The following is a 110256-nucleotide window of genomic DNA, read 5'->3' on the forward strand; positions in this document are numbered from 1 at the left end:
GCGCATTCAAAATCCGATGTTAGGAGAGCTCTGCGCATGCAGGATGCATCACGCGAGAGGATAAATTGAACGGGCCGTATGATCTGCTCGGGTCAGGCGAGGCCCGACCCGCAACATGTCACTACGGAACCCGTGTCAGCTAGCGACAGCGCCAGCGGGCAGCCACATCTTCTCGATCTGGTAGAAGTCGCGCACTTCGGGACGGAAGATATGCACGATCACATCACCGGTGTCGATCAGAACCCAGTCACCTGCATCCTTGCCTTCGACCTTACAAGCGACGCCGAATTCATGCTTCAGCTTCTCAGTCAGTTTTTCGGACATTGCCGCAACCTGACGGGTCGAGCGGCCAGAGGCCACGACCATATAGTCACCGATGGAGGTCTTGCCGCGCAGGTCGATCTGCGTGACGTCCTCGGCCTTGTCTTCATCGAGAGAGGAAAGGATGCGCTCCAGCAGATCCTCGCTGGAGAATTGGGTTGCGGACGCTGCCATCACGGCTGCTCCGGACGGGGCGGCGACGGCCGCCTGAGGTTGGGGTGCCAGGACATTGTCCTCCTTGCTGCGCGCCGTCAGACCCCCGGCGCTGGGGTCCTCTCAAATGTAGCAACTGCGCCGCGCCTTTTCAATCAAGCTTCCGGGCTGTACCGCGCGACTGTGTCGCGCGCTCCGCATTGCCCCGCTCCTCGCCCTCGACGTCACCCCCAGGCGCCATACGGCCTTCGGCCATCTCGACAGCCAGACTATTGTTTAACAGGCGCAATTCCCGCTGCGGGAAGGGGATCGAAACCCCCTCGGCCTTGAAGGCGTCCCAAAGCGCGAGGAACACATTGCCGCGAATATTCGTAAGTCCGCCCGTTGGATCCGCGATCCAGAAGCGCAGGATGTAATCGACGCTGCTGTCCCCGAATCCAACGATATGACAGACCGGCCGCATACCATCGCGATCCAGCACGCGATCCACGGTCATCGTCGCAGCAATAGCCACTTTGCGCACCAAATGGGGATCGTCATCATAGCTTGTGCCAAAGTGAATATCGAGCCGCACATAGCGGTTGGAATGCGACCAGTTCACCACTTGCGAGGTAATCAGATCCTCGTTCGGGATCAGGTACTCCTTGCCATCCCGCGTCACCACAGAGACGTAGCGCGCGCCCAGGGCATTGATCCAACCAAAGGTCTCTCCAAGGGAAATCACATCTCCCGGCTTAATCGAGCGATCCATCAAGATGATGATGCCCGAGACCAGGTTGGAGACGACTTTTTGCAAGCCAAAACCAATCCCGACGCCCACCGCCCCCGACAGGACGGCCAGCCCCGTGAGATCAAATCCGATGGAGCGGATCACAATCACAAATGCGATCCCGTACAAAAGCACCTGCACCGCCTTGCCGGCGAGCACCTTCATGGAGGGCGACAGATCCTCGTTGCCGCTGAGGCCACGCTCGGCCAGAGCAGAGCCCATGCGCGCAAATGTAAGCAACGCAGTCGCCAACACCAGAGCCTTGAGCACAACCAGCAGCGAAAGATGGAAGGACCCAATATCAAAGGCGATGGAATCGAGAACCCGTGCGGTATCATCCACCAGGTTGAAGACTGCAAGCGTTGCGTAGATCCACAAGAGCCAAGAGGCGAGTTTGCGCAGGGTTGGGTTGGCAATAAAGCGTGCCATCAGCGCAATCACCAGCCACGCGGTCGCCAGTTTTGCAACCGCCCCGATAAGATAGCTTCGCGAGGGCCATGTCACCTCTTGCATGACCGCGAAGACCACCCAAGAAAAAACAGTGAAATAGATCAGCGACAGCCGCCTGAGCACTTGCACGGCCAGGCGAAGGCGCCACTTTGGCCAGCCCTCACGCGACCGCGCCCAAGCTTCCCAGCGCCCTTGGGTCAGCTTTCGCATCAGGATCGACGCCAAAACCAGAGCGATCACGATCAACACCTGGTACTGCCGCCACCCCGGGGTGAGCGCGATTTCCCAATAGTCTTGCGCCAGTTCCAAAAGGTAATCCAACGTGCCCTGTACCTCTTCGGGTAGAATGTCTTGCTCCATTCCTGTCCTCCTTCGCACCAGCATGTGCTGCAGTTGGGGCACTCTGCAAGGGGAACTGCCTGTCTTGTGATCGGACTGCACGGAGAACGAATCTTGATTGTCGCGAGGTGTGGATATATGCCACTGAGCATGACTCACGTATTGGCTCAGACGATTGCCCTTCAGGACCGCGCGCGACTGCGTGAACGGTTCTTTGGTGCCGCCCGCACGGTTCTTGCGCGCCTATAAGCTGCGCAGCCAGACCAGTTTCGCCAGCACATTTACCCACATACGGGAGAGGACCGATGTCCCCCAAAACACTCTATGACAAGATCTGGGATGCGCATGTCGCGCAAGAAGCCGAAGACGGCACCTGTCTGCTTTATATCGACCGTCACCTCGTTCACGAGGTGACAAGCCCGCAAGCCTTTGAAGGGCTGCGCATGGCAGGTCGCAAGGTGCACGCGCCAGAGAAAACCATCGCGGTGCCAGATCACAACGTCCCCACCACTGCAGGACGCGAAAACCCCGACCAGATGCCGGAGGACAGCCGCATCCAGGTAGCCGCCCTTGACACCAACGCGCGTGAATTCGGCGTGCATTACTATCCGGTGACCGACATCCGCCAGGGTATTGTGCACATCGTCGGCCCCGAGCAAGGCTGGACCCTGCCCGGCATGACCGTGGTCTGTGGCGACAGCCACACCGCGACCCACGGTGCCTTTGGCGCGCTGGCGCATGGCATTGGCACCTCGGAGGTGGAGCATGTGCTTGCCACCCAGACGCTGATCCAGAAGAAGTCCAAGAACATGAAGGTCGAGATCACCGGCAAGCTGTCGCCGGGCGTGACCGCCAAGGACATCGTTCTGACCATCATTGGCGAAACCGGCACCGGTGGCGGCACTGGCTATGTCATCGAGTATTGCGGTGAAGCGATCCGCGATCTGTCGATGGAAGGCCGCATGACAATCTGCAACATGGCCATTGAGGGCGGCGCACGCGCCGGCCTGATCGCGCCCGACGAGACCACCTTTGAATACGTCAAAGGCCGCCCGCATGCCCCCAAAGGCGCGCAGTGGGAAGCCGCCGTGAACTGGTGGAAAACGCTCTACTCTGACGACGATGCCCATTGGGACAAGATTGTGACCATCCGCGGCGAAGACATCGCGCCGACCGTCACATGGGGCACCAGCCCCGAAGACGCGCTGCCGATCACCGCAACCGTCCCCGCCCCCGAGGATTTCACCGGTGGCAAAGTCGAGGCCGCGCGCCGCGCGCTTGACTACATGGGCCTCACCCCCGGGATGAAGCTGTCGGACATCGAGATCGACACCGTGTTCATCGGCTCCTGCACCAACGGCCGCATCGAAGATCTGCGCGCCGCTGCGGATATAGTCAAAGGCAAGAAGATCAAGGACGGCATGCGCGCCATGGTGGTTCCGGGTTCCGGCCTCGTGCGCGCCCAGGCAGAAGAAGAGGGCCTTGCTGAGATCTTCAAGGACGCCGGTTTCGAATGGCGTCTGGCGGGCTGCTCCATGTGTCTGGCAATGAACCCCGACCAGCTGAGCGAGGGCGAGCGCTGCGCCTCCACCTCCAACCGGAACTTTGAAGGCCGTCAGGGCTTTAAGGGACGCACGCACCTGGTGTCGCCAGCCATGGCCGCCGCTGCTGCCGTTACCGGCAAACTCACCGACGTTCGCGAGCTCTGAAGGACAACACCCATGGAAAAGTTCGAAACCTTCACCGGGATTGCGGCGCCAATGCCGCTGGTCAACATCGACACCGATATGATCATCCCCAAGCAGTTCCTGAAAACCATCAAACGCTCCGGCCTTGGTGTGCATGCCTTTGACGAGATGCGGTATGATCGGCAGGGCAACGAAGTTCCCGACTTCGTGCTGAACAAACCGGCCTATCGCGAGAGCTCAATCCTGGTGGCAGGCGACAACTTCGGTTGTGGTTCCTCGCGCGAGCACGCGCCTTGGGCACTGGCAGATTTCGGTATCAAAGTGGTGATCTCCACCTCTTTTGCCGACATCTTCTTCAACAACTGTTTCAAGAACGGCATGCTGCCAATCGTATTGCCGCAGGAACAGGTCGAACTGCTGATGAAGGACGCGGAGAAGGGCGAAAACGCCCGCATGACCGTGGATCTTGAGGCTCAGGAGATCACCACCTCCGAAGGCGATGTGATCAAGTTTGACGTTGATCCTTTCCGCAAGCACTGCCTGATCAATGGCCTCGATGACATTGGTCTGACGCTTGAGAAAGCGGATGCGATCAAGGCGTATGAAGAGCGCGCAGCGCAAGAGCGCCCCTGGGTCTGAGCCCCGTGACATCTGAAAGATAGAAAAGGCCGCCCTGGATGGGGCGGCCTTTTGTTTGGATAATGTGTTGAACGCACTCTTGATCGCGGCGAAACCGCCTAACGGTTCCTAGACCTCTCAAGCAGCTTTCGGGTCTTTCGATTTTGCACCTGAAGCGCAGAAACGTCATCGGCGCGCTGGCGTCTGTCCCGAAATGCCGCGAAGGCAAAAATACCGACCGGAATTGTGATCACAATTAGGTACCCTGCCGCAACCCAGACAGGCATGAGTTCGACACAGAGCACGAACCCGATGAATGAGGCCATCTCAATCACAAGGATCTGCCAATGCCTCATTCTACGCGAAAGCGCGGCACACCAGTCGATGTACCGCGCCAGATACAAGCCGATTAGAAACACTTAGCGGCTCAGGCCGCCATGCAGTGTCGGCACGTCCAGACAGCTGAAGCCATAGTGACGCAACCAGCGCAGGTCGCTCTCAAAGAAGGCGCGTAGATCTGGGATGCCGTATTTCAGCATCGCCAGTCGGTCGATACCGATGCCAAAGGCAAAGCCCTGATACTTTTCGGGGTCGATCCCGCCAGCGGCGATCACCTTCGGATGCACCATGCCGGAGCCGAGAATTTCAAGCCAGTCGTCGCCTTCACCGATCTTCAGCTGACCATTATCCCAGCTGCAGCGGATGTCGACCTCTGCGGAGGGCTCCGTGAAGGGGAAGTGTGACGCGCGGAAACGCAGCTCAACCTCGTCCACTTCGAAGAAGCTCTTCACGAACTCCTCCAGAACCCATTTGAGGTTCGCCATGGAGATGTTTTCGTCCAGCGCCAGCCCTTCGACCTGATGGAACATCGGGGTGTGGGTCTGATCATAGTCGGCGCGGTAGACGCCACCGGGACAGATGATGCGCAAGGGCGCGCCCAGTTTCTCCATCGAGCGGATCTGAACGGGGCTTGTGTGCGTGCGCAGTACATGCGGCGGGCGATCATCGCCCTCGGCGCGGTGCATGTAGAACGTGTCCATCTCGGCACGGGCCGGGTGATGGCCGGGGATATTCAGCGCATCAAAGTTGTACCAGTCGGTATCAACCCGCGGGCCTTCCTGAACGGAGAATCCCATTTCCGCAAAGATCGCGGTCAGCTCCTCGGACGCCTGAGAAATCGGGTGGATCGACCCTTGGCGGCGCGGACGCGTTGGCAGCGTCACATCGAGCCACTCCGAGCGCAGACGCTCATCGAGGGCTGCATCGCCAAGCGCTGCCTTCTTGGCCGCCAGCGCCGCGTTGATCTCATCCTTGAGCGCATTCAGCGCCGGGCCGGCCACCTGGCGCTCTTCGGGTGTCATCTTGCCCAGTTCACGCATTTTGAGGGCGACTTCGCCCTTTTTTCCCACAGCCGCGAGGCGCACGGCCTCCAGCGCGTTTTCATCCGTGGCTTCGGCGATCTGGCCGAGGTATTTTGCTTTAAGATCGTCCATGACGGCCCCTCAAGTCTCGCTTTGATGTCCTGCTACCACACGAGGCGTCGAAAGCAAGCACCCGAGGCGCCGGAGCGACGACATAGCCCATTCCTGTCGCCCTGCGTCTACGATTGCCCCCTCATTGTCGCCAAAGCTGTGCTGTCATTGGAAACCGCAAACCCCTTGCATGCGGCGGCGCGAAAGCCCACTTTGGGCCTGTATTCATTTGGGCCCTTGCTATGCATGATCGCATCACCCGCAAATTGACAACGATCCTGGCCGCGGATGCGGAGCAATTCAGCGCGGCGATGACAACCGATGAGGTAGGCACCTACACGGAGCTGCAGTCGGCGCGCGATGTGTTTTTCAAGCTGATCGAACGCCACGGCGGGCGGGTCGCCAATACCGCAGGCGACGGGCTGATTGCCGACTTCCCATCGGTTGTCGAGGCGGTGCAATGTGCGATCGAGGTTCAGCAGGAGCTTGCCGCCAAGGACAGCGCCCTCTCCTTTCGGATCGGCGTAAATCTGGGCGATGTGATCTGTGATGGCGAGGATCTGATTGGCGAGGGCGTGAACCTCGCAGCCCGCTTGCAAACGATGGCAGAACCGGGTGGCGTCCTGATCTCGCAACAGGTCTATGACCACGTCAAGAACAAGCTCTCCATCGGGTTTGAGTATCTGGGGGATCGCAGACCACGCAACCTTCCCGAAGATGTCGCGGTCTATCGTATCTCTTTGGGCGCACCACGCCCAAGCCGCGCCAGCCATCCACGCAGCAGCGCGCAGGTATGGTCGGACCCCGATCCGTTTGCCGATGCGCCGCAGCGCGACTACGGGCTGACGGATGAAGCGGAAGACCCAGAAGAGGCACCCCTGCGCGGGCTGGACCGGCTCGTTGGCCGCCGCCTGCCGCTAAGCGAGCGCAGCAAGACACTGGTGCTTGTCGCAGCCGGGCTTTTTGTGATCGACCTTGCCTCAGGACGGGGAATCTGGGCGCACTGGCCGCTGCTGGTGATCGCAATGGTGATCGGGTTGCGAGACGGGCCGCGCCTGCTTGGACGCACGGAGTTTCGTGGCATCCCGGTCAAACTATGTGTGATCGCAGCCTTTCTGCTACTGGTGAACCTTTTCAGCTGGCAGGGCGTCATGTGGTCCCTCTGGCCAATTGGAGGGATGGCTGCCTATTCTCTCCTGAAGCGACGCTGGTCAGAAGCCGAGTGAGGCCACTGCCCCGTGCGGACCTAGCACCGCTCTTGAAGAATTATCAGGATATAAAAACAAGAAACCCGCCGAATTGCTTCGGCGGGTTCAATCCGTTTGGCTTCACCTGAAAATCAGGCAGCCAGCGCGTCCTGTGCCTGACGCACGATCGCACCGAAAGCTTCGGGCTCGTGTACGGCGAGGTCGGCCAGAACCTTACGGTCCACTTCGATACCGGCCAGGTTCAGGCCGTTGATGAAGCGGGAGTAGGTCAGAGCCTCGTCGTGGCTGCGGACGGCAGCGTTGATACGCTGAATCCACAGGGCGCGGAAATTACGCTTGCGGTTCTTCCGGTCACGGGTTGCATACTGGTTGGCCTTATCGACGGCCTGACGGGCAACCTTGAAGGTGTTCTTGCGACGGCCGTAGTAACCTTTGGCTGCCTTGATGACCTTCTTATGACGGGCGTGAGTGACGGTACCACCTTTAACGCGGGACATATCTCAGATCTCCTCTTAGCGGTCGTAGGGCATGAAGCCCTTGACGATCTTTGCGTCCGGTGCGGACAGGGTGGTGGTTCCGCGTGCATCACGGATAAATTTCTTGTGACGTTTGATCATGCCGTGGCGCTTGCCGGCCTGACCAGCCATGACCTTGCCGGTCGCGGTCACTTTAAAGCGCTTTTTGGCGCTCGATTTTGTCTTCATCTTGGGCATTTCCGTCTCCTTATTCGTAGGTTCGCTACACACGCGACTCGGCATGCCACACTGGCCGGTCGCGCGAACAGGGCTGCCCTTTACGTCAGCCACTCACAAAGGGCAAGCGGTTTTGATCACAGAAAGCGCCCGATCACCCGAAAAAAGACATCCGGAACATCAGCGAGGCTATAACCACCCGGGTGGTTCAGCACGGCCCAAGCGATGCAGCCCCCCCCTAGAATCAGCATCGCCGCAGCCGTTATCGGGCTGCGGCGATGGGCATAGGCTGCAAAGAAGGCAGGCACACCAAGCCAGGCGAGTATCAGCCCAGTCACCAATAACAGGTCCGTGTCCATACGCCTCACCCCCTAATACATACGGGGGAAAGGGTATTATTCCGGGTCGGTATTGTAAATCAGGCGTTCATCACAAGGCGCAATGCGCAAGATATTGGTGGTGCCCGGTACGTTGAACGGCACACCGGCGGTGACGACAACCTGATCTGTCTCAGAGGCAAAGCCACCCGAACGCGCGGCACGCGCAGCAGATACCACAGCCCCCTTAAAGCGATCCACCTTGGGCGTCACCACACAGTTGCAACCCCAAGTCAGGCAAAGGCGGCGGGCGGTTTTTGCCAGCGGTGTCAGCGCGAGGATCGGCACATAGGGCCGCTCGCGCGCGGTCAGAAGCGCGGTGGTTCCGGACTGTGTAAAACAGCAGATCGCCTTGATCTCGGTCTTCTCCGCAATCTCGCGCGCAGCTGCCACGATGCCATCCGCGATGGTGTCACCCTTGGAAGAGCGGGAGGCGGCGATAATGTCGCGATATGTCGGGTCTTGCTCCACTTCGGTTGCGACCTTGTCCATCGTCTGAACCGCTTCGATAGGGTACTGACCCGCTGCAGACTCCGCGCTGAGCATGATAGCGTCGGTGCCCTCGTAGATCGCGGTTGCCACGTCAGAGACCTCTGCACGGGTGGGCATCGGGCTCTCGATCATGCTCTCGAGCATCTGTGTCGCCACAATCACGGGCTTTGCGGCCGCGCGGCTCTTGCGGACCAGGCGTTTCTGGATCGGCGGCACATGCGAAACCGGCAGCTCAACGCCAAGATCTCCGCGCGCTACCATGATGCCATCGGAGGCATCCAGAATTTCTGCAAAGTTGTCTACGGCGGCGGGCTTTTCGATCTTGGAGAGGATCGCGGCGCGCCCATCAGCCAGAGCGCGGGCCTCAAAGACGTCTTTTGCGCGTTGTACGAAGGACAGCGCCAGCCAGTCGACACCGAGCTCGCAGACAAACTCCAGATCCGCACGGTCTTTTTCCGAAAGTGCCGCCAACGGCAGGATCACATCGGGAACATTCACACCCTTGCGGTTCGAGATGGTGCCACCGGTGGTCACGACGCAATTGGCATAATCCTCGCCGCAATCCTCCACCTTGAGACGGATCTTGCCATCGTTGACCAGAAGCGAAGCACCGGGCTCCAGCGCCTGAAAAATCTCGGGGTGCGGCAGGCAAACGCGCGACAGATCGCCCTCGGCCGGATCGAGATCAAGGCGGAACTTTGCCCCTTCTTCGAGTTCCTCGGCACCATTCGCAAACACGCCGACGCGGAGTTTAGGTCCCTGCAGGTCGGCCAGAATGGCGATGGTGGAGTCCAGGTCTTCTTCGACTTGGCGGATGATCTTGTGCTTCACCGCGATTTCATCGTGGCTGCCGTGGGACATATTCAGGCGGAACACATCCGCACCTGCCTCATGCAGAGCGCGAATGGTCTCGTAGGTCTCGGAGGCAGGACCGAGCGTGGCCACGATTTTGACATTGCGCGTGCGTTTCATGGGATCTCCATCCTTCGGCAGCCGCATTTTTGAACGGCAAATCTTGATAACGAATTTACGTGGTAGGGCGCTATGCAACCAAAAGCTTCACACAGACCGTTAACGCAAACATTTCTGCGGGCCTTATGGCCCAATTCACGCTGTGCCGCAACTATTCTCGACTTTGATCACCAATTGATGTCGCTCTGGTGACCCCAGCATGACACCTTGATCCTATGTGATCGCCCTGCGCGCGGGCAACTGCGTTTGCAGCAATAAGAGCGCGCCTGGCTAGGGACTTGCCCCCACTCGCCGATAAAAATTCGACAAATGATCGGATAAACGCCAGCAGCTGTATCTCCAGCGCGTCAGTCGGCGCCTGCGACCTCCAGCACGATTTTTCCGATATGGGTCGATCCCTCCATGCGCGCATGTGCAATGGCGGCCTCCGCCAATGCGAAGGTCGAGTCCATCACGGGGCGCAGTTTTCCAGCCTCGATCAGCGGCCAAACGGCCTCCAGCAGATCCCGGGCGATGCGCGCCTTGGCAAGGTCGCTTTGGGGACGAAGAGTCGATCCCGTGACCGTGAGGCGGCGCGCCATGATCTGCGCAAAATTCAGCTCCGCCTTTGGGCCTTGCAGAAAGGCAATATGGACCAGCCGCCCATCATCCGCGAGCGCCTTGATGTTGCGGGGAATGTAGTCCCCACCCACCATATCCAGAATAAGATGTGCGCCCCCGTCTGCCTTGAGGATCTCCACAAAATCTTCATCGCGATAATTGATCGCGACATCTGCCCCGAGTCCGACGCAGGCAGCGCATTTGTCGTCCGACCCCGCGGTGGCATAGACCCGCGCCCCCAGCGCAGACGCCAACTGAATGGCCGTGGTGCCAATTCCCGAGGACCCGCCATGCACAAGGAAACGCTCTCCGGCGCGAAGGCCGCCGCGCGTGACGACATTCGACCAAACCGTGAAACAGGTCTCGGGCAGGCAGGCGGCCTCCTTGAGGCTCAGCCCTTTAGGAACCGGCAGGCAATGGGCTGCTGGCGTAGCGACATAGTCCGCGTAACCGCCGCCGGGCAGCAAGGCGCAGACGCGATCACCAAGATTCCAGCCGGTTACACCTTCGCCCAGCGCGACAATCTCGCCCGAGGCCTCCAGCCCAGGTAGGTCGCTCGCGCCTTTGGGCGGTGCATAGGCTCCGGCACGCTGCAAGGCATCCGGCCGGTTCACTCCGGCATATGCAACGCGGATCACCACCTGACCATAGCCAGCGGACGGCACCGGGCGCTCCACAAGCTTGAGCACATTCGGCGCGCCAAATTCCGAGATTTCAATCGCGCGCATTGTCTGCGGGAGTTCTAACGTCATCGGAACGGTCCTCTGCTATCTGTTGCCCAGAGACCTAGCATCCCCGCTTCAATCGGCCAAGCCATGCAAACTCTCGCCGCGCCCCGCGCGCGGGCCACCCGCCTCCGAGACCGCGCTCAGACGCGGGGCTGCCAGCGGCCCGGCAGGTCCTCGCGGCGTTCTGGCGCGCGAATATGGCTCATCACCCAGTTGGGCCCGGCCAGCAATGGTTTCAGGAGCGGGTTCTTGTTGACCTGCGCCTTCAAACTTTCAAACTGCATAACATTGTCGATGCGCCGATCCAGAAAGGCCCAACTTGCCTGGTGTTCCGGACTGTCATCGCCCAGCCAGAACAGCACCGTCGACGAATAAACTCCCGAAAGCGTGGCACGTTTGGTGTACCAATTGGCATCCTCTGAGGTGTCCCCGAGCGCCGTCCATATCGCATCAGCTGTGCCCCAGATCAGCTTTGCGCCTTCGGCGGCGTGCTGTGGCAGCGCAAATAGCGTTGCTCCGCGACGCACGGCCTCTTTGTCTTCGACGGCTTCCAGGCGGTACCGGACGGCCGCGGCAACACGGTCCCGGAACCGCAGGCTGCCAAGGTCGGCCTCTTTGAGGCGCGCCAGCATCATTGCATCACCGCGCTTGTGGTAGGCCACCGCCAAATCCACGGCACGACGCGGGAACAGGGCCTCTGCAAGAGTGGAATCTACGCCCGAATCAGCGACCGACGCATCCCAGGTTGCCGGGGTCCAGCCATCAAAAGCCACATGCATCAACGCAGCATCCAACAGTTTTTCCTGTATTTCCGTGCTGGGATCGGTGAAATTTCCTTGATTTTCAGCCATAGCAGCGATGCTCCTTTGTCCTGGCGGTTCCAGTACTAGACAATTTAGGACCATCTTGCTATACGGCCACCTCCTGCAAATCCTTGCAACTCAACTTAGAAAGGTGGTGAAAACCACATGCAGGTTAGTGTTCGCGACAACAACGTCGATCAGGCGCTCCGCGCCCTGAAGAAGAAGCTGCAGCGCGAAGGCGTCTTCCGCGAAATGAAGCTGAAGCAACATTTCGAGAAGCCCTCCGAGAAAAAAGCGCGCGAGAAAGCTGAAGCTATCCGCCGTGCCCGCAAGCTGGCACGCAAAAAAGCACAGCGCGAAGGTCTCCTCTGAGGTCACTCGCACGTCTCCAGTCGCTTCTGGATACTGTTTAAGAATAAAACCCCCGCAGACCTCGGTCGCGGGGGTTTCATTTTGTCGGCACCACAGGTTCGAGATCCAGTCGCGATCCGGCGAGGCCCGAACCCACGAATGGCAATCAGCGCACCTGGAAATAGTTGTAAATCGTTTCCGCCAGCGCGTCTGAGACGCCGTCCACCGCCTTGAGATCCGACAGGTTCGCGCGGCTCACCGCCTTGGCGCTGCCAAAATGCGTCAGAAGTGCCTTCTTGCGACGCGCGCCGACGCCGGGAATGTCATCCAATGGATTGGCCACAAGAGATTTTGCCCGCTTGGCCCGGTGGGTGCCGATGGCAAACCGGTGCGCCTCGTCGCGCATGCGTTGAATGAAGTAAAGCACAGGATCATTGCGTTGCAGCGCAAAGGCGTTTTCGCCGGGGCGGTAGAACTCCTCCTTGCCATGGTCGCGATCGACACCCTTGGCCACCCCGACCATGGGAATGTCCTGCACGCCATGCTCCTCCATGATCTCGGCCACGGCCGATACCTGCCCCGCACCGCCGTCAATGAGCAGAAGATCCGGCCACATGCCCTTTTGGCGGTCGGGGTCTTCTTTCAACAGGCGGGAGAAGCGGCGGTTCAGCACCGCCTTCATCATGCCAAAGTCATCGCCTGCAATGACCTCACCATCCTTGATGTTGAACTTACGATAGGCGTTTTTCATAAAGCCCTCAGGCCCCATGACGATCATGCCACCGACGGCGTTGGTGCCCTGAATGTGAGAGTTGTCGTAAACCTCGATGCGGTTTGGCGGAGCTTCCAGCCCAAAAGCATCAGCAATGCCGCGCAAAAGTTTGGCCTGTGTGGCGCTCTCGGACATCCGGCGAGCGAGACTTTCACGGGCATTGCGCACAGCCGAGGCCACAAGCTCGGTCTTCTCGCCCCGCTGGGGCACCACGATTTCCACCTTGCGCCGGGCTTTCTCACTGAGTGCCACAGCCATCAGATCTGCGTTTTCGATGTCATCCGACAAGATGAGCTGACGTGGAACATCCTTGTTGTCATAGAACTGACCGATGAAAGCCTCCATGACTTCGGCGGCTGACATATCCTCGGCCACGCGCGGGTAGAAGTCCTGATTGCCCCAGTTCTGATTGGCGCGAATAAAAAACACCTGCACGCAGGCCAGCCCGTTTTCCAAATGCAGGCCAATGATGTCAGCCTCGGACACGCCACGCGGGTTGATGCCCTGCGCCGATTGCACCTGCGTCAGCGCCTTGATCCGGTCCCGCAAGGCTGCCGCGCGCTCATATTCCATCGCTTCCGAGGCGGCTTGCATCTCAGCGCCAAGCTCTTCCTGGATCTTTGTGGAGCGCCCCGCCAGAAACCGCTCTGCATCCCGGACACTGTCGGCGTAATCCGCCTGCGAGATCTTTCCCACACATGGCCCAGAGCAGCGTTTGATCTGATACTGCAGGCAGGGCCGGGTGCGGTTTTCAAACATGGTGTCTGTGCAGTTGCGCAGCAAGAACGCTTTTTGCAACTGATTCAACGTCCGGTTCACCGCCCCGGCACTGGCAAAGGGCCCAAAGAAGCTCGCCTTCCCCTTGCGTGCGCCGCGGTGCTTTTTCAGCTGCGGAAAAGCATGGTTCTTGCTCACCATGATGTAGGGAAAACTTTTATCGTCGCGCAGCAGCACATTGTATTTGGGCTTCAGCTGCTTGATGAGGTTTTGTTCCAACAAGAGCGCCTCGGTTTCGGTGCGCGTTGTCAGGAACATCATGCGGCTGGTTTGTGAGATCATCGTCTCGATGCGCTGCGTATGTCCCGGGCGGGTGTAATTGGACACCCGCGCCCGCAGATTGCGCGCCTTGCCGACATAGAGCACCCTGCTTTCGTGATCGAGCATGCGGTACACACCCGGCGATGAATCAAGCGTCTTCAGGTATGCCTGAATGACACCGTATCCGGTGCGGGGGGGCTCGGGTTGGTCGGGCGATTCTGCGCTGATGTCGTTCATAGTCTCTGACATATGATTCTGAGCCATGTGCTGCAATCTTCAGGCGTGAAGTTCAAGCTGTGATGAATCCACCATTCCTGTGGATAACAATGCGGGTAACTTTGGGCTTGTTTGAATTTTCCCTTTATGTTGGGCGACTTCGCTGATTTGCTTAAAATTTAGTCAATCCGGTAGCGCGCTGATTTTTTTGACATTTTCCCACCCATCGCTCCAAATCATTGAAAACACTTGGGTTTTTGTAACGGCTCTGTGACGGTGCTGTGATGGGTGCATAAGTCGCGCCGGAAACCCTTCTTTTGCACCCCAAAGATGAAGCTCACGCCCTTCTCTGACGGGTTATTCTGGTAGCAACGCATCTGGCGTCTGCCAGGCCAAATGCTGCCCGCCATCGACGCAAATGAGCTGTCCGGTAATGGCCGGCGCGCCGACCAGATAGCGCAGCGCCGAGGTGATGTCCTGCTCTCCCGCGCCGCGCTGCAGCGGGGTGGCGCGACGTTGCGCAGCAAAGTCGGCAACACTCTGGCGCGGCCCCTGAAGCGTCGGTCCCGGTCCAATTGCATTCACCCTGATCCGTGGTGCCAAGGCCTGCGCTGCCGTCTGCGTTAGGGTCCAAAGCGCGGATTTCGCCAGTGTGTAGCTCAGGAAGTCCGGGGTGAGCTTGTTGACCCGCTGGTCAACCATGTTGATCGCCACAGCCGCAGCGCGGGGCTCGCCGGCCTCATCCGAGAGATCCGGCAGAGACTGCGCGGCCAACGCCTGAAGCAACAGCACAGGCGCTCGCAAATTGCTCTGCATATGACGATCCCAACTGTCGCGGGTCACGGAGGCGAGATCATCAGGTTCAAAAATTGACGCGTTGTTGATGAGACAAGTGATGTCCCCACCGAGCGCTTCAGCTGCCTGCGGGAGCAACGCCTCGGTTTCCGCATCTCGCAACAGGTCCGCTCGCAACGCGACGGCCCGCTGGCCTCGTGCCTCGATTTGCGCCACGACATCGTTGGCGTCTTGCTCCGATGAGGCATAGTGGACGGCAACGTCATGGCCGTCCTCTGCAAGCGCCAAGGCCATTGCCCGCCCCAAACGCTTACCCGCTCCGGTTACCAATGCCCGCATGTTTGATCCCTTTGACTTTGTGGCTTTCACAAAGACCTAGAGCAGAGACCATACATAGACCACATAAAGCCCCGTCAATATGATCCCCCAGATGCGCGTAATGTCCTGTCGGAAGAACACAAACGGGATGATCAGCAAGGACGACGCCAGCATCACCCAGAGATCAAAGCGCAGGAAGGCCGGGTCGACGGTGATCGGCCCCACAAAAGTGGTCAGACCGATGATTGCCAGAAGGTTGAACATGTTTGAGCCGATCACATTGCCCAAGGCAACGTCCGCCTGTCGGCGCAGGGCCGCAACTAACGTTGTGGCCAGCTCAGGCAGCGAGGTGCCCAGCGCCACCAACGTCAGGCCGATCACGGTTTCAGAGAGCCCATACATGCGCGCGATGATGGTCGCGTTCTCGACCAAAAGCTCTGCACCAAGAGGCAAACCGATCAAACCGAGCACCAGATATATGCCGATGCGCCAATACGGCATGTCCGGGTCGGCTTCGTCAATCTCTTCGAGTTCGTCGTCTTCCCCGGCAGCACGATGCGCCTGAGCCTCGCGAAAAGCCGTAAACAGTACGCCAAAGAGCGCCAGCAGAAGGACAACGCCCGAGACCCAAGTGAAGGTCCCAACAAAGGCCAGCGCGATAAACAGCACCGAGGCCGCAATCATGAAGATGTAGTTCTTGCGCGTGTTGCACTCGCTTGTGTGCAGTGCACGCATCAAGGCGGGCAGCCCGAGCACCAAAAGTATGTTGGCCGTATTGGACCCCACCACGTTACCCAGTGCGATACCGTCGGCATTTTCATGCACCGCCTGGATCGCGATCAGCAGCTCTGGCGCAGAGGTGCCAAATGCCACGATGGTCAGGCTGACGATCAACGCAGGAATACCAACCCGCAGACTGAGGTTCACCGCGCCGCGCACCAGCGCATCACCTGCCAGCAACAGAATTACCAAGCCTAGGACAGAAAGCAGCCAGGGCATCATGGTTTTGGACCTCCTCGTCCACAGTCACAGGCGCCCCTGCCGATTTTGAAACGTCCACAGGACGGGCAGCGGGCCGAATTGAGTTTCTTTTGTCCCGGAAAACGCAAACGTCCGAACATGGCGAGGACAGCCATGACAACCAGAAACAGAGAGACGATCTTGAGGATCACGTCAAAGGCCAAAACGCGCAAACTGGGCGCGCTCCTCAACCGCTGCCAACGCATCTTCGGCCATGGACAGGCCAAATCGGCTCAGGAAGGGCTTTTTGATACCGTAGCGGCGCAGGCGCACCTTGTCCCCAAACCGCTCTTGCAGAACTGGCCTCAGGTGGCCGATGCCGTCGATCAAACCGAGCTCCTTGGCGCGCCGCGCCAGCCAGATCTCTCCGGTAAAGAGCTTTTCCTCGGTGGAGAGCTTCTCTCCCCGACGGTCGGTCACATGATCGATGAAATTGGCGTGGATATCGTTCAACAGCCCCTTCAGGCGCGCCACATCCTCTTGGTTTTCCGGGCGGAAAGGATCGAGCATGCTTTTGCTCTCGCCAGCAGTGTGCACGCGGCGTTCCAGCCCCTGTCGCGCCAAGAACACATGCGCGCCAAAGCCCGCGGAAATCACGCCGATCGACCCAACAACCGAGCTCGCATCCGCATAGATCTCGTCCGCAGCCGCAGCGAGCCAATAGCCGCCAGAGGCCGCCACGTCCTCGACGAAAGCGATCACAGGGACGTCGCGTTCCTCAGCCAAGCGGCGAATACGCGCCCCGATCAGCGCGCTCTGCACCGGGCTGCCGCCGGGGGAATTGATCTCAAGGGCGACGGCCTTCGGCTTGCCCTTCGTAAAGGCGCGTTCCAAGACCGGAGCGAGCGTGGAGTCGTTCAGGCTTCCGCGCCCAGCCATGCCAATGGCTCCGGACAGGCGCACCACCGCCACCTGGGGCGGGCGTTTTGTGAAGGGCAATCGAAAACTCATGGCGCCGATGTAGAATGCCCACCCCTTGGAAACAAGGTATCGGGAGGGAGGAATTATTTGGTTGTTACGTTTGCGGCCCTGCAAAGGGTAAAAATGCAACGTATTCAAACCGGCGCTGTTTCGCGCCTCCGGGGCAACCAGACGCAACCGCGCCGCCCTCTCCTCAGGGGGGGGCGGCGCTCGGCCCAACGGGCGGGACTGCATTCCAATGCAGGCGTGACTGGCGGGAGAGCCCGGAAGTCAGGAGCGCAAGCGCCAACCCGAGCGGAAAATCCAGCCAATCACCAGCAAGCACAAGCCGGTGAACAGCGCGATGGCCAGAAGGCTCAACCCAATCGGAACATCCGCCACCCCAAAGAACGACCAGCGAAAACCCGAGATCAGATAGACAACCGGGTTGAACAGGGTGATTGTCTGCCAAACAGGCGGCAGCATCGAAATCGAGTAGAACGAGCCCCCGAGAAAGATCAGCGGCGTGATGATCAGCAGCGGCACCAGTTGGAGTTGCTCAAAATTCTTGGCCCAAATCCCGATGATGAACCCCAAGAGCGCAAAACTGATGCACGTCAGAACCAGGAACAGGATCATCGCAAATGGATGCGCGATGGTAATATCCACAAAGAGATAGGCCGTGCCGAGGATCACAACCCCGATAAACAACGCCTTGGTCGCGGCGGCACCGACGTAGCCCAGAACAATTTCGAGGAAATTGACCGGTGCCGACAACAGCTCATAGATCGTCCCAATGAACTTGGGGAAATAGATCCCGAAGGATGCGTTTGAGATCCCTTGTGTAATTACGCTGAGCATGATGAGCCCCGGCACAATAAACGCCCCGTAAGAGACGCCTTCGACCTCATCAATGCGACTGCCGATGGCCGCGCCAAACACCACGAAGTAAAGAGAGGTCGACATAACCGGAGAGATGAAACTCTGCGCAAGTGTGCGAAAAAATCTCGCCATTTCAAAACGGTAAATGGCGGCAATAGCGGTCCAGTTCATGCGTCTTCTCCAGATACAAGCCCGACAAAGATGTCTTCGAGGCTGGATTGGCGGGTCGATACATCCGCCAGCACTAGCCCTGCGGCGGCCACATCATTCAACAGCGATGTGATGCCGGTGCGTTCGGCTTTGACATCATAGGTGTAGATCAAGGACCGCCCATCCTCGCCCAGCCGCAATTCATGCTGCGCAAGCGCCTGCGGCACCGTTGAAAGAGGCTCGGTCAGGATAACCTGCAGTTCCTTTTTGCCCATCCGGGCCATCAGATCGGATTTTTCCTCGACCAAGAGAATTTCGCCTGCGGCAATCACTGCCACACGGTCGGCCATGGCCTCTGCTTCTTCGATGTAATGCGTGGTGAGAATGATGGTGACACCGCTTTCGCGCAGTTCTCGCACCACGTCCCACATGTCCTTGCGCAACTCGACATCCACGCCGGCGGTGGGCTCATCCAGGAACAGCACCCGCGGTTCGTGGCTGAGCGCCTTGGCGATCAGAACCCGGCGCTTCATCCCGCCCGAAAGTTCCTTGATCTGGCTCTTCCGTTTGTCCCACAACGACAGCTTCTTCAGGATCTCTTCGATCAGCGCATCATTTTTGGGTTTACCAAAAAGCCCCCGTGAGAACCGCACGGAGTTCATCACGGTCTCAAAGGGCTCAAGGTTGATCTCCTGCGGAACCAGACCGATCATCTCCCGCGCCGCACGATAGGCACGCTCAATGCAGTGCCCGCCAACCGTCACGGATCCCGAGCTCGCGGTCGAGATACCGCAGATCGTTGAAATCAGGGTTGTTTTCCCAGCACCATTGGGGCCGAGCAAGGCAAGGATTTCGCCTTCTTCGATGTCAAGGTTCACCCCCTTCAGCGCCTCGAACCCTCCCGCATAGGATTTTCGCAGGTCAGTAATGGACAAGATTGTGCTCATGCGGCCTCCAGTTCGGATCATGCTCGGACAATAGCAATCAGAGGGTAAACCGCTCTGTTCACCTTTTGTGTTAGGGGTAACGCCTGAGCCCTGTTACCGCCACCCCCAATCACCGCGCATCTGCATGTGCATGGATGCAGTCTCGTCCTGACCGATACGGCCCCCGCATCGACCAGCACCAAAAGGCTGATCTACCTTTACGTATTCTCCTCTGACGCGCCCCCCAAGAGTTTGCGGAACCACCCTTTTGGCTTTGCACCACCCGCTTCCGCATCCTCCTCTGCATCTGCTGCATCAAGAGGGGCCGGGGCCAGCGCATCCTGCAGGTTGGTAAAGAACTGATCCGCCATCTTCTTGGCGAAACCGTCGATGATGCGACTGCCCAATTGTGCGAGCTTGCCCCCCACCTTCGCCTCAACCTCGTATGACAGCAAGGTCCCGGTTTCACTCGGCGTCAAAGTGACAACCGCGCCACCTTTGGCAAAACCTGCGGCACCACCCTTCCCCTCGCCAGAGATCGTCAGTTTTTCGCCCGGGACCATATCGGACAGCGTCACATGCCCTGTAAACGTCGCTTTGACGGGCCCCACCTTCTGCGTCACCTTGGCTTCAAACCCCTCCTCGGGGGATCCGCTGACGTCTTGCGCGCCCGGTACACAGGCCTTCAGTACCTCCGGGCTTAGCAAAGCCGCGTAAACGCTCGCTGGATCGGCTGCAATTTCCTTCTGATCACTCATTTGCATGGCGCATCTCCCCTCCGTTTCGGTCCGTTTTGGCTCCGCCCCTCACCTAGACGTAATTTCGCCTCTCTGCCAAGAACCATCCTCGGGCCAGTATCGACGCCAAGGCTACGTTGCGTCGCCTCAAAGCCAATAGATTGACAGCAAAGCCCACCGCCTGCGCAAGCTGAGCCACCATATCGGCCAGTTGCAGGAGGACAGAAATTGCTCGAAGGCATACGCATCATTGAAATCGAAGCGCTCGGTCCCGCCCCATTTGCGGCCATGATGCTTTCGGATCTCGGCGCCGAGGTCATCTGCATTCACCGCAAAGGCGCTGCGGCCACATCCATTATGCCAGAGCGCTCCATCCTGGATCGGGGCAAGAAATCCATTGCTCTGGACCTCAAGGACCCGAGCGATCTGAAGATCGCACAGGATCTCATTGCAACCGCGGACGGCTTAATTGAGGGGTTCAGACCGGGCGTGATGGAACGTCTCGGGCTCGGCCCCCAAGCCATGCAGAGTAATAATCCACGCCTTGTTTACGGCCGGCTAACGGGGTGGGGGCAAGACAGCCCTAGAGCCAACGAGGCTGGACACGACCTGAATTACATCGCGCTCTCCGGCGCGCTTTGGCCCGCGTCGAATGCCGGTAACGCCCCTATGCCGCCGGCCACCCTTGTGGGTGATATCGGGGGCGGCGCGCTCTACCTCGTCGCAGGGCTTCTGGCCGGCCTCTTGCGCGCCGCACAAACCGGCATGGGCACCGTTGTCGACGCGGCGATCTACGATGGCTCCGCACATATGATGACTCTTTTGATGGCCCTGCGCCAAGCTGGCAGTTTTGGCGAAACACGCGGCGAGAACCTGCTCGACGGCCCCCATTGGAGCAGAACCTATCGCTGCAGATGCGGAGGCTATATCGCCGTCCAGTGTCTTGAGCCGAAATTCTACGAAATTTTTCTGGAGAGACTAAACCTCGCGCAGGATACCGATTTTCAGCAGCAGTTCGACAAGGCTTCGTGGCCAGCTCTTACCTCGCGGCTCGCTCGCCTTTTTGCCACGCAAGACCGCGAGCACTGGTCAGCCCTGTTTGCCACCAGTGATGCCTGCGTCAGCAAGGTTCTATCCCCGTCCGAGGCTGCCAAGGACCCTATGAATGACAGACAAACCTGGCACACCACAGGGGGCATACTGCAAGCGGCCCCCGCACCTCGCTTTGACGGGCAGACACAAGCGCCCAAAAAGCCGCCAAATCGTGACGAGCACCGAGCGGAGATACTTGCGATGCTGCGCGCAGGCGATGCCCCCTCTTCCAACGAGAAATACCCCGGGGGTGTTTGAGGGGGCAGCGCCCCCTCATCGGAATGACCAGATCTTTGTAGCGTGCAATCCTGCGCGCCTAAGCGCCTACGCGTACGGTATCGATCATTCGTTGCACGTTGTCGGGATCCGCATCCGGCGTGATACCATGTCCGAGGTTGAAAATATGCGGCCCCTTCGAGAACGCCTTGACGATCCGGCGGGTGTCCTGAACGAGCGCCTCTCCACCGCTGACCATGTGCCGCGATGCAAGGTTGCCTTGCACGCAGCCTGCGACCTGCACATGCTCCGCCGCCCATTCCGGGTCGACGGAGTTGTCGAGCGCAACACAATCCACACCTGTCGCTGCGTGAAAACCGATGTACTTCTCGCCGGCCTCGCGCGGAAAGCCGATTACGGGGACATGCGGGTGGCGCGCCTTCAGGGCCGCGGTGATCTGACGTGCGGGCTCGAGCGCGTATTTGTCAAATGCCTCTCCCTTGAGCGATCCCGCCCAGCTGTCAAAGATCTTCACAACCTCTGCGCCAGCTTCGATCTGGGCTGAGAGATAGCTGATGGTCGCCTCGGTAATCCGTGCCAAAAGCGCCTCGAACAGGGGAGTGTTTTCCTGCATCAAGGCATGCGCCGGTCCCTGATCCGGCGTTCCACGTCCTGCAATCATATAGGTCGCAACCGTCCATGGCGCGCCAGCAAACCCGATCAAGGTGGTCTCCGACGGCAGCTCTTTCGACAGAATTCGCACCGTCTCGTAAATCGGGTTCAGGGTTTCGTGCACATCACTGGCTGGCCCCAGCTTGGCAAAATCCGCATCTGTCGTGATCGTGGAGAGGCGCGGCCCCTCGCCGGTGACAAACCAAAGGTCTGCCCCCAGCGCCTGTGGCACCAGTAGAATATCGGCAAAAAGGATAGCCGCATCAAAGCCATAGCGACGAATGGGCTGCAGTGTCACCTCTGCCGCCAGTTCGGGATTATAGCATAGACTCAGAAAATCCCCGGCCTGTGCCCGGGTCGCGCGGTATTCGGGCAGGTAACGCCCGGCCTGACGCATCATCCAAATCGGCGGCACGGCCTGCGTTTCGCCTGCCAATGCGCGTAGGATCGTCTTCTGTTGGCCCATGCTCTGCCCCTCTCATTGCGGTCCCCCTGAGGTCTAGCCTCAGCGGCAAATTGTCAAGGCTTGCCAACCTGCGCATCCAAGCGCTTGCCACGGCATAATGTCGCGACTAATCCTGTCGGCATGACTTTGACCCTGCCCTCTCCCGCTTCGCCCCTCAAGATCGGCACCCGTGGCTCGCCGCTCGCGCTTGCACAGGCTTATGAGACCCGCGACCGGCTGGCGCGCGCCTTTGAGCTGGAGCCCACAGCCTTTGACATCGTGGTGATCAAGACCACGGGCGACAATCGCGCCATGATCGACGCCGACCGGCCTCTCAAAGAGATCGGCAACAAGGGTCTCTTCACGAAGGAGATCGAGGACGCCTTGCTTTCTGGCGGGATAGACATTGCGGTTCACTCCATGAAGGATATGCCGACGCTGCAGCCCGAGGGCTTGACGCTTGACTGCTATCTGCCTCGGGAAGATGTGCGCGATGCGTTTGTGTCACCCGGGATTCACAGCATTGCAGATTTGCCCGAAGGCGCAGTTGTGGGCACCTCATCGCTGCGCAGACGCGCGCAGCTGTTGCATCGCCGTCCCGACCTGCAAGTGGTAGAGTTCCGCGGCAACGTACAAACCCGGCTGCAGAAACTCGAAAACGGCGTCGCCAGCGCAACCTTTCTCGCCATGGCGGGACTGAGGCGCCTTGATATGGCAGAAGCCGTGCCTGCGACGCCCATTTCGGTCGACGACATGCTGCCCGCAGTGGCTCAGGGTGCAATCGGCATCGAGCGCCGCAGCAGCGATATCACCACTGCCGCGATGCTTGAGGCGATCCACCACGCCGAGACAAGTTTGCGCCTTGCCGCCGAACGCGCCTTCCTCGCCGCCTTGGATGGGTCCTGCGAAACACCGATTGCCGCACTTGCCGATCTCTCTGGCGGCACCATTCAGTTGCGCGGTCAGATCCTGCGCCCCGACGGTTCAGAGGCCCTCAGTGACGAACAGGACGGCGCAATCGAAGACGGCGCAGAACTCGGTCGCCAAATGGGTGAGACGCTCAGAGCCCGCGCAGGCGCAGGGTTCTTCGCGCACTAGTGCCTATGGCGCCTGAACTCAGGGCGGCTGTCCTCAGAGCGGCTCTTACATACGGACCAACCCGCTGTCCTTCAAACGGCGGGCCTATACCTAGGCTGCAGTGGAAACGCTGTCTCTCTCAAAGGGCTTGAACCCAGCAGGCGCAGCGCCAAAGGCGATGCGCCCGCCCTCGGCAATCCGCTCAAACGGAGCGCAGAGCCACCCAGAGAGGGAATGGCTTACTCCTCGGGCCGAGAGGGTACTTGTTCTGACTCCACATACTTCTGGTAGCCTAGCCACTTCAGCCAGCCTTCGGCACTCCCGGCAAAGACGTTGAGATCCACATCCCCCGTAATGCCCGGCACCGACCCGGTACCTGTGTACTGCCAAAACGCCCAAGATGCGCCCGGATAGACCTGTTCCGGGTGGCCAGCCACCGAACGGAGCCAAAAATCGACACCGCGCAGTCGACCGATGTTGGTGTCGCGGTAGAAGTCGACAGTTGTATAAACCACGGGCCTGCGCCCGTAATGCTGCGTGATCTTCTTGATAAAGCGCTCCGCCTCATGGCGCGCTTCCGCGCCAGACGGGCGGCGCTTGCAACTCGGCGACGTGTGGTTCCACTCAATATCCAGAACCGGGGGCAAACTGCCCGCTTCTTTTGGGACATTGCGAATAAACCAGCGTGCCTGATCTTCGGGACTACGGCAGAAATAGTAGAAATGATAGGCGCCCCGCCGCACCCCGGCCCGCCGTGCGCCGCGCCAGTTGGACTTGAACTCGGAATCAAGGAGATCGCCACCTTCAGTTGCCTTGATCCACGCAAAGGACACGCCTGCCGCGCCCACCTGCCGCCAATCTATCGCTCCTTGGTATCGCGCCACATCAATACCGTGAATAGGGTAAGCCCAGGGCGTTCCCCCCTCCCAGTCATGCGGATCGCTGTCGCCGTATTTTGGATAGGTCGACAGAGCGGCATAGGCACGGGCGAAGGCAGGGTTCAGGACCTGTTCGGCCGCTGCCTCCAGAGGCGGGGGAGGCACTGCATCCCGTGTAGTGCTGCCACAGGCTGCGAGAGCCGCGAGTAGTCCCATGCTCAACAAACGATGAAAAATCATGATACCTGCCTCAAAGAATTGCCTGTCTCCATAGAGCCGGAGACAGAGCAGTGCTTCAACGCAGAATACGAGATTTACGCAGGGCTCACGCCAATTGGGCGAATTTATACCTATGCCGCGATCAAATCCATTTCGCCAGCGGAGGCAGGCTCATCAGGACTGCATTGGCATCGTGCCCGGTCTCGAGACCAAATTTTGTGCCGCGGTCGTAGACGAGGTTATATTCGGCATAGAGACCGCGATGAATGAGCTGAGCCTCTTTGTCATCCGCAGAGCACGCATGCCCCCGTCGCCGCTCCACCAAAGGCAAAAAGGCGGGCAAAAAGGCGCGGCCAATGTCTTGGATCAATGCAAAATCCTGCGCCCAGTCACCCGTGTTGTGGTCATCCAGAAAGATCCCGCCAACACCCCGCGCCCGACCACGATGGGGAATAAAGAAATACTCATCCGCCCAAGCCTTGAGGCGGGGATAAAGATCCGCTCCATGGGGGTCGAGATGCGTCTGCTGCACCTCATGGAAATGCGCCGTATCCTCGTCGTACTCGATGCAGGGATTGAGGTCTGAGCCACCCCCGAACCACCAGCCATGAGGGGTCCAGAACATGCGGGTGTTCATGTGAACCGCAGGCACATGCGGATTGCGCATATGCGCCACGAGGGAAATGCCAGAGGCCCAGAAGCGCGGATCTTCCTTCATGCCAGGCAGCCCCTTGCGCGCCGCCATCGCCTGTTGCGCGCGTGCTCCCAGCGTGCCGTAGACCTCGGAGATATTGACACCGACCTTTTCAAAAACGCGCCCGCCACGCATCACGCTCATAAGGCCACCACCCGCGTCGGAACCATCCTCGGCGGTGCGTTTGGTGTCGCTCACATCAAACCGCCCGGCGCCCATCTCGGTAAAGGGACCTTCGTGGTGGCTGTCCTCAAGCCCTTCGAATGCAGCAACGATCTGATCTCGCAGCTCTCGAAACCACGCCGCCGCGCGCGCCTTCTCGTCACGCATTTCTGCCGTGTTCTGTGCCATGACGGCCTCCCTCATCAGATCGAGTTTTAGACTGCCGCCTCAATGCACCGGCGCTGTGACAGGATCAAGCAGGGTACGCCCGCCGTCGAGCGTCAGTACCTGCCCGGTCATGAAGCCCGAGGCTTCCGAAGCGAGAAACTGCGCGGTCTCGGTCAGCTCGGTCGGCGGCGCAATCCGATTGAGCGGGGTGTGCTCTTCAATGTCCTGGCGCAAGGAACGGTTGTCCTTCAACGTCGCCTGCATGGATGCGCTCATCACGGAACCGAACGCGATGGAATTCACCCGTATCCGGTGCGGCGCAAGCGAAACCGCCAAAGAGCGCGTCATCTGATCGAGCGCCGCCGAGGCCACCGAATAGCCCATAAGGTCGGGGTGGGTGCGCCGTGCGGCGATGGACGACAGGTTGATGATGGCGCCATTGGGGCCCTCATCGTCACGCTCCTCAGCCTGACGGATCATCCGTTTGGCCACATGCTGCGACAGACGCAGCGTGGACATGAGGTTTTGCTTTAACAGGAACTCAACGCTTTCGTCGTCGGGGTTCAGTGGCTCGCTGGGCACGACCTTTCGGGCGCCATTGACCAGAATGTCGACCTGATCAAACGCGTCGATGGTCGCTGACAACAGGTTGGCAATGGTCAGGCGTTCGCGCAAATCACCCGCGAAATGGCGGATATTGCTGTCCTCCACGTCACCGCCCAGCTCTTGCAGGAGCGTTGGCTCATCGTGGTCCACAAACATTACATTTGCACCTTCACGGGCGAACTGCCGACCAATCGCCAGGCCGATACCATTGGCCGCGCCAGTCACAATGGCTGTCTTGCCAGAGATGGAAAAACTCATGGGGGTTGGATCCTTGCTTGCATCAGGCCTTGGGCCTGTGTCTTGGGCCAGGGGTCAGAAGAAACGCGCGTCTGTGGCGCACTCTGGCGAAACGATAGCCCGAAGATTTTCAGATTTGAACAGGTTTTGAACCCTGCCCGTCGTCTTGACCTTGGGTTACGCACTAACCTTTGCGGCGCGGGCGAACACCATGCAGGATCTTGAAGCGATTGTCGCCTGCCACCTCCTCAAAGGACACGAAACACTCGCCAAGAAGGGCCTCATAAGGCAGATGCCGATTGGCCACCATCCAGAGCTGGCCTGCCGGTTTCAGCAGACGGGCCGCATTTGCAATGAAGGCTTGGCCCAACGAGGGTTCAGCCGCGCGGCCGCTATGAAACGGAGGGTTCATGACAACCGCATCCAGACTGCCCTTTTGGCCCCAGCTGCGCGCATCGGCCCAGTGAAACTCAGCATGCGCATCGGTGACATTGGTTTGCGCACAGGTCAGCGCGACATGGTCGGCCTCAACCAGATGCAAGGTCTCCAAGTTGCTGCGCCGCAGGATTTCAGCCGAGAGATAGCCCCAGCCCGCACCAAGATCGGCCACCTCTTTGCCGAGCTTTTTGGGCAGTGCCCGCGCCAACAAAGCAGAGGCTGGGTCGATGGCATCCGCAGAGAACACGCCCGGCGCGGTTACAAATCCGCCGTCTACTTCACTCGGTCCTAGCACCCAATCAGAGAGGTCGATCCCGCCCTCAATGCAAAACGCCTTGCCATGCGCCTTGGAAATCGCAGGACTGGGACGGGTGCGCTTCTTCAGCTCTTTCAGCAGCGAGTCGATGCCGTCAGTCTTGGCACCATCTACCAAAACCGGCCCCTGCGTGGCCGCGACAGCCTGCGCCACGAGTTGGCGAGCCAAGGGCTTTGCGCGCGGAATGAACACCACTGCGGCATCATAGGTCGCATCTTCCGCAACCTCCGCCACAGAGGTCAGACCACGCCCCGCCCAATAGTCATATTCGGGCTTCAGCGGTTGGATGATCTCCAGCCGCGCATCTGGCAAATCAGAGAGATCATGCCCCTCGCGCGGATGAAAAACAGCGATTCGCCCCTCATCGGGAACGCGAAAATCGCCTGATTGAACCACGAGGCTCAGGCGTTGAGACATGTGAAGAGACCTTTCCCAGACCAGACGCGCAGACGCGGGTCAGTCGTCTTTTTCCATGGTGCACTGCAAAGGATGCTGATGGCGACGGGCATAATCCATCACCTGCGCAACCTTGGTTTCGGCAACCTCATGGCTGAAGACACCCACTACCGCGAGACCTTTCTTGTGAACAGTCAGCATGATTTCAAAGGCTTGCGCGTGATTGAGACCAAAGAACCGCTCCAGAACGATGACCACGAACTCCATCGGTGTGTAGTCGTCGTTCAACAGCAGCACCTTGTAGCGCGGCGGCCGCTGCGTACGCGGGCGCGTCTTGGTCAACAGACCAAGATCGCTCTCGTCATCCGGATTGTCCGACATCATTAAGGGCTGCATTAGCATAGGATCAACAGTTTCCAGTGGTGCATCTGATTTCGTCACCGGCTTATATAGCGGAAGACCCCACAAGGAAAAGAGATTGAGGCCGGGATAATGTCTAGAACGCTCACGACCATCGGTTTTGACGCAGATGATACGCTTTGGCACAACGAACGCTTCTTTCGTGTCACTCAGGATCGCTTTGCCGAACTCCTTATGGATCACACACCCGAAGACATGGGGCCGGAAGCGCTGGATCGCAAGCTGCTGGACGCAGAGAAACGCAATCTTGGCGCCTATGGCTACGGAGTCAAAGGCTTCACGCTCTCGATGATTGAAACCGCGATAGAGGTGACTGAGGGGCGCGTTCCGGCGGCGGTCATCAAAGAACTGCTGGAGGCTGGCCAGATGATGCTCTCCTTTCCGATCGAATTGCTACCCCACGCGCAGACCGCAGTTGAAACCCTCGCCAAAGACCACCGAGTCATCCTGATTACCAAGGGCGATCTGCTCGATCAGGAGCGCAAGCTCGCCCAATCTGGGCTGGGCGAGTTGTTCGACGCGGTCGAGGTGGTCTCAGAGAAGACGCCGCAGGTCTATATCGATATTTTTGAGCGTCACGGTGACGGCGCCGCGCGAGCCTTGATGGCCGGAAACTCCATGCGTTCCGATGTGGTTCCGGTTGTGCGGGCTGGCGGCCACGGGGTCTATGTCCCACATGGCGCAATTTGGGAAGTCGAGGCCGCAGAGCCCCCCACAGAAAGCCCGCGCTATCACGAAATCCCCGACCTCGGCGCGCTCCCTGAGTTGGTTGAACGACTCGCCTAAAGGGGGGATTCCGAGGGTTATGTTAACCCTTCATTCATAACTGTGACTTTAGCGCTTCATTTGATCGCTAAATATCGGCGTGATCCCGCTTTTTGCACCACAAGACGAAGAGAATTTTCCGCAGAGTTTCCACAAAAGGATCGCCTTATTTAGCGAGGGCACGCGCAGCAACCACTACATATCGATTCTCAAGATATTCCAACGCTTTTCGTCCACGTCATGTTCCGTAACGACCGGTTTATTCGAATGATCAGCTGTGGTAGCTTTTGCTGACAAGACAAAACGCCAGTTGGAAAACCAGCGGCACGAGGCAGACATGGCAGTATTTTCAGAGGTCGACGACGGTCGCCCCTCCTCCTTGTGGGTGAGGTTTGGCCGTGGACAACGTCGCGGCACAGTACAAACATTTCGCAACAAGTTCAGGGCGTTGTGCAGGCGCAGTGCGCAGGCGCTGACCCTCGCACTTGGCGTGGCGTCCATTGCGCCGGAGCGCGCAACCGCTGCCCCCTACGCGGCGATGGTCATGGATGCGCGTACCGGCGAAGTGCTGCATTCGCGCAATGCGGATACTCGGCTGCACCCCGCCTCGCTGACCAAGATGATGACCCTATACATCGCCTTTGAGGCGGTGCGGAACGGGGAAATCACCCTCGACACCCAGATCACGGTTTCGCGCAATGCCGAGGCAGAACCTCCTTCTGAGTTGGGCCTGCGCCGCGGGCAAAAAATCGCACTACGGTATCTGATCCGGGCCGCAGCGGTAAAATCCGCCAATGATGCGGCCACGGCCATTGGTGAGGCGATCTCCGGGTCTGAGGCGGCCTTTGCGCGGCGAATGAATCGCACCGCCAAGGCACTGGGAATGACCCGCACGACCTTCAAGAACGCGCATGGGCTGACTGCCAATGGTCACATGTCGACGGCACGCGACATGACAATCCTCGGACGTCATATGCTTTATGACTACCCTGAGTATTATAATCTCTTTTCGCGCACCTCGACCAACGCGGGCACCAAGGTTGTCTACAACACCAACCGCCGCTTTCTCGCGGCCTACCGCGGTGCGGATGGCATCAAGACCGGCTATACGCGCGCAGCCGGGTTCAACCTCGTCTCCTCTGCAAAACGGGGCGATGAGCGCATCATTGCAACCGTATTTGGCGGGAAATCCACCGCGGCACGCAACGCCAAGATCGCAGAACTCCTGGACCTCGGCTTCCGGCGCGCTCCGGCCTATGCCAAACTGCAAAAGCCCCCTATGCCGCCCTACCTCGGCAACAGCGGTGTGCGCCTGGCAGAGGATGACACGCATGGCATGGCCGGAAAGACGATCCGCGTCAGCGGGGTGATTTCAGAGACCCTGCGCCCACGGCCCCGTCCGCTGCCAGAGCCTGCCCCGGAAACGCTACTTGCAGAGGCTGAAACAGAGGTCGAGACCGGTACTGTTGCCGCACCTGAAGAGGTGCAGCTCGCCGCGCTGGATAGCGATGCCCTGAAATCCGGCATCAACGACGCTCTTTTGGAAGTCACCGAAGTCTCCGATGTCTCGGCAATCCAACCTCAGGCGCGGCCCGAGGCTCTTCAGGCAGAGGTGGAAGGTGAGCAAGCCCTGCAGGCGGAAATTCGAACAGCGGTCGCGCGCGCCGTTGAGGCCCCGACGCAACCGCGCTACACCGGGCCACGTCCACAGGCGCGCCCAGCAAAATTCAACACCGAAGTTGCTTCGCTCGAGGAACCAGTCGTGGTGACACGCCTGTCGACCTCTGGCGGCCGCTACTGGGGGATCAATGTCGGACGCTACACCAACCGTTTTCAGGCCGAAAAAGTCTTGTTGCGCACGGCTTTGGCCGAAATGGAGACGCTCGAAGGCTCTCTGCGCAAGGTGGTGCAGAGTCCGCGCGGATTTGACGCCAATTTCCTTGGGATGACCAAGGAAAGCGCCGAGCTCGCATGCAAGCGCCTCAACTCTCGCAATGTCACCTGCGAGACACTTGGCCCCTCCTCCTAAGCCCTGACGTGCAAGTCAAAAGCCCCGTACCAAAGCCATTGGTGCGGGGCTTTTTCCATTCTTCTAACCAGAAATATCCCGGGGGTGAATTGCCCGGGACGGGCAAGAGGGGGCAGCGCCCCCTGCCAGTGGGCCTTGTAAAACCTGACGACCAATCTGGTATCTGACCGGTTTGAGCCCCCTCAATGAGGTCGCGCCATCAAGGTTTGGGGTGATCATCCCACTCGTCACTCAGGATACGGCGCGCATCCCCTTCCGGGTCGTCATATTGCTCCGAGCGCACCGTATAGATGAACCCAATCAACCCTGCCCCGCCGAGGATAAGGGAAATTGGGATCAGATAAGACAAAACAGTCATGACGGCACTCCCGGCTTTCTAACGCAGACGCAAGGCGTTGAGTGAAACAGTTATGGATGACGTGGACATCGCCAGCGCCGCGATCAAGGGGGTGGCCAGGCCCGCGATCGCAAGGGGCACCGCAATCACATTATAGAGTGTTGCGATCTGGAAGTTTTCCCGGATGCGTCTGGTCGCACGCTCTGCCACGCCGCAGGCTTCAGCGATGGGCGCTAGATCTTTGCCGAGCAAAACAATGTCTGAGGCAACCCGTGCTGCATCAAGTGCCGAAGCCGGAGAGATCGACACATGCGCACCTGCTAATGCAGCGGTATCATTGAGCCCATCACCCACCATCAGCACCTTGCGCCCTGTCTGGGTCAGCTCCGCAATGCGAGCGGCCTTGTCCTCAGGCAGGGCCTCAGCCACCCAGCTTTGAATGCCCAGGCGCTTCGCCAGATCCTCCACTGCGGCTGTGGTGTCACCAGATATCAGCAGAACATCCTTGCCCGCCCCCTGTAGCGCGCGCACGACCTCTTCGGCACCGGCGCGAAGGGCATCTTTGAAACAAATTGCGACAGGCGCCCCCTCTCCGAGATCCAGCCAGGTCGCAGTTTGCTCTTGCGTCCCTCGAGCACCGACCCATGCTGCACGCCCAAGCCGAACCGGCTGGCCGTTCAGACGCGCCTCGGTGCCATAGCCGGGCACTTCGCGCAGATCTTCAAGCACAGCTGGCTCCGCCCCTGCATCTCTCGCTGCCCGCGACAGCGCAATGGCCAGCGGGTGACTTGAGCCAGACGCCAAGGCAAGCGCAACAGAGCGTTCTTTGGGGCTGAGTGTATCGAGGTTGACAACTTCCGGCGCGCCCTCCGTCAAGGTTCCGGTCTTATCAAAAACTACCGTATCAACCTCGGCCAGCCGTTCAAGCGCGGTGGCGTGTTTGACAAGAAGCCCGGCCCGGAACAGCCGCCCCGATGCCGCAGTGGTCACTGCAGGAACCGCAAGACCAAGCGCACATGGGCAGGTGATAATCAGAACAGCTGCGGCGATATTGAGGGCCGTGCGCAGATCGTAGGTATAAAGATACCACCCAACAAACGCAAGAGCCGAGAGGATATGTACCCCCGGCGCATAGAGCTTTGCAGCGCTATCTGCCAGAGAGGTGTAGCGCGACCGGCCCGACTCGGCGATCGCAACCAGATCCGCCATGCGGTGCAGCGACGCCTCTGCGCCAACAGCTGTGGCGCGGATCGTCAGCGGCCCCGTGAGGTTCACTTCCCCTGCAGACACAAGGCCCCCGGGCTCTGCCAGCACCGGAAGGGTTTCCCCGGTGAGCAAAGAACGATCAAGTTCCGAGCGCCCCTCGGTGATCTCTCCGTCTACGGGCATGCGCCCCCCAGGTCGGACGCGGATCAAATCCCCGATGGTCAGATCGGCGACCGAGACCTCGACCTCTTGTCCCTGTTCGTCCAGTCGCCAGGCACGCGGCACCTCAAGCGCTGCAAGCTCTTCGGCGGCAGAGCGGGCCGCCGCGCGTGTCCGATGATCGAGATAGCGCCCCGCCAGCAAGAAGAACGTGAGCGTCAGGGCGGCATCAAAATAGGCATGCTCCCCGGACAGTGTCGTCTCCCAAAGGGAGGTCAGCAGCGCCAACAGCAGCGCAAGAACAATCGGCACATCCATATTGAGCCGCCGCGCCCGCAACGCCTGCCATGCGTTCTTGAAGAAGGGCTGCCCAGAATAGACGATGGCCGGGAATGTGATCGCCGCCGAAATCCAGTGAAACATGTCACGGGTGGCATCGGAAGCCCCGGACCAGACCGAGATCGACAGCAGCATCACGTTCATGGACGCAAACCCCGCCACTGCCAGACGCAACAACAGTTCACGCCCCGCCCGATCCGTCTCCGTAGCGGCCAGGGCTGCCAGATCCAACTCATGCGCCTCGTAACCAAGCGACTCGCAGATCGGGACCAAGTCGGCGGCGCGCATTTCTGGTTCGGCCTCCACCAAGGCGCGCTTCAACGTGAGGTTTACCCGCGCAGACCGTACACCCGGCACTTGCGACAGACCGCGCTCAACGGCGGAAATACAGGCCTGACAATGGATTGTTGGCAACGAGATCGCGAGACGCGCCTCGGTCGGGGCCTGCGCAATAGCTTCTGTCGGAGCGGCGGCGCAGCCCGGACAAACCGCCGTTTGGTGGTGCATCTGGGCAGTCATCGTCTAGCCTCAGGCCTCTGCACAAAACGGGCAGTCGCCCCCCCGCAGGCGCCGAAAAAGAAGACATCTCGCATGATCTCAGTCCTTTACGTGCAGGATCACCCGCTGCGTGAACTCGGTGCCATCCTCGGCGCGCGCGATCATCCGGATGTTCCAGTTCCCCGGGGCCAGCTCTGCGGGGGCCACATAGGCCGACCCGTCAAAGCGGAACTGCGGCTTTTGATCGTCCCTGACATGCGTGGCGCGTCCCAGCGTCGCAGTGAGCGAGGCGACCTCAACCGGCTGGCCGTCACGATCGCTGATCTCGAGCTTCACCTCGTTCCCTATCGCCGAGGCGTAGACCGACCAGCCCAGCGCTTCTTGCGCGGCGCGGCGCGTATCAAATTGCTGGCTCGCAACATAGGAGTTCTTGACCTCGACACCCGGAAACGTGCTCACCGCGCTGTAGGCCATGTAGAGGTTCACCGAAATGATGATCCCAAAGGCCCCCACACAGACTGCAAGCATATGTTTGCCGGTGAACTGGCGGGGTGCTTTTGTGGTTTCGCTATGCATGGATCAGTTCCCCCGTCCGTTGAATGTCGTGTCACGATAGGCGCGCTCGCCTGAGGTCAAATCTTCGACCCAGAGTCTCAGGCCAGTGTTTTCCGCCTCTGCCGGCGCGCTGTCCCGTGGTGCAGAGACATAGACCCGCTGCAATTCGGCGCTGTCTGCGGGCACCTCGACCTTGGTTCCTTTTTCGCCCTCAAGCGTGACAGAGAGCGTAGGATCACCAACAATCGACATCTCGAAGATCCGAGCCTCCCCGTTCTTGTTCGAGAGGCGCACGTCGTAGGTGTTGCGGATAGTGCCATCCGAGAGCGTCACATAAGTCGGGTTGCGCACGGGTGCGACGGTCATGTTGATGTCTGCTCGAATGAAGAGCGCAAAGACAAGCGCCAGACCAACACCTCCCCAGAGGGTTGTGTACATGATCGTACGTGGGCGCAAAATGTGCTTCCAGACCGGGCGCGGCGGCTTGCCTGCACGTTCCTGTGTCTCGTCAGAGAGCGCCATGTAGTCGATCAGCCCGCGTGGTTTGCCCACTTTGGCCATGATGTCGTCGCAAGCGTCGATACAAAGCGCGCAGGTGATGCACTCCATCTGCTGCCCGTCCCGAATGTCGATTCCCATCGGGCAGACGTTCACACAGGCCATGCAGTCGATACAGTCGCCCAACTGCTCCGCCTCAACGGATTTGCGGTGTTTGCCGCGCGGCTCACCACGCCAATCGCGATAACCCACCGTCAGCGTATCCTCGTCCATCATAGCCGCCTGAATACGGGGCCATGGGCAGGCATAGATGCAGATCTGTTCGCGCGCAAAACCGCCAAAAAAGAAGGTCGTAAAAGTCAGGATCGCCATCGTCGTGTAGGCCACCGGATGCGCTTGCCCCGTCACCAGATCCTGAAGCAGTGTCGGCGCATCTGCAAAATAGAAGACCCACGCCCCACCAGTCGCAAGACCGATCAACAGCCAGGCGACCCATTTGGTGACCCGCAGGCGAACCTTTTTGAAGTCCCATTTTTTCTGACGGTGCAGGCGCAAGCGCGCATTTCGATCCCCTTCGATCCAGCGCTCCACCAGAATGAAGAGATCGGTCCAGACAGTTTGCGGACAGGCATAACCGCACCAGACCCTCCCCAAGGCCGAGGTAAAGAGAAACAGCCCTAAGCCGGCCATGATCAAAAGGCCCGCCACAAAATAGAACTCATGTGGCCAGATCTCGATCCAGAAGAAGTAAAACCGCCGCCCGGCCAGATCGAGGAGGACCGCCTGATCCGGCAACTCAGGCCCACGATCCCAGCGGATCCATGGCAGCAGGTAGTAGATCCCCAGTGTGACGGCCATGATCACCCATTTGAGGGTGCGAAACTTTCCCGATACGCGACGGGGAAAGATTGGCTCTCGCGCGGCGTAAAGGCTGGGGGTTTGGCTCGAATCGCTCAACTTCTGGCTCCGATCCTGTGACAGGTCTGATTGTGTTCTCTCAGAGGCCAGCGGTCGAGACTTTGACGTGGATCAAAAATCACATCTCGCATGTGCATTTTGCCCATCTGTCGCTGGCGCTGCGAGCGCCGCACAAGAACTGTACGGTCAGATCAAGGGCGTAGAGTCGCGCTCTCGCCGCAGCCAGTTGACGAAATGCCGCGCACCCGGACGCAGCAAGCCCGGGCGGTGCACGATGTGATAGCCACGGCCCTTTTCTTCGCAGAAAAGCTCGATCAGGCGGCCCGCCGCCACATCGAGCGCGACGAATTCACGCACCGACACCGCAACCCCCTGCCCCGCGCGCAGCGCTTCCATCAGCAAGTTGCCCGGCAAAACGACTCGCCCCGCCTTAACGCCATCTTGAACGCCTCGGGAGCGCAGCCAGACCGACGCCTCATTGGTGCCGATTTCCTCAAGCCAGGGCAGGTCCAGCAGGTCCTCCGGCGTTGTGACGGTGCGTTTATCCAAGAGACCCGGCGCAGCCACCACGACCATCGGCGAAGCGAGCAGCATCTCTGCCTCGAGCCCCGGCCATGTGCCTGTTCCATAGCGCAGGGCAATATCGATCCCACCTGGGGTAAGACGCACCACTTCGCCGGTGGGGTCGATCACAAGATCGACATCCGGGTAGGCCTGACGGAATCCCGCCAGCCGTGGCATCAGCCAATGAGTCGCAAACATTGGCGTGCAGGTAACATGCAGAGGCTGCCCTGCCCCGCGTGAGGTCAGGTCCTGCACGGCGCTACGGATCGCGCCAAACCCGAGCGCCAGCGCCTGTGCCAGTTGTTCGCCCTCGCTCGTCAGACGCAGCGCGCGGCCAGAGCGGTCCAGAAGCGGCACCCCCATATGCGTCTCAAGGTGGCGCAATTGCTGACTGATGGCAGCGTGGCTGACGTTCAGCTGCTCGCCTGCCTGTTGCAGGTTGCCGGTCTCCGCAAAGGCCGCAAAAGCCCTCAGGGCTGACAAGGGGGGCATGTCGCGCCAGTTCATATGTAAGCCCTACTTACACGTTGGATTTCTTCCTGACTCGCATATCAGGCGCGCTCGGGCAAGCATGAGCGCAGTTTCCTTCCACCCTGCCCCCATCACGGAGTACAAGCATGTTAGTTGATATTTACGCCCGATCGATGCTGAACGCGACCCGCCACTCGGATCTGCCGGTGCGGCCCCTACCCGCTCCAGCCCGGCGATCGCGCCTGTCCCTCAGTGGCATGCTGCGGTTTTTGAAGATCCGGGTGGGCGCGCGTCAGGCAAACGAAAGAAGAAACCTACCCCACGCCACACACCCTGTGGCGTGCAAGTAATCGCCCAGCGCCTGCGGCCTGTACCACATCCAGACGGCCGGAAGACAAAAGACGCCAGTTCTCCGGGAAACGCGCAAACAAGCAGAGAACTGGCGTCAATTGAGCCCGTCCGTTACCGGAACGGGATCAGGCGAAAAGCAAGGTCTGACACAAAGGCCTTCCCAACCATGACCCTGGATTTCGTCTTGTTCCCACTGTGCCTCCGGCCTTGGTTGGCGGCCTTGATACAGATCAACCCGCTGCGCATTTGTCCCTCAAAGACGTCGCTAGAGCCTGGATTCTAGAGGCTTGGACGCCATTGTCCCCCAAACGAAAAGGGCCGCCCCAGATGGAGCGGCCCAGTCTTTTCAGTGTTATGGCGCTTACTCGCCGCCACCCAATTGGTGGACATAGGCGCTGACTGCGCGGATCTCAGCTTCGCTCAGACGGCTGTCCCAGTTCGGCATGACCCCAAAACGCGAGTTCCAGACTGTCTCGTAGAGAGTGTCGTAGTCGCCCCCATAGAGCCAGATCGCGTCCTTCAGGTTCGGCGCACCTTGGTAGATATCACCCGATGCGTCCGCCCCATGACAGGAGGCGCAGTTTTCTTCGAACACAACCGCGCCCGCAGCCACTTCGCTTGCGTCTTTGGGCGTGTCTGACAGGGACATCACGTAGTTTACGACCTGACTGACCTCTGCTTTTTCGAGCAGCTCATCACGACCAAAGGCGGGCATTGCGGAATAGCGGGCATCGTCGCTTTCCTCGTTGCGAATGCCATAAGAGACCGTGGCGTGAATGTCTTCCATCGTGCCACCCCAGAGCCAGTCATCATCCAAGAGGTTCGGATAGCCTTTGGCTCCCGCAGCACCAGACCCGTGACACTGCGCACACCATGTCTTGAAGACGGCGGCCCCGGCAGAGACGGCGTAGCCTTCAAGCTCGGGATGGCCCGGAATGGCGGCAAGTTCCAGCGCTTCGAGCTGGGCGTTGATGGGCGCGTTGGCCTCATCGACGGCGGCAATCTCGGCCTCGACCTGACCACGCGAAGACCATCCGGTGATCCCGGAGGTGGCCGCGCTGACCATCGGCCATGCAGGATAGGCGATGGTATATCCGATGCCCCAGATGATCGTGGCGTAGAACACCCACAGCCACCAGCGCGGCATCGGGTTGTCGAATTCCATGATCCCGTCCCACTCGTGGCCGGTGGTGTTTGGATCGCCCTCGTGGATCTTTACTGTCTTTTTATTGCCCGTTTCACTCATTGCTGGGCCTCCGGTTGAGCGGCGCGCTCGGACGCCGGCTTGTCCGCGTTGCGGAAGGGGATGTTGGCTGTGTCCTCATAGGTTTTGGTGGAACCCGGGCGGAACGCCCAGATCACAACACCAATGAAGAAGAGGAACAGAAAGAGAAGCATCCAGCTGTCGGCGAACTCTCGCAGCAGCGAATAGGTTTCCATGGCTCAATCCTCCCTTAGCGGCTTGCGTCGGGTGTGAAGGTCGAGAAATCGACCAACGTGCCGAGCATCTGCAGATAGGCGATCAATGCATCCGCCTCGGATACACCGGGCTGACCATCAAAGTTGCGCACATTGACGCTCTCGCCGTAGCGCTCCAGCAGCCCGTCATAATCGCTGTCGGGATCGGCTTGTGCGCGGAAGTCGCGACGAGCTTCTTCGATCATCGCCTCGGTATAGGGGACACCGACAATCGCATTGGTGGCCATCAGTTCTCCGATGTATTTGCCATCAATACGGGTGCGCTCCAGGAAGTCATACTTGGGCATGACCGACTCTGGCACAACCGCCTGCGGGTCACGCAGGTGATCGACGTGCCACTCGTCCGAGTAGCGCCCGCCAACCCGGGCCAGATCCGGCCCGGTGCGCTTGGAGCCCCACTGGTGCGGGTGGTCGTACATCGACTCCGCCGCCAGCGAATAGTGACCGTAGCGTTCAACCTCATCCCGCATCGGACGGATCATCTGGCTGTGACAGACGTAGCATCCTTCGCGGATGTAGATCTCCCGCCCCGCCAGCTCGAGGGGGGTGTAGGGACGCATGCCCTCCACCTCCTCGATGGTGTTCTCTAGATAGAACAGCGGGGTGATCTGTACCAGGCCACCGATGGTAACCACGAGAAAGGAACAGATCAGCAGAAGCGTTGCGTTGGTCTCGAGGATTTTATGTTTGTCGAGAATTGCCATCTCTCCGGCCCTCCTTATTCAGCCGGGACCGCGACGGACAGGCTGGCCTCTTTGGCCGGCGCCCGACGAACGGTCATCCAGAGGTTATAGCACATGACCAGCGACCCGGTGAGGAACAGAACCCCGCCCAAACCACGCATCACATACATCGGAAGCTTCGCAGCAACGGTGTCGGCAAAGGACCACACGAGGAAGCCGTTCGCATCCACTTCACGCCACATCAGGCCTTCCATGATACCGGTCACCCACATGGACGCCGCATAGAGAACGATGCCGATGGTCGCGAGCCAGAAGTGCCAGCTGACCAGGCTCAACGAATAGAGCCGCTCGCGCTTCCACAGAACCGGGGTCAGGTAGTAGAGCGCCCCGAAGGTGATCATACCATTCCAGCCCAGAGCACCAGAGTGCACGTGACCGATGGTCCAGTCGGTGTAGTGGCTCAGCGAGTTCACCGCACGGATCGACATCATCGGACCCTCAAATGTGGACATGCCGTAGAAGCCAACCGAGATCACCAGCATCCGCAGGACCGGATCGGTGCGCAGCTTGTCCCAGGCGCCCGAGAGCGTCATCAGACCGTTGATCATGCCACCCCAGGAGGGCATCCACAGCACAATCGAGAACACCATGCCCAGCGTCGAGGCCCAGTCCGGCAGCGCGGTATAATGCAGGTGGTGTGGGCCGGCCCAGATGTAGATGAAGATCAGCGCCCAAAAGTGGATGATCGACAGTTTATAGCTGTAAACCGGACGATCTGCCTGCTTGGGAATGAAATAATACATCATGCCGAGGAAGCCTGCGGTCAGGAAGAAGCCCACCGCGTTGTGGCCATACCACCACTGCACCATGGCATCCTGTACACCCGGCCAAACAATCACGGATTTGGAACCCCAGATCGAAACAGGAATGGTCAGGTTGTTGACGAGGTGCAGCATCGCGACGGTCACGATGAAGGCGAGGAAAAACCAGTTGGCCACATAGATGTGGCGCTCTTTGCGGCGAATGATGGTACCGAGGAACACCGCCAGATAGGCCACCCAGACAACGGTCAGCCACAGGTCGATGTACCACTCGGGCTCAGCGTATTCCTTGGACTGCGTTCCGCCCAAGAGATAGCCGGTTGCCGCAAGCACGATAAACAGCTGATAGCCCCAGAAGACAAACCACGCGAGGTTGCCGCCCCAGAGTCGTGCCGCCGAGGTGCGCTGCACGATGTAAAAGGAAGTCGCGATCAACGCGTTACCGCCAAACGCAAAAATCACTGCAGATGTGTGCAGCGGACGCAGGCGGCCAAAATTCGCAAACCCTTCGGACCAATCAAAATTCAGAACCGGAAAAGCTAGCTGGAACGCAATGAAGGTCCCCACTAGGAACCCCGCGACACCCCAGAATGCGGTTGCAATGACACCTGCGCGCACCACGCCATCGAGATATTCCCCGGTGACGGGAGCCGGAACCGGCTCGTCGGTCTCGCGCAGTGTCCACAAGAACAGGCCACCTGCGACGAGCATCAAGATCACCGCATGTACCTGATACGCCAGATCCCTGGCGTAGCCGGCGGCGATCATGAAGAAGACCGTCAATACGCCAAGCACTATCAGCTTGAGATAATTAGACATTTCATGCCCCTTTGAATGATTCACCCGAATCGTGTCCCTCGCAGATACACTTCGGGCGTCGTTTCCCCGTCCCTGATGCCAGAGCGCGGTTTTTCAAACATTGATCTGCATCAAGATACGGGCCCGCGAAATGTGTCATGTCGGCATGTGGGACGCGGGGCGTTCACAATGTGAATTCCTACGCCTGCCACCGACCTCATGGGATTTGGGAAGAGGTAAGCTCATGACATACAAAACAATTCTTACCGTGCGATCTGCGCCTGACGGGTCGACGACAGCATTGGATCAAGCCGAGGCTATGGTGCGCCGCGCCAATGGACATCTGGACGTATTGTGCCTCGGCGTGGACCGTACACGCGTCGGCTATTACGATGGCGGAGCCAACGCGATTGCCATCAACACCCTGTTGGATCGTGCCCGCGAGGAAGTTCAGGCGACCGAAGCCCATACGGAACAACATCTCGCTGGCAGCGATGTGCCCCGCGCGATCTCAACCGCGATTGCGCCTTTTGGGGACATCTCTCGCATCACCTCTCACCACGCCCGCTTTAGCGATCTCGTGGTGATGGACCTGCCTTACAGCAAAGGCCAAGGGCCAGAAGTGGAACCCATCGTCGAAGCGGCTCTCTTTGACACCCGCACCCCCGTTCTGGTCATGCCCGAAGGCACGGAGCTCGCCGCTTCGCCCAAGACCGTTCTCGTCGCCTGGGATGAGAGCATCGAAGCGCTGACAGCGGTGCGCAAGGCGCTGCCTTTGCTGCAAGCAGCCGATCTCGTGCGGATCACGATCATCGACCCGCCAAAGCATGGTATCGAGCGCTCTGATCCGGGTGGCATGCTGTGTCAAATGCTGGCGCGTCACGGGGTGGCTTGCGAGATCGATGTGCTGAGCAAAACTCTTCCGCGAATCTCGGACGTGCTGTGTCGTCATGCCACCGACACCGAAGCCGAGCTCATCGTGATGGGCGCTTATGGGCATTCCCGTTTCAGGGAGTCAATCCTCGGCGGCGCGACCCGCAACATGCTTGAGCATGCCAAAGTTCCGGTCTTGATGGCGCATTGATGGTTGCGGCGGCAAAGGAAGGCAAAAGTCAGCTCTATTTGGGCTGACTTTCCTTTTTTGTCGGTCATTCACATCGCGCGCAGGCGACGCCTGAGTTGCGATGAATATCTGCTGCGCAGGCACAACTTTTGCAAGAGCGCCTTTCGATGTCACTATGGGGACTTCGTGAGTGAGCGGATGCGGTCAACGGACATCTACACATCAACGCTGCCTCTAGCCCAGAACGCCACCGTCGCTGTCATCGCCCGCCTCTTCGATCAGGCGATGCATGTCTGGGACCGTCACATGACGCTTGCCTTCCAGCTGGATCACACCCGCCTTTTTCAACGCAGAAATCTGGCGGCTTACGGTTTCGAGCGTCAAGCCGAGATAGTCCGCCATCGCCTCGCGGGTGAGTTTCAAATCAAAGCTGACAGCTCCGTTCGAAGGATCCACCGCCAACGATGCATCGCGACGCGCGATGATCGACAGAAGGCTGGCGATCTTTTCGCGTGCGGTCTTGCGGCCCAAGACCAGCATCCACTCGCGCGCAGCATCAAGCTCGTCGAGCGTCATTTCCAGCAAACGATGGGCGATATGCGGTGTGCGCACCATTAGGTCTTCGAAAGGTTTCTTTCTGAAACAACACATTATCACGTCTGTGGTGGCCACAACGTCATAGGCGGATCCCTCCCGCCCGGGCCGCCCCACAAAATCGCTCGGCAACAGCAGACCGACCATCTGGGTGCGCCCGTCTTCCATGGTTTGGGTCAAGGTCGCGATACCCGAGACAACGGAGCCCACAAAATTCATCTGGTCCCCGGACCACACCACAGTTTGCCCGGCCTCATAGCTGCGATAAAACTTGATCGCATCGAGCGCCTCAAGCTCATCGGCATCGCAACGGGCGCAGACCGCGCGATGGCGGATCGGACAATCCGCACATTCGACGGACTGAAATTGAGCAAGGGACATGTGTGCCTCTGGTTGATCTGTGTCAAAGCCGACGGTGCCAGCTGACCCTACCCTAGTCGCATGACACAGGAATCTCAATTGGCGCGGCTCGGACTTTTCGACGCAAAGGTGCCCAGATATACAAGTTACCCGACTGCGCCACACTTCAACAATGACGTGAGCGCAGCGCGTTTTGCCTCCTGGATCGGGTCTATCAAGCCCGGCGCAGAAATCTCGCTATACGTGCATGTGCCCTTCTGTCGCAGGCTGTGCTGGTTTTGCGCATGCCGCACGCAGGGCACGCAGTCCGAGTCACCTGTGCGCGCCTACATAGAGGTGTTGAAGCAAGAACTTGCGCTTCTTGCGCGTGCCCTACCCGAAGGCGTCCGCCTTGCGCGGCTGCATTGGGGCGGCGGGACGCCCACGCTCCTCAGTGCCGAAATGATCTCTGATCTGGCGGAGGCGATCTTTGCCGTGACGCCGATGGCGAAGGGCGGCGAGTTCTCCGTTGAGATCGACCCAAATGAAATCGACGATGCGCGCCTCGACGCCCTCGCGGCGGCGGGGATGAACCGTGCCTCGATCGGCGTTCAGGATTTTGACCCCCAGATCCAGGAAACCATCGGTCGCATTCAGCCTTTTGATCTGACGCGCGACGCCGTCGACATGATCCGCGCGCGGGGCATCACTAGCCTCAATGCAGATATTCTCTTTGGGCTGCCGCATCAGAACCGGATGCGCATGACCGAAAGCGTGCAAAAACTGCTGTCGCTCTCGCCGGATCGCGTGGCACTCTATGGCTATGCCCATGTGCCATGGATGGCGCGGCGCCAGAATATGATTCCAACCGACAGCCTACCGTCACCTCAAACCCGACTACAGTTGTTTGAGACCGCGCAGCGATTGTTTCAGTGGGATGGCTATCGCGAAATTGGTATCGACCATTTTGCGACGCCCCACGATGGGCTGGCGGTTGCAGCCCGGACGGGGCGACTGCGCCGGAACTTTCAGGGTTACACCGATGATCGGGCAGATGTGCTGATCGGCCTTGGGGCATCCTCTATCTCGCGTTTTCCGCAGGGCTATGCTCAGAATGCTCCATCCACATCGGCCTACACCAAGGCTATTCGTGACGGACAGTTTTCCACCGCGCGCGGCCATGTGTTTTCGGGCGAGGATTTGCTGCGTGGGCGCATGATTGAAGCCCTGATGTGTGATTTCGAGATTGCAACCGACGATATTCGGGCACAGTTCGACATCACGCAAGACGCATTGGAGCGCATGTATCGCGAGGCCTCCGTCGCCTTTCCGGATATGCTCGACGTCACCCCATCGGGGCTGCGGGTAAGACCCGAAGGCAAGCCCCTGACGCGAATGGTGGCGCGCCACTTTGATGCCTATGACCTGAGCAAGGCCGGACATAGCTCGGCGATCTAGACATTCGGCGGTGGTGCAGCCCCATTCGTGGCAAGATGCGAGGGCTCTGCCCTCGCGCTCCCGGGATATTTTCTGTTAGAAGAAGCGGCGCTAGGCACCCGTCACGGCAGAGAGCAGATGCCGTGTGTATTCTTCTTTGGGATTGGCAAATACCTCCTCGGCGGGGCCTTGCTCGATCACGTCTCCGGCTTTCATCACCAGGATGTCATGCGACATGGCGCGCACCACATTGAGGTCATGGCTGATGAAGAGATAGGCAAGCCCGTAGCGGGCCTGAAGATCGCGCAGCAGGTTCACGATCTGCACCTGGACCGTCATATCAAGGGCCGAGGTCGGCTCGTCCAGAACCACCAGCTTGGGGCGCAGAACCATTGCACGGGCGATGGCAATGCGCTGACGCTGCCCACCTGAGAATTCATGTGGATAGCGGTCCATGGTGGCAGGGTCGAGACCCACCTCCTGCATTACATCAGCAACAAGATCACGCGGCTTACGATGTTGGTCAACCTCATGAATTGCCAGACCTTCGGCAATGATCTGTTGGCATGTCATACGCGGAGACAGCGAGCCAAACGGATCCTGAAACACGATCTGCATGTCCTTGCGCAACCGGCGCAGGTCCCGTGTGGACCATTGGCGCAGGTCCTGATCCTGAAAGCGTACCTCGCCTTCGGAGGCGATAAGGCGCATGATCGCAAGTGCCATCGTGGTTTTGCCCGAGCCGGATTCGCCTACAATTCCCAAAGTTTCCCCGGCGCGCACCGAGAGCGACATGGGATTGACCGCCTTGACATGGCCAACCGTGCGCTTCAGTAGCCCCCGCTGGATGGGAAACCAGACCTTGAGATCCTTGGCACTGACCAATTCGGTTGCCCCTTCCGGGATCGGCGCGGGTCGACCGGAGGGTTCTGCCGCCAGGAGTTTCTGGGTGTAGGGGTGCTGTGGGTTTGCAAACAGCTCAGCCGTTGGACCTTCCTCGACAATTTCACCGGATTTCATCACGCAGACCCGATCCGCAATACGGCGCACAATCGAGAGGTCATGGGTGATGAACAAAAGCCCCATCCCCTCGCTCTGTTTCAGATCCGCAAGGAGATCGAGGATCTGCGCCTGAATGGTCACATCGAGCGCCGTTGTGGGCTCGTCTGCGATCAGAACATCGGGTTTGTTGGCGAGTGCCATCGCGATCATTACACGCTGACGTTGACCGCCAGAAAGCTGGTGCGGATAAGCGCCCAGTCGGGTTTCCGCGTCCCGGATACCAACCTTATTCAACAGGTCCAGCACACGCGCGCGGGCGTCCTCTCCCATCACTCCCTGATGTAGCGCAAGCGCCTCGCCCAACTGTTTTTCGATCGTATGCAGCGGGTTCAGAGAGGTCATCGGCTCCTGGAAAATGAAGGAGATGTCATTGCCGCGCACCCGTCGCAGGGTACGTTCATCGGCGCCGATCATTTCCTGTCCGTCATAGTTCACCGAGCCGGAGACCTCGGCGCTATCACCAAGGAGCTGCACCGTCGAAAGCGCCGAGACCGATTTGCCGGAGCCCGACTCGCCCACCAAAGCCACCGTCTCGCCACGAGACAGGGCAAAGGACACCCCTTTGACGGCCTCAACCCGCTGACCGTCCTGACGAAAGGCGACCCGAAGGTCCTTGACCTGCAGAATTGGCGCTTGTGTCATTGGCCCTGCCCTTCCCGATGCGAAACCAAGTGCTCCGTTCCCTTGTCTCGACGCGTCATGAAAAGGTCTTTCTCGGGTCAAACGCGTCCCGCACGCCTTCAAAAATGAAGACCAGAAGCGAGAGCATGATTGCAAAGGTGAAGAAGGCGGTAAAGGCAAGCCAGGGCGCTTGCAGGTTCTGTTTGGCCTGCAAGGTCATCTCCCCCAAGGAGGGCGCCGACGACGGCAGCCCAAAACCAAGGAAGTCGAGGCTTGCCAATGTGCCGATGGTCCCTGTCACGATGAAGGGCAGCATGGTGAGCGTCGCCACCATCGCATTGGGCAACATGTGGCGGAACATTATCGTTACATTGCCGACCCCCAGCGCCTTGGCCGCGCGGACATACTCGAGGTTGCGGGCGCGCAGGAACTCCGCACGCACCACCCCCACAAGAGCGGTCCAACTGAACAGGATCATCAGGAAGACAAGGAGCCAGAAACTTCGTCCGAGGATCGCAAACATGATGATGATGACATAGAGCGACGGTGTCGCTGACCAGATCTCGATGACACGTTGGAAGATCAGATCAACCCATCCGCCAAAGAACCCCTGCACCGCGCCCGCAACAATCCCGATCAGGCTCGCCGCAAGGGTGACGATCAGGGTGAAAAGGATGGAGAGTCTGAAACCATAGATAACGCGGGCAAGCACATCGCGCTTGGTGTCATCGGTCCCGAGCCAGTTCTGCCCGTTTGGCGGCAGCGGGGCTGCGCCCGCGCGATCAACCGGCGTGTCAAACCGGTAAGGGATCGGCGGCCAGAGCGACCAGCCTTCGACAAAATCCTCGGCTGCATATGTGCCTGAATCAATCGCAGCCATGATCCCTTCGGGATCGTCAAAACAATCGAGACTGCCTCCAGAGGCAATCAAACATTTCACTTCGGGATCGCGGTAGACGGCTTCGGTCTGGAAATCACCGCCAAAGGTGGTCTCGGGATAGAAGTTCCAAACGGGCGTGTAATAGTCGCCGCGATAATTCACGAGGATCGGTTTGTCGTTCGCGAGAACATCCGCAAACAGCGACAGGCCAAACAGCACCAAAAAGATCCTGAGCGACCACAGGGCGCGACGGTTGCGTTTGAAGTTGTTCCACCGCCGCTGATTGAGAGGAGACAGAGCCATCAGATCATCCCTCCCGCTTTTCAAAGTCGATGCGTGGATCAACCAGCACATACATGATGTCTGACAAGATCCCAACCACCAGGCCCATCAGGCCAAAGATGAAAAGTGTCCCAAATACAATCGGGTAGTCACGCGCGACCGCAGCCTCAAACCCGAGCCGCCCGAGACCGTCGAGCGAGAAGATCGTCTCGATGATCAGGCTGCCGGTGAAAAAGATCGAGATGAACACCCCCGGAAAACCAGCAATCACGATCAGCATCGCATTGCGAAACACATGCCCGTAGAGCACCCGGTTTTCCGTCAACCCTTTGGCACGGGCAGTCATCACATACTGTTTCTTGATCTCGTCCAAAAAAGAGTTCTTGGTCAGCAAGGTGAGCGTCGCAAAGGCCGAAATGGTCGAGGCCACAACCGGCAAGGTGATGTGCCAGAAATAGTCGCCGATCTTGCCCAGAAGGCTCAGTTCTTCCCAATTCTCGGATGTCAGGCCTCGCAGAGGGAAAATCTGCCAGTATGACCCCCCGGCCAGAAGCACAAGAAGGAGGATCGCAAACAAGAAGCCCGGGATTGCATAGGCCGCGATGATCACGCCACTGGTCCAACTGTCAAAGCTGCTGCCATCGCGCAGCGCCTTTTTCACACCAAGCGGGATCGAGATCAGGTAGGCGATGAGGGTGGACCACAGTCCCAGCGAGATCGACACTGGCATCTTTTCGAGCACCAGATCAATCACGCCGATATTGCGAAAATAGCTCTCGCCGAAATCAAGCCGGACGTAGTTCCACATCATGTTGAGGAACCGCTCGAGGGGAGGTTTGTCAAAGCCGAACTCGCGCTCCAGTTCCTCGATGAATTCAGGCGGCAGCCCCCGCGCCCCGGCGTATTGGCTTTCGGCCTGACCAACGGTCTCTGCTCCGGCATCATTCGCCGCCCCAGCAAAGCCGCCAAAGACATCGCCACCGCCCTCAAGGCGGGCAATCATCTGCTCCACCGGTCCACCGGGGACAAACTGCACGAGCGCGAAATTCACTACCATGATCCCGATCAGTGTCGGGATCACCAGCAGAAGACGCCGGAGAATATAGTTTAACATCGGGAGCTTACCTCAGCGCACCAGCATCGCGCAGCGCTTTGGCCTTGTCCTCGTTATACCACCAGAAGTCCAGATACCCGAGGCTATAGGGCGGGATTTCCGCCGGGTGCTCATATTGATCGTAATAGGCGGCCCAGTGGTTCGGGTTATACCACAGCGGGATCATGATGAACTCATGCCGCAAGGCGCGATCCAGCGCCGTCATGATGGTAGTTTCTTCTTCGCGGGTCTCAGCGTGCAGCGATCTCGTGATGATCTCATCCACCAGCGGGGAGGCCAGACCGGCAGGGTTGAACAGCGAGAAGGCTGCGGCCTCGGACCCGAACCGCTGCTCCAGACCGGTACCGGTGCCAAGGAACGTGGTGTAGCTGTCGACCACCAGATCATAATCGCGGTCCCGTTCCCGGCTGGTGTATTGCGCCGTATCCACCACCTCGAAATTGACCTGAACGCCAAGGTTTTCGAGGTTGTCGACGAAGTTCTCCATCACCCCGCGCGTGGTGGGCGAGGATGAGGAGGAAAACAGGAAATCCAGCTCAAACGCAGAGCCATCCGGAGACATGCGCATGCCGCCATCGCCCACCGTATACCCGGCCGCATCCAGCAAGGCCGCTGCCTTGCGTGCGTTGCGGCGGTCAAACAGTCGCGAAGGATCGGAGGTCGGCGGGATATAGACCTCTTCGGTCAGCATCTCGTTCGGAACAAGGTCGCCGAGGCTCTCCAGAAACGCGCGCTCGGCGCCCTCGGGCACGCCTTTGGCCATCAGGGGGGAGTTCTGGGTGAACGACGCACGGCGATCAAAGAGACCATAGAGAAGACTCTCGTTGGACCACTCAAAATTGAACGCCAGAGCCAGCGCTTCGCGCACACGCCGATCTTGCAATTCGGGAGAGGCGAGATTGAACACGATGCCCGATGACGCAGGCGGTGCACCATTTGGCAGCTCTTCGAGTTTCACCGCGCCGCTATCGACCTTCGGAAAGTCATAGCCGCTGGCCCATTTCTTGCTGTCGCCTTCGGCGCGGAAGGTATACTCGCCCGCCTTGAAGGCCTCAAAGGCTGCCGTGTCGTCGGCAAAGATTTCCACCCGCAGCGAATCAAAGTTGTGCCGCCCCTGATTGACCGGCAGATCCTTGCCCCAATAATCAGGGTTGCGTTTCAGCACGATACGACGCGACAGGTCGATTTCGTCGATCACATAGGGACCAGAGCCCGGAGGCCCCTCGATCCAGTTCTCGTTGAGCTTCTGTCCCGTTTCATCGAACCACTTCTTCGACCAGGCCGGTACGCCGCCCACCTGCTCGATCAGGCTCCGGCGTGAGACGCCATCAGCAAAATAGAACTTGATGGTGTGATCGTCGATCACCTCAACTTTTGGGATCAGCCGGCGAATGAAGTCTGCGTAGGACTTCAAACCTTGATCCAGCAGCAGGTTGTGGCTGAAGGCGATGTCATGTGCGGTGACCGGTGTGCCGTCGGAGAACCGCGCCTCGGGACGCATGCGAAAGATCACCCAGCTCTTGTCTTCCGGATATTCCACGGTTTCGCAGAGCAGGCAGTAGGACTGACCATATTTATCCGCAGGTGCCGCATCCGAGAGGAGGCTCTCGTAAGGGTAGACAGAAAACGCATGCGCCCGACCCTTGCCAGAATAGGGGTTCATGCTGTCGAGAGTCCCGATGAAGGGAATCGCAAGCTCCCCTCCCTTCGGCGCGTCCGGGTTTACATAGTCGAAGTGTTCAAAATCAGCCGGATAATCCAGATCGCCGTAAAACGAATAGCCATGGCTGACGGTGGTCGCCTCGCTCTCTGTGCTCTTTACCGCAAGCGCCGAGGTCATCAGGGCCGCGGTGGACATGAGGACCGCCCCCGCGAGAGGTTTTAACCACGATCGAGTGCGGGCTTTTGCAGTTCCTGTTGCGGTCGCTGTCGCACGTCTGATCGTCATCTGCCTAACCCTTCTTATGTGGCGCCATTGCCCGATCGCACCGGTGCTGGCGTTTTATCTGCTTTCTTCAAAGCTAAAGGTCAGAGCGCATCGTTTTCAAGCCGAGATTGCGGCCTCGCACGGAATTGAAAACAAACTGCGCACCTTGGTTGACCCTTGGTCGATTTCAATCAACGGTTTAGGGCGCAAGCGTCAAAAGAAAAGGCCGCAGCAGTGCTGCGGCCTTTTCACGTTAACCCTGTGCCCGTCGCACTTAGTTTGCAGTGGTCTGCAGGTAGGCGATCAGGTTCACCCGGTCCTCGACCTTTTTCAAACCTGCAAAGGACATGGTGGTCCCGGAGGCATAGTCGGACGGCTTGAGGAGGAATTCGTTCAGCGCTTCTGGTGTCCAAGCGCCCTCAAGCGCGGTCAGCGCACCCGAGTAGCCAAAGCCTGCGCTTGCTGCGATATCGCGGCCAACAACACCGTCGAGGTGCGGGCCGGTTGCATCAGTGCCGTCAAGCTTGTGGCATGCGGAGCACTTGCGGAAGACTTTCGCACCCTTGTCGACATCCGCCGAGGCCATCAGCGTCGCAAAGTCCACCTCAGGCTCGTCGCTTGCACCACCTGCATCAGCCACCTCGATGACGTAGGACGCCTCTCCGTGTGCCTCAACGTGATAGAGCTCCTCGGCAACCCATTTGCCCAAGAGGAACACAAGGAACGCGCCACAGAAACCTGCGGTCGCTTTGGTGAGTGTCATTGTGTCAAACATGATAGCGTGTCCATTTCAGCTGTCTAACAGGGTGTCTAAGGCTTCCCCTATCAACTGGCAAGGTATAGACACCGCGACTAAACGACCAAATTCCCAAGTTTTTGCAAAGATGACGCAGCTATGACCCAGAAAATCGCAATTCAGGGCGAACTCGGCTCCTACAGCCACGAGGCCTGCCGCAACAAACGGCCCGATATGGAGGTGCTGCCCTGCCGGGGATTTGAGGATGCCATCAACGCCGTGCGCTCCGGCGAGGCCGAGCTCGCGATGCTGCCGGTGGAAAACACCACCTATGGCCGGGTCGCCGATATTCACCGACTGCTGCCCCATTCCGGCCTCAAGATCATCGATGAGGCTTTTGTGCGCGTCCACATCAACCTCCTGGGGGTGCCCGGAGCCACCCTTGATGACATCAAGGAAGCGCATTCGCATCTGGTGCTCTTGCCACAATGCGCAACGTTCCTGCGCCAACACCAGATCCAGGGCCGCGTCAGCCCTGACAACGCGCGCGCCGCCCGCGAGGTGGCCGAGCGCGGGGAGATCACCCACGCTGCGCTCGCGTCGGAACTGGCCGGTGAGATCTACGGTCTCAATGTACTGGCCCGCCACATTGAGGATCAGGGCAACAACACCACGCGGTTCCTGACCATGGCACGCGAGGCTGATACAAGCCGCCGCGGGGACAACGGCATGATCACCAGTTTTGTCTTTCAGGTCCGCAACATTCCCGCCGCGCTGTATAAGGCGATGGGCGGGTTTGCCACCAATGGCGTCAACATGACCAAGCTCGAGAGCTACATGGTCAATGGCTCTTTTACGGCGACCCAGTTCTATGCCGACATCGACGGCCACCCAGAGGATGAAAACGTCCGCCTCGCCATGGATGAGCTGAGCTATTTCACAACCGATGTGGAAATCCTCGGCGTCTATCCCGCAGATCGCAAACGCTGAGGGCGCAAACTGGCCCCGTTGATTGGGGCCAGCCACAGATACACGGATCGGCCTTAGCCGATCATCGCACCATCTTCGCGCCAGACCGCCACGATCGACGACCGCGGCTTGCCCGCGCCATCAGGCCACGCACCACCCGGATGCTGCACGCCCACAAAGGCCACTGTCTTGTCGAGCGACCAGCACAGGCCTGTCACCTCCGCCCCGTTGGGCACGGTCATGAAACGCGCAATCTCACCCGACTCGGGGTCACCAACCAACATCTGGTTGTTGCCCTGCCCGGCAAAGTCACCCTCGTTGTCATCATCGCCATCGGTTTGAATCCAAAGCATCCCGTCGGATGAGAAGGCCATCCCGTCCGGCGAGTTGAACATATTGCCCGCGTTGACATTGGCCGACCCGGCGTAGGCATTGTCGTAGACAGTTGGATTCCCCGCCATCACATAGAGATCCCATGTAAAGACTTCGGCGGCGTGATTGTCCTCCGACGGGGCCCAGCGCACGATCTGACCATACTTGTTGGTTTCGCGCGGGTTTGGACCATTCACAGATGTGTCGTCGCCACCGGCATTAGGCTTCACACCGCGATTCTTGTTGTTGGTCAAGGCGCAATACCCCTCGGCCTTGAGCGGGTTGCAGGCGACCCATTCGGGGCGATCCATGGTGGTCGCTCCCACGGCAGAGGCTGCCAAGCGGGTGAAACACAGGATCTCTGCCTCCGACATACCTGTGGCCTCAGGCGTCAGTGCCAGCCACTCACCGGTCTGGTCATCGTTGAACTTAGCGGCATAAAGCTGACCATCGTCCAAAAGACCCTCTGTCGGCGCCCCCTGGGTCCAAGTGTTCGTGGAGACGTATTTATAGAGATACTCACCCCGCTCATCGTCGCCCATATAGACAACGATCCGACCATCCGCCGCATGCACCATCTCGGCGTTTTCATGTTTGAAACGGCCAAGGGCGGTGCGCTTCACCGGCACAGACGTCGCATCCGCCGGGTTGATCTCCGTCACAAAGCCATGACGGTGCGGCTCTTTGGGCTCCTTGGAGATGTCATAGCGATCATCGAACTTCTCGTAGGCATAACGGCCTTCACCACCGATGCCATAGCGAATGTAGCCTTCGCCCTCCGGCATCTCGCCGGTGGCGCCAAAGTAGCCGTTGAAGTTCTCTTCACACGTCAGATAGGTGCCCCAGAGCGTTTTGCCGGAACCGCAGTTGTTCATCGTGCCTTTGACCCGGCGCCCCGAAGGGTCGGCATCGGTCTTGACCAGTTCATCCCCGGCGAGCGGACCGGCAAGGGTCATCTCGGTCTCATGCGTGATACGGCGATTGTAGGGGCTGTCTTTGACCACTTGATACCCTGTCGCGCCGCGCGCGATCTCCATCACTGTGACGCCCTGCAAATTCTTCAGAAGTTGCACCTCATCTGCATTCTGCGGCACCCCCTCAGAGGACGCGGGCAGGTTGATCTTGGGGTTCACATATTCTGAGTTCACGACGAGAATCTCGCGACCGTCTACCTCAAAAAGCTCCATCCCATCGGTGTTTTCACCAAAAACTCTGTCGGACATCGCAAGCGAAACGCCCGTATCGGCAGAATAGGCGCCCTCGGCGTCAGACCAGAGCGCATCCCCCCAGCGCACAAGCACCTGTGATTTGTAGCCTTCGGGAACATGAACCGCATGATCCGTGGCAATGCCGATGGGCGTGAAGGCAAATTTTGCGTGCGCGTGTGCCCGCGATGCAGTCGTGGACGACATCAGGCCTGCGCCAAAAACAGCAGCCCCAGATCCAAAGGCCAATGCGCCCCCGAGAAAACCCCGGCGGGAGACGGCGCGCTCCACCACAGCATCAAACTGATTCTGGTCGGGACGCGGGCTGCGATGCTCGTCAAAATCGTCCCACGAAAGGTCAATCAGGCTCTTCTCAACCATATTCCTATGCTCCTTGCGATCACACTGGCTGGGGCGTGGCCACATTCAACTGGCCGCGCTTCAAGAGCGTTCTCAAGGTCCGATGTATCATGCTTATGACGCGGGTGAAGAATGGTCTGATTGCGCGGGACGTTGGAGTGCATATCGCTAAACGCGACGGGCCAGCGCATCCAGAAACCGGCCGCGCGCCTCCGGGATGGGACGATTTCCCAAAGCAGGCGCAAGCTTTGATTCAAGGAAAAATCCCGTGGTTCTGAGTGCGGTCAGGATCTCGATGTCTTCGGCTGCCCCCTCGCCCCGCATCACGGGGGGCAAGGGCAGCAGCCGGTCGGCCCATTCGCCAGCTGCCGCGCCGGAGACCGCGCGCCCGGTTTTGGGCGAGACATATCTCAGATCCTGTGTCACGCCCGTAGCGGCGCAGGCGGAAAGATCGAGCCCGTAGCCCAGATCTTCGAGCAGTGAGAGTTCCCATCTCAGATAGGCCAAAGGCCAGAGATCTTCGCTGTCCAGAAGGTCCAGAAGCGCGGAGCTGCGATGATAGAGCGCGGGATAGGGTGCGCGATCCGGCAGGGCAAAGGCCAACAGCGCACAAACCGCATTGAGGCCTGCAAGCGCGAGACGTCCCGACAGTGCCATCGCCGCGCGGCTGCGCAACGGTTCGGCCTTGTAGGTGCCCAAGTGGTCTTCGAGACGCGCTGACCATGTGAGGTCCAGCTGCGCGCCGGGTTGCAAATGCGGCGCCATCTTACGGCTGGCGCCTCCACGCACGAGGCCCGCATGCAACCCGTGATCTTCGGTGAAGACTTCGATCAACGCCGAGGATTCGCCATGGCGGCGCACCGTGAGCAATATGCCTTGATCGCGCCAGTCCATTCTCTAGTCCAGCCCCGGCTCGTCCAACAGGTGTCGCCCCTGGCGGTCCTCCACCTCGATCACCCATAGGTCGCTGTCGAATTGGCGTTGCTTGGCAATGGAGGCCTCGACCTCGCCGTCTGCGCCCGCGACCAGTTCGACCCATTTGCGATCGCCGGTCATCAGATCAAAGCTGCGCTGGTAGGCGCGCGCCTGCCCGTCCAGCGTGTTGAGCTTCACCAGAACTGCGCCCGCAGTATCGTCCCCATGGGCTGTGACAAAGGCCGGTATGTCCTGAAACCGCAGACGGGCCAGGTAGGCATCGACCCAAAAACGCGCTGTGAGACGGGACATGGAAGCTCCTTGGCGATTGCACGGCCCTCCGGATGCGGGAGAGTTCTTTGCTTCAGGGATAGATGCAGAGCGCGTGCAAGAAAAGCAAACCTTTGCTCCAGAGGCACGGGCGGGTGCCTCCAGCGGGGGTATTTACAAGAAGGGAAAGAGAGCGGCTCGACGGGTTAGTTGCCGTCTTTGAACTCAAGGCCCATTTCCGAGTACCGCTCGGATTCTTCAAGCCAGTTGGGGCGCACCTTAACCTGCAGGAAAAGATGGATCTTGCGATCCAGGAATTCCTCAAGCTCGGCGCGTGCCGCCTGACCAACAGCCTTGATGGTCTCGCCACGTTTGCCGAGCACGATGCCCTTGTGGCCATCGCGCACCACATAGACGACCTGGTCGATGCGCGCGGAGCCGTCCTTGCGCTCTTCCCATTTCTCGGTCTCCACCGTGAGCTGGTAGGGCAGTTCCTGGTGCAGACGCAGGGTGAGCTTTTCGCGGGTCATTTCGGCAGCGATCATGCGCAGCGGCAGGTCGGCGATCTGGTCTTCGGGATAGAGCCACGGGCCTTCCGGCACTTCGGCAGCAAGCCACTGCCGCAGATCCTCGGTCCCATAGCCTTTTTCGGCCGAGATCATGAAGGTCTCTGCGAAGGGGAAGCGGTCGTTGAGATCCTTGGTCAGACCGAGCAGCACATCGGATTGCACCTTGTCGATCTTGTTGATCGCCAGCGCCACGCGCCGTCCCTCGGCTACCTCTCCAAGGTTTTCCAGGATGCGCTCGACGCCCTCGGTCACGCCGCGGTGGGCTTCGATGAGCATCACGATCACATCTGCATCCGCAGCCCCGCCCCAGGCTGCTGCCACCATCGCACGGTCGAGCCGGCGGCGCGGCTGAAACAGGCCCGGCGTGTCGACAAAAACAAGCTGGCTGTCGCCTTCCATGGCAACACCGCGAATGCGCGCCCGGGTGGTTTGAACCTTGTGGGTCACGATCGAGACTTTGGCGCCGACCATCCGGTTGAGCAGCGTGGATTTCCCGGCGTTTGGCTCGCCTATGAGGGCGATAAAGCCTGCGCGTGTGGTCATGTCTGTTGCTCCAGTTTGGCCAGGAGGGCCTTGGCGGCCGCCTGTTCGGCGAGGCGTTTGGAGCCTGCGGTGGCCTGCTCCTCGGTGCCGTCTTCAAGGCGGGCGGCGATGGTAAAGATAGGTTCGTGATCTGGCCCCTTGCGGGCAACCAATACATAGGCAGGCGGCGGTTGACGTCGCGCCTGCACAAATTCCTGAAGGGCGGTTTTGGGGTCGCGGGCGTCTTCTTCGACGGTGCCCACACGTTTCCCCCAGAGGCGAAGGATCACGCTTTGAGCGGCCTCGAAGCCTGCATCGCGGTAAACTGCGGCGATCACCGCCTCCATCGCGTCGCCCAACAGGGCCTGCTTGCGCCGCCCGCCAGAGAGCATTTCCGAACGCCCCAGTTTCAGCACCGCACCCAGATCGATTTGCCGGGCTACATCGGCGCAGGTTTCCTTGCGCACCAGCGCGTTGAAACGCGGAGCCAGCTGGCCTTCGGTGGCATCCTTGTCGTGTTCCAAAAGCGCCGTCGCCATGACAAGACCCAACACACGATCCCCGAGAAACTCCAGCCGCTGATTATCCTGCCGATTGGGAGACGACACCGACGGATGCGTCAGCGCGCGGATCAACAGCTCCGGGCTGGAAAATTCATGCCCCAGCCTTGCCTGAAAGGCGAGGATATCCCGAGATAGCTTCACGTGTGGTCCTTTGAACAGCTTGAGGGCACAATTTGAGGGCACAATCGCCCCGGTGGCTTCGTTCCATATCCCAGCACGGCGCCAGAGGAAAGCACTCTGCGCGACCATCGGCCTTGCGCCAATCGCAACTCTTGATATTGCGCGCAGCAAAACGGCCGCAGATGCAAAAGACCTACGGCCGACATGGATGATCCCGATAGGGTCCGTTGTCAGGTGATGCCCTTAAAGAAGCGATCCCCGCGCCAGGTCCAGAAGAACAGCATCGAGCGCCCCGCCGAAGAGAACATGATGCGATCTGCACGCCCGATCAGATTCTCGAAGGGGACGTAGCCAACACCGCCCACTGCCTTGGACACCCGGCTGTCGGTGGAGTTGTCACGGTTATCCCCCATAAAGAAGAAATGACCGTCTGGCACATGATAGACCTTGGTGTGGTCGCTGGCCTGATTCCCGATGTTGATGATCGCATGCGAGGTGCCGCCCGGAAGCGTCTCGATCTGACGCGATTTCTTGCAGACGCCGCCCTGACCAACGGGGTCGTTTTCACAGCGCGGGAACCTGCCCTGAGGCCCCTGGCGCTCCATTGCTTCTTCGAACTCGCCATCATCCATCAGACCAACTGCCGCGCCATTGATGTGCAGCACGCCATCTCTCATCTGCAATTTGTCACCCGGGAGCCCCACAAGGCGCTTGATGTAGTCGGTTCCATTTACAGGATGACGGAATACGACAACGTCGCCACGCTCTGGCTCACCCCCGAAAATACGGGTGTTGTCCCCGTCTACAAAGCCGCAGATGTCCTTGGCGTCGATATTGATCCCGATAGAGTTCAGGCGGATATTCGGGCAGGAGGCGTAGGAATAGCCATAGACCATCTTGTTGACGAAGAGGAAATCTCCGATCAGCAGCGTCTCCTTCATCGAGCCAGACGGAATCCAGAACGGTTGAAAGAACAGGGTGCGGAAGACACCGGCAATCAACAGGGCGTAGACAATGGTCTTGATCGTCTCGACGATTGAGTTCCCGCTTTTGGTTTTCGACGCCATCAGGCTCTCCGGTCATTAGTGGACTGCTCCGGGGCTACATGCGGGGCTGTCCGCCGCAAGTCAAGCGGTGGCGATCAGAGCGCGCGTTTGTGGCGCGGTGCAGGCACGCTGTTCCCTGCAGCCGGGAGGCCGTGCTCAGAAGGCTTATGTCGTCTGTGCTGTCTGGACGTCGGGCAAGATCGGACGTGCTTCGATCATCACGACTGCCTGGGCCCAGGGGTGATCATCGGTGAGGGTCACATGGATCACCGCCTCATGCCCCGGCGGCGTCATCTCATCCAGCCGCGCCTTGGCCCAACCGGTTACGTGCATCACCGGCTGCCCGGTCGAGAGGTTGGAAACCGACATGTCCTTCCACGCGATCCCCATGCGCAGGCCGGTCCCAAGCGCCTTGGAGCAGGCCTCCTTGGCAGCCCAGCGCTTTGCGTAGGTGCCTGCCACATCGAGGCGACGCTCGGATTTCGCCTGTTCGACATCGGTAAAAACCCGATTGCGAAACCGATCGCCAAACCGATCCAACACGCCTTGGATGCGTTCGATATTTGCCAGATCCGTACCGATGCCGAGAATCATTTGGTCTTTCCCTCAGATTGCTCTGCTCATGGGCGTTTCTGTGCCCGCAGCATGGACTTTGCGCCGGTCGCCAAGAAGAACCGGACCAGCAGAAAGGAGATCATCGCCTGAAACAGCACCGCAACCAGCAAGAATATGGTGCCCTGAGGTTGGGAAAGAATGTGTTTGATCTCTGGCACCGCAATACTGAAGGCGGCGGTGGACAGCAGCGTCAGACCCAGGATCACAATCCCTGCGCGCCGGGCAAAGCCCCACATCTCGGCAGGCTCGGGCATGCGCTCCTGCGCCTTGGCAAAGGCTTGCCCCTCGACCATCGCGGCCCCCATGGCCGGAATGATCGCCATCCCGGCATTCGAGATGTCAAAGCGAAAAATCGCCTGCACCAACAAGATCAGAACCATCAGAGCAACCATGATCCCGAGGTAGACAATGGCAAATCGACCCAGTTTCACGCGTCAGCTCCAGAGCGTGCCGCATCCATCAGGCGGCGCATTTCACCAATAGCGGGAGAAAGGCCGCGAAAAATCGCCTCGCCGATCAGAAAGTGCCCGATGTTGAGCTCCCGCACCTCGGGAAAGGCGGCGATAGGGGCAACCGTCTCATAGGTGAGGCCATGCCCCGCGTGAACTTCAAGCCCCAAGGAATGTGCGTAGGTGGCCATCTCGCCAAGCGCTGCCAACTCAGCGTCGCGGGCAGCAAAATCGCCCTCGGCGTGGTGGTCGCAATAGGCTCCGGTGTGCAGCTCGATCACCTCGGCACCGATGCGATGGGCGGCTTCGATCTGTTTCTGATCCGCAGCGATGAAAATAGAAACCCGGCTTCCGGCCTCTCGCAGCGGAGCAATATAGGCGGCCAGCCGGCTTTCGTCGCGCACCACATCAAGCCCGCCTTCGGTTGTGCGTTCCTCGCGCTTTTCCGGCACGATGCAGACCGCATGCGGTTTGTGACGCAGAGCAATCTTTTGCATTTCCTCGGTTGCGGCCATCTCAAAATTGAGCGGCACCGTCAGCGCAGCCATCAGGCCGTCGATGTCCGCATCAACGATGTGGCGGCGGTCTTCGCGCAGATGCGCCGTGATGCCATCGGCTCCGGCCTCTTCGGCCAATTTCGCCGCGCGGATCGGGTCTGGATAGGCACCGCCACGCGCGTTTCTCACGGTCGCGACATGGTCGATATTGACGCCAAGGCGCAGAGTGTTGGTAGACATGAGAGGGTCTCTTTGGTGGGTGTCTGTTGCAGCAGACCCTAGCGGTGAAGGCCAAAGAGGCAAGGCACAAGGGGCGAAGTGATACAATTCTCCGCCATCTCGGCCTCGGTATCAGGGGGGGCTACTCCGTGCGCCCGATCTTGGGGGTGCGGCTTGGAGGTTGGGTGCCACGCGGCGGGTGCGGACTGTTCACAGCCTCCAGCTCGGCCCGCTTCTTGATGGCGTCGAACTTCGCCTTGATCTTGCGACGGCGGCGCTGCTGATAGGTGCGGATCAACGGCACCGAGAGCATATACCCCACCGTGGCCACAATTATCCCCGGAATGATGCCGCCGATCATGTAGGGATAAAAGACCTCGTCATAAAAGACCTTGAGCCCGGTCCAGTCCACCGGTGTCCCGGTCGCCACCGCATAGACGTTGTACCAAAGATCCCACCCCGCCGCGAGAAACTTGTCCGCAAGCGTGTCATCGACCTCTGCCACCGGTTGGCTGCCCAACAACCAATGCCCAGTCTGAAGCGAGATCACCCCAATGGGCACATAGGTCAGCGGATTGCCAAAAAACGTCGCCGAGAGTGCGGCAAGCATATTGCCGTTCATCACCCGCGCAATGGTGGCCGCAACGATGAAGTGAACCCCGTAAAAGGGCGTAAAAGTGGTGAAAAGCCCGGCCCAGATGCCGCGCGCGATGCGTTCTGGATGGTCAGGCAAGCGCCGGATCCGATGCTTGACGTACAAAAACGCCCTCCCCCAGCCCCCGCGAGGCCAGAGAAACTCCGCAGCCGCCCGTAGCGGCGGGCGTCTGTCTCGGCGCCTGAATACCAAAGAATCGTCCCTATTCTTCGTCTAACGAGGCTAGATCGTGCGGGCTTGCGTTCCAGGCGTTTCCCGGTAGCGCGCGACCGCGGCGACGTCGCTTTCAGCTTCCAACATCAGTATCAGCGAATGCAGCTGCTCCACATCGCGCAGCTCCACATTGATCATCAAGCGGTAAAAGTCAGGTTTCCGATCCTTGAATTCAAGGTTCGAAATGTTGGCTTTCTTTTCGCCGATCAACGTACAGATGCGCCCCAGAACGCCTGCGTCGTTCCCGATCGTCAATTCAAGTGTGACGCCATAGACAGCGGGATGGGTGCCCGAGTGCCAATGCACATCGACCCACCGGTCCATCTGGTCCTCGAACTCTCCGAGCCGGTCACAGTCCGCCGAGTGTACCACGACACCCTGCCCACGCGAAGTGATCCCGATGATACGCTCTCCCGGCAGCGGCTCGCAGCAGGAAGCGCGTTCGAACTTCTGGCCCGGTTCCAGGCCGATCACAGCGCGCCGGGGCGAGACTTCCTCGCCGTCCTTGTCAGTAAGCTCCGGGTAGACGGCCTGCACCACGTCATGCGCGGTGATCACGGCAGCTCCAAGGCGCGCCAGCAATTCGGTCACATCACTGACCCGCAACGCGCGGGCCGCAGTTTCCAGCGCCTTGTCGGTGGCCTTCTTGTTCATGTGCTCAAACGCGGAACGCGCCAGCTCATGGCCGAGTTTTACAAACCGTTCCCGGTCCGCCTCCCGTAGGGCCCGGCGAATAGCCGTGCGCGCCTTGCCAGTGGTGGCAATTTCCAGCCAGCTGACCTGCGGAGTCTGGCCTTCGGCGGTGATCACTTCCACCGACTGACCATTTCTGAGCCGGGTCCAGAGCGGCACCCGGATGCCGTCTACCTTGGCGCCGACACAGGCGTGGCCGATACGCGTGTGGATCGCATAGGCAAAATCAATCGGTGTGGCACCCTTGGGCAGCTTGATCACGTCGCCCTTGGGCGTGAAGCAGAACACCTGATCCGAATACATCTCGAGCTTCACCGCTTCGAGGAATTCGTCGTGATCGTCCTCACCATCAAACTGTTCAGTGAGCGAGGCGATCCACTTGGCGGGATCAACGGCAAAGGGGTTCTCGGTGCGCACACCATCGCGATAGGACCAATGCGCCGCCACACCCGATTCCGCAACATCATGCATCTGCCGGGTGCGGATCTGCACCTCGACCCGCTTGCCGTCGCGTCCCGACACCGTGGTGTGGATCGAGCGATAGCCGTTGGATTTGGGCTGGCTGATATAATCCTTGAACCGCCCCGGCACCGCCCGCCAGCGCTGGTGGATCGTGCCAAGCGTGCGATAGCAGTCCTCTTCGGAGCGCGTGATCACGCGAAAGCCGTAAATGTCCGAGAGACGCGAGAACCCCTGATCCTTTTCCTGCATCTTGCGCCAGATCGAATAGGGTTTCTTTGCACGGCCAAAGACTTCCGCCTCAACGCCCGCCTTCTCCAACTCCAGCCTCATGTCGCCGGTAATCCGATGGATCACGTCCCCGGTCTCGCGCTGCAGGGTCACAAAGCGGCGGATAATCGACTGGCGACCTTCGGGGTTCAGCACCTTGAAGGCCAGGTCTTCCAGTTCCTCGCGCATCCACTGCATCCCCATCCGCCCCGCGAGGGGGGCGTAGATGTCCATGGTTTCGCGGGCTTTTTGCGCCTGTTTTTCCGGGCGCATGGCACGAATGGTGCGCATGTTGTGCAGTCGGTCGGCCAGCTTGACGAGAATGACCCGGAGATCCTTCGACATCGCCATAAACAGCTTGCGAAAGTTCTCCGCCTGTTTGGTTTCGCGCGACGAGAGCTGCAGGTTCGTCAGCTTCGTGACACCATCGACCAGCATCGCCACTTCTTCGCCAAAACGCAACGACACTTCCTCGTAAGAGGCCTTGGTGTCCTCGATCGTGTCGTGCAGCAGGGCCGTGATGATGGTCGCATCATCTAGCCGCTGTTCGGTCAGGATTGCGGCGACTGCGACAGGGTGTGTGAAATAGGGTTCCCCGGAATGGCGAAACTGCCCGTCATGCATTTCCTCGCCAAAGGCGTAGGCGTCGCGCAGGCGCTGCTCATTCGTTTTAGGGTTGTAGTCGCGGACCAGGGAAATCAGGTCATCAGCAGATGTCATTGCCGGTCCGCAACCTCTCTTGTTTCAAGCAGCCCGGATCAGCCCTGACCCTGGGCCTCCATCAAGGCGCGCAGGAGCTTTTCTTCGCTCATGTCGTCTTCTTGTGGCTTGTCCGCTTCGCCACCCATCAAGAGAGCCATGGAATCTTCTTCCGGCTCGTCCACCTCGATCTGAGACTGGTTGCTCTCGATCAGGCGCTCGCGCAGGGCATCGGCGCTTTGCGTTTCCTCGGCAATCTCGCGCAGGGAGACGACCGGGTTTTTGTCGTTGTCACGGTCCACGGTGAGTTCGGCACCGGCAGAGATCTCACGCGCACGATGTGCGGCCAGCATCACCAGCTCAAATCGGTTGGGAACCTTGTCAACGCAGTCTTCGACCGTCACGCGGGCCATGGGCGACTCTCCAATACAGTTCTGGGTCCAGAGGGGGTGCTTCTAGGATGAATCACGGGACTTGACAAGTCGGAGACGATCACAATTGCACGAATGCTACAAAACGCCCCTCTCTCAGAGGGCGCGCACCTCGGCCACATCAGAGGCCGGACATCGTTTCAGCATCTCCCGGACGCTCAGCTTGAAAACCGGATGCACCCAGTCTGGAGCAATATCCCGAAGCGGCACAAGCACAAACGCACGGTCCTGCACACGCGGGTGCGGCAGAATCAAATGCTCGGGTGCTTTCGTCCTCTGCTCGCTTTGAGGCAGCGAGTGCCAATGGTTAAACGTCTGAATATCGGGCGCAATTTCCTGATCCACAGCCAAAAGATCTAGATCAAGTGTCCGCATGCCCCAGCGCTGTTGCCTTCTGCGGTGAAACTTGGTCTCGATTTTGTGAAGTCTGCGCAATGTCTCGTCCGCAGAAAAAGCGCCGCGCAATACAATTGCCGCATTCACATAATCAGGCCCGGCGCCCGCTGGAAAGCAAGGCGTTGCATAGAAACGAGAAACAGCCACAAGGTCGAAACCTTCGCCCGAGAACTCCGCAAGGCACATTTGCAGGATTTCTAATGGTATAGTACCCTCATCCTCGAGGTTACTTCCCATAGCCACAAGATAAGTTGACCGGTTTTCGGCCATGATTGTCCCCAATTCCATAAGACCTAACCCTTGCGGGGAGTGCCAAATAACCTAAATTAAGTCCACCCGCGGCGCCGGAGATTTATTTAACTCACTCACGGAACTTTGGCCCGCGACACCAGAAGGACACATTTAATGTTTTACAAAGACGAACGGCTTGCGCTGTTCATAGATGGCTCGAATTTATATGCCTCCGCCAAGGCATTGGGATTTGACATCGACTACAAGCTTCTGCGTCAGGAATTCATGCGTCGCGGCAAACTTGTACGGGCTTTCTATTACACGGCGCTGCTTGAAAACGACGAATACTCCCCGATTCGCCCCCTTGTAGATTGGTTGCATTACAATGGATTTTCCATGGTGACCAAACCTGCCAAGGAATATACCGACAGCATGGGCCGTCGGAAGGTGAAGGGCAACATGGACATCGAACTCACGGTTGATGCGATGGAGCTTGCGCCGCGCGTCGATCATATCGTGCTGTTCTCGGGCGACGGGGACTTCCGTCCGCTGATCGCCAGCCTGCAGCGTCAGGGTGTGCGCGTGTCGGTCGTTTCGACGATCCGCAGCCAGCCACCAATGATTTCGGACGAGTTGCGCCGACAGGCCGACAATTTCATCGAGCTTGAAGAGCTGCGCGATGTCATTGGCCGCCCCCCTCGCGAAGTCCCGAGCGAACCCCGCGCGGTTCCGGCCGAGGATTGATCGCTGCGCTTCTGCGCGACGTTCACCTGATCATCGAGAAACCCCCGGTGCAGATACTGCGGCGGGGGTTTTCTTTTGCAGCCCTGCCCGACCGGCACTGGACCTTGAACGGTGCAAGGCTTACCTCTGATCCAAGACGCTCACATCTGATTTGCGGAGACCCGCGCCCATGGCCGCCAAACCACCCCTCACCCTCTATCTTGCAGCTCCGCGTGGCTTTTGCGCAGGTGTCGACCGGGCCATCAAGATCGTGGAGATGGCGCTCGAGAAATGGGGCGCTCCGGTCTATGTGCGCCATGAGATCGTTCACAACAAGTTTGTGGTCGACGGGCTGCGGGACAAGGGCGCGGTCTTTGTCGAGGAACTGGAGGAATGCCCGGACGACCGGCCGGTGATTTTCTCTGCCCATGGCGTGCCGAAATCCGTGCCGGCCGCCGCCGAGGCGCGCCAGATGGTCTATGTCGACGCCACCTGCCCGCTTGTCTCAAAGGTTCATATCGAGGCCCAGCGCCACGCCGAAGCCGGGCTTCAAATGATCATGATCGGTCACAAAGGGCACCCGGAGACGGTTGGCACCATGGGTCAGCTGCCCGAAGGAGAGGTCTTGCTGGTCGAAACCGTCGAGGATGTGGCCCAGGTGGAGGTCCGAGACCCTGAACGGCTCGCCTTTGTCACTCAGACCACCCTCTCGGTGGATGACACCAAAGACATCGTGGCGGCGCTGCAAGCGCGTTTCCCGGCCATCGTCGGCCCCCACAAGGAAGACATCTGCTACGCCACCACCAATCGGCAAGAAGCCGTGAAAGAAGTGGCCCCCAAAGCAGACGCACTCTTGGTGGTCGGTGCGCCGAACTCGTCGAACTCGCGCCGACTGGTCGAGGTCGGGGCCAAGAATGGCTGCAGCTATGCGCAGCTGGTACAGCGGGCCGAAAACATCGACTGGCGCGCGCTGGAGGGCATCCACAGCATCGCCATCACTGCGGGCGCCTCTGCGCCCGAGCTATTGGTGAACGAGGTGATCGACGCCTTTCGCGACCGCTATGAGGTGACGGTGGAGCTGGTTGAGACCGCCGTGGAGCGGGTGGAGTTCAAAGTGCCGCGTGTCCTGCGCACGGCCTGAGGCCACCTCAAGCTCCAAGCAAGACCTACTTCCGAGCCCTGAGACCAAGCTGGCAATGCGCCACTCTCGGGGCGCGAAGGGCGCTTGCAACTTTACCACGCGTGGCTACCTTGAAAGACACGCACCTAGGGCGTCACACGTCGTTTTCAGAGGAACAGCTGCTTTGATTTCCCTGCAATTTCTCCTGACCGCATTTGTCGTGGTCCTCGCGCCGGGTACCGGTGTGATCTACACTCTGGCTTTGGGTCTGGGGCGCGGACGCCGGGCCGCCCTCTGGGCCGCAGTAGGCTGTACTTTCGGTATCCTGCCGCATCTGATGGCCGCCACACTGGGGCTTGCGGCGGTGCTGCATTCCTCGGCCGTGCTGTTCCAAGGCATCAAGATCGCAGGTGTTCTCTACTTGCTCTACCTCGCTTGGCAGATGCTGAAATCCGATGGCGCGCTCTCGGTCTCTGCGGCACAGCCTGCCTCACAGCCGGGGATTACGATCGCCAAACGTGGCGCCCTGATCAACATTCTGAATCCCAAGCTCTCGATCTTCTTTCTGGCACTGCTGCCGCCGTTCCTCTCCGGCAATACAGCCACCGCCACGCAGGAAATGGTCGCACTTGGTGGGATCTTCATGGCGATGACCTTTGCCGTCTTTGCGCTCTACGGTCTTTTTGCCGCGCAGGCCCGCAGCCTCATTCTTGGCTCCGAGCGCGTAGTGACATGGCTCAATCGCAGCTTTGCCGCCATCTTTGCAGCTCTCGCGCTGCGCTTGGCAATGGAGCGCAGCTGATGTTTCGCGGCATTCCCGCAGCGCCGCTCGCGCTTGGCCTCGCTGGCCTCATTCCTTTTGTGTGGGGCGCCCTGACGCTGCTGGTGCCTGCATTGCAGTCGTGGGGGATCAGCGCGCTTGGCCCACGCTTTGTCGGTCCCTATGTGCAGCTGTTTTACGGCTCGGTGATCCTAAGCTTCATGTCCGGTGTGCTCTGGGGGTATGCCACGCGTGCCTCTGGCCGCCTGCAATCGGCGGCCTGCTACGCGCTTTCGGTGATCCCGGCGCTCTGGGCCTTCTTTATGACCGGCGGCGGCCCCGTCAGCGCGGGGCTCAACCTGATCTGGGGCTTCCTCGGCCTGTTGCTCTTGGACATGATGTTCAGCCTGTGGCGCCTGACGCCCGCGTGGTGGGTTCGACTCCGCGTGCTGCTCACCGCTATTGTGGTCCTGAGCCTCAGCATCGGCGTCTTCCTATGAGCGACAAGCAAACCATGGCGGTCTATGCAAAGGCCGCAGAAGACTACGCCAAGGGATTTGCCCGCACCAAGGACACCGTTCACGATCGCGATTATGCGACCTTTGTGGCCGGTCTGCCCGATGGTGGCACGGTGCTAGACCTTGGGTGTGGGCCCGGGCATTGGGCGGCGCGGTTTCGCGATGAAGGCTACCACGTCACGGCCATGGATGCCTCGCCCGAAATGGCCAGATATGCAAAGGACACCTATGGCATCGACGTGACTGTCGCCACGTTCGAGGACATTGATACAACCGCCCGCTATGACGGGATCTGGGCCTTCTTCAGCCTGCTCCACGCCCCGCGTACGGATTTCCCCGGGCATCTCTTGCGGCTGCATCGTGCGCTCAAACCGGGCGGCATGCTGGCGCTTGGGATGAAACTTGGCACTGGTGAGAGACGCGACACATTGGGGCGGTTTTACACCTACTACAGCGAAGACGCGCTGCGCGCCCTGCTCGCCGAGGCAGGCTTTGAGGTTCTTGGCGCCCGCTGTGCCAATGGCAAAGGATTGGCTGGCGCCCGCGAGACCTTTGTCGTACTGACCGCCCATGCCTGATTTGTTTGCCTATACCGACGGAGCCTGCTCCGGTAATCCCGGCCCCGGTGGCTGGGGCGCCCTCTTGCGTGCCATGGACGGGGAGACCGTCCTGAAGGAGCGCGAACTGAAGGGCGGCGAAAAAGAGACGACCAACAACCGGATGGAGCTTCTGGCCGCGATTCATGCGCTCGAGAGCCTTGCACGCCCCTCAAAGATCACCGTGGTGACGGACTCCGCCTATGTGAAGAACGGCGTCACAGGCTGGATCTTTGGCTGGAAAAAGAACGGCTGGAAGACATCGGCGAAAAAGCCCGTCAAGAACGTAGAGCTTTGGCAACGTCTGGACGCCGCACAATCTCGCCATGACGTCACCTGGGAGTGGGTCAAGGGCCATGCGGGCCATCCGGAAAACGAGCGCGCGGACGAGCTGGCACGCGCAGGAATGGCGCCGTTCAAATCCTCCGGCAAATCTTCCAAAGGCTGAGATCGAGCCCCGCGCAGACATACCTTCGCTGTGCGCCGTGCGCGTCCGGCGCTCTTGGTTATACGCCGCCACCCAGCTAGGATCGGGGCAACTCTAAGCGACGAGACCAGCGCATGACCATTCTGACCCTTCTCGATTACGCCTCGGTCATCGTGTTTGCTGCCTCTGGCGCTATGGTCGCAAGCCGCGCTCAGCTTGATATTGTTGGCTTTGCCTTTATCGCCTGCCTTACGGCAGTGGGGGGTGGCACCGTGCGCGATCTGCTTTTGGACCGCCACCCGATCTTTTGGGTGGGCGATCCGATGCCTATCCTGCTTGCATCCGGTGTTGCCGTCCTGGTGTTCTTCACTGCGCACCTTGTCGAGAGCCGCCTGCGCTGGGTGATCTGGCTCGATACCTTTGCGCTGGCCATCGCTGTCCCTGCCGGAACCGGTGCGGCGCTGGAGCTGGGGTATGGCCCGGTCATCATCGTCTTGATGGGCATGGCAACGGGCAGTCTCGGCGGCTTGATGCGGGACGTAGTGTGCAACGAGGTGCCTTTGGTCCTGAAACAGGGCGAGCTCTATATTTCCTGCGCCATGGCGGGCGCAAGCACCGCCGCAATCCTGGTCTGGCTGGGTCTGCCGTCAGGAACCGCCCTGCTCGCCTGCGCCGGCACCACATGGGTAACCCGCGCGGGGTCACTGGCCTTTGGCTGGCACCTCCCGGTCTACAAGCCGCGCCCGCCGCGCCAGTAGAATCTCCGCGCACCATTCAAGGGAACTTTTGCCTGATCGCAGGCCGCCTGTGGCTATCGGTTCTGAAGTTTTTGCCACAAGAAAATCAAGGCGACCGCCCCCAAGATGGCCCCAACAAGCCCCGCAAAGAGCCCCATCACAGCAAGGAGTGTACGAAGAACCAGCCCGCCGATCAGCGCGCCAGCGATGCCAATAACAATCGTCGTAATGAGATCTGCCTCAATCCGCATGAGACGCGTGGCAATGAAACCTGCGGCTGCGCCCACGATGATCAAAAAGACAACCGACATCCTGTCTCACTTTCTGCCCCAAGAGAGCCTTTGGTTTTGGCCTGTGCAGCTGCGCGTGTCGCAACCCTTTGCGGCCATAGGCTATCGCCGCCAGTGGAACGGCACAATGATGAGTGCGCCGATAGAGGAGACCACCGCGTTCCACCCCGGGGCGTTGAAACCGATGCCGAACATCAGGCGCAAAAAGAAAAACAGGAACGCACCGCCAACGCAGATGATGATCGATTGGATCACACCATTTTGCGTGAAACCGCTCCGCTCTGCAGCGTAGCCGATGATCCCGGCGATCACCACCGTGCCAAACAGAGCCAGCATCATTCGGCGTCCTGCGCGGTCAGCAGATTTGTGCCCTTGGCGAGCGTGAAGCCGCGCAGGAAGACCTCGCGGTCCTGCGCAGCTTTGCCAGCGCGTTGCAGCCGCAAGAGCTCCACTGCGCCGCTGCCACATGCCACGGTCAGCTTGTCATCAAGCACTGTGCCCACTGCGCCCGTGCCCTCGGCAAGACGCGAGGCGAGCACCTTCAGGCGCTGGCCGTCGACCTCAAACCACGCGCCCGGAAACGGGGACAGGCCGCGAATCTTGCGGTCGACCTCCTCTGCCGCGACGCTCCAGTCGATCTGGGCCTCGGCCTTGTCGATTTTGCTGGCGTAGGTCACACCCGCCTCGGGCTGCGGCTCGGCCTTCAGATCCGGTAGCGTGGCCAGCGCGTCCACAATCATCCGCGCGCCCATGAGCGAGAGACGATCATGAAGCGCCGCTGTGGTTTCCTCGCCCCCGATCTCGGTCTCCTTGCGCAGCAGCACCGGGCCAGTATCAAGCCCTGCTTCCATCTGCATGATGCAAATGCCGGTGTGGGTGTCCCCGGCCATGATCGCACGATGGATCGGCGCAGCGCCGCGCCAGCGCGGCAGCAGGCTGGCATGGATGTTGAGGCATCCCGCGCGCGGAGCGTCCAGAACCGCCTGCGGCAGGATCAGCCCATAGGCAACCACCACGGCAACATCGGCGTTGAGCGCGGCAAAGGCTTGTTGTTCCTCGCTCCCCTTGAGCGAGACCGGATGGCGCACCTCGAGCCCAAGAGCCTCGGCCCTCGCGTGGACCGGGGTTGGACGGTCTTTTTTGCCGCGTCCTGCGGGGCGCGGGGGTTGGCAGTAGACGGCCGCAATCTCGTGCCCGGCCTCGACAAGAGCATCCAGTACCGGCACCGAAAACTCCGGCGTTCCCATAAAGATAACCCGCATATCGCTGTCCTTGTGCCGCAATCCGTTCCTGCGCAGACTTAGCGCAGGATGGACGCCACGACCAGAGCGGACGCGCTTGCGCGCCACAGGATATGCCTGCCCCTCAACGGGTCAGGCGGTGCTTCCGGCGGAGGGATTTGGGAAAAGATGAAGTCCTCAGCGCGCGAGCTTACGGGCCTTTTTGACCAGCATGTCGCGTTTGACCTTGGACAGATGGTCGAAATACATCTTGCCGTTCAGATGGTCGATCTGGTGTTGCACCGACGTGGCCTCGATGCCAACAAAATCGCGCCGATCGATGACCCCATCCTCGTTGAGGAAGCGCACAGTCACCGCACGGGGGCGTTTGATCTTGGCCGAGACACCGGGGAGGTTCGGGCTTGCCTCTTCGTGTTCACGCAGCTCGATTGAGGCGTGCAGGATTTCCGGATTGGCCAGCCGCACGGCCCGTCCACGCTCGCTGGAGCCGTCCACGACGGCGAGGCGCAGCATCACCCCGATCTGAGGAGCTGCGAGCCCAACACCGGGCATGGCTTCCATCGTATCGATCATGTCGGCCCAGATGGCACGGATCTCATCGGTGATCTCGGTCACCTCTGCAGCCTTGGTGCGCAGTCGTTTATCGGGCCAGGGCAAGCAAGTGCGGGTCGTCATGCGGTCGCCTCGTTTTGAGAGAGATACTGCGCCTCAAGAAGTCGGCGTTCCTCGGAGGAAAAGTGATCGAATGTAACGCGTCCATCAAGGTGGTCATATTCATGCTGGATACAGCGGGCCGCGAAGCCATCAAAAGTCTGTTCCTGCTCAGCACGATCAGCGTCCTGCCAGCGTATGCGGATCTTTGTGGGGCGGGTGATCCGCGTGGAAAGTCCCGGGATTGAAAGACAGGCCTCCTCGGCCGGTGCGATGTCGTCGCTGCGCCACAGGACTTCGGGGTTTATCATCACCACCGGGTTGCGCGGGCCCTCTTTCCAATCGACGTCCATCACGAACACCCGCTTCAGCACCCCCACCTGAGGCGCTGCAAGGCCGCGCCCTGGTGCGGCATACATGGTCTCCAACATGTCGTCGATCAGCGTGCCGAGGTCTTCGGCCGCCCCCACCGGAGCACAGGCTGTCGACAGGCGCGGATCGGGCCATTGGACGATAGGCAACAGGCTCATGCGGTGCCGCGCGCGCGTTCGCGTTTGAGCTTTTGCATCTTGCGGGTGATCATCTGGCGCTTGAGCGGCTTCAGGTAATCGATGAAAAGTTTACCGTCGAGGTGGTCGATTTCATGCTGAACGCAGGTGGCCCAGAGGCCGTCGAATGTCTCGGTCTGCAGGTTGCCGTCCCGATCCATCCATTCGACATCCACCACTTTGGGGCGGGTCACTTCGGCATATTGCTCAGGAATGGAGAGGCAGCCTTCCTCGTAGACGTTGGTTTCATCCGAGAACGCAATGACCCGCGGATTGAACATCACCAGCGGGCGGGCGTCACCCTCGCCTTCCTTGACGCAGTCCATGACGATCAGCCGATCCAGAACGCCGATTTGCGGCGCAGCAAGACCGATGCCGGGCGCGGCATACATGGTTTCCAGCATGTCGTCGGCAAGCGCGCGCAAGTCGTCGGAAAGGTCCGGCACATCGGTGGCGATCTTCTTCAGACGCGGGTCGGGGTGGATCAGGATCGAGCGTTTCATGGGCAAAGGCTTTAGGCCAATCCCCGCAGGGCCGCAACGCTTCTTCGCGGCGCAGCCTACGGGAGTGGCCGAGCGTGTTTGTACCAGCACATTGGCGGGGCTTTGCAGCGCTCGCACAATCCCCTAGCTTCTGGCGCAATCACCACGGAGACAGATTTATGGATTTTGACAAGATCATCGACCGCCGCGGCACCCATTGCGCCAAATGGGACATGATGGAGCCTCTCTATGGCGTCACGCCCGAGGATGGGTTGGCGATGTGGGTTGCAGATACGGATTTTCCAGTCCCGGAAGCTGTCTCAGCCAAGATGCGCGAAATGGCCGATCACGGCATCTATGGTTATGTGAACTGCGAGGCGCAGTACAAGAGCGCGATTCAGTGGTGGATGGAAAGCCGCCACGGATGGAGCGTGGATGCAGATGCGATCTTTACCACCACGGGTCTCGTGAACGGTGTCGGCATGTGCCTTGACACCTTCACCCAGCCCGGGGACGGCATCGTGCTGTTCACCCCGGTCTATCACGCTTTTGCCAAGGTGATCCGTCTTGCGGGACGTGAGGTGGTCGAATGCCCGATGGTGCAGGAAGACGGCGCCTACAAGATGGATTTCGACGCCTACGATGCGCAGATGACCGGCAAGGAAAAGATGGTCATCCTGTGTTCGCCGCACAACCCCGGTGGCCGCGTCTGGACACAAGACGAGCTCTCGCAAGTTGCCGCCTTCTGCAAGCGCCATGACCTGATGCTGATTTCGGACGAAATCCACCACGACCTGGTCTTTGGGGGGCGCAAGCATCTCCCCATGGCGGTGGCCGCACCTGAAATCAGCGAGCGCCTGATCATGCTGACAGCCCCCTCCAAGACCTTCAACTTTGCCGGGCTGCACACGGGGCAGGTCATCATCCCTGATGAGACGCTGCGCGAGCAGTTCCGTCGCCGCATGATGGCCATCTATCTGCAGGGCAATACGGCAGGGGAATTTGCAACCATCGCCGCCTACTCCCCGGATGGCGCGGCCTATGTCGAAGAGCTGGTGCCCTATATCGAGGCCAACAAGCGCCTGTTTGACGAAGCAGTGAATGCAATCCCAGGCCTACAATCGATGGAGCTGCAATCCACATATCTGGCGTGGGTCGATTTCTCCGGTACAGGCATGGAGCGCGAGGAGTTCACCCGCCGCGTTGAACAGGGTGCACGGATCGCGGCCAACCACGGCACCACATTTGGCACCGGCGGTGAGAGCTTCTTGCGGTTCAACCTCGGCACACAGCGTGCACGGGTCGAAGAAGCCTGCGAGCGGCTGGCAAAGGCGTTCTCTGACTTGCAGTGAAACGCACATAAAGAAGGCGCGCGACGGAAAAACTGTCGCGCGCAACTTTGGGATGGTCGCGATATTCTGTGCGCGGCTTAGGGCCAATGACGCGGCTGATGCGACGATGCCCTCAGTTGTCGCCGATATGCTGCTCGTGTCCCAAAAGACCCATCGGCGCATCCGGAGCGCGATAAAAATCAAGTGGCGCGCTGTCAGCGGCAGCGGTTGCGCGCTTGAACTCATAGCGCATTTCGCCTGCTTCGGCGTCTGCGGCAACGATCAGGCACTGCGACAGGTGCCGCGTTCCTTCGTAGAGGTCGACCAGACCACGCAGCTGAGGGATTGCGCCTTCTTCAACGGCGAACCCGCGGTCCCACAAGCGCAACACCGGATAGATTTCCTCACCCACATGAACCCGCAGTCGGTTCTTCTTTTTCATGCCCTGAATACGCGCCTTATCAAGCGCCTCTTGAACAGATTTTGGAACATAGGTGGTCATGGTCTCTACCTCCGACATGCGCGGGCCGATTTCTAGGGTGGCGTCAAATTGACTAAAATCAAGTGAAGAGACCGATCATTTCCTTTCACATTCACAACTGTGGTGTTCGCGCCGCGTCCAGACCATAGCGCCCTGCGGCGGACCTGTGCATCGGCGCAGGGAAACTGCGCAGCAGTGGAGGTGGCCCGAAAGCGCCGCAGCGCCTAATTCATAAGCAGGCGAATATGGAAGGACTGAACGATGGGACTGCTGGTAGACGGCAAATGGGAAGATGTCTGGTATGACACCAAGTCACACGGTGGCGCATTCAAACGCTCCGAGGCACAGTTTCGCAACTGGCTGACCGCAGACGGGAGCCCCGGTCCTGATGGCCAGACCGGCTTTAAAGCCGAAAGCGGCCGCTATCATCTCTATGTGTCCTACGCCTGCCCCTGGGCGCATCGCACACTAATCTTTCGCAAGCTCAAAGGGCTGGAAGACCACATCAGCGTCTCGGTCGTGCATCCGGACATGCTCGACAAAGGCTGGGAATTCAAAACCGACGCGGACGGCGCCACCGGTGATGCGCTCTTTGGCTTTGACTATATGCACCAGATCTACACCAAGGCTGATCCGTCCTACTCGGGTCGGGTCACGGTGCCGGTCCTCTGGGACAAGCAGGCAAACACCATTGTCTCGAACGAGAGCGCCGAGATCATCCGCATGTTCAACTCCGCCTTTGACGAGATCACAGGCAATACGCTCGATTTCTGGCCCGAAGAGCTGCGCGAGCCGATCGAGACCGTGAACAAGCGTATTTATGACACCGTAAATAATGGCGTCTACAAATCTGGCTTTGCCACCTCGCAAGAGGCCTATGACGCCGCTGTGGTGCCACTCTTTGACAGCCTCGACTGGCTCGAAGACATCCTGAGCCAGCATCGCTACCTGATGGGCGAGCACCTGACCGAAGCCGACTGGCGTCTGTTCACGACGCTCGTGCGCTTTGATCCGGTTTATCACCTGCATTTCAAATGCAACCGCCGCCGGATCATCGACTATCCGAACCTCTGGGCCTACACCCGCGAGCTCTATCAGATGCCCGGCGTGGCAGAGACCGTGGTGATGCCGCATATCGTGCGCCATTATCACTACAGCCATGACACCATTAACCCCAACCGCATTCTGCCGATCAATCCGGTGCTCGATTGGGAGGCCCCGCACGGACGCGGCTGAACATCGACGCTGGAAAGTGGCGCTGCGCTTGCTTTATCACGGGTGCAAAGGCATATCGTGCCAAGACCCTGACGTGACAAAGGCCGCCTCGCCATGGCAGAACGCTCTTCCTTTGCGGCAACGCAAGACCCGGCGCAGGCCTCGGCCTCCGGTTCCCCCCGCGATCATGGCGGCAATCTCGCCGCCGCGATCGCACAGTATGGCGGCAGCCGCGAAGACTGGATTGATCTCTCCACAGGGATCAACCCTGCACCCTACCCTCTGCCGCCATTGCTGGCCGAAGACTGGACCGCTCTGCCCGATCAAGATGCCCAGCAGGCTCTGACGGATGCAGCGCGCCGGTTCTGGCAGGTACCCGACAGCGCAGAGATCCTTGCCGCCCCCGGCGCTTCGGCGCTGATTGCTCGGCTCCCTGTCCTGCGCCCGGCACGCAGCGTGCAAATCACGACGCCCACCTACAACGAACACGCCGCTGCATTTGACAATTTTGGCTGGCAGGTGCTTGAGGTGGGTCCAACGGACGCGCAAGTTGTGGTTCACCCCAACAATCCCGACGGCCGCCTGTGGCTGCCCGAGGAACTCAAGGCACCTTTCTGCATCATTGACGAGAGTTTCTGTGACATCTGCCCGGAGCGGAGTCTGATCAACCGCGCAGCACAGCCGGGCACCGTGGTCCTCAAGAGCTTTGGCAAGTTCTGGGGGCTCGCGGGGCTGCGGCTCGGGTTTGCCATCGGCGATCCGGAGCTCATCGCCGGACTGCGCGCAGCCATGGGGCCGTGGGCGGTGTCCGGCCCGGCGCTGCGCGTGGGAACGCACGCTCTGAACGATCAGAACTGGGCCGAGGCCACCCGCCTTGAGCTTGCGGATGGAGCCTCGCGCCTCGACCAGCTGATGCAGCACGCCGGCGCACAGACCGTAGGCGGCACCGATCTCTTCCGGCTTTATGACGTTGAAGATGCCCGCGCCTGGCAGGAGCGCCTCGCGCGTGCGCACATCTGGAGCCGCATCTTTCCCTATTCAACCCGTTTCCTGCGCCTTGGCCTGCCTCCCGCAGACCGCTGGAGCCAACTGGAGACCGCCCTCACATGAGCACCGCCGCCCTGTTGATCCCCGCCATGATCCTCGACGCCGCATTTGGCGAGCCCAAATGGCTCTGGTCGCGACTGCCGCATCCCGCTGTGCTGATGGGCAAGCTGGTGCAAGCGCTGGATGACCGGCTGAACGAAGGTGAAGGGCGCCAGGTCAAAGGTGTTATCGCGGTCGCGGTGCTGGTATTCGTCGGTTTGCTCCTCGGCTGGATCCTGTCCTGGTTTGGCAGCCTCGTAAGCGTTCTGATCGCCGCCATCCTGATCGCTCAACGGTCTCTTATTGACCATGTGCGCGCAGTCGCCACCGGGCTTCAGAATGACCTCGACGCGGGGCGCTCTGCGGTCGCGATGATCGTCAGCCGCGACACCGCAACTATGACCGGCCCGCAGATCGCGCGCTCCGCCATCGAGAGCGGTGCGGAGAATTTCTCCGACGGGGTTATCGCGCCTGCATTCTGGTTTCTGGTCGCGGGCCTGCCGGGGCTGCTGATCTACAAGCTCATCAACACCGCAGACAGCATGATTGGCTATCGGATCGAGGCGTACGAGGACTTCGGCTGGGCAGCGGCGCGGCTCGACGATGTGCTCAACATCCTGCCCGCGCGCCTCAGCGCACTCCTGATCGCGCTTGTGACCGGCCGCGCAGGTGATTGGGGCGAGATCAGCGCGGATGCACGCAAACATCGCTCTCCCAATGCAGGCTGGCCCGAGGCCGCGATGGCGCGCGCACTTGGTGTCGCTCTGGCCGGGCCTCGCTCTTATGATGGCGAAATGCGTCCTTTTGCCTGGGTAAACGCGAGCGGATCAAAAAGCGCCAGCGCTCATAGCATCACCCGCTGCTGTGAGGTGCTTTGGAAATCCTGGGGGCTCACGCTGGTTCTGGTGGTTGCATTGGGTCTGCTCTTCTAGCTAACGTAGCCGCGACATCATCCGATCAAAGGACCTTCGGCCATGCGCGTGCTGCCCAGCCCCAACGCGGTCTTGCACCGTATCGCCCTCATCACCCTCCTGAGCGCGCCCAGCCTCGCCGTGGCGCAATGTGGCGGAAATTTTCAAAACTTTGTCCGCGGTCTCAAGGACGAAGCGGTCTCTGCGGGCTATGCAATCAACACCGTCAACGGGTTTTTCAACGGTGTATCTCAGGACCAAAAGGTGCTGCGTGCAGATCGCTCACAAGGTGTATTCCAGAAGCCATTCATTGAATTTTCGCGCCGCCTTATTTCTCAGGATCGCCTCAATCGCGGTCGTCGCAAGGGCGAGGAATTCGACAAGATCTTCGAGCGGATCGAAACCACCTATGGCATCAATCGCGGTGTTCTGCTGGCGTTCTGGGCGTTTGAGACCGATTACGGCGCCTTTCAGGGAGATTTCAACACGCGCAACGCGCTGGTGACCCTGGCCCATGACTGCCGCCGCCCCGAGCTCTTTCGCCCACAGATTTTCTCGGCGCTGGAGCTATACCGCAAAGGCGATTTCGACCCTGAGCGCACCACAGGGGCCTGGGCCGGTGAGATCGGCATGGTTCAGATGCTGCCCGGCGACATCCTGGAACACGGGGTCGACGCGGATGGCGACGGCCATGTGACGCTTAAGACCTCTGCCGCCGATGCGCTGATGTCGGCCGCTCGCATGCTCTCGCATCTGGGTTGGCGCGCCAATGAGCCATGGCTGCAGGAGGTTGAAATCCCGGCGGGCATGGATGTCTCTGCCTCAGGCCCGGCCTATAAGAAATCCGTCGCCGAATGGAGCGCGATGGGCGTGGCCCCCCGGAGTGGGGGACTTGCGATGACAGAGGCACAGGCTTCCTTGCTCCTGCCGCAGGGCCACAATGGCCCCGCGTTTCTCGCCTACCCCAATTTTGACATTTATTTCGAATGGAATCAAAGCTTTACCTACGTACTGACAGCCGCGTATTTCGCCACCCGGCTTGAGGGCGCACAGGTGTATGACGCCGGAAATCCCGATCAGGGACTGTCGGGTGATCAGATGAAAGAGCTGCAACGTCGCTTGCAAGCGCGCGGGCATGACGTCGGCGACGTGGACGGCATCCTCGGCGCCAACACCCGGCTTGCGGTTCAAAAGGAGCAGTTGCGTCTCGGCATGCCCGCGGATGCATGGCCCACGCCAGCCCTCCTGAACGCGCTTTGACCGCTGCGACTGCTTGATTGGACGGTAGCGTGGTGGCGTTGAGACGGGCTTGGGCCCGCCTCAGGCCACCATTGCCTCGGCTTTCTTCAGATCAACAGAGACCAGCTGGCTGACGCCTTTTTCCTGCATGGTCACGCCAAACAACCGGTCCATCCGCGCCATCGTCACCGCATGGTGGGTGATGATCAGGAACCGCGTGTCTGTCTGGCGGCACATCTCGTCCAGAAGGTCGCAGAAACGAGTGACATTGGCGTCATCGAGGGGCGCATCCACCTCGTCGAGCACACAGATCGGCGCCGGGTTGGACAGGAACACCGCAAAGATCAGCGCCATCGCCGTCAGGGTCTGCTCGCCCCCCGACAAGAGCGAAAGCGTCGAGAGCTTCTTGCCCGGCGGCTGACACATGATCTCAAGGCCCGCATCCAATGGGTCGTCGCTCTCGACCATCAAGAGGTTCGCCTCACCACCGCCAAAGAGGTGGGTAAACAGCATCGCAAACGAGCTGCTCACTTGTTCAAACGCCGTGAGCAGGCGTTCACGTCCTTCCCGGTTCAGCGACGCAATACCCGAACGCAGGGTTTTTACAGCCTCTTCGAGATCCTGTTTTTCCGTCACCAGCGCGTCATGCTCGCTTTGAACCTCGCGCGCATCCTCTTCGGCGCGCAGGTTCACCGCCCCCAGCGCATCGCGCTGGCGTTTGTGGCGGGCGACTTCGACCTCCAGCGTCTCGGCGTCGGGCATGTCCTCGGGCGCCACCTGGAGCTGCTCCAACAGCTCGGCAGGCTGCAGATGCATAACTTCGTCGATGCGTTCGGCAGTGGCGTCCACGGTTTCGCGGGCAGCCTCACTGCGGGCCTCGGAGCGGGCGCGGGCCTCGCGGGCCTCTGACGCAAGGCGCTCGGATTCGCGTTCGTGATGCACCGCTTCGCGCAGGACTGCCTCCGCCGCCACAAGGGCATCGGTGGCTTCGGCTTTGCGCGCCTCCGCATCTGAGATCTGCTCGTTCAACTCCTCACGGGTCTCAGCAATCTCGCCGGGCACCGCCATTGCATCCTCGAGCTCCTCCTGGCTGGTCTCGCGGCGCTCTTCGAGCTCCGCAATCCGCTTGCCCGCAGATTCCAGTCGCAGGCGCCAGCCGGAGAGCTCCTTGGCGACAGTCTGCGCGCGTTTGGTGCGGGCCTCGCCTTCGCGGCGCAGCTCGTCGAGTGCCGAGCGATGCGTCAACATGGTGATCCGGGCGGCCTCAACCCGGTGCTTGATGTCTTCGACCTTGGCGCGGGCCTCGGCAAGATCCTCAAGCGCCGTCTGCGCGTTTTCCGCCTCTTTCAATTGCAGCGAGGCCGTCAGCGCATCTTCTTCGTGACGCGCCACCGCGATACCGAAATTCTCAAGCTTGCCTTCTGCGAGGTTCCTCTCAGCCTCCGCCCGGCTTAGGGCGCGGGCGCTGTCGGCAACGCGTTGGTCAGCCACACGACGGGCCTGCCGTGCGGCCTGATCAGCGCGGGTCACTTCTTCGAGCTTGCGCACCAAGGCCTCATGCGCGGCCTGCGCCCCTTCTGCGCGAGCGGTGGCGTGAGCCATGTCCTGCTTCAGCGCCTCCAGGCGGTTCATCTGTTCGAGCCGCATCGCCGCCGCCGAGGGCGCATCCTCGGCCCAGGAGCGGAACCCATCCCAGCGCCACAGATCACCCTCAAGCGTCACCAGACGCTGGCCGGGTTGCAAGAGCGGTTGCAGGCGTGCGGCTTCATCCGCGTCCACCACGCCGATCTGTGCAATCCGCCGCCAGAGCGCATCCGGGCCGTCGACATATTTGCCGAGCGGCTCAACACCATCGGGCAGTGGGGCATCGCGTTCATAGGACGGCAGTGTCAGCCAGCCCGTCGGGCCATCCTGATCGGCCAGCGGGGCGCGCAGATCATCCGCAAGCGCCGCGCCGAGCGCCTTCTCGTAGCCGGGCGTCACACGCAGATCATCCATGACCTGACCACCCTCAGCGGTGTCGCGCTCAACCAATTTTGCGAGCGCGGTGACTTCGGCGCGCAGCGCGCCCAACTCGCCCTCGGCCTCGGATCTCTTGGCGCGCGCTTCGGTCTCATGCGCCTGTGTCTCGGTGCGCAGCTCATCCGCCTCGGCAAGCGCCTCTTCCGCCATTTCGGCGGCTTCGCGCGCCTCTTCCTCGGCCTCGACGGCGGCCTCATATGCCGCTTCGGAGGCCGCGAGGGCTTCTTGTGCTGCACTTTGGGCGCTGCGCGATTTCGCCCCTTCGCCTTGTGCGCGCTCCAAGGTGCGGCGGCAATCTTCGACGAGGCGTTGCGCCGACTGATGGCGCGCCGCAAGCCGGGCGACATCCTCTGTCACCTGCGAGAGATGTTCTTCGCCATTGTGCAGGATCGACGTCGACTCTTGCGCAATTTCAGCCGCCTCGGCCATGCGGTCGTCATGCCCCTCGCCCGCCTTGGCCAATTCTCGTTTTTCCCACTCAAGACGGTCGATGGTCTCGCCTGCATCACGGTTCAGGCCTGACTCGCGTTCGATGTCCTTGCCGAGCTGCAGGATACGGTTGTTGAGATGCTCGATGTTCTGCCGCGCCTGCGCGTCCTGATCCCAAAGCGCGTCGCGTTGCACCATGAGGCGCTGCAACACCGCGGCGGCAATCGCCTCCTCCTCGCGTAGGGGAGGCAGGCCTTCTTCGGCCTCGGCACGTTTCTCGGCAGCCAGACGCGCCAATCCTTCGGCTTTGGCGGCCTGGGTCACGCGGGTGCGCAGCTCCTCTTCGGCCAAAAGCCGGGCTTCATCCGCTTCGCGCCAGCGGCGATAGAGCAGCATACCCTCAGCCAGCCGCAGTTTCTCGCCGATCTCACGGTAACGCTGCGCCTGTTTTGCTTGTCGGCTCAACTGGCCCAACTGGGTTGCCAACTGCTCGATCACGTCATCGACCCGCAGGAGGTTTTGCTCGGTGTTCTTGAGCTTCAGCTCCGCCTCATGTCGGCGTTGATAGAGACCAGAGATCCCCGCCGCCTCTTCCAGCACCCGGCGGCGTGCCTTGGGTTTGGCGTTGATCAGTTCCGAAATCTGCCCCTGCCGCACCAATGCAGGTGAATGCGCCCCGGTTGAAGCATCGGCAAAGAGCATCTGCACATCCCGCGCCCGCACGTCCTTTGCATTGGCCTTGTAGGCAGAGCCCACGTCGCGGGTGATCCGACGCACGATGTCGAGCTGATCGGAGTCGTTAAAGCCCGAAGGCGCAAGCCGCTCGGAGTTGTCGATCTGCAGGCTCACCTCGGCGAAGTTGCGCGCAGGTCGCGTGGCGGTCCCGGCAAAAATCACGTCTTCCATGCCGCCGCCACGCATCGCCTTGGCGCGGGTCTCCCCCATCACCCAGCGCAGCGCTTCCAAGAGGTTCGACTTCCCACAGCCATTTGGCCCCACAACGCCCGTCAGACCATCTGCGATGATCAGGTCGGTAGGGTCCACAAAGCTTTTGAAGCCATTGAGCCTGAGTTTGGAAAAGCGCAAACCTGCCCCTTCTGGTGATTCCGTTGCCGGAAATCACAGCAGCCTTGCGCCCTCCGAGTCAACGGGCCGAGCCTCAAAATCAGGAGTTTCCAACGCCGGACCCCACCATATCTTGTGGATAACCCGATTTCAGACCGCGCTCCGGATGACCCGACCAAGCCGCGCCACACCCTCTGCAATTGTGGCTTCATTGCTGTTTGAAAAACTGAGCCGCAGCGTATTGCGGCCTGTCACGTCCGCATAAAAGGCCTGACCGGGGACAAAGGCCACCTTTTCCCGGCTCAGCGCGTATTCAAGAAGCTCGGCCCCGCTCATCCCCTCGGGCAAAGTAACCCAGATGAACATGCCGCCTTCGGGTTTGGTCCAGATCACGCCCTCCGGCATATGTGCCTCAAGGGCGGCCAGCATGGCATCCCGTCGCCGCCCATAGACCGACCGCAGCGTGTCGACATGGGCGTCAAACAGCTGCTCGGCCACCTGACAGGTTGCGATCTGATTGATCGTCGGTGAGTGGAGATCAGAGGCCTGCTTCATCAGCACGAGTTGCTGAACAATAGGCGTTGCCGCCACCAGCCATCCGACACGAAGTCCGGGGGACAGGGTCTTGGAAAACGTTCCGCAATAGATGGTCCGGCACGACTCGATGTCGCCTCCGTTGCGCTCAAACTCCAGTGCGAGGATAGGAGGCACCGCCGCGCCATCAAACCGCAGATCCTGATAGGCCGCATCCTCGATGACGGCCGCGTCCAGCGCCTCTGCCGTCTCGAGCACCTGCAGGCGCTCCGCACGCGTCATCGTCTCGCCAGTGGGGTTTGCAAAATCGGGGCTGAGATAGGCAAACTTGACCCGCCCCCCTGCTGCCTTGGCAGCCTCAGCGTAATGCGCAGTGGGTTGGTTCTCGCCAGCCCGCAGCCGGTCATAGCGCGGCTCATACGCGTTGAACGCCGCCAATGCGCCCAGATAGGTGGGCCAGCCGACTAGCGCCGTATCCCCCGGGCTGAGAAAGAGTTTCCCAAGGTAGTCGAGCGCCTGCTGAGACCCCGAGGTGATCAGGATATGCTCTGGTCCACAGGTCACACCAAGTTTGGACATATAGGTCGCAAGCCACTCGCGCAGCGGCAGATAGCCCTCAGAGACCGAGTATTGCAGCGATTGCGCCTGATGCGCCGGCGAGAGAGCATTCTGAAATGCCTCGGAAAAGGCTTCGGCTGGAAACAGCGCGGGATCCGGAATGCCCCCGGCAAACGACAGCATCCCCGGCTGATCCAACAGCTTCAGAAGCTCGCGAATTTCCGATGCTTTCATCCGTCCAATTCGTGATGCAAATTGCGCAGAGAGTGCCATTTCGATCATTTCCTTTCGCCACTTCAGCGCAACCGACAGCAAACCCGAAAACAAGTCAATGCTTCTGACCTATTATTTCAGCCTTCGTGATCTTGCAGCTGCCGGGCGTTGGTGGTCATATGAGTTGACCAATCTTTGTTTTTCGAGGCCTGTGATGCCGTTTCAGAAAGTTCAGCCGGAGAAACTCTCTTCTGCCGTTGTACGACAGATCGAAAAACTCATCCTGCGGGGAATCCTGCGCCCAGGTGAGCGCCTGCCCTCTGAACGCGAATTGTCTGAGCGGCTTGGCGTATCGCGCCCCTCGCTGCGAGAAGCGCTCGGAGAGCTTCAGGAACAGGGATTACTCTGCAGCCGTGCTGGCTCGGGCGTGTTTGTCGCGGATGTCCTTGGCTCGGCTTTCTCGCCGGCGCTGATCCAGCTGTTTGCCAGCGACGATGAGGCGGTGTTCGACTATCTCTCGTTTCGCCGCGACCTCGAAGGCATGGCCGCAGAGCGCGCAGCCAAGTTCGGATCAGACGCAGACCTCGGTGTCATCCAGACGATCTTTGACAAGATGGAAGCCGCAGGCGACCCCAGCGTCTCGGAGGCTGCGGCAGAACTCGACGCGCAGTTTCACTCGGCGATTCTCGAAGCGAGCCATAACGTCGTGCTCCTGCATATGATGCGCTCCATGTTCGACATGTTGCGCAAGGGCGTGTTTTACAATCGTCGCATCATGTTTGGCCAGCACACCACCTATGAGGCGCTGCTGGAACAACATCGCGCCATCAACTCCGCGCTTCAATCCCGCGACGCTAAAGCAGCACGCGTCGCAGTCGAGACCCATATGGATTACGTAAAACAGTCCCTCGAGGAGCAAATTCGCGCAGAACGCAACGCCGAGATCGCAGCGCAGCGTCTCGAGCACGAAAGTAAGCGCTAGGCCGAGGTGCTCTCGAGAAAGGCCCGCGTCTGCGGCGCGAGTGCCGCGGTCAGGATCATCTCGGCGCTATCAATTTCCACCAGCGCACCCTCTTCGAGATAAGCCACGCGATCCGCAAGCCGCGCAGTATCGGCAAGACTCGCGGTTGCAAAGACAACCGCATGATCTGATTTCAGATCCATTGCGATGTCATGCAGGCTCTCATTTTCTTGCTGATCAATCGACCCCGTTGGTTGGTCCAGCATCACCACATCGGGATTGAGCGCGAGACTGCGGGCAAGGCATAGCAAACGCTGCTGGTAGGGCGGCAAGGCGGTTGCGCGCTGTGTATGCAGCACATCCTTCAGCTCGTCCCACAGGCGGCAACGGCGCAGTGCAGCCTCGACGTGATCGGCCATCTCCCGACGGCGCGTCGCAATCCGGTTGAGTTTCACCCCGTAGGCAATGTTGTCCCAGACCGACATTGGAAAAGGATTTGCCACCTCGGGAATATAGACCACCTTTGCCCGCATCTCCGGGGTGTCAAAACCGCGCCCAAAGATTTCTTGCCCCCGGTGTTGCAGGCTCCCTCGAGTCACCACCAGGCGCTCCTGCTCCAAAAGCCTGCACATGGCCCGCATCAGCAGCGACTTTCCCGCCCCGGCTCGGCCGATCAACCCCAGCGCCTCGCCAATGCGCAGATCAAAGGTCACGCCACTCAACAGCTGCACGCCCCCCGCCTCAAGACCAAAATCCTGCAGGCGCAGGACCGTAGGGCCCGGCGTCACGTTCTCCGCGATCTGCGAAGGTTTTCGAAGGAGCGGAAGCGAGTGGAACATGAAGACCCTGCAAGTCTGGGGAGACAAGGCCCTCATCGCATGGCAGCGTTAAAGGATCATAATACCAATTGGCGTTGTCACAAAAAATTCATGCGACAGCCAGCCTTCGGCATTGGGCTCTCTGATGCGCAGTGCCCGCCCCAGAGAGAGGCAAACTCAGGATCGACAGTCCCACCCCTCAACACGCAAAAGCCCCAGCCATAAGGCCGGGGCTTTCGCAAACTCGGTCGAAGATCTGCTTAGTGCAGTTTCGCTTCCACGTCCTGGATGGCCGCGTCGATCAGCTTGTTGGCATCAGCTGCGGTCATCTGCTTGGAGATCACCTGGTCAGCGACCTCAACAGCGATCGTGATGGCGCGGTCACGCACTTCTTTCACGGCAGAGGCTTCGGCAGACGCGATCTGCTCCTCTGCCGCCGTAAGACGGCGTGCGATGGAAGCTGCAAGATCCGCCTTCGCCTGCTCAGCCGCAGCAGCGGCCTCGTCACGGGCGTTTGCGACAATACGCTCGGCCTGCGCCTGAACGTCCTGCTGCTTGCGCTCGTAGGAGGCCAGAAGGGTCTGGGCCTCTTCGCGCAGCGCGCGCGCTTCTTCCAGTTCGGACTTGATGCTGTCCGCGCGGTTGTCGAGCTGTTTGCCGATCAAAGACGGCACTTTGGCAGCGAGCAGGATGCCAATGAACAGCAGGAACGCGAGGATAACAACAAAGTCGGTGTTGCCGAGGTTCCAGCCACCACCCGCAGCGAATGCAGGCGAGGTGGTTGCGAGGGTCAGAGCAATTGCAAGAGTTGCACGCATGATCAGCCCTCCGTCCGTTCAGCGACGGCTGCTTTGACAGCGTCTGCGTCGTCTTTGCCACCCAGCGCCGCAACCAGTGCAGATGCGGTATCGGCGGCGACAACCTTGACACTCTCGAGCGCGCCAGCGCGGATTTCAGCAATGGCTTTCTCGGACTCTGCTGCTTTTGCAGAGATTTCCGCATCCGCCTTTGCGATTGCCTCGTCCACCTCGGCCTGAATTTCGGCGCGGGTTTCGGCGGCGATGCGCTGCGCTTCCGCGCGGGCGTCGGCCAGTGCCTTGTTATAAGCGTTTTCAGCCTCGACAGCTTTGGCCTTCAGGTCTTCGGCTGCGGCGAGGTCGTTTGTGATAGTGCCCTGACGCTCGTTCAGAATGGCTGCAATACGGGGCAGCGCAATGCGCGACAGGATCAGATAGATCACGACAAGCGTGACCAGAAGCCAGAAGATCTGGTTTCCGTAGGTCGAGAAGTCCAGCTGCGGCATGCCGGAAGACCCGTGCGCCGCTTCGGCAGCTCCATGACCTGCGTCATGCGTAGTAGTTGCCATGTCGTCCTCCTATGGAACTTGCCGTTACACCGGGCGGGGCGCGGTTGGCACTCCGCCCGGCCGTAAGGAAAAAGTGTTCCGGAGTCTTAGACGGCGAACATCAGCAGCAGAGCGACCAGGAACGAGAAGATGCCCAGAGCTTCTGCAAATGCGATGCCGATGAAGAGGGTTGCGGTCTGGGAAGCAGCCGCGGAGGGGTTGCGCAGAGCGCCCGCCAGGAAGTTAGCAGCAACGTTGCCAACACCCAGAGCAGCAATACCAGTACCCATGCCAGCCAGGCCAGCGCCGATGTATGCGAGATCGCCTTCCATTTGATATCTCCTTACGATTGGAAGTTGAGGTAGTAGTTCAGACCAGCAGCCTGCCCTTAGTGGGACGGGTGCAGCGCGTCTTTCAGATAGACACAGGTCAGAATGGTGAACACGTATGCCTGGATGAAGGCCACGAGAACTTCGAGTGCGTAGACCGCGGTGATGGCAAAGATCGGCAGGAATGCCCCGGCGCCCAGAGCGCCAGCAAAACCTGCGAACACCTTCAGAACCGCGTGGCCCGCCATCACGTTACCTGCAAGACGGATGCAGTGGCTGACTGGGCGTACGAAGTAGGAAATCAGTTCGATAATGGCCAAGATCGGACGCAGCGCCAGCGGAGCGGAGCTGACCCAGAACAGGCCGAGGAATTTTGCACCATGCAGCACAAAGCCAGTGATGGTCACGGTCACGAAAACCAGCATCGCGAGGATCGCGGTTACGGCAAAATGCGAGGTCGTAGTGAAGGACATCGGGATGAGGCCAAGGAAGTTGGCCGTCACGATGAACATGAAGAGCGTCATGATGTAGGGGAAGAACTTTACCGCGTCTTTGCCGGTCACGTCTTCGACCATCTTGTAGATGAACCCATAAGCCAGTTCCGCAACCGACTGAGCGCGAGAAGGAACGATGCCGCGGTTGGAAGAGCCGAACACCAGAAGGCCGATGATGGCCGCCACGGCGAGGAACATCCAGAGCGTCACGTTGGTGGGCGTGTACCACGCGATGTGGTCACCACCGAACAGCGGCGTCACGGTGAACTGGTCCATCGGGTGAATCGCAAGCTCTGCCTTTTCCGGTGCGAACACCAGGCCCGATACGAGCACCAAAGCCAAAGCTACGTAAAAGAACAGTTTGCCCATCGTTCCGCTTCTCCTGTCGCTTAGGCCGTCGCCCAGCATTCATGCATCTTTATCAGCGTCGGCGCGTTGTTCCGCCTCAGCCATTTGTTTGTCCTGAATCTCGCGTGCGCTGCGGAGCATCACGTTCACCCCGGCGGCCAGACCCAGCAATATGAACAGCACCATAAAAATGGGGGTCGTTCCCAAAAGAACATCCAGCCCGTATCCGATGCCGAGACCGATCACGAGACCGGCCACCAATTCCGTCACCATCCGCCAGGCCTGATTGGCCATGGAATAGTGTTCATCCGCGCGAGGTTCCGGCTCTTCATGCGCCTTCTTGGCGGCTGCCAGTTTCTCCTCCAGCTGCGCCATGCGCTGCTTTTGGTCGTCGTCGATCAAGGTGACGCATCCTCTTGCGAAATCTGAGGGTTTGCTAAGCGGTGCTGCGCTCAGAGTCAATTGCGCATTGCACGCCTCATAGCTCGAACAAGACTACATAATATCAATGCTTTAGCGATTTCTTGGGTTTGGCGCCGAGACTCTTGGCACCGAAAGATGCGGTGCAAGAGCCGCCTTGGGCATATTCAACCGATTGGTTGATCTTGAAATCACACCGCAGGAACCCGGCTTTTAAACAATCGCCCGTCGATCAACAGAAGGCCAAAGAGGATCGCAGAGAGCCCGGTCAGGTGACTGATCTCAAGCGGCTCACCCAGAACCAGAACACCCAGCGTGAGCGCCGAGGCCGGCGCGATTAGCGTGGGCAGGGTGACGTTGGTTGGCCCCACCTTGGGCAGCACCCAATACATGGCGATGAAGGCCGCCGAGGTGAGTGCAAAACCAATCACCAGCAAAGCGCCCCAGGCCTGCGCCGTCAGAGCCTGTGGCGCGCCCTCCACCCAGAACGCAACCGGCAGGATAAAGGCCGTCGCACCGCTCAGCGCCCAGGCCACCAGCACCACCGGCTCCATATCGCGGAACTGGCGCGCGACATTGACCGAGAACGCATAGCACAGCGGTGCACCAAGAGTGACAAACACGGCCCAGATGGCACTGCTCTGCCCGCTTTGCAGGATCGGCAGCGACAGGATCACGATGCCAGCGAGCCCTGCGCCAACGCCGAGGCTCTTGCGCCAGTTGGCGCGTTCGCCGCCCGGCCAGAAATGGGTCACCACCACCGCAAGCGCCGGTGTGCAGGCGTTGACGATCCCGGCCACACCACTGGCAATATGCTGTTGTCCGATGGCGTAAAAGGAAAACGGGATCGCATAGCTCAGCGCGCCAAACCCGGCCAGCGCCAGCGCGCGCGGGGGCGATATGCGCCAATCACGCCCGCGCGCCAGCAGGAACATCCAGCAGCCCAGCGCCCCAAGCCCAACACGCCCGACCGAAACCCATAACGGCGCCAGCTCGCGCAAAAGCACCGCGTTGAACATGAAGGACATTCCCCAACCGATGCCGAGAATTACGATGACCGCCCAATACCGCAACGCCATCTGCGCGCTCCTTAAATACGTCCGCAAACAATAGAGCGCCTTTGTGCGCACACGCTTCGGGATTGTCGACCCGCCTCTTGCGCTTTAGGAGGTATCGGTATGAACGACACTCTTGATACAGTCTTTGCGGCACTGGCAGATCCGACCCGGCGGGCGATCCTGTCGATGCTGCTCGAAGACGATATGGCCGTCACCGATGTGGCCGAGCCTTTCGAGATGTCCTTGGCGGCGATTTCAAAGCATCTCACCATTCTCACCCGCGCGGGCCTCATTCAGCAGGAGAAACGCGGGCGGGTGAAGTGGTGCAAACTACAACCGGACGCCTTGCGGGCGGCCTCGGTCTGGATGCAGGGTTTTGGTCAGTTCGAGCCGGTGAACCTCGATGCATTCGAGCGCTTTCTCGAGGAAGAACTTCGCGATGGCGAGTGAGGGTCCGCAAACACCCTTTGGCCAAGCGTTGTAACCCGTCGCCTATCCGTGCTCATCCTTCAAAAGGAGCCAGAGCGCCACGATGGTGAGGCCAATGCCACCAAAGATGAGCGCCGGAGGCCAACCCTTGCCCAGCGCAATCTCCCAAAGGATCACCCAGGACGGCACCAGATAGGTATAGGCCATCACCTTGGCCGACGGCAGACGCAGCGTGGCAACCTGCAGCAAGACAAAGGTGCAGGCCGACGCAAAGACCGACACATAAAGAAGTCCAATCCAGACGATCGGTTTGAGGCCTGCCCAATCCGTCGCGGCCAGATCGCGCCAGGCCAGCGCCACCAGCAGGATCGCCCCCGCGACCAACACCCCAAAGGTAAAGACCAGCGCCGGCTCGCCCCGGTTCAGCTTGCGCACCATCGGCGTATAAAGCGCATGCGCCACGCAACCGACAAAATAGATCATCTCGCCCTGGCCGATCTCGAATTTCAGAACCGCCTCCATGTCGGCGCGAAAGATCACCCAGAGCGCGCCTGCCCCCCCGATCACCAGAGCCAGCGCCATACGCGGGGTGGTGATCTGGCGCAAAAGCAGCCAGCCAAAGACGCCGCTCATGGCTGGGGTCAGCGTGAACACCGCAGCGGCGCTCACCGGATCTGCAGTCTGCAGCCCATAGAACATCAGGACAAAATAGGTCGCAAACACCCCGCCCAGCAGCACATAGCGCCACGGCGCCTGAAATTGCTGCGGTTTCAGCCCCGGACCAAGCGCTGCCGCCGCCCCGATCAGGATCCCCGCCAACACAAAACGCACCGCATTGAGCGCCGCGGGTGTTACCTCATTGGCGATCAGTGCCCCGAGCGAAAACGACCCGGCCACCAAGGCTGAGAATGCGAGCATCGCAAGATGCCCCTTGTGACTGTCGCGCAGACCGCGCGGCCGCGTGGCCAATTCCATGCTCTGTCTCACTGCGGCCAGGATTTGGCGTGCTCTTTCAAGAAGCGCACAAAACTCTGCACCTTGTTGGTGCGGTGGAGATCCACATGGGTCACGAGCCAGATCTTGCCCGACCACTCATCGTGGGGATCCATCATCATCACCAGATCAGGACTGCTTGCCGCCTCCCAGAGGGAGACAAACCCGATCCCAGCCCCTGCCCGAATGGCCTGATGCCCAGCTACGGCGTCAGAGCAGCGAAAGACGATATTCTCGGCCGGGATCGTGGAACGCAACCAGCGCTCGAAGGGCGCGCGCGTGTTCTCATTGTCGCTGGCAATGAAACGGTGGTTCACCATGTCATCTTGCCCCTTCAGCATGCCATGGCGCTCGACGTACTCGCGCGACGCATAGAGGGCGAGCCGCTGGGCCACAAAGGGCTGCACAACATTGTCGGGCTGCTCGGGCGCAGCGCCCGCGCGCAACGCCACATGCGCCTCGCCATATTCCAGTCGGAACAGGCGATCCCCGGTCAGATAGCGGATCACAAGATCGGGATGCAGCTGCTGAAACTCTGCAAGCGCCGGCGCCAACATTGGCGCCATGGACGACAGAGATGTCACCACCAGCTCCCCAGAGACCTCATCGCCCTGCCCCTTGAGGCGCCCGACCAGTTGGCTGAACTGATCGTCCGTGGCCTGCGCCACCCGCAACAGGTCAAGACCGGCCTCGGTGGCCGTATACCCACGGGCATGTCGCTGGAACAGCTTCACACCCAGCCGGGCTTCGATCGCGTCGATATGCCGGATCACCGTGGCGTGATGCACGCCCAGAACATCTGCTGCACCACTCACAGTGCCCAAGCGCGCCACCTGATAGGCGGTGCGTACCTCATCCCAATTTTCCACCCGATCCCCCTGCCGATGCTTTTCTGTCTCAATCTGCGCGCAAGCGCACAACTTCTGTTGAATATCACGAATTGTGTTCGAATGTGCAAATGCGCATCTTCCACGTCAAGTGATTTGATCTCTTTCAATGGAGCAAGACCATGACCCAGACCGTACTTCACATCGACAGCTCTGCCCGCAAGACCGGCTCGACCTCACGCGACCTGACTGCGCAAGTTGTGGCCCGCCTCGGTGCCGAGACCGTTCTGCACCGTGACCTGTCCACCCCTCTGCCGCTCTTGGACGAGACCTGGATCGGCGCGAATTTCACCGCCCCCGAGGAGCGCACGGAGTCCCAAAAAGACGTATTGGCCCTGTCGGACCAATTGATCGAAGAAATCAGCCAGGCCGACACGCTTGTGATCGGCGTTCCGATCTACAACTTTGCCATTCCAACAACGCTGAAGGCGTGGATCGACCAGATTGCCCGTGCGGGCGTGACCTTCCGCTATACCGAAAACGGACCAGAAGGGCTGCTGACCGGAAAACGTGCGATCCTCGTGGTGGCCTCGGGCGGCACCGAAGCTGGGTCGGACATCGATTATGCCAGCCGCTACCTGCGCCACATGCTGGGCTTTATCGGTATCACCGAAGTAGAAGTTGTCGCCGCCGACCAGCAGGCGATCGATGCCGAAGCTTCGGTCCAGAAAGCCAAAGACGCAATCGCGCAACTGGCGGCGTAAGCCTCTGCATGCAATGGGGCGGGCGCTCCCGCCCGTTCGTCGGTCCGCCACAGGCTGACCACGTCCCGTTGGGCCGGGCAGGCCGCGCCGAAGGCGCGGCCTGCCCCCCGGCGATCCGCAAAGCGGAGCGCAACCCCTCAGCCCGTTGGGCGATCAAACCACGCTTCACTCGCAGGTTCTCTGCGTTCAGATCCACTCGGGCGTGACGCCGATCCGTTCAAAGAACACCATCAGGTCTGCACGCGGCATCGCAAGGGTGCGCGTGTTTACAAGCGGATGCATATAGATACTGTCGGCATGCTGCGCCTGTGCATCCATAAAGAAGCGCACCCCCTTGGGCGCGCCGTTGATCATCGCCAGCGGTGTCACCGCACCGGGCCGCACCCCGAGAAACTCCATCAGCCGATCCGCGGAGCCAAACGACAGCCCGCCTCCGCCCAGTGTTGCACCGAGCGCCTTGAGATCCACGTCCCGGTCCTGCTCCAGCGACACCAGGTAATTGCGCTTCTTGCGGTCACGCAGGTAGAGGTTCTTCAATCGCAACGCCTGCTCTCCCGGGCGCAGCAGCGCCCCCTCGACGGCCTTTGCATCCTCTACGGTGCGCAACGGCGCGTGTTCGTGCAGAACATAGGAAATCCCCCACGAATTGAGCTGGCTCAACAGGTCCTCGCAAGAAGTCGGCAAGCCTTCTTCTGATGCAGCATGTGTCGCGTCCATAAGATATCCTTTGCAAAACAGCGCGCGTAAGTTTTGCGGCTGTTTGGCAGATGTCTCAGGGGCTCGGCAATATCAAACGCGCACCCCTCAGGCCACGGCGGCATCCCGCAGTGTGAAACACCTGCGCCAGGCCGCGTCGATTTCGGCCATACCTTGGGCGCAGGGGTATTGCGCGTTCGGGCTGGCAGGGTCGCCGTATTGCTGCTCAAGCTGGCGCGCCACCATAGACGCCTCCTCGGACGGATAGGCTGGCCGCACCTGGTCCAAGCCATCAAATGTCGCCCGCTGAAAGGGCAGAACGCTGCTCTCGGAGCTGAGGTTGGCAATGGCACAGCCACAGAGCGAGGCAAAATACTCGAGTCGACGCGCCTTCGCTGTCAGGTCGCGCGCGCCATGTGACTGGGAGGCGCCGGGTGCGTCAAACTCGCAGCCCATGCAGAATATCTGCGCAGGCTCAAGCGCCGCCAACGCCCAATAGCTCGCCGCCAAGACCAAATCACTGCCGGTATAGGCCGCCCCACCGAAATGGGTCAGCACCGGCTCATAGTCCGCCTCGGTGACGATCTGCTGTCCCGCCTCAAGCAGCACGGGCCGGTCGTCGGGGGCGAGACTGTCACTATGAAGCATATGGGTCCAATCGGGCCGCAGGTGCCAGGCCTCCTCGATGGCGAGGATGTAATCAAAAAGCCCCCCATCCCAATCGACAGCCCTCATCGCGTCCTGCGCGACACCAAGAATAAGAACCTTCACCACAACGACCCTCGCCTCCAAACAGGCACCTTCGCGCTCCACGCGACACGGACAAATCAAACAGTATGGCACCAAGAGGTAGCAGGCCGGCATCGCACTGACGACCTGCCAGAAATGGTGGGGTCGGATGACACGCGCTTGCTGGTAGGGGAGGTGATCTCTACCGGTCGCCCTTTTTCTTGACTCTTGGGTGCCTGCACAGTAGGGCAGAGCCAATTCCGGGAGTCGTTGTGTCTTCCGGTCCTTGGCGTTTGCCAGGGATCGCCCTCCACCAGCGCGTTGCGCCCGTGGGGGCAAACCTTGTTGGTTTGCACCCACATTCTTGCGCAGCGGGGTCAGGCCAGATTGGTTTGTACCCAGGCTTGCGATCTGGTGGCGAGTGATTGAGGTTCGTTTCACCGCTCCTTACATGAGGGGCACGCGTCATAAACCGGCAAAGGAGGCCGAAGGCATGTTTGAAAATCTATCCGAACGCCTATCCGGTGTCTTCGACCGGCTGACAAAACAGGGCGCCCTCTCCGAGGACGACGTCAAAACCGCCCTGCGCGAAGTGCGCGTCGCCCTCTTGGAGGCCGACGTCTCGCTGCCCGTGGCCCGCGATTTCGTCAAGAAGGTTCAGGAGCAGGCCACCGGTCAGGCCGTCACCAAATCGGTGACACCGGGCCAGCAGGTCGTGAAGATCGTTCATGATGCGCTTGTCGAGACCCTGCGAGGCGACGAGGACCCCGGGGCGCTCAAGATCGACAACCCGCCCGCACCGATCCTGATGGTCGGCCTGCAGGGCTCCGGCAAGACCACCACCACCGGTAAGCTTGCAAAGCGCCTCAAGGAAAAAGAGGGCAAGAAAGTGCTTCTTGCCTCGCTCGACGTCTATCGCCCGGCAGCGATGGATCAGCTGGCGGTGCTTGGTACCCAGATCGGCGTCGACACCCTGCCCATCGTCAAAGGCCAAAGCCCGGTCGACATCGCCAAACGCGCCAAACAGCAGGCCGCGCTTGGGGGCTATGACGTCTATATGCTCGACACGGCCGGTCGTCTGCAAATCGACGAGACCCTCATGAAAGAGGTCGAAGACGTCCGCGACGTGGTCTCCCCGCGCGAGACGCTTCTGGTGGTCGATGGTCTGACCGGTCAGGTTGCGGTCGAGGTCGCGGAAGAATTCGACAACAAGATCGGCATCTCCGGCGTCGTGCTGACCCGGATGGACGGCGACGGGCGCGGCGGTGCGGCGCTCTCGATGCGCGCAGTGACCGGCAAGCCGATCCGCTTTGTCGGCCTTGGCGAGAAGATGGACGCCATCGAGACCTTCGAGCCGGACCGGATCGCAGGCCGCATCCTTGGCATGGGCGACATTGTAGCCCTCGTCGAGAAGGCGCAGGAAACCATCGAGGCCGAGCAGGCCGAGCGCATGATGAAGCGCATGATGAAAGGTCAGTTCAATATGAACGACCTGCGCATGCAGCTGGAGCAGATGCAGCAGATGGGCGGCATGCAGGGCATGATGCAGATGATGCCGGGCATGGGCAAAATGGCCAAACAGGTCGAAGAGTCCGGCTTCGACGACAAGATGGTCAAGCGCCAGATCGCGATGATCCAGTCCATGACCAAGAAAGAGCGCGCAAACCCCGCGCTGCTGCAGGCCAGCCGCAAGAAACGCATTGCAGCAGGCTCCGGCATGGAGGTCTCGGATCTCAACAAGCTCTTGAAGATGCACCGCCAGATGGCGGACGTCATGAAGAAGATGGGCAAAATGGGCAAAGGCAAGATGCTGAAACAGGCCATGAAAGGCATGTTCGGGAAAGGCGGCATGCCCGAGATGCCCGGTGGCATGCCCGGCGGTATGGATCCCTCGCAGATGGACCCCAAGGCGCTCGAGGCCGCAGCCAAGGCCATGGGCGGCAAGGGCGGTTTGCCCGGCGGTCTCGGCGGGCTGGGTGGCCTCGGTGGCGGCATGGGCCTGCCCGGTGGCCTCTCTGGATTTGGCAAAAAGAAGTAACCCCCTCAGATGAGCTCAGCCCCCACCATAGAAACCGACCGACTGATCCTACGCCCGCATGTTGCGGCGGATCTCGAAGCGTTCTGGTCCTTCTACCAGAGCGACCGGTCGCGCTATATGGATGTGCCCACCAGCCGCTCGCAACTCTGGGCCGGGATGCTGGCCGAGGTCGGCTCCTGGGAGATCTTCGGCTGGGGCGGGCTTGCGATTGAAACCAAGGACGGACAGCTGGCCGGTCAGGTTTGCATCAGCCAGCCTCCGCATTTCCCGGAACTGGAACTGGGCTGGATCGTCTTTGACGGGTTCGAGGGCTTTGGCTACGCCTTTGAAGCAGCCTCCGCGATGCGCGACTACGCCTTTGAAATCCTCGAAGTGCCGACCCTGGTGAGCTACATCGACGGCAACAACCAGCGCTCGGTCGCCCTGGCCAAGCGCATGGGCGCCGCCGAGGATCTCAATGCGCGCACCTATGACGCGGCAGATCAGGTCTATCGTCACAGCCCCGACAGCAGCGGGCCCGGACTGGAGGCATACGCATGAGCACCCCCTCCATTCCCGTGATCGAAACCAAACGCCTGATCCTGCGTGGCCCCGAGGCAGAGGACTATCCGAATTTCAAGGCCACCTTCACCTCGTATCGTGCGCGCTTCATGGGCGGGCCGCTGAACACATACGAGGCATGGATGCTCTATGCCGCCGAGATCGGCCACTGGCAGGTGCGCGGCTTTGGCATGTGGATGATCCACGACAAGATCACCGATGAAACCTACGGCATGGCCGGTGGCTGGCAGCCCGCCGGCTGGCCAGAGCGCGAGATTGCCTGGATCATCTGGCCCGAGAAGGCCGGCAAGGGCTATGCGCTCGAAGCCACCCACGCGGCCCGCAACTACTTTTACACCCAGGCCGGATGGGACGGCGCGGTCAGCTATATCGACCCCAAGAACCTCGATTCGATCCGTCTCGCCGAACGTCTCGGTGCCAAGAAGGACCACGAGGCCCAGACCATCGACGGCAACGATGCCGTCTACCGGCACCCGACCCCGGCGCAGCTGCGCGACAGCCAGCTGACCCATGGCATCGAGATGGAAATCGGCCATTACGCCGACCCGCTGTTCAAACCGAAAGGATGGGCCATTGACTGAGACGACGACCGATCCTGTTGCCCGTGCGGCCGCGCTTTTGAAAGAGCACCGCGAGAGCATCGATCGCCTCGACGCGATCATCGTCTATACGCTGGGCGAGCGTTTCAAGCGCACGCAGGCGGTCGGCAAGCTCAAGGCGACACACGACCTTCCCCCGTCCGATCCCGCGCGCGAAGCGAAGCAGATCGAACGGCTCGAAGACTTGGCGAGAGAGGCCGATCTGGACCCGGAATTCGCCAAGGCGTTCTTGAACTTCATCATCGATGAGGTCATCCGCCACCACAAGAAACACCAGGAATAAGCGGGGTTCGACCTGATCTCAGGACACCTCGTTCAACGCCATCAAAGGAGAATGAAACCATGGCAATGAAAATCCGTTTGGCCCGCGGCGGCTCCAAAAAACGCCCCTTCTACCGCATCGTTGCAGCGGACTCCCGCATGCCGCGTGACGGCCGCTTCATCGAGAAGCTGGGCACCTATAACCCGCTCCTGCCGAAAGACAGCGAAGAGCGCGTGAAAATGGACATCGAAAAGATCCAGGCATGGCTCGACAAAGGCGCACAGCCCACCGACCGTGTGGCTCGTATGCTCGAGGCGGCTGGCGTGCGCGAGAAAACCGAGCGCAACAACCCCAACAAAGCGAAGCCGGGCAAGAAAGCTCAGGAGCGCGCTGAAGAGAAAGCCGCCAAGGCAGCAGAAGCCGCCGAAGCAGCAGACGCGGAATAATCACATGACGGGCCCGGTGCAGGAGGCAAAGGGATGTTTCCCGCAGGCGTTCCGCGCCGAGCTCGATCTGTTGATGAAATTGCGCCGGGACGTCCGGCGCTTTCGCACCGATCCGGTGGACGAGGCAGTGCTGACGCGCTGCCTCTCTGCCATTTCGCTGGCGCCTTCCGTGGGTCTCAGCGAGCCTTGGCGCATCATCCGCGTCGAAAGCGAGACCGCCCGCGCGGCGGCTCTACAGAATTTCGAGACCGCCAATGCCGAGGCGCTGGCGGACTACAGCGAGGATCGCGCTGCCACCTATGCGCGCCTCAAACTCTCCGGCATGCGCGAAGCCCCGGTCCAGATCGCCTTCTTTTGCGATGACGAGACCGGCAAGGGGCACGGCCTTGGCGCGCGCAGCATGCCGGAAATGCGCCGCTATTCGGTGGTGACGGCGGTCACGCTCTTCTGGCTCGCGCTGCGCGCCGAAGGGCTGGGGCTCGGCTGGGTTTCGGTGCTTGATCCCGCCCGAATGGCGCGCGATCTGGATGTGCCTCAAAGCTGGAGCCTCATCGGGTATTTCTGCATCGGCCACCCGGAGCGCCTGTCGGACACGCCGGAACTGGAGCAGGAAGGCTGGGAACAGCGCTTTGCCGCACTCCCGATCGAGACCCGCTGAGGCGGTGGTGCAGACGTGGGACTGACATCGGGGCGAACATGGGGCTGATCCGCATGGTGATCTTCACCCTTGTCGCCTTTGGCGCCGGGGTTCTTTATGAACGCAGCGGCGCGCGCGAGCGATGCGCTGCCGCAGGCGGTGATTGGACAAGAACAGAGACGGGGACCGGCATGATCTGCCGGATGTGACATGAGCGATGTGAGTGAAGATCTGATTTGCGTGGGCGCTCTGGCGGGGTCTTTTGGCGTGCGCGGCGAGGTCCGCCTCAAGAGCTTTTGCGCCAACGCGGAAGAGATCGAAGACTATTCCCCCCTCCTGGGCGCGGACGGTCAGACCCGCTACACGCTGGCGATCACCCGCGCGATCAAAGGCGGCTTTGCCGCCCGCATCGTGGATGTCGAAACCAAGGAGCAGGCCGATGCGCTGAAAGGCGTGCAGCTCTATGCGCCGCGCGACCGTTTGCCCTCGCTGCCCGATGATGAGTTCTACCACGCCGATCTGATCGGGCTTGAGGTCTACGACACCGGCGGCACGCTCCTGGGGCGCGTGAAGGCGGTGCAGAACTACGGCGCGGATGATCTCTTGGAACTGCATGGTCCGGGGCTATCGGCCACGGTGCTTCTGCCCTTTACCAAGGCGGCGGTGCCGACGGTGGACCTCTCTCAGGGCCGCATCATCGCAGACCCACCAGAAGGCGTGTTTTAATCACATCTGAAGCTGCTGCCTCAGCACTTCAAACATCGAGACTATCCGCTCAATTCGGCGCTGCTGCGACGCGCTGCGGTGTTCCTTTTCTACTGGCATCTGCAACCAGTCATTAAAGAGCTGGTGGCACAAAAGAAAATGCACCACAGGGTCGTCCTGACACGGATGACCATATCCCGCGCTGAGCGCGACCCAATCCGCCGCTGGGAGTCCCGCCAATCCGCGCGTTTGCGTTCGCGCCAGGCCAAAGGAATACCCGAGCCGGGTCATGAAACGCGCCACATCAAAAGCCACGGGACCGGTATCGCGCGGCGCCGGATCCAAAGCATAAAGCGGCCCATCGCGCCCAAAGACGACGTTCCGGCTATGGAAATCTCCGTGGCGCGTCCCGTGCCGGCAGGGCCTACCCTGTGCGCCGCGCGTCACATGGTGCATGAAGGCACAGATGCCAAGGAATTTCTTGGGATAGGCAACCTCTTGCGACCCGCTTCGAATGGTCTTCGCAACGCGGCGTACGCGTTTCAGCATCCCCTCTCCGTCAAAGGGCTGCGGGGTGTCTGAAGCGCTCTGATGCAGCTGCCTCAACCATGCGCCACAGTGGCGCAATACATCGGCGCGGCTGTCGAAATCTATTTCGGCGGCCTCCAGCCGGGCATATGCTGTGAGCCCCGGAACATACTTCAGCGCAAGAACGCGGTTTTCGGCATCAGCCCAGACCAGAGGCACCATTCGAAAGGCGCCATCGCGTCCCATGACACGCTCCAAAGAGCGATAGCACGACAGCAATTCGCCAAACCGCACCTGCGAGACGTCATCGTCATATTTCACCACCAAGGGATCGCAGTCTGTCCCCTCCAGCAAAAAGACCTCGCGCGCGGCTGTGGATTTGATCAGGCGCCATCGCGCGCGATCTGTCGCAATCCCCAGTGCCTGCGCGACCCGCTCGCGATCCAGATCCGGTCCGGACTGATTGGACGTATCGCTCATGTGACCCCCGGGACGCTGCTCCTTATGAGTAATCCCCCACAAATCCCTATTGCAAACCTTACTGAAGGGCGGCATGCACTTTTGCCATGAGCAAACCAACAAAATCCCATGGGCGCCTCTCGATCGGAGCCAGCCTCAAGCCTCGCGAGTTGATGAGCGACACGCCGGATCTTGCGGGCGTCTGGAAAGCAAAGATCCTTACGCTCTTTCCCGAAGCCTTCCCGGGCGTTCTGGGCGAGAGCCTCACGGGCAAGGCATTGCAGCAAGGGCTCTGGCAGCTGGAAACCGTCGATCTGCGCCCCTTTGGGATTGGCAAGCACAAGAACGTCGATGACACCCCCGCCGGGGGCGGTGCGGGCATGGTGCTGCGCGCCGACGTGCTGGGCGACGCCATCGAACACGCCATGCAGGGCACAGCCGGCAACTGGCCTCTGATTTACCTTTCCCCGCGCGGGCGGCGGATGGACCAGCAGATGATGCAAACCTTTGCCCGGTGCGATGGGCTGACACTCCTGTGTGGACGCTTTGAGGGGGTCGATGAACGGGTGCTCGAACACTACGGCATACAGGAGGTCTCGCTTGGGGATTTTGTGATGACCGGTGGCGAGCTTGCGGCGCAGGCGCTCATTGATGCCACCGTACGGCTCATTCCCGGCGTGCTGGGCAACCAGGCCTCCACCGAAGAGGAGAGCTTCTCCTCGGGTCTTCTCGAACATCCCCAATACACGCGTCCTGCCGACTGGAAAGGCCGCGCGATCCCCGATGTGCTGATGTCCGGCCACCATGGCAAAATCGCCGAGTGGCGGCAGGACATGAGCGAAAAGATCACCCAAGAACGCCGCCCGGATCTGTGGGCGGCGTATCAGGCGCGCAAGTCCAAGACCTGATCAGCAGTCCAGCTTGAGCTGCCAGCGGTTGAAACTGTCGAGCTGCTCCTGCGTGCTGCGCAGGTTGGTTGTCTCGCTGTAGCCTTTCAGCAGATCCAGAATACCGTCCTGGAACACTGCTTTGCATTCCGTCTGCGCAGCGGTGATGCGCTCGAGATCTGCAACCGTATAGGCAAAGCCCGCTGCCGCCGGAGCGATCAGCGCCACGCCACGCGCCCGATCGGCGCTAAAGGCATAGGCCTTGGCGCCATCGCGCACCGTGACCCGCTCCGCCCAGAGCGCATCGTTTTGCGCGCGTTTCTGAACAGCCGCATCCGAAGTCGGACCCGCGTAGTCGCATCCCGCGACCACAAGTGCTGAAAACCCCAATACAAAACAGTGCCTTAAAATCATCTACCCATCTCCTGTGGTTCCGCGCCAGTGTGGCTTGTGATGCCGGTAGGGTCAATCTGCTAGCACCAGCCCTGACGCACATCTGTCCGTTGCCCGAGGGGGGCTGGCGTGCTTTAGTCGCCTTGGTAAGTAAACGTAAGAACCGGGAGATCTCCGATGGCAGCAAAGTTTGAACTCTACACCGACAACGCAGGCGAATTTCGCTTCCGCCTGAAGGCGGGCAATGGCGAGAACATCCTGGCCAGCGAAGGCTACAAGCAAAAAGCCAGCGCCGAAAACGGGATCGAGTCGGTCAAGAAGAACGCCGCTGACGAGGCCCGTTTCGAGCGCAAGGAAACCGCAGCTGGCAAGCATATGTTCAACCTCAAGGCCAGCAACGGTCAGGTGATCGGCACCTCGCAGAGCTACGCAAGCGCCTCCGGTCGTGATGGCGGCATCGAGTCGGTGATGCGCAACGCCCCCGAGGCCCGCATCGAAGACCTGACCTGATCTCCCCTTCGGCACTCTGATCTGACCTCAGAACAGAGCAGCTCCGGATCGCCTGAGCCCTGCGCGAACGCGGGGCTCAACTCTTTCCTTTGGGGGTGCCGCCGCGCCTCTGAATACGCGTCGCCAGCCGCAGCAGCCGTTGGAACTTGTCGCACTCCATGTGGTTGGAGGCCGGACAGGTGGCAACATGGCGCATCATCTCGGACAAAGCCTCCAGGCGCTGCGCCTGTCTCTGGATTTCGTCCGCGCGCGCATCAAGCTCTGTGCGTGCAATCTCTGGCTGGCCTTCCGGGCCAAACATCGCGCCGATTTCATCCAGCGAAAATCCGCCCTGCTTGCCAAGCGCGATCAGCGCCAGCTGCTCCAGCACCATAGGTCCATATTGCCGTCGCAGCCCATTGCGCGACAGCGACTGGATCAGGCCCTTATCCTCGTAATAGCGCAGCGTCGACGGCTTTGTGCCGCTTTGTTTTGCAACTTCTCCGATGTCGAGCAATTTCATTATTGACCTCAAGTTGACTTGAATTCGTAGCCTGCCCTTCGAAATTGATTTTGGCAAGGAGATCTCAATGACTGCCGCCCCTTCCACCCTGCCTGCGCTGGACCGTCGCGCGGTTGCGCTGTTGCTCGCCGCGACGCTCACGACCATGGCCAATGCCGCCATCAGCCCCGCCCTGCCCGGCCTGGAGGCCCGGTTTGCCGACCACCCGCAGGCGGCCCTTCTGACACGTTTCCTGGTGCCCGCGCCCTCGGTGGCGGTGGTGCTGATCGCGGGGTGGGCCGGTGTTCTGGCGGATCGACTGGGTCGTCGTCCGCTGTTGATTGGTGGAGTGCTGCTCTTTGCGCTGGCCGGTAGCCTCGGCATGGTCCTGGGCAGCCTTGAGGCCATCCTCTTGAGCCGCCTCGCCCTTGGGGTGGGAGTGGCCCTCATCATGACAGCGCAGACCGCTCTTATTGCGGACTACTTCGACGGCGCGGCCCGCAGTCGCGTTCTGGGGCTGCAAATCTCGGCCCGAAACCTCGGCGGGCTGGTGTCGATCACCCTTGCGGGCGTGCTCGCCCTGATGTCGCCCATGCATGCGTTTGCGATCCACGGACTCGCGCTCTTGATCCTCCCGATCCTCTGGTGTGCGATTTCAGAGCCCAAACGCCCCAGCCCAGCGACCACCGCGCCCGGTGCTCCCCCTGCGACAACACAGAGGCTGGGGCTTGGTCTTTGGGCCATCGCGGGGCTGCAAATGCTGACCACGATCTGTTTTTTCACCATGCCCACGCAGGTGCCGTTCTTTGTCGCCAGTCACGGCATCAAAAACACGGCAATCATCGGCTCCGTGATGGGGGCGCTGACGCTCGCGGGGATGCTGGCGGCCACCCGCTACAGCACGCTCAAACCCCGGCTTGGGCACGCGCGGCTCTTTCTGCTGGGCTATGGGCTCATGGGGCTCGGGATGGCGGTACTGGCCCTTGCGCCGGGTCTTGCGATGATCTTTCTGGGGGCCGCGCTGGTCGGGCTTGGCTTTGCCACCGTCTCTCCGAATTTCAACGAAATTGCCCTGCGCGCCGCCCCCGCCGATCTGCGCGGGCGCGCTGCTGGGATCATGACAACCTCGGTCTTTCTGGGACAGATCGTCTCTCCGTTTCTGACCCTGCCCATGGTGCGCCACGCGGGCTACTCTGGGACCTTCGCGACCCTTGCTGTCCTGCTTGGGCTGGCCGCCTTGGTCGCGCTTCTGGCCTATGGGGTCACACGCGGCGCAACCGATGCCGCCGAGCGCGCCTACTAGGTGCCCTGCCGGTGACGATCGCGCTTGCAATGAAGGGGGATCTGGCCTAGATACCGCGCGTCCGGGGCTCTGATCGAGTCGTCCGGGCTCGCTTTGTTTGGCTTATGCCCGTCTTCTTCGGCAGGCTCGCGACGCAGGGCGCAGACGACAAGTAACGACACCACATCTCTGGCGGGCGCGAACGCGGACCCGGTGAAGACCAAGAGCTCTGGGGGATCACAAGACCTTCGTGGATATAACCACGAGCAACATAGGAGACGATCATGGATCTGATCGCACAACTCGAAGCGGAGCAGATTGCTGCGCTGGGGAAAGAGATCCCCGATTTCAAAGCCGGTGACACCATCCGCGTCGGCTACAAAGTGACCGAAGGCACCCGCACCCGTGTGCAGGCCTACGAAGGCGTCTGCATCAGCCGCAAGAACGGCTCCGGCATCGCTGGTTCCTTCACCGTGCGCAAGATTTCCTTCGGCGAAGGCGTGGAACGTGTGTTCCCGCTCTACTCCACCAACATCGAGTCCATCGAGGTGGTTCGTCGTGGTCGCGTCCGTCGCGCCAAACTCTACTACCTGCGTTCGCGTCGCGGCAAATCCGCCCGTATCGCCGAAGACGCAAACTACAAAGCCAAAGCGTAAGGAGTGGTCTCATGAAAAAAGACATCCATCCCGATTACCACTTCATCGACGTCAAAATGACCGACGGTACCGTTGTCAAAATGCGCTCCACCTGGGGCAACGAAGGCGACCAGCTGGCTCTGGACATCGACCCTTCCGCGCACCCCGCGTGGACCGGTGGCTCCTCGCGCCTGATGGACACCGGCGGCCGCGTGTCCAAGTTCAAGAAAAAATACGAAGGTCTGGGTTTCTAATCCATCCCTTGCAGGGTTTATCCTTATCGGATTACCAATCAGACGCCGCCCTCCCCGGGGCGGCGTTTTTGCGTTTCAGCCCCGTGCAGCGTGATTTCAGTGCGATTTCAGAGCGGTTTCAGAGCGGTTTCCGGGCCACAAGGCGCATCGGGTCGTCGCACGACAGGGTTTGGTACAAAATAGGCTCTAACTGGGGTGTTTTGGCCGCTTCCCATTGATTCGTCAGAGCCGTATAGTCCAGCCAAATCACAAGGCGTGGCAGCCAAAGCCGCGCAGGTTTGAAGGGATCCGTGAGATGGCACATATCATTGTCGTCGGAAACGAAAAGGGCGGCGCGGGGAAATCCACCGTCTCCATGCATGTGGCCACAACGCTGGCACGGCTGGGGTACAAGGTGGCAGGGTTGGACCTCGATCTGCGGCAGCGTTCGCTGGGGCGTTACCTGGAAAACCGGCTGGCCTTTATCGCGGCGTCCGACCTCAACCTGCCGATGGTGTCGCTGCACGAGCTGCCCGAGATCGACCCGGACACATTGCAACCGGGCGAGAACATCTATGATCTGCGTCTCTCCGCGGCGATCTCCGAGCTGGAGCCGATTTATGATTTCATCCTGATCGACTGTCCCGGCTCTCACACGCGCCTCAGTCAGGTGGCGCATTCGCTGGCCGACACGCTGATCACGCCGCTCAACGACAGTTTTGTCGATTTTGACCTGCTCGCGCATACGGACGAAAAAGGCGAGAAGATCAAAGGCCCCTCGGTCTACTCCGAGATGGTCTGGAACGCGCGTCAGCTGCGCGCACAGGCGGGTTTGCCCCCGATCGACTGGATCGTGATCCGCAACCGTGTCGGCACGCAGCGAATGGTGAACAAGGAAAAGATGGAGCGCGCGATCAATATGCTCTCCAAACGGATCGGCTTTCGCGTCGCGCCGGGCTTTTCCGAGCGAGTCATTTTCCGCGAGCTGTTCCCGCGCGGGCTCACTCTGCTGGACCTCAAGGATGTGGGGGTCAAACAGCTCAATATCTCCAATATCGCGGCCCGTCAGGAGCTGCGCGACATGATGAAGGCGCTGGAGCTCCCCGAGGTCGAGATCGACATCTGATCCAACGACGGAGCCCTTCGCGTTGAGGCTTTCCGCAGCCGCGTAGGCCCACCTATGGTGGGCCACTGCATCCGCGGCGAAGGGCGCGCGCCGGGCCAAAAGCCCGGCGCGCGCGGGTCCACCCGGTCACGGGCGGAAACACCTTTAGAAAGGTCGACACGTCCCTCAGGCGCTCCGCTCTTTTGGGTGTTCAGGTTTCCGGTTGATAGAGCGTAAAGAGCTCAATGGGTTCCGCCACGCCGCGCAACATGTAACGGCCCACGGACACCAGATCCGCGCCATCCGCTCCTGCGGCGTCGCGGACATCTTCCGACAGAATGATCGACCGCTCCACGGCGCGATGCATGTCGGCTATCCGCGCCGTCAGGTTCACAGCCGGGCCAATCACGGTGAAATCCAGCCGGTTCGGCGCGCCGATGTTGCCATAGAGGATCTCGCCGGCGTGCAGGGCCATGGTGTATTCCGCCAGCGGCAGGCCTTCGGCGGCGCGGGCCTCATTCACGGCCCTCATGCGCGGACCAAGCTCCGCCACCGCCCGCAGGGCCGCCTGCGCGTCCTCCTGCAGGGTACCGAGGTTGAACATCGCCATCACCGCATCGCCCATGAACTTCAGGATATTGCCCCCATGGGATTGGATCAGCTGGACAACGTGACCGAAGTAATCATTGAGCAAATCAACAAGCTCTTCACCCGGCAACGACTCTGAGAGGGCCGTAAAGCCGCGCAGATCAAACAGGCAGATCACTGCATCAATCCGCTGCGATGAGCCGCGCGCGATCTCACCCGATAGCACCCGCGCCCCGGCATCGCGCCCCAGGTAGACTTGCAAAAGGGCGCGCCCCATCTCCCGGTTTCCGGCAGCGGCCAACACCAGTGCCAGTGTCCCGAACACATTGCGCAGCAACGCGAGACAGGGTTCGGCCTCCTCTGGCGGGCCATCAAAACTCCAAGACGCGACCAAGCCTTCGGCATTGGGGCTATCGGGGTCAAACTGCGCCTGACTGAAATCGCCAAAGGGCTGCCAATGGGCAAAATAGCTCGTCGCCCCCATCTCCTTCAGGCGGGTAAAAATCGGAAAGCGCGCTTCGTCCTCGCTGCTGAAGCGACTGTAGTACTCCGCTTCGCCCGAGCTGATCAGAGCAAAGAACGGGCTTTGCACCCATTCATTGCGTGGCTCCTTGTGGTCCACGCGCTCAAAATACTCGGAATTCAACCCGTCCTGACGGGTCCAGGTGAAACCGATCCCCCCGAATTCCGGATGCAGCGCGCGCTGCGCCAGTTGCATCCGCAACAGAGGCACGCCGTGGTTGACCAGTTCCTCGCAGAAGCGGCGCAAGAGCTCTTCGCGCCCTACCGCCTTCAGACCCTGCTGGGTCAGCCAGTTCTTCAGATCCTCGGTCGCGGCGTGAATGGCCCCATCCTCCTGTTGCTGATCAAGGCGTGCGGTCAGCCGGCGGCTCCATGCTGGCCAATTGCCGCAACATTCGGCGCAAGAGCGCAACATCCTCTGCCGAAAACCCTTGGGTCAATCGCTGATCGTAGACCTGCGCCTGCTGTCGCAGATCCTCGTAAACACTGCGCCCTGCTGCCGTCAACTCCAGGTGTTCGGAGCGACGATCTGACTCGTCGCGACTACGACTGACCCAGCGCCGCGCGGCCAGCTTGGCAACGGCGCGGCTGATCTTGGTCTTGTGGATCCTGGCGCGCTGGCTGATGTCGCTGGCGGTCATGCGGGTGTACATCCCCAGATGAAACAGCACCCGCCATTCCGTCCGCAACATCCCGTACCGCCCCTTGTAGAGCTTTTGAAACTCCAGCGAGGAATCCTCTGCCGCGCGGTTGAGCAGAAACGGCAGAAAATCCTGCACCGCAAAATCATCATTTTTCGACATGCCCAGGCTGCGCCTCCCTTGTTAGTTACAAAATCAACTATTACCGAGAGGAAAATGCAAGAGGAGGTTGGTCAAAATGACCCGTCACGCTTTGCCGGACCAGATGATCCAGGCCCCGTCCAATCAGGGCACCCACGAAGGGTATATGCCCGGATTTGGAAATGATTTCGAAACCGAAGCCCTGCCCGGCGCCCTGCCCCAAGGCATGAACAGCCCGCAGAAATGCGAATATGGGCTCTATGGCGAACAGCTTTCCGGCACCGCCTTTACGGCGGAACGCCCCGAACGCACCTGGTGCTATCGCATCCGCCCCAGCGTGAAGCATTCGCACCGCTACGAGAAAATCGACCTGCCATATTGGAAAAGCGCACCGCATATCCCCGAGGATGTGATTTCGCTTGGCCAATACCGCTGGGACCCGGTGCCGCATACCGAAGAGGGCCTCACCTGGCTCACTGGCATGCGCACGATGACCACGGCGGGGGATGTGAACACCCAGGTCGGTATGGCGACCCATATCTACCTCGTGACCGAATCGATGAAGGATGAATATTTCTTCTCCGCCGACTCGGAACTTCTGGTGGTGCCGCAAGAAGGCCGCCTGCGCTTTGCGACAGAGCTTGGGATCATCGACATTGAGCCCAAGGAGATCGCCATCCTTCCGCGCGGACTGGTCTATCGCGTCGAAGTGCTCGAAGGTCCCGCGCGCGGCTTTGTCTGCGAAAACTACGGACAGAAATTCGACCTGCCCGGCCGCGGCCCGATCGGTGCGAATTGCATGGCGAACCCGCGGGATTTCAAGGCCCCCGTGGCGGCCTTTGAAGATCGCGAGGCGCCCTCAACACTGACCGTGAAATGGTGTGGCCAGTTCCATGAGACCAAGATCGGCCAGAGCCCTCTGGACGTGGTCGCCTGGCACGGCAACTACGCGCCCTATAAATACGACCTGCGCACCTATTGCCCGGTCGGCGCGATCCTATTTGACCACCCGGATCCGTCGATCTTTACCGTGCTCACCGCGCCCTCTGGCCAGCCGGGCACGGCCAATATCGACTTTGTGCTGTTCCGCGAACGCTGGATGGTGGCGGAAAACACCTTCCGCCCGCCGTGGTATCACAAGAACATCATGTCGGAGCTGATGGGCAATATCTACGGGCAGTATGACGCCAAGCCGCAGGGTTTTATCCCCGGTGGTGTAAGCCTTCACAACATGATGCTGCCGCATGGGCCTGACCGGGAGGCCTTTGAAGGGGCGTCGAATTCGAACCTTGGCCCCGAGAAGCTCGACAATACCATGTCGTTCATGTTCGAAACACGTTTCCCCCAGCATCTGACAGAGTTTGCAGCCAAGGAAGCACCGCTTCAGGATACGTATATTGATTGCTGGAGCGACCTTGAGAAGAAATTCGACGGCACGCCCGGTAAGAAATAGGGAGGCTGGGGGCGCTGCCCCCTCTGCGGCCCCAATTGGGGCCGCATTCACCCCCGAGATATTTGTAAAAAGCTGAAGGAGGGCCAGCAGAGCCCTCACCACCAAAAAGGAACGCGCATGCCTTTGAAAAAGTCCTGGGTGACGTCGGCCAATTCCGCTGACCACCCTTTTCCGCTGAACAACCTTCCCTATGGCGTGTTTTCAACCCTCGACAGTGATCCGCGCTGTGGGGTCGCCATCGGCGATATGATCCTCGATCTTGCTGCGGCAGAGGCGGCGGGGCTGATCGACCTCGCTGATGAGCCGATGTTCGAAATGCCCTTCTGGAACGAGTTTATGGAAGAAGGCCCCGCGGTCTGGGCCGCGTTGCGCACCCGCCTGATCGCGCTTCTGGAAGAGGGCTCGGACGCGCAAAACAAGGTCGAGCCTTGTCTCGTACCGATGTCAGGCGCTGAGATGCATATGCCAATCATGGTGTCGGAATACACCGATTTCTATGCCGGGCGTCATCACGCCACCAATGTCGGCACCATGTTTCGGGGCGCCGAGAACGCGCTGCCGCCAAACTGGCTGCATATTCCGATTGGATACAATGGTCGTGCCTCCTCAGTTGTGGTCTCGGGCACCGATGTGCGCCGTCCCTGGGGTCAGCTCAAGAGGCCAAATGACGACGCACCCCGTTGGGCCCCCTGTGCGCGCTTTGACATCGAACTGGAAATGGGAGCCATCGTCGGGACACCCTCCGACGGGCCGATCACGGTGCAGGACGCGGACGATCACATCTTTGGCTATGTGCTGCTCAATGACTGGTCGGCGCGCGACATCCAGGCTTGGGAATATCAACCGCTTGGACCGTTTCAGGCCAAGGCGACCGCCACCACCATCAGCCCCTGGATCGTCACCAAGGCCGCATTGGAGCCCTTCCGCTGCGACACCCCCGCGCGGGAGGTCGAGCTTCTCGATCACCTCAAGGACTGTGGCCCGATGCTCTATGACATCGACCTTGCCGTGACCCTGCGCCCCGAGGGGGGCGAAGAGGCTGTGATCGCGCAGACCAACTACAAGGAAATGTACTACTCTGCCGCGCAGCAACTGGCCCATCACACCACATCGGGCTGCCCGATGAACGCGGGCGACCTGCTGGGTTCCGGCACCATCTCCGGTCCGAACAAGGACGAACGCGGCTCGCTCCTCGAACTCAGCTGGGGTGGCAAGGAGCCTCTCACCCTGCCTTCGGGCGATACCCGCAGCTTTATCGAGGATGGCGACACGCTGACCCTCAAAGGCGCGGCCAAGGGCGAGGGCTACACCATCGGCTTTGGCGACTGCACCGGCACGGTGCTGCCCGCCCTCAGCGATCCGTTTGCACGCTGACGGTTTCATCTTTTCTCAAATACCTCCGCCGGAGGCATCCCAACCTGACCTCCGGCGGACCAGACAAAAAGGATACGCAACCATGGCCAAGGCCTTCGCATCCCAAGGCGACATGAGCGAAAAGAAAATCTCCTTCACCGAAGTGGGCGAAGGCCTCTATGCCTTCACCGCCGAGGGCGACCCGAATTCAGGTGTGATCATCGGCGATGACTCGGTGATGATCGTCGAGGCGCAGGCAACCCCGCGTCTGGCGAACAAGGTGATTGAATGTGTGCGCTCCGTGACCGACAAACCGATCAGCCATGTGGTGCTCACCCACTACCACGCGGTGCGTGTGCTCGGGGCTTCGGCCTTTGGGGCCCAGAACATCATCATGTCCGACACGGCACGCGCCATGGTTGTCGAGCGCGGCCAGGAAGACTGGGACAGCGAATTCCAGCGCTTCCCGCGCCTGTTCGAGGGTCATGAAAGCATCCCCGGCCTCACATGGCCGACGACCACGTTTTCGGACAGCATGACCGTCTACCTCGGCAATCGCCGTGTCGACATCAAGCATCTGGGCCGCGCCCATACCGCTGGCGACGCCGTGATCCATGTGCCGGATCAGAACGTCATGTTCACCGGTGACATCGTCGAATATCACTCCGCCTGCTACTGCGGCGACGGGCATTTTGGCGACTGGGGCAAGACGCTCGACAACATCAAAGCCTATGACGTGGACGCCATCGCCCCCGGTCGTGGTGACGCTCTGGTCGGCAAGGACATGGTCAACGCCGCCATTGAAAACACCCGCGACTTCGTGGAAAGCACCTACCGCCCGGCCGCCAAGGTTGCCGCCCGCGGCGGATCGCTCAAGGAAGCATGGGACGCGGTGCGCGAGGCCTGCGATCCCAAGTTCAAAGACTATGCAATCTACGAACATTGCCTGCCGTTCAACGTCGCTCGCGCCTATGACGAGGCCCGCGGCATCGACACGCCCCGCATCTGGACCGCCCAGCGCGATCTAGACATGTGGGACGCGCTTCAGTCCTAATATCAGTCTCTAACCCCGGGGTTAGAGACACATCACAGCCATTGGCGGCCTTGACCGCCCCTGCACCGGTCCCCCACCGAGGGACCGGCCCAGTACCCGCTTGCCCGGAGGGAGGAGACCGGATGAACAAGATATTTGAGGTGCCGCTTTATCCATATGCGCGCCATGCGGATCAGGACGCGCAGCCACCGGCTCGGCACAAGGTGGTCGTGGTGGGCGCGGGCCCCGTGGGCCTTGCCGCCGCCATCGACCTTGCCCAATCGGGCGT

General features: G+C 60.3%; 121 protein-coding genes (2 of these 121 running past the window's edge). 45 read left to right on the forward strand and 76 right to left on the reverse strand.

Annotated elements, in window-relative coordinates:
• The 3 genes from rlmH to ACZ1HH_RS11780 form a co-directional block, all read right to left on the reverse strand.
• Window positions 1–6, reverse strand: the beginning of a protein-coding gene (gene rlmH, locus ACZ1HH_RS11770; RefSeq protein ID WP_416369089.1) for a 23S rRNA (pseudouridine(1915)-N(3))-methyltransferase RlmH. It extends 465 nt beyond the left edge of the window; only the first 6 of its 471 coding nucleotides appear in the window; its start codon is at window positions 4–6; its stop codon lies off the left edge, out of view.
• A gap of 129 nt (window positions 7–135) precedes the next feature.
• Window positions 136–495 carry a ribosome silencing factor gene (gene rsfS, locus ACZ1HH_RS11775; RefSeq protein ID WP_011539825.1) on the reverse strand — a complete coding sequence of 120 codons (360 nt, stop codon included), beginning with the start codon at window positions 493–495 and terminating at the stop codon, window positions 136–138.
• Between the two features lie 130 nt (window positions 496–625).
• The gene (locus tag ACZ1HH_RS11780) at window positions 626–2053 is read right to left on the reverse strand and encodes a mechanosensitive ion channel family protein (protein ID WP_472636715.1); all 1428 of its coding nucleotides are present in this window, start codon (window positions 2051–2053) and stop codon (window positions 626–628) included.
• 129 nt (window positions 2054–2182) lie between these two features.
• Between ACZ1HH_RS11780 and ACZ1HH_RS11785 the strand changes: the two genes are divergently transcribed.
• Genes ACZ1HH_RS11785 through leuD form a run of 3 tightly spaced genes read left to right on the forward strand, consistent with a single transcriptional unit; the run spans window position 2183 to window position 4359 of the window.
• A complete protein-coding gene (locus ACZ1HH_RS11785; RefSeq protein ID WP_074712509.1) occupies window positions 2183–2281 on the forward strand; it encodes an isopropylmalate isomerase in 99 nt (32 codons plus the stop codon).
• A gap of 56 nt (window positions 2282–2337) precedes the next feature.
• Window positions 2338–3741 carry a 3-isopropylmalate dehydratase large subunit gene (gene leuC / locus ACZ1HH_RS11790; protein WP_472636716.1) on the forward strand — a complete coding sequence of 468 codons (1404 nt, stop codon included), beginning with the start codon at window positions 2338–2340 and terminating at the stop codon, window positions 3739–3741.
• 12 nt (window positions 3742–3753) lie between these two features.
• A complete protein-coding gene (gene leuD, locus ACZ1HH_RS11795) occupies window positions 3754–4359 on the forward strand; it encodes a 3-isopropylmalate dehydratase small subunit (protein WP_472636717.1) in 606 nt (201 codons plus the stop codon).
• Window positions 4360–4757: 398 nt separating this feature from the next.
• Here leuD and pheS read toward each other — a convergent pair whose 3' ends face one another.
• Entirely contained in the window at window positions 4758–5831 is a 1074-nt protein-coding gene (gene pheS / locus ACZ1HH_RS11800; RefSeq protein WP_416369091.1) for a phenylalanine--tRNA ligase subunit alpha, read from the reverse strand.
• A 221-nt stretch (window positions 5832–6052) separates the two neighbouring features.
• Between pheS and ACZ1HH_RS11805 the strand changes: the two genes are divergently transcribed.
• Window positions 6053–7036, forward strand: coding sequence for an adenylate/guanylate cyclase domain-containing protein (locus tag ACZ1HH_RS11805; protein ID WP_416369092.1), 984 nt, complete (start codon window positions 6053–6055; stop codon window positions 7034–7036).
• A 113-nt stretch (window positions 7037–7149) separates the two neighbouring features.
• Here ACZ1HH_RS11805 and rplT read toward each other — a convergent pair whose 3' ends face one another.
• The 6 genes from rplT to ACZ1HH_RS11835 all read right to left on the reverse strand — a co-directional run bounded on the left by rplT (window position 7150) and on the right by ACZ1HH_RS11835 (window position 11730).
• The gene (rplT, locus tag ACZ1HH_RS11810) at window positions 7150–7515 is read right to left on the reverse strand and encodes a 50S ribosomal protein L20 (RefSeq protein WP_011539832.1); all 366 of its coding nucleotides are present in this window, start codon (window positions 7513–7515) and stop codon (window positions 7150–7152) included.
• A gap of 15 nt (window positions 7516–7530) precedes the next feature.
• Window positions 7531–7731 (reverse strand): 50S ribosomal protein L35, encoded by a 201-nt coding sequence (gene rpmI, locus ACZ1HH_RS11815; protein WP_009178285.1) that lies wholly within the window; start codon window positions 7729–7731, stop codon window positions 7531–7533.
• Window positions 7732–7847: 116 nt separating this feature from the next.
• Complete coding sequence (locus ACZ1HH_RS11820; protein WP_011539833.1) at window positions 7848–8069, reverse strand: hypothetical protein; 222 nt, start codon at window positions 8067–8069, stop codon at window positions 7848–7850.
• 36 nt (window positions 8070–8105) lie between these two features.
• Window positions 8106–9551 (reverse strand): pyruvate kinase, encoded by a 1446-nt coding sequence (gene pyk, locus ACZ1HH_RS11825; protein ID WP_416369093.1) that lies wholly within the window; start codon window positions 9549–9551, stop codon window positions 8106–8108.
• Window positions 9552–9898: 347 nt separating this feature from the next.
• A complete protein-coding gene (locus ACZ1HH_RS11830) occupies window positions 9899–10903 on the reverse strand; it encodes an NAD(P)H-quinone oxidoreductase (RefSeq protein ID WP_416369094.1) in 1005 nt (334 codons plus the stop codon).
• 116 nt (window positions 10904–11019) lie between these two features.
• A complete protein-coding gene (locus ACZ1HH_RS11835) occupies window positions 11020–11730 on the reverse strand; it encodes a COQ9 family protein (RefSeq protein WP_472636718.1) in 711 nt (236 codons plus the stop codon).
• 117 nt (window positions 11731–11847) lie between these two features.
• Here ACZ1HH_RS11835 and rpsU point away from each other — a divergent pair, with 117 nt between their 5' ends.
• Window positions 11848–12054, forward strand: a complete 207-nt coding sequence (rpsU, locus tag ACZ1HH_RS11840; protein ID WP_005614280.1) for a 30S ribosomal protein S21 — start codon at window positions 11848–11850, stop codon at window positions 12052–12054.
• Between the two features lie 145 nt (window positions 12055–12199).
• Here rpsU and uvrC read toward each other — a convergent pair whose 3' ends face one another.
• The 7 genes from uvrC to ACZ1HH_RS11875 all read right to left on the reverse strand — a co-directional run bounded on the left by uvrC (window position 12200) and on the right by ACZ1HH_RS11875 (window position 19814).
• Window positions 12200–14092: an excinuclease ABC subunit UvrC gene (gene uvrC / locus ACZ1HH_RS11845; RefSeq protein ID WP_193339815.1), complete on the reverse strand. Its 1893-nt coding sequence runs from the start codon at window positions 14090–14092 to the stop codon at window positions 12200–12202.
• A gap of 324 nt (window positions 14093–14416) precedes the next feature.
• Window positions 14417–15193 carry an SDR family oxidoreductase gene (locus tag ACZ1HH_RS11850; protein ID WP_487320288.1) on the reverse strand — a complete coding sequence of 259 codons (777 nt, stop codon included), beginning with the start codon at window positions 15191–15193 and terminating at the stop codon, window positions 14417–14419.
• A gap of 36 nt (window positions 15194–15229) precedes the next feature.
• Complete coding sequence (locus ACZ1HH_RS11855; RefSeq protein ID WP_011539839.1) at window positions 15230–16174, reverse strand: calcium/sodium antiporter; 945 nt, start codon at window positions 16172–16174, stop codon at window positions 15230–15232.
• 171 nt (window positions 16175–16345) lie between these two features.
• Complete coding sequence (locus tag ACZ1HH_RS11860) at window positions 16346–17143, reverse strand: S49 family peptidase (protein ID WP_472636720.1); 798 nt, start codon at window positions 17141–17143, stop codon at window positions 16346–16348.
• A gap of 240 nt (window positions 17144–17383) precedes the next feature.
• On the reverse strand, window positions 17384–18145 hold the full coding sequence (locus ACZ1HH_RS11865) for an ABC transporter permease (RefSeq protein WP_472636721.1): 762 nt from the start codon (window positions 18143–18145) through the stop codon (window positions 17384–17386).
• Entirely contained in the window at window positions 18142–19071 is a 930-nt protein-coding gene (locus ACZ1HH_RS11870; RefSeq protein ID WP_011539842.1) for an ABC transporter ATP-binding protein, read from the reverse strand. Before ACZ1HH_RS11870 ends, ACZ1HH_RS11865 begins: the two co-directional genes overlap by 4 nt.
• A gap of 197 nt (window positions 19072–19268) precedes the next feature.
• Complete coding sequence (locus ACZ1HH_RS11875) at window positions 19269–19814, reverse strand: SRPBCC family protein (protein WP_011539843.1); 546 nt, start codon at window positions 19812–19814, stop codon at window positions 19269–19271.
• A 201-nt stretch (window positions 19815–20015) separates the two neighbouring features.
• Between ACZ1HH_RS11875 and ACZ1HH_RS11880 the strand changes: the two genes are divergently transcribed.
• Window positions 20016–21137, forward strand: coding sequence for a CaiB/BaiF CoA transferase family protein (locus ACZ1HH_RS11880; RefSeq protein WP_472636722.1), 1122 nt, complete (start codon window positions 20016–20018; stop codon window positions 21135–21137).
• Between the two features lie 58 nt (window positions 21138–21195).
• On the opposite strand, the gene hemE is transcribed toward ACZ1HH_RS11880, so the two are convergent.
• Window positions 21196–22233 (reverse strand): uroporphyrinogen decarboxylase, encoded by a 1038-nt coding sequence (hemE, locus tag ACZ1HH_RS11885; protein WP_472636723.1) that lies wholly within the window; start codon window positions 22231–22233, stop codon window positions 21196–21198.
• Window positions 22234–22353: 120 nt separating this feature from the next.
• Between hemE and hemC the strand changes: the two genes are divergently transcribed.
• Window positions 22354–23310, forward strand: coding sequence for a hydroxymethylbilane synthase (gene hemC, locus ACZ1HH_RS11890; RefSeq protein WP_472636724.1), 957 nt, complete (start codon window positions 22354–22356; stop codon window positions 23308–23310).
• Between the two features lie 218 nt (window positions 23311–23528).
• On the opposite strand, the gene ACZ1HH_RS11895 is transcribed toward hemC, so the two are convergent.
• From ACZ1HH_RS11895 to clpS, 5 genes are all read right to left on the reverse strand, one after another.
• Entirely contained in the window at window positions 23529–24407 is an 879-nt protein-coding gene (locus tag ACZ1HH_RS11895) for a glycoside hydrolase family 25 protein (RefSeq protein ID WP_487320289.1), read from the reverse strand.
• Window positions 24408–24528: 121 nt separating this feature from the next.
• Window positions 24529–25431, reverse strand: a complete 903-nt coding sequence (hemF, locus tag ACZ1HH_RS11900) for an oxygen-dependent coproporphyrinogen oxidase (protein WP_011539848.1) — start codon at window positions 25429–25431, stop codon at window positions 24529–24531.
• Between the two features lie 39 nt (window positions 25432–25470).
• A complete protein-coding gene (locus ACZ1HH_RS11905; RefSeq protein WP_011539849.1) occupies window positions 25471–26274 on the reverse strand; it encodes an SDR family NAD(P)-dependent oxidoreductase in 804 nt (267 codons plus the stop codon).
• Between the two features lie 163 nt (window positions 26275–26437).
• Window positions 26438–27424: a class I SAM-dependent methyltransferase gene (locus ACZ1HH_RS11910; RefSeq protein ID WP_472636725.1), complete on the reverse strand. Its 987-nt coding sequence runs from the start codon at window positions 27422–27424 to the stop codon at window positions 26438–26440.
• A 39-nt stretch (window positions 27425–27463) separates the two neighbouring features.
• Complete coding sequence (gene clpS / locus ACZ1HH_RS11915; RefSeq protein WP_011539851.1) at window positions 27464–27805, reverse strand: ATP-dependent Clp protease adapter ClpS; 342 nt, start codon at window positions 27803–27805, stop codon at window positions 27464–27466.
• A 90-nt stretch (window positions 27806–27895) separates the two neighbouring features.
• Here clpS and ACZ1HH_RS11920 point away from each other — a divergent pair, with 90 nt between their 5' ends.
• Window positions 27896–28609 (forward strand): HAD family hydrolase, encoded by a 714-nt coding sequence (locus tag ACZ1HH_RS11920; RefSeq protein WP_472636726.1) that lies wholly within the window; start codon window positions 27896–27898, stop codon window positions 28607–28609.
• A gap of 316 nt (window positions 28610–28925) precedes the next feature.
• Window positions 28926–30617: a D-alanyl-D-alanine carboxypeptidase family protein gene (locus ACZ1HH_RS11925; RefSeq protein ID WP_044027271.1), complete on the forward strand. Its 1692-nt coding sequence runs from the start codon at window positions 28926–28928 to the stop codon at window positions 30615–30617.
• Window positions 30618–30816: 199 nt separating this feature from the next.
• Here the strand turns inward: ACZ1HH_RS11925 and ccoS are convergent, their stop codons facing one another.
• The 9 genes from ccoS to ccoN all read right to left on the reverse strand — a co-directional run bounded on the left by ccoS (window position 30817) and on the right by ccoN (window position 40315).
• Window positions 30817–30975: a cbb3-type cytochrome oxidase assembly protein CcoS gene (ccoS, locus tag ACZ1HH_RS11930; protein ID WP_005629952.1), complete on the reverse strand. Its 159-nt coding sequence runs from the start codon at window positions 30973–30975 to the stop codon at window positions 30817–30819.
• Between the two features lie 18 nt (window positions 30976–30993).
• Window positions 30994–33177: a heavy metal translocating P-type ATPase gene (locus ACZ1HH_RS11935; RefSeq protein WP_472636727.1), complete on the reverse strand. Its 2184-nt coding sequence runs from the start codon at window positions 33175–33177 to the stop codon at window positions 30994–30996.
• Between the two features lie 78 nt (window positions 33178–33255).
• The gene (locus tag ACZ1HH_RS11940) at window positions 33256–33732 is read right to left on the reverse strand and encodes a FixH family protein (protein ID WP_011539855.1); all 477 of its coding nucleotides are present in this window, start codon (window positions 33730–33732) and stop codon (window positions 33256–33258) included.
• A 3-nt stretch (window positions 33733–33735) separates the two neighbouring features.
• Window positions 33736–35166, reverse strand: coding sequence for a cytochrome c oxidase accessory protein CcoG (gene ccoG, locus ACZ1HH_RS11945; protein WP_472636728.1), 1431 nt, complete (start codon window positions 35164–35166; stop codon window positions 33736–33738).
• Between the two features lie 147 nt (window positions 35167–35313).
• Window positions 35314–36198: a LysR substrate-binding domain-containing protein gene (locus ACZ1HH_RS11950; RefSeq protein ID WP_472636729.1), complete on the reverse strand. Its 885-nt coding sequence runs from the start codon at window positions 36196–36198 to the stop codon at window positions 35314–35316.
• A gap of 676 nt (window positions 36199–36874) precedes the next feature.
• On the reverse strand, window positions 36875–37759 hold the full coding sequence (ccoP, locus tag ACZ1HH_RS11955; RefSeq protein ID WP_472636730.1) for a cytochrome-c oxidase, cbb3-type subunit III: 885 nt from the start codon (window positions 37757–37759) through the stop codon (window positions 36875–36877).
• A complete protein-coding gene (locus ACZ1HH_RS11960) occupies window positions 37756–37953 on the reverse strand; it encodes a CcoQ/FixQ family Cbb3-type cytochrome c oxidase assembly chaperone (protein WP_011539859.1) in 198 nt (65 codons plus the stop codon). The genes ccoP and ACZ1HH_RS11960 overlap by 4 nt, the downstream gene beginning before the upstream one ends.
• 14 nt (window positions 37954–37967) lie before the next feature.
• Window positions 37968–38696: a cytochrome-c oxidase, cbb3-type subunit II gene (ccoO, locus tag ACZ1HH_RS11965; RefSeq protein ID WP_011539860.1), complete on the reverse strand. Its 729-nt coding sequence runs from the start codon at window positions 38694–38696 to the stop codon at window positions 37968–37970.
• 14 nt (window positions 38697–38710) lie between these two features.
• Window positions 38711–40315, reverse strand: a complete 1605-nt coding sequence (ccoN, locus tag ACZ1HH_RS11970; protein ID WP_011539861.1) for a cytochrome-c oxidase, cbb3-type subunit I — start codon at window positions 40313–40315, stop codon at window positions 38711–38713.
• A gap of 223 nt (window positions 40316–40538) precedes the next feature.
• On the opposite strand from ccoN, the gene ACZ1HH_RS11975 reads away from it, so the two are divergent.
• Window positions 40539–41378, forward strand: a complete 840-nt coding sequence (locus ACZ1HH_RS11975) for a universal stress protein (protein ID WP_011539862.1) — start codon at window positions 40539–40541, stop codon at window positions 41376–41378.
• 213 nt (window positions 41379–41591) lie between these two features.
• Here the strand turns inward: ACZ1HH_RS11975 and fnrL are convergent, their stop codons facing one another.
• Window positions 41592–42332 carry a transcriptional regulator FnrL gene (gene fnrL, locus ACZ1HH_RS11980; RefSeq protein ID WP_011539863.1) on the reverse strand — a complete coding sequence of 247 codons (741 nt, stop codon included), beginning with the start codon at window positions 42330–42332 and terminating at the stop codon, window positions 41592–41594.
• A 60-nt stretch (window positions 42333–42392) separates the two neighbouring features.
• Here fnrL and hemN point away from each other — a divergent pair, with 60 nt between their 5' ends.
• Complete coding sequence (gene hemN, locus ACZ1HH_RS11985) at window positions 42393–43748, forward strand: oxygen-independent coproporphyrinogen III oxidase (RefSeq protein ID WP_416369111.1); 1356 nt, start codon at window positions 42393–42395, stop codon at window positions 43746–43748.
• 90 nt (window positions 43749–43838) lie between these two features.
• Here the strand turns inward: hemN and ACZ1HH_RS11990 are convergent, their stop codons facing one another.
• From ACZ1HH_RS11990 to ACZ1HH_RS12010, 5 genes are all read right to left on the reverse strand, one after another.
• On the reverse strand, window positions 43839–45431 hold the full coding sequence (locus ACZ1HH_RS11990; RefSeq protein ID WP_472636731.1) for an ABC transporter ATP-binding protein: 1593 nt from the start codon (window positions 45429–45431) through the stop codon (window positions 43839–43841).
• Between the two features lie 55 nt (window positions 45432–45486).
• Complete coding sequence (locus ACZ1HH_RS11995; protein WP_011539866.1) at window positions 45487–46593, reverse strand: ABC transporter permease; 1107 nt, start codon at window positions 46591–46593, stop codon at window positions 45487–45489.
• A 4-nt stretch (window positions 46594–46597) separates the two neighbouring features.
• Window positions 46598–47686 (reverse strand): microcin C ABC transporter permease YejB, encoded by a 1089-nt coding sequence (locus ACZ1HH_RS12000; RefSeq protein ID WP_011539867.1) that lies wholly within the window; start codon window positions 47684–47686, stop codon window positions 46598–46600.
• A gap of 7 nt (window positions 47687–47693) precedes the next feature.
• Window positions 47694–49634, reverse strand: coding sequence for an extracellular solute-binding protein (locus ACZ1HH_RS12005; protein ID WP_472636732.1), 1941 nt, complete (start codon window positions 49632–49634; stop codon window positions 47694–47696).
• A 253-nt stretch (window positions 49635–49887) separates the two neighbouring features.
• Window positions 49888–50388 carry a c-type cytochrome gene (locus ACZ1HH_RS12010; RefSeq protein WP_011539869.1) on the reverse strand — a complete coding sequence of 167 codons (501 nt, stop codon included), beginning with the start codon at window positions 50386–50388 and terminating at the stop codon, window positions 49888–49890.
• A 120-nt stretch (window positions 50389–50508) separates the two neighbouring features.
• Between ACZ1HH_RS12010 and ACZ1HH_RS12015 the strand changes: the two genes are divergently transcribed.
• Complete coding sequence (locus ACZ1HH_RS12015) at window positions 50509–51339, forward strand: prephenate dehydratase (protein ID WP_011539870.1); 831 nt, start codon at window positions 50509–50511, stop codon at window positions 51337–51339.
• Window positions 51340–51392: 53 nt separating this feature from the next.
• Here the strand turns inward: ACZ1HH_RS12015 and ACZ1HH_RS12020 are convergent, their stop codons facing one another.
• From ACZ1HH_RS12020 to folK, 13 genes are all read right to left on the reverse strand, one after another.
• Complete coding sequence (locus tag ACZ1HH_RS12020) at window positions 51393–53276, reverse strand: PhoX family protein (RefSeq protein ID WP_472636733.1); 1884 nt, start codon at window positions 53274–53276, stop codon at window positions 51393–51395.
• A gap of 147 nt (window positions 53277–53423) precedes the next feature.
• The gene (gene recO / locus ACZ1HH_RS12025; RefSeq protein ID WP_472636734.1) at window positions 53424–54149 is read right to left on the reverse strand and encodes a DNA repair protein RecO; all 726 of its coding nucleotides are present in this window, start codon (window positions 54147–54149) and stop codon (window positions 53424–53426) included.
• A 3-nt stretch (window positions 54150–54152) separates the two neighbouring features.
• Complete coding sequence (locus ACZ1HH_RS12030; protein ID WP_416369115.1) at window positions 54153–54482, reverse strand: DUF1491 family protein; 330 nt, start codon at window positions 54480–54482, stop codon at window positions 54153–54155.
• Window positions 54483–54646: 164 nt separating this feature from the next.
• On the reverse strand, window positions 54647–55552 hold the full coding sequence (era, locus tag ACZ1HH_RS12035; protein WP_011539874.1) for a GTPase Era: 906 nt from the start codon (window positions 55550–55552) through the stop codon (window positions 54647–54649).
• Window positions 55549–56235 carry a ribonuclease III gene (rnc, locus tag ACZ1HH_RS12040; RefSeq protein ID WP_044027273.1) on the reverse strand — a complete coding sequence of 229 codons (687 nt, stop codon included), beginning with the start codon at window positions 56233–56235 and terminating at the stop codon, window positions 55549–55551. Before rnc ends, era begins: the two co-directional genes overlap by 4 nt.
• Window positions 56236–56444: 209 nt before the next feature.
• Window positions 56445–57281, reverse strand: a complete 837-nt coding sequence (gene lepB / locus ACZ1HH_RS12045; protein WP_011539876.1) for a signal peptidase I — start codon at window positions 57279–57281, stop codon at window positions 56445–56447.
• A gap of 144 nt (window positions 57282–57425) precedes the next feature.
• Complete coding sequence (gene acpS / locus ACZ1HH_RS12050) at window positions 57426–57854, reverse strand: holo-ACP synthase (protein WP_472636735.1); 429 nt, start codon at window positions 57852–57854, stop codon at window positions 57426–57428.
• 26 nt (window positions 57855–57880) lie between these two features.
• Window positions 57881–58306 (reverse strand): ABZJ_00895 family protein, encoded by a 426-nt coding sequence (locus tag ACZ1HH_RS12055; RefSeq protein ID WP_472636736.1) that lies wholly within the window; start codon window positions 58304–58306, stop codon window positions 57881–57883.
• Window positions 58303–59061 carry a pyridoxine 5'-phosphate synthase gene (locus ACZ1HH_RS12060; protein ID WP_472636737.1) on the reverse strand — a complete coding sequence of 253 codons (759 nt, stop codon included), beginning with the start codon at window positions 59059–59061 and terminating at the stop codon, window positions 58303–58305. Before ACZ1HH_RS12060 ends, ACZ1HH_RS12055 begins: the two co-directional genes overlap by 4 nt.
• A 121-nt stretch (window positions 59062–59182) precedes the next feature.
• The gene (locus ACZ1HH_RS12065; RefSeq protein ID WP_472636738.1) at window positions 59183–59887 is read right to left on the reverse strand and encodes a DUF2062 domain-containing protein; all 705 of its coding nucleotides are present in this window, start codon (window positions 59885–59887) and stop codon (window positions 59183–59185) included.
• Between the two features lie 30 nt (window positions 59888–59917).
• Entirely contained in the window at window positions 59918–62050 is a 2133-nt protein-coding gene (locus ACZ1HH_RS12070) for a RelA/SpoT family protein (protein WP_011539881.1), read from the reverse strand.
• 38 nt (window positions 62051–62088) lie between these two features.
• A complete protein-coding gene (rpoZ, locus tag ACZ1HH_RS12075; protein ID WP_005615037.1) occupies window positions 62089–62442 on the reverse strand; it encodes a DNA-directed RNA polymerase subunit omega in 354 nt (117 codons plus the stop codon).
• A gap of 114 nt (window positions 62443–62556) precedes the next feature.
• Window positions 62557–63126, reverse strand: coding sequence for a 2-amino-4-hydroxy-6-hydroxymethyldihydropteridine diphosphokinase (gene folK, locus ACZ1HH_RS12080; protein WP_487320290.1), 570 nt, complete (start codon window positions 63124–63126; stop codon window positions 62557–62559).
• Window positions 63127–63261: 135 nt separating this feature from the next.
• Here folK and ACZ1HH_RS12085 point away from each other — a divergent pair, with 135 nt between their 5' ends.
• From ACZ1HH_RS12085 to ACZ1HH_RS12115, 7 genes are all read left to right on the forward strand, one after another.
• On the forward strand, window positions 63262–63831 hold the full coding sequence (locus tag ACZ1HH_RS12085; protein WP_011539883.1) for a LabA-like NYN domain-containing protein: 570 nt from the start codon (window positions 63262–63264) through the stop codon (window positions 63829–63831).
• A gap of 169 nt (window positions 63832–64000) precedes the next feature.
• Window positions 64001–64951 (forward strand): 4-hydroxy-3-methylbut-2-enyl diphosphate reductase, encoded by a 951-nt coding sequence (gene ispH, locus ACZ1HH_RS12090; protein WP_472636740.1) that lies wholly within the window; start codon window positions 64001–64003, stop codon window positions 64949–64951.
• Window positions 64952–65114: 163 nt separating this feature from the next.
• Window positions 65115–65732, forward strand: coding sequence for a LysE family translocator (locus ACZ1HH_RS12095; protein WP_011539885.1), 618 nt, complete (start codon window positions 65115–65117; stop codon window positions 65730–65732).
• Window positions 65732–66190, forward strand: coding sequence for a DUF3429 domain-containing protein (locus tag ACZ1HH_RS12100; protein WP_011539886.1), 459 nt, complete (start codon window positions 65732–65734; stop codon window positions 66188–66190). Before ACZ1HH_RS12095 ends, ACZ1HH_RS12100 begins: the two co-directional genes overlap by 1 nt.
• The gene (locus ACZ1HH_RS12105; RefSeq protein ID WP_472636741.1) at window positions 66187–66786 is read left to right on the forward strand and encodes a class I SAM-dependent DNA methyltransferase; all 600 of its coding nucleotides are present in this window, start codon (window positions 66187–66189) and stop codon (window positions 66784–66786) included. The genes ACZ1HH_RS12100 and ACZ1HH_RS12105 overlap by 4 nt, the downstream gene beginning before the upstream one ends.
• Window positions 66779–67252, forward strand: coding sequence for a ribonuclease HI (gene rnhA, locus ACZ1HH_RS12110; RefSeq protein ID WP_011539888.1), 474 nt, complete (start codon window positions 66779–66781; stop codon window positions 67250–67252). The genes ACZ1HH_RS12105 and rnhA overlap by 8 nt, the downstream gene beginning before the upstream one ends.
• 113 nt (window positions 67253–67365) lie before the next feature.
• Window positions 67366–67989 carry a trimeric intracellular cation channel family protein gene (locus ACZ1HH_RS12115; RefSeq protein WP_011539889.1) on the forward strand — a complete coding sequence of 208 codons (624 nt, stop codon included), beginning with the start codon at window positions 67366–67368 and terminating at the stop codon, window positions 67987–67989.
• A gap of 53 nt (window positions 67990–68042) precedes the next feature.
• Here ACZ1HH_RS12115 and ACZ1HH_RS12120 read toward each other — a convergent pair whose 3' ends face one another.
• The 6 genes from ACZ1HH_RS12120 to def (ACZ1HH_RS12145) all read right to left on the reverse strand — a co-directional run bounded on the left by ACZ1HH_RS12120 (window position 68043) and on the right by def (ACZ1HH_RS12145) (window position 71201).
• Complete coding sequence (locus ACZ1HH_RS12120) at window positions 68043–68279, reverse strand: GlsB/YeaQ/YmgE family stress response membrane protein (protein WP_011539890.1); 237 nt, start codon at window positions 68277–68279, stop codon at window positions 68043–68045.
• Between the two features lie 81 nt (window positions 68280–68360).
• Window positions 68361–68597: a hypothetical protein gene (locus tag ACZ1HH_RS12125; RefSeq protein ID WP_011539891.1), complete on the reverse strand. Its 237-nt coding sequence runs from the start codon at window positions 68595–68597 to the stop codon at window positions 68361–68363.
• Window positions 68594–69520, reverse strand: a complete 927-nt coding sequence (gene fmt, locus ACZ1HH_RS12130) for a methionyl-tRNA formyltransferase (RefSeq protein WP_011539892.1) — start codon at window positions 69518–69520, stop codon at window positions 68594–68596. Before fmt ends, ACZ1HH_RS12125 begins: the two co-directional genes overlap by 4 nt.
• 156 nt (window positions 69521–69676) lie before the next feature.
• The gene (gene def / locus ACZ1HH_RS12135; protein WP_472636742.1) at window positions 69677–70174 is read right to left on the reverse strand and encodes a peptide deformylase; all 498 of its coding nucleotides are present in this window, start codon (window positions 70172–70174) and stop codon (window positions 69677–69679) included.
• The gene (gene def, locus ACZ1HH_RS12140; RefSeq protein WP_472636743.1) at window positions 70171–70680 is read right to left on the reverse strand and encodes a peptide deformylase; all 510 of its coding nucleotides are present in this window, start codon (window positions 70678–70680) and stop codon (window positions 70171–70173) included. The genes def (ACZ1HH_RS12135) and def (ACZ1HH_RS12140) overlap by 4 nt, the downstream gene beginning before the upstream one ends.
• A complete protein-coding gene (gene def, locus ACZ1HH_RS12145; protein WP_472636744.1) occupies window positions 70677–71201 on the reverse strand; it encodes a peptide deformylase in 525 nt (174 codons plus the stop codon). Before def (ACZ1HH_RS12145) ends, def (ACZ1HH_RS12140) begins: the two co-directional genes overlap by 4 nt.
• A gap of 158 nt (window positions 71202–71359) precedes the next feature.
• Between def (ACZ1HH_RS12145) and ACZ1HH_RS12150 the strand changes: the two genes are divergently transcribed.
• Window positions 71360–72532: a MalY/PatB family protein gene (locus tag ACZ1HH_RS12150; protein ID WP_472636745.1), complete on the forward strand. Its 1173-nt coding sequence runs from the start codon at window positions 71360–71362 to the stop codon at window positions 72530–72532.
• A gap of 112 nt (window positions 72533–72644) precedes the next feature.
• On the opposite strand, the gene ACZ1HH_RS12155 is transcribed toward ACZ1HH_RS12150, so the two are convergent.
• Window positions 72645–73013: a hypothetical protein gene (locus ACZ1HH_RS12155; RefSeq protein WP_011539897.1), complete on the reverse strand. Its 369-nt coding sequence runs from the start codon at window positions 73011–73013 to the stop codon at window positions 72645–72647.
• A 240-nt stretch (window positions 73014–73253) separates the two neighbouring features.
• Here ACZ1HH_RS12155 and ACZ1HH_RS12160 point away from each other — a divergent pair, with 240 nt between their 5' ends.
• The 4 genes from ACZ1HH_RS12160 (at window position 73254) to ACZ1HH_RS12175 (ending at window position 77464) form a co-directional block, all read left to right on the forward strand.
• The gene (locus ACZ1HH_RS12160; protein ID WP_416369132.1) at window positions 73254–74228 is read left to right on the forward strand and encodes a glutathione S-transferase family protein; all 975 of its coding nucleotides are present in this window, start codon (window positions 73254–73256) and stop codon (window positions 74226–74228) included.
• Between the two features lie 93 nt (window positions 74229–74321).
• Window positions 74322–75317, forward strand: coding sequence for a threonine-phosphate decarboxylase CobD (gene cobD / locus ACZ1HH_RS12165; RefSeq protein ID WP_472636746.1), 996 nt, complete (start codon window positions 74322–74324; stop codon window positions 75315–75317).
• Window positions 75314–76225: an adenosylcobinamide-phosphate synthase CbiB gene (cbiB, locus tag ACZ1HH_RS12170; RefSeq protein ID WP_472636747.1), complete on the forward strand. Its 912-nt coding sequence runs from the start codon at window positions 75314–75316 to the stop codon at window positions 76223–76225. The genes cobD and cbiB overlap by 4 nt, the downstream gene beginning before the upstream one ends.
• Window positions 76226–76267: 42 nt before the next feature.
• Complete coding sequence (locus tag ACZ1HH_RS12175) at window positions 76268–77464, forward strand: lytic murein transglycosylase (RefSeq protein ID WP_472636748.1); 1197 nt, start codon at window positions 76268–76270, stop codon at window positions 77462–77464.
• A 60-nt stretch (window positions 77465–77524) separates the two neighbouring features.
• Here ACZ1HH_RS12175 and ACZ1HH_RS12180 read toward each other — a convergent pair whose 3' ends face one another.
• On the reverse strand, window positions 77525–80980 hold the full coding sequence (locus ACZ1HH_RS12180) for a chromosome segregation SMC family protein (RefSeq protein WP_472636749.1): 3456 nt from the start codon (window positions 80978–80980) through the stop codon (window positions 77525–77527).
• A 129-nt stretch (window positions 80981–81109) separates the two neighbouring features.
• The gene (locus ACZ1HH_RS12185) at window positions 81110–82324 is read right to left on the reverse strand and encodes an aminotransferase-like domain-containing protein (protein ID WP_487320291.1); all 1215 of its coding nucleotides are present in this window, start codon (window positions 82322–82324) and stop codon (window positions 81110–81112) included.
• A 154-nt stretch (window positions 82325–82478) separates the two neighbouring features.
• On the opposite strand from ACZ1HH_RS12185, the gene ACZ1HH_RS12190 reads away from it, so the two are divergent.
• Complete coding sequence (locus ACZ1HH_RS12190) at window positions 82479–83246, forward strand: FadR/GntR family transcriptional regulator (RefSeq protein ID WP_472636750.1); 768 nt, start codon at window positions 82479–82481, stop codon at window positions 83244–83246.
• Here the strand turns inward: ACZ1HH_RS12190 and ACZ1HH_RS12195 are convergent.
• The 7 genes from ACZ1HH_RS12195 to ACZ1HH_RS12225 form a co-directional block, all read right to left on the reverse strand.
• Entirely contained in the window at window positions 83243–84064 is an 822-nt protein-coding gene (locus ACZ1HH_RS12195; protein ID WP_472636751.1) for a phosphate ABC transporter ATP-binding protein, read from the reverse strand. The two genes, ACZ1HH_RS12190 and ACZ1HH_RS12195, sit on opposite strands and share 4 nt — an antisense overlap.
• A gap of 239 nt (window positions 84065–84303) precedes the next feature.
• Window positions 84304–84861, reverse strand: coding sequence for a F0F1 ATP synthase subunit B (locus tag ACZ1HH_RS12200; RefSeq protein ID WP_011539906.1), 558 nt, complete (start codon window positions 84859–84861; stop codon window positions 84304–84306).
• Between the two features lie 2 nt (window positions 84862–84863).
• On the reverse strand, window positions 84864–85409 hold the full coding sequence (locus ACZ1HH_RS12205; RefSeq protein ID WP_011539907.1) for a F0F1 ATP synthase subunit B': 546 nt from the start codon (window positions 85407–85409) through the stop codon (window positions 84864–84866).
• Between the two features lie 86 nt (window positions 85410–85495).
• Window positions 85496–85720: a F0F1 ATP synthase subunit C gene (locus tag ACZ1HH_RS12210; protein WP_005636439.1), complete on the reverse strand. Its 225-nt coding sequence runs from the start codon at window positions 85718–85720 to the stop codon at window positions 85496–85498.
• Between the two features lie 56 nt (window positions 85721–85776).
• Window positions 85777–86580: a F0F1 ATP synthase subunit A gene (locus tag ACZ1HH_RS12215; RefSeq protein ID WP_011539908.1), complete on the reverse strand. Its 804-nt coding sequence runs from the start codon at window positions 86578–86580 to the stop codon at window positions 85777–85779.
• 39 nt (window positions 86581–86619) lie between these two features.
• On the reverse strand, window positions 86620–86961 hold the full coding sequence (locus ACZ1HH_RS12220) for an AtpZ/AtpI family protein (protein WP_011539909.1): 342 nt from the start codon (window positions 86959–86961) through the stop codon (window positions 86620–86622).
• Window positions 86962–87170: 209 nt separating this feature from the next.
• Window positions 87171–88058: a DMT family transporter gene (locus ACZ1HH_RS12225; protein ID WP_416369139.1), complete on the reverse strand. Its 888-nt coding sequence runs from the start codon at window positions 88056–88058 to the stop codon at window positions 87171–87173.
• 99 nt (window positions 88059–88157) lie between these two features.
• Between ACZ1HH_RS12225 and ACZ1HH_RS12230 the strand changes: the two genes are divergently transcribed.
• Window positions 88158–88487, forward strand: coding sequence for an ArsR/SmtB family transcription factor (locus ACZ1HH_RS12230; protein ID WP_011539911.1), 330 nt, complete (start codon window positions 88158–88160; stop codon window positions 88485–88487).
• Window positions 88488–88529: 42 nt separating this feature from the next.
• Here the strand turns inward: ACZ1HH_RS12230 and ACZ1HH_RS12235 are convergent, their stop codons facing one another.
• Both ACZ1HH_RS12235 and ACZ1HH_RS12240 read right to left on the reverse strand, forming a co-directional pair.
• Window positions 88530–89441, reverse strand: coding sequence for a DMT family transporter (locus ACZ1HH_RS12235; RefSeq protein WP_487320292.1), 912 nt, complete (start codon window positions 89439–89441; stop codon window positions 88530–88532).
• An 8-nt stretch (window positions 89442–89449) separates the two neighbouring features.
• Window positions 89450–90328, reverse strand: a complete 879-nt coding sequence (locus ACZ1HH_RS12240; protein WP_011539913.1) for a LysR family transcriptional regulator — start codon at window positions 90326–90328, stop codon at window positions 89450–89452.
• Between the two features lie 140 nt (window positions 90329–90468).
• On the opposite strand from ACZ1HH_RS12240, the gene ACZ1HH_RS12245 reads away from it, so the two are divergent.
• Window positions 90469–91050, forward strand: coding sequence for an FMN-dependent NADH-azoreductase (locus ACZ1HH_RS12245; RefSeq protein WP_487320293.1), 582 nt, complete (start codon window positions 90469–90471; stop codon window positions 91048–91050).
• A gap of 186 nt (window positions 91051–91236) precedes the next feature.
• Here the strand turns inward: ACZ1HH_RS12245 and ACZ1HH_RS12250 are convergent, their stop codons facing one another.
• Both ACZ1HH_RS12250 and ACZ1HH_RS12255 read right to left on the reverse strand, forming a co-directional pair.
• Entirely contained in the window at window positions 91237–91767 is a 531-nt protein-coding gene (locus ACZ1HH_RS12250) for a prolyl-tRNA synthetase associated domain-containing protein (RefSeq protein WP_472636752.1), read from the reverse strand.
• Between the two features lie 87 nt (window positions 91768–91854).
• Entirely contained in the window at window positions 91855–92517 is a 663-nt protein-coding gene (locus ACZ1HH_RS12255; RefSeq protein ID WP_472636753.1) for a hypothetical protein, read from the reverse strand.
• A gap of 451 nt (window positions 92518–92968) precedes the next feature.
• On the opposite strand from ACZ1HH_RS12255, the gene ffh reads away from it, so the two are divergent.
• From ffh to rimM, 8 genes are read left to right on the forward strand one after another with little or no spacing between them, the layout of a single operon-like run.
• Window positions 92969–94513, forward strand: coding sequence for a signal recognition particle protein (gene ffh, locus ACZ1HH_RS12260; RefSeq protein ID WP_011539917.1), 1545 nt, complete (start codon window positions 92969–92971; stop codon window positions 94511–94513).
• A 9-nt stretch (window positions 94514–94522) separates the two neighbouring features.
• On the forward strand, window positions 94523–95053 hold the full coding sequence (locus ACZ1HH_RS12265; RefSeq protein WP_472636754.1) for a GNAT family N-acetyltransferase: 531 nt from the start codon (window positions 94523–94525) through the stop codon (window positions 95051–95053).
• The gene (locus tag ACZ1HH_RS12270; RefSeq protein ID WP_011539919.1) at window positions 95050–95655 is read left to right on the forward strand and encodes a GNAT family N-acetyltransferase; all 606 of its coding nucleotides are present in this window, start codon (window positions 95050–95052) and stop codon (window positions 95653–95655) included. Before ACZ1HH_RS12265 ends, ACZ1HH_RS12270 begins: the two co-directional genes overlap by 4 nt.
• A complete protein-coding gene (locus ACZ1HH_RS12275) occupies window positions 95648–95956 on the forward strand; it encodes a chorismate mutase (protein WP_011539920.1) in 309 nt (102 codons plus the stop codon). Before ACZ1HH_RS12270 ends, ACZ1HH_RS12275 begins: the two co-directional genes overlap by 8 nt.
• Before the next feature lie 59 nt (window positions 95957–96015).
• Entirely contained in the window at window positions 96016–96381 is a 366-nt protein-coding gene (rpsP, locus tag ACZ1HH_RS12280; protein WP_011539921.1) for a 30S ribosomal protein S16, read from the forward strand.
• Between the two features lie 4 nt (window positions 96382–96385).
• Entirely contained in the window at window positions 96386–97039 is a 654-nt protein-coding gene (bluB, locus tag ACZ1HH_RS12285) for a 5,6-dimethylbenzimidazole synthase (protein ID WP_011539922.1), read from the forward strand.
• A gap of 38 nt (window positions 97040–97077) precedes the next feature.
• A complete protein-coding gene (locus tag ACZ1HH_RS12290; RefSeq protein WP_166485563.1) occupies window positions 97078–97227 on the forward strand; it encodes a hypothetical protein in 150 nt (49 codons plus the stop codon).
• 1 nt (window position 97228) lies between these two features.
• Complete coding sequence (gene rimM / locus ACZ1HH_RS12295) at window positions 97229–97744, forward strand: ribosome maturation factor RimM (protein WP_416369146.1); 516 nt, start codon at window positions 97229–97231, stop codon at window positions 97742–97744.
• Here the strand turns inward: rimM and ACZ1HH_RS12300 are convergent, their stop codons facing one another.
• The gene (locus tag ACZ1HH_RS12300) at window positions 97745–98731 is read right to left on the reverse strand and encodes a phosphotransferase (RefSeq protein ID WP_472636755.1); all 987 of its coding nucleotides are present in this window, start codon (window positions 98729–98731) and stop codon (window positions 97745–97747) included.
• An 86-nt stretch (window positions 98732–98817) separates the two neighbouring features.
• Between ACZ1HH_RS12300 and trmD the strand changes: the two genes are divergently transcribed.
• Window positions 98818–99618, forward strand: coding sequence for a tRNA (guanosine(37)-N1)-methyltransferase TrmD (gene trmD / locus ACZ1HH_RS12305; protein WP_011539925.1), 801 nt, complete (start codon window positions 98818–98820; stop codon window positions 99616–99618).
• On the opposite strand, the gene ACZ1HH_RS12310 is transcribed toward trmD, so the two are convergent.
• Window positions 99619–100011, reverse strand: coding sequence for a hypothetical protein (locus ACZ1HH_RS12310; protein ID WP_416369148.1), 393 nt, complete (start codon window positions 100009–100011; stop codon window positions 99619–99621). It abuts the gene before it with no gap.
• Between the two features lie 156 nt (window positions 100012–100167).
• Here ACZ1HH_RS12310 and ACZ1HH_RS12315 point away from each other — a divergent pair, with 156 nt between their 5' ends.
• Window positions 100168–100500 carry a YegP family protein gene (locus ACZ1HH_RS12315; RefSeq protein ID WP_011539927.1) on the forward strand — a complete coding sequence of 111 codons (333 nt, stop codon included), beginning with the start codon at window positions 100168–100170 and terminating at the stop codon, window positions 100498–100500.
• Window positions 100501–100576: 76 nt separating this feature from the next.
• Here ACZ1HH_RS12315 and ACZ1HH_RS12320 read toward each other — a convergent pair whose 3' ends face one another.
• The gene (locus tag ACZ1HH_RS12320) at window positions 100577–101002 is read right to left on the reverse strand and encodes a helix-turn-helix domain-containing protein (RefSeq protein ID WP_472636756.1); all 426 of its coding nucleotides are present in this window, start codon (window positions 101000–101002) and stop codon (window positions 100577–100579) included.
• Window positions 101003–101069: 67 nt separating this feature from the next.
• Between ACZ1HH_RS12320 and ACZ1HH_RS12325 the strand changes: the two genes are divergently transcribed.
• The 4 genes from ACZ1HH_RS12325 (at window position 101070) to ACZ1HH_RS12340 (ending at window position 104257) form a co-directional block, all read left to right on the forward strand.
• Window positions 101070–102284 (forward strand): MFS transporter, encoded by a 1215-nt coding sequence (locus ACZ1HH_RS12325; protein ID WP_472636757.1) that lies wholly within the window; start codon window positions 101070–101072, stop codon window positions 102282–102284.
• 263 nt (window positions 102285–102547) lie between these two features.
• Window positions 102548–102919, forward strand: a complete 372-nt coding sequence (gene rplS, locus ACZ1HH_RS12330) for a 50S ribosomal protein L19 (protein ID WP_011539930.1) — start codon at window positions 102548–102550, stop codon at window positions 102917–102919.
• 11 nt (window positions 102920–102930) lie between these two features.
• Window positions 102931–103152 (forward strand): 50S ribosomal protein L31, encoded by a 222-nt coding sequence (gene rpmE / locus ACZ1HH_RS12335; protein WP_011539931.1) that lies wholly within the window; start codon window positions 102931–102933, stop codon window positions 103150–103152.
• A gap of 295 nt (window positions 103153–103447) precedes the next feature.
• Entirely contained in the window at window positions 103448–104257 is an 810-nt protein-coding gene (locus tag ACZ1HH_RS12340; RefSeq protein WP_011539932.1) for a division plane positioning ATPase MipZ, read from the forward strand.
• Window positions 104258–104447: 190 nt separating this feature from the next.
• Here ACZ1HH_RS12340 and ACZ1HH_RS12345 read toward each other — a convergent pair whose 3' ends face one another.
• A complete protein-coding gene (locus ACZ1HH_RS12345; RefSeq protein WP_472637327.1) occupies window positions 104448–105593 on the reverse strand; it encodes an adenylate/guanylate cyclase domain-containing protein in 1146 nt (381 codons plus the stop codon).
• A 97-nt stretch (window positions 105594–105690) separates the two neighbouring features.
• Entirely contained in the window at window positions 105691–106149 is a 459-nt protein-coding gene (locus ACZ1HH_RS12350) for a MarR family winged helix-turn-helix transcriptional regulator (protein ID WP_011539934.1), read from the reverse strand.
• A 76-nt stretch (window positions 106150–106225) separates the two neighbouring features.
• On the opposite strand from ACZ1HH_RS12350, the gene hmgA reads away from it, so the two are divergent.
• The 4 genes from hmgA to ACZ1HH_RS12370 all read left to right on the forward strand — a co-directional run.
• Entirely contained in the window at window positions 106226–107581 is a 1356-nt protein-coding gene (gene hmgA / locus ACZ1HH_RS12355; protein WP_416369151.1) for a homogentisate 1,2-dioxygenase, read from the forward strand.
• A 117-nt stretch (window positions 107582–107698) separates the two neighbouring features.
• Window positions 107699–108955, forward strand: coding sequence for a fumarylacetoacetase (fahA, locus tag ACZ1HH_RS12360; protein WP_472636758.1), 1257 nt, complete (start codon window positions 107699–107701; stop codon window positions 108953–108955).
• 82 nt (window positions 108956–109037) lie between these two features.
• On the forward strand, window positions 109038–109988 hold the full coding sequence (locus tag ACZ1HH_RS12365) for an MBL fold metallo-hydrolase (RefSeq protein ID WP_472636759.1): 951 nt from the start codon (window positions 109038–109040) through the stop codon (window positions 109986–109988).
• 122 nt (window positions 109989–110110) lie between these two features.
• Window positions 110111–110256, forward strand: the 5' end (the start) of a protein-coding gene (locus tag ACZ1HH_RS12370; protein WP_472636760.1) for an FAD-dependent oxidoreductase. It continues 1462 nt past the right edge of the window; only the first 146 of its 1608 coding nucleotides appear in the window; its start codon is at window positions 110111–110113; its stop codon lies beyond the right edge, outside the window.

This window comes from Epibacterium sp. HA2-3 (assembly GCF_055693725.2).

Excerpts from the sequence above, each read along its gene's own strand:
- rsfS (WP_011539825.1), bottom strand. The coding sequence starts at position 495 with ATGGCAGCGTCCGCAACCCAATTCTCCAGCGAGGATCTGCTGGAGCGC.
- ACZ1HH_RS11780 (WP_472636715.1), bottom strand. The coding sequence starts at position 2,053 with ATGGAGCAAGACATTCTACCCGAAGAGGTACAGGGCACGTTGGATTAC.
- ACZ1HH_RS11785 (WP_074712509.1), top strand. The coding sequence starts at position 2,183 with ATGACTCACGTATTGGCTCAGACGATTGCCCTTCAGGACCGCGCGCGA.
- leuC (WP_472636716.1), top strand. The coding sequence starts at position 2,338 with ATGTCCCCCAAAACACTCTATGACAAGATCTGGGATGCGCATGTCGCG.
- leuD (WP_472636717.1), top strand. The coding sequence starts at position 3,754 with ATGGAAAAGTTCGAAACCTTCACCGGGATTGCGGCGCCAATGCCGCTG.
- pheS (WP_416369091.1), bottom strand. The coding sequence starts at position 5,831 with ATGGACGATCTTAAAGCAAAATACCTCGGCCAGATCGCCGAAGCCACG.
- ACZ1HH_RS11805 (WP_416369092.1), top strand. The coding sequence starts at position 6,053 with ATGCATGATCGCATCACCCGCAAATTGACAACGATCCTGGCCGCGGAT.
- rplT (WP_011539832.1), bottom strand. The coding sequence starts at position 7,515 with ATGTCCCGCGTTAAAGGTGGTACCGTCACTCACGCCCGTCATAAGAAG.
- rpmI (WP_009178285.1), bottom strand. The coding sequence starts at position 7,731 with ATGCCCAAGATGAAGACAAAATCGAGCGCCAAAAAGCGCTTTAAAGTG.
- ACZ1HH_RS11820 (WP_011539833.1), bottom strand. The coding sequence starts at position 8,069 with ATGGACACGGACCTGTTATTGGTGACTGGGCTGATACTCGCCTGGCTT.
- pyk (WP_416369093.1), bottom strand. The coding sequence starts at position 9,551 with ATGAAACGCACGCGCAATGTCAAAATCGTGGCCACGCTCGGTCCTGCC.
- ACZ1HH_RS11830 (WP_416369094.1), bottom strand. The coding sequence starts at position 10,903 with ATGACGTTAGAACTCCCGCAGACAATGCGCGCGATTGAAATCTCGGAA.
- ACZ1HH_RS11835 (WP_472636718.1), bottom strand. The coding sequence starts at position 11,730 with ATGGCTGAAAATCAAGGAAATTTCACCGATCCCAGCACGGAAATACAG.
- rpsU (WP_005614280.1), top strand. The coding sequence starts at position 11,848 with ATGCAGGTTAGTGTTCGCGACAACAACGTCGATCAGGCGCTCCGCGCC.
- uvrC (WP_193339815.1), bottom strand. The coding sequence starts at position 14,092 with ATGTCAGAGACTATGAACGACATCAGCGCAGAATCGCCCGACCAACCC.
- ACZ1HH_RS11850 (WP_487320288.1), bottom strand. The coding sequence starts at position 15,193 with ATGCGGGCATTGGTAACCGGAGCGGGTAAGCGTTTGGGGCGGGCAATG.
- ACZ1HH_RS11855 (WP_011539839.1), bottom strand. The coding sequence starts at position 16,174 with ATGATGCCCTGGCTGCTTTCTGTCCTAGGCTTGGTAATTCTGTTGCTG.
- ACZ1HH_RS11860 (WP_472636720.1), bottom strand. The coding sequence starts at position 17,143 with ATGAGTTTTCGATTGCCCTTCACAAAACGCCCGCCCCAGGTGGCGGTG.
- ACZ1HH_RS11865 (WP_472636721.1), bottom strand. The coding sequence starts at position 18,145 with ATGAACTGGACCGCTATTGCCGCCATTTACCGTTTTGAAATGGCGAGA.
- ACZ1HH_RS11870 (WP_011539842.1), bottom strand. The coding sequence starts at position 19,071 with ATGAGCACAATCTTGTCCATTACTGACCTGCGAAAATCCTATGCGGGA.
- ACZ1HH_RS11875 (WP_011539843.1), bottom strand. The coding sequence starts at position 19,814 with ATGCAAATGAGTGATCAGAAGGAAATTGCAGCCGATCCAGCGAGCGTT.
- hemE (WP_472636723.1), bottom strand. The coding sequence starts at position 22,233 with ATGGGCCAACAGAAGACGATCCTACGCGCATTGGCAGGCGAAACGCAG.
- hemC (WP_472636724.1), top strand. The coding sequence starts at position 22,354 with ATGACTTTGACCCTGCCCTCTCCCGCTTCGCCCCTCAAGATCGGCACC.
- ACZ1HH_RS11895 (WP_487320289.1), bottom strand. The coding sequence starts at position 24,407 with ATGATTTTTCATCGTTTGTTGAGCATGGGACTACTCGCGGCTCTCGCA.
- hemF (WP_011539848.1), bottom strand. The coding sequence starts at position 25,431 with ATGGCACAGAACACGGCAGAAATGCGTGACGAGAAGGCGCGCGCGGCG.
- ACZ1HH_RS11905 (WP_011539849.1), bottom strand. The coding sequence starts at position 26,274 with ATGAGTTTTTCCATCTCTGGCAAGACAGCCATTGTGACTGGCGCGGCC.
- ACZ1HH_RS11910 (WP_472636725.1), bottom strand. The coding sequence starts at position 27,424 with ATGTCTCAACGCCTGAGCCTCGTGGTTCAATCAGGCGATTTTCGCGTT.
- clpS (WP_011539851.1), bottom strand. The coding sequence starts at position 27,805 with ATGCTAATGCAGCCCTTAATGATGTCGGACAATCCGGATGACGAGAGC.
- ACZ1HH_RS11920 (WP_472636726.1), top strand. The coding sequence starts at position 27,896 with ATGTCTAGAACGCTCACGACCATCGGTTTTGACGCAGATGATACGCTT.
- ACZ1HH_RS11925 (WP_044027271.1), top strand. The coding sequence starts at position 28,926 with ATGGCAGTATTTTCAGAGGTCGACGACGGTCGCCCCTCCTCCTTGTGG.
- ccoS (WP_005629952.1), bottom strand. The coding sequence starts at position 30,975 with ATGACTGTTTTGTCTTATCTGATCCCAATTTCCCTTATCCTCGGCGGG.
- ACZ1HH_RS11935 (WP_472636727.1), bottom strand. The coding sequence starts at position 33,177 with ATGACTGCCCAGATGCACCACCAAACGGCGGTTTGTCCGGGCTGCGCC.
- ACZ1HH_RS11940 (WP_011539855.1), bottom strand. The coding sequence starts at position 33,732 with ATGCATAGCGAAACCACAAAAGCACCCCGCCAGTTCACCGGCAAACAT.
- ACZ1HH_RS11950 (WP_472636729.1), bottom strand. The coding sequence starts at position 36,198 with ATGAACTGGCGCGACATGCCCCCCTTGTCAGCCCTGAGGGCTTTTGCG.
- ccoP (WP_472636730.1), bottom strand. The coding sequence starts at position 37,759 with ATGAGTGAAACGGGCAATAAAAAGACAGTAAAGATCCACGAGGGCGAT.
- ACZ1HH_RS11960 (WP_011539859.1), bottom strand. The coding sequence starts at position 37,953 with ATGGAAACCTATTCGCTGCTGCGAGAGTTCGCCGACAGCTGGATGCTT.
- ccoO (WP_011539860.1), bottom strand. The coding sequence starts at position 38,696 with ATGGCAATTCTCGACAAACATAAAATCCTCGAGACCAACGCAACGCTT.
- ccoN (WP_011539861.1), bottom strand. The coding sequence starts at position 40,315 with ATGTCTAATTATCTCAAGCTGATAGTGCTTGGCGTATTGACGGTCTTC.
- ACZ1HH_RS11975 (WP_011539862.1), top strand. The coding sequence starts at position 40,539 with ATGACATACAAAACAATTCTTACCGTGCGATCTGCGCCTGACGGGTCG.
- fnrL (WP_011539863.1), bottom strand. The coding sequence starts at position 42,332 with ATGTCCCTTGCTCAATTTCAGTCCGTCGAATGTGCGGATTGTCCGATC.
- hemN (WP_416369111.1), top strand. The coding sequence starts at position 42,393 with ATGACACAGGAATCTCAATTGGCGCGGCTCGGACTTTTCGACGCAAAG.
- ACZ1HH_RS11990 (WP_472636731.1), bottom strand. The coding sequence starts at position 45,431 with ATGACACAAGCGCCAATTCTGCAGGTCAAGGACCTTCGGGTCGCCTTT.
- ACZ1HH_RS11995 (WP_011539866.1), bottom strand. The coding sequence starts at position 46,593 with ATGGCTCTGTCTCCTCTCAATCAGCGGCGGTGGAACAACTTCAAACGC.
- ACZ1HH_RS12000 (WP_011539867.1), bottom strand. The coding sequence starts at position 47,686 with ATGTTAAACTATATTCTCCGGCGTCTTCTGCTGGTGATCCCGACACTG.
- ACZ1HH_RS12005 (WP_472636732.1), bottom strand. The coding sequence starts at position 49,634 with ATGACGATCAGACGTGCGACAGCGACCGCAACAGGAACTGCAAAAGCC.
- ACZ1HH_RS12010 (WP_011539869.1), bottom strand. The coding sequence starts at position 50,388 with ATGTTTGACACAATGACACTCACCAAAGCGACCGCAGGTTTCTGTGGC.
- ACZ1HH_RS12015 (WP_011539870.1), top strand. The coding sequence starts at position 50,509 with ATGACCCAGAAAATCGCAATTCAGGGCGAACTCGGCTCCTACAGCCAC.
- ACZ1HH_RS12020 (WP_472636733.1), bottom strand. The coding sequence starts at position 53,276 with ATGGTTGAGAAGAGCCTGATTGACCTTTCGTGGGACGATTTTGACGAG.
- recO (WP_472636734.1), bottom strand. The coding sequence starts at position 54,149 with ATGGACTGGCGCGATCAAGGCATATTGCTCACGGTGCGCCGCCATGGC.
- ACZ1HH_RS12030 (WP_416369115.1), bottom strand. The coding sequence starts at position 54,482 with ATGTCCCGTCTCACAGCGCGTTTTTGGGTCGATGCCTACCTGGCCCGT.
- era (WP_011539874.1), bottom strand. The coding sequence starts at position 55,552 with ATGACCACACGCGCAGGCTTTATCGCCCTCATAGGCGAGCCAAACGCC.
- lepB (WP_011539876.1), bottom strand. The coding sequence starts at position 57,281 with ATGGCGTCGAAAACCAAAAGCGGGAACTCAATCGTCGAGACGATCAAG.
- acpS (WP_472636735.1), bottom strand. The coding sequence starts at position 57,854 with ATGATTCTCGGCATCGGTACGGATCTGGCAAATATCGAACGCATCCAA.
- ACZ1HH_RS12060 (WP_472636737.1), bottom strand. The coding sequence starts at position 59,061 with ATGTCTACCAACACTCTGCGCCTTGGCGTCAATATCGACCATGTCGCG.
- ACZ1HH_RS12070 (WP_011539881.1), bottom strand. The coding sequence starts at position 62,050 with ATGACATCTGCTGATGACCTGATTTCCCTGGTCCGCGACTACAACCCT.
- rpoZ (WP_005615037.1), bottom strand. The coding sequence starts at position 62,442 with ATGGCCCGCGTGACGGTCGAAGACTGCGTTGACAAGGTTCCCAACCGA.
- folK (WP_487320290.1), bottom strand. The coding sequence starts at position 63,126 with ATGGCCGAAAACCGGTCAACTTATCTTGTGGCTATGGGAAGTAACCTC.
- ACZ1HH_RS12085 (WP_011539883.1), top strand. The coding sequence starts at position 63,262 with ATGTTTTACAAAGACGAACGGCTTGCGCTGTTCATAGATGGCTCGAAT.
- ispH (WP_472636740.1), top strand. The coding sequence starts at position 64,001 with ATGGCCGCCAAACCACCCCTCACCCTCTATCTTGCAGCTCCGCGTGGC.
- ACZ1HH_RS12100 (WP_011539886.1), top strand. The coding sequence starts at position 65,732 with ATGTTTCGCGGCATTCCCGCAGCGCCGCTCGCGCTTGGCCTCGCTGGC.
- ACZ1HH_RS12105 (WP_472636741.1), top strand. The coding sequence starts at position 66,187 with ATGAGCGACAAGCAAACCATGGCGGTCTATGCAAAGGCCGCAGAAGAC.
- rnhA (WP_011539888.1), top strand. The coding sequence starts at position 66,779 with ATGCCTGATTTGTTTGCCTATACCGACGGAGCCTGCTCCGGTAATCCC.
- ACZ1HH_RS12115 (WP_011539889.1), top strand. The coding sequence starts at position 67,366 with ATGACCATTCTGACCCTTCTCGATTACGCCTCGGTCATCGTGTTTGCT.
- ACZ1HH_RS12120 (WP_011539890.1), bottom strand. The coding sequence starts at position 68,279 with ATGTCGGTTGTCTTTTTGATCATCGTGGGCGCAGCCGCAGGTTTCATT.
- ACZ1HH_RS12125 (WP_011539891.1), bottom strand. The coding sequence starts at position 68,597 with ATGATGCTGGCTCTGTTTGGCACGGTGGTGATCGCCGGGATCATCGGC.
- fmt (WP_011539892.1), bottom strand. The coding sequence starts at position 69,520 with ATGCGGGTTATCTTTATGGGAACGCCGGAGTTTTCGGTGCCGGTACTG.
- def (WP_472636742.1), bottom strand. The coding sequence starts at position 70,174 with ATGACGACCCGCACTTGCTTGCCCTGGCCCGATAAACGACTGCGCACC.
- def (WP_472636743.1), bottom strand. The coding sequence starts at position 70,680 with ATGAGCCTGTTGCCTATCGTCCAATGGCCCGATCCGCGCCTGTCGACA.
- def (WP_472636744.1), bottom strand. The coding sequence starts at position 71,201 with ATGAAACGCTCGATCCTGATCCACCCCGACCCGCGTCTGAAGAAGATC.
- ACZ1HH_RS12150 (WP_472636745.1), top strand. The coding sequence starts at position 71,360 with ATGGATTTTGACAAGATCATCGACCGCCGCGGCACCCATTGCGCCAAA.
- ACZ1HH_RS12155 (WP_011539897.1), bottom strand. The coding sequence starts at position 73,013 with ATGACCACCTATGTTCCAAAATCTGTTCAAGAGGCGCTTGATAAGGCG.
- ACZ1HH_RS12160 (WP_416369132.1), top strand. The coding sequence starts at position 73,254 with ATGGGACTGCTGGTAGACGGCAAATGGGAAGATGTCTGGTATGACACC.
- cobD (WP_472636746.1), top strand. The coding sequence starts at position 74,322 with ATGGCAGAACGCTCTTCCTTTGCGGCAACGCAAGACCCGGCGCAGGCC.
- cbiB (WP_472636747.1), top strand. The coding sequence starts at position 75,314 with ATGAGCACCGCCGCCCTGTTGATCCCCGCCATGATCCTCGACGCCGCA.
- ACZ1HH_RS12175 (WP_472636748.1), top strand. The coding sequence starts at position 76,268 with ATGCGCGTGCTGCCCAGCCCCAACGCGGTCTTGCACCGTATCGCCCTC.
- ACZ1HH_RS12185 (WP_487320291.1), bottom strand. The coding sequence starts at position 82,324 with ATGGCACTCTCTGCGCAATTTGCATCACGAATTGGACGGATGAAAGCA.
- ACZ1HH_RS12190 (WP_472636750.1), top strand. The coding sequence starts at position 82,479 with ATGCCGTTTCAGAAAGTTCAGCCGGAGAAACTCTCTTCTGCCGTTGTA.
- ACZ1HH_RS12195 (WP_472636751.1), bottom strand. The coding sequence starts at position 84,064 with ATGTTCCACTCGCTTCCGCTCCTTCGAAAACCTTCGCAGATCGCGGAG.
- ACZ1HH_RS12200 (WP_011539906.1), bottom strand. The coding sequence starts at position 84,861 with ATGCGTGCAACTCTTGCAATTGCTCTGACCCTCGCAACCACCTCGCCT.
- ACZ1HH_RS12205 (WP_011539907.1), bottom strand. The coding sequence starts at position 85,409 with ATGGCAACTACTACGCATGACGCAGGTCATGGAGCTGCCGAAGCGGCG.
- ACZ1HH_RS12210 (WP_005636439.1), bottom strand. The coding sequence starts at position 85,720 with ATGGAAGGCGATCTCGCATACATCGGCGCTGGCCTGGCTGGCATGGGT.
- ACZ1HH_RS12215 (WP_011539908.1), bottom strand. The coding sequence starts at position 86,580 with ATGGGCAAACTGTTCTTTTACGTAGCTTTGGCTTTGGTGCTCGTATCG.
- ACZ1HH_RS12225 (WP_416369139.1), bottom strand. The coding sequence starts at position 88,058 with ATGGCGTTGCGGTATTGGGCGGTCATCGTAATTCTCGGCATCGGTTGG.
- ACZ1HH_RS12230 (WP_011539911.1), top strand. The coding sequence starts at position 88,158 with ATGAACGACACTCTTGATACAGTCTTTGCGGCACTGGCAGATCCGACC.
- ACZ1HH_RS12235 (WP_487320292.1), bottom strand. The coding sequence starts at position 89,441 with ATGGAATTGGCCACGCGGCCGCGCGGTCTGCGCGACAGTCACAAGGGG.
- ACZ1HH_RS12245 (WP_487320293.1), top strand. The coding sequence starts at position 90,469 with ATGACCCAGACCGTACTTCACATCGACAGCTCTGCCCGCAAGACCGGC.
- ACZ1HH_RS12250 (WP_472636752.1), bottom strand. The coding sequence starts at position 91,767 with ATGGACGCGACACATGCTGCATCAGAAGAAGGCTTGCCGACTTCTTGC.
- ffh (WP_011539917.1), top strand. The coding sequence starts at position 92,969 with ATGTTTGAAAATCTATCCGAACGCCTATCCGGTGTCTTCGACCGGCTG.
- ACZ1HH_RS12265 (WP_472636754.1), top strand. The coding sequence starts at position 94,523 with ATGAGCTCAGCCCCCACCATAGAAACCGACCGACTGATCCTACGCCCG.
- ACZ1HH_RS12270 (WP_011539919.1), top strand. The coding sequence starts at position 95,050 with ATGAGCACCCCCTCCATTCCCGTGATCGAAACCAAACGCCTGATCCTG.
- rpsP (WP_011539921.1), top strand. The coding sequence starts at position 96,016 with ATGGCAATGAAAATCCGTTTGGCCCGCGGCGGCTCCAAAAAACGCCCC.
- bluB (WP_011539922.1), top strand. The coding sequence starts at position 96,386 with ATGACGGGCCCGGTGCAGGAGGCAAAGGGATGTTTCCCGCAGGCGTTC.
- ACZ1HH_RS12290 (WP_166485563.1), top strand. The coding sequence starts at position 97,078 with ATGGGGCTGATCCGCATGGTGATCTTCACCCTTGTCGCCTTTGGCGCC.
- rimM (WP_416369146.1), top strand. The coding sequence starts at position 97,229 with ATGAGCGATGTGAGTGAAGATCTGATTTGCGTGGGCGCTCTGGCGGGG.
- ACZ1HH_RS12300 (WP_472636755.1), bottom strand. The coding sequence starts at position 98,731 with ATGAGCGATACGTCCAATCAGTCCGGACCGGATCTGGATCGCGAGCGG.
- trmD (WP_011539925.1), top strand. The coding sequence starts at position 98,818 with ATGAGCAAACCAACAAAATCCCATGGGCGCCTCTCGATCGGAGCCAGC.
- ACZ1HH_RS12310 (WP_416369148.1), bottom strand. The coding sequence starts at position 100,011 with ATGATTTTAAGGCACTGTTTTGTATTGGGGTTTTCAGCACTTGTGGTC.
- ACZ1HH_RS12315 (WP_011539927.1), top strand. The coding sequence starts at position 100,168 with ATGGCAGCAAAGTTTGAACTCTACACCGACAACGCAGGCGAATTTCGC.
- ACZ1HH_RS12320 (WP_472636756.1), bottom strand. The coding sequence starts at position 101,002 with ATGAAATTGCTCGACATCGGAGAAGTTGCAAAACAAAGCGGCACAAAG.
- ACZ1HH_RS12325 (WP_472636757.1), top strand. The coding sequence starts at position 101,070 with ATGACTGCCGCCCCTTCCACCCTGCCTGCGCTGGACCGTCGCGCGGTT.
- rplS (WP_011539930.1), top strand. The coding sequence starts at position 102,548 with ATGGATCTGATCGCACAACTCGAAGCGGAGCAGATTGCTGCGCTGGGG.
- rpmE (WP_011539931.1), top strand. The coding sequence starts at position 102,931 with ATGAAAAAAGACATCCATCCCGATTACCACTTCATCGACGTCAAAATG.
- ACZ1HH_RS12340 (WP_011539932.1), top strand. The coding sequence starts at position 103,448 with ATGGCACATATCATTGTCGTCGGAAACGAAAAGGGCGGCGCGGGGAAA.
- ACZ1HH_RS12350 (WP_011539934.1), bottom strand. The coding sequence starts at position 106,149 with ATGTCGAAAAATGATGATTTTGCGGTGCAGGATTTTCTGCCGTTTCTG.
- hmgA (WP_416369151.1), top strand. The coding sequence starts at position 106,226 with ATGACCCGTCACGCTTTGCCGGACCAGATGATCCAGGCCCCGTCCAAT.
- fahA (WP_472636758.1), top strand. The coding sequence starts at position 107,699 with ATGCCTTTGAAAAAGTCCTGGGTGACGTCGGCCAATTCCGCTGACCAC.
- ACZ1HH_RS12365 (WP_472636759.1), top strand. The coding sequence starts at position 109,038 with ATGGCCAAGGCCTTCGCATCCCAAGGCGACATGAGCGAAAAGAAAATC.